This is a genomic window from Pseudoduganella lutea, from assembly GCF_004209755.1.
In the GTDB taxonomy this organism is placed as follows: domain Bacteria; phylum Pseudomonadota; class Gammaproteobacteria; order Burkholderiales; family Burkholderiaceae_D; genus Rugamonas; species Rugamonas lutea.
In genome coordinates, this window is record NZ_CP035913.1 from 5,049,209 (window position 1) to 5,164,551 (window position 115,343).

General features: G+C 66.3%; 96 protein-coding genes and 9 tRNA genes (2 of these 105 running past the window's edge). 64 read left to right on the top strand and 41 right to left on the bottom strand.

Going from position 1 to position 115,343, the window contains the following annotated elements; all coding sequences use genetic code 11:
• The 5 genes from EWM63_RS21545 to EWM63_RS21565 form a co-directional block, all read right to left on the bottom strand.
• On the bottom strand, positions 1-1,063 hold the 5' portion of the coding sequence (locus EWM63_RS21545; RefSeq protein WP_130190527.1) for a PilT/PilU family type 4a pilus ATPase. Its footprint begins 80 nt before the window's first position; 1,063 of the gene's 1,143 nt are visible here — the first part of the coding sequence; its start codon is at positions 1,061-1,063; its stop codon lies off the left edge, out of view.
• Positions 1,064-1,233: 170 nt separating this feature from the next.
• Positions 1,234-2,061 (bottom strand): 2,3,4,5-tetrahydropyridine-2,6-dicarboxylate N-succinyltransferase, encoded by an 828-nt coding sequence (gene dapD, locus EWM63_RS21550; RefSeq protein WP_130188372.1) that lies wholly within the window; start codon positions 2,059-2,061, stop codon positions 1,234-1,236.
• On the bottom strand, positions 2,058-3,299 hold the full coding sequence (gene dapC, locus EWM63_RS21555; protein WP_130188373.1) for a succinyldiaminopimelate transaminase: 1,242 nt from the start codon (positions 3,297-3,299) through the stop codon (positions 2,058-2,060). The genes dapD and dapC overlap by 4 nt, the downstream gene beginning before the upstream one ends.
• A gap of 112 nt (positions 3,300-3,411) precedes the next feature.
• Positions 3,412-4,116 carry a Mut7-C RNAse domain-containing protein gene (locus EWM63_RS21560; protein ID WP_130188374.1) on the bottom strand — a complete coding sequence of 235 codons (705 nt, stop codon included), beginning with the start codon at positions 4,114-4,116 and terminating at the stop codon, positions 3,412-3,414.
• 6 nt (positions 4,117-4,122) lie between these two features.
• Positions 4,123-4,485 (bottom strand): MerR family transcriptional regulator, encoded by a 363-nt coding sequence (locus EWM63_RS21565; protein WP_130188375.1) that lies wholly within the window; start codon positions 4,483-4,485, stop codon positions 4,123-4,125.
• Between the two features lie 79 nt (positions 4,486-4,564).
• Here EWM63_RS21565 and EWM63_RS21570 point away from each other — a divergent pair, with 79 nt between their 5' ends.
• The 9 genes from EWM63_RS21570 (at position 4,565) to EWM63_RS21610 (ending at position 13,308) form a co-directional block, all read left to right on the top strand.
• Positions 4,565-4,984, top strand: coding sequence for a hypothetical protein (locus EWM63_RS21570; RefSeq protein ID WP_130188376.1), 420 nt, complete (start codon positions 4,565-4,567; stop codon positions 4,982-4,984).
• Between the two features lie 46 nt (positions 4,985-5,030).
• The gene (locus EWM63_RS21575) at positions 5,031-5,420 is read left to right on the top strand and encodes a VOC family protein (RefSeq protein WP_130188377.1); all 390 of its coding nucleotides are present in this window, start codon (positions 5,031-5,033) and stop codon (positions 5,418-5,420) included.
• Positions 5,421-5,498: 78 nt separating this feature from the next.
• A complete protein-coding gene (locus EWM63_RS21580; protein WP_130188378.1) occupies positions 5,499-6,752 on the top strand; it encodes a DEAD/DEAH box helicase in 1,254 nt (417 codons plus the stop codon).
• Positions 6,753-7,185: 433 nt separating this feature from the next.
• Positions 7,186-8,190, top strand: a complete 1,005-nt coding sequence (locus EWM63_RS21585) for an ABC transporter substrate-binding protein (RefSeq protein ID WP_207221129.1) — start codon at positions 7,186-7,188, stop codon at positions 8,188-8,190.
• 75 nt (positions 8,191-8,265) lie between these two features.
• The gene (locus tag EWM63_RS21590) at positions 8,266-9,294 is read left to right on the top strand and encodes an aromatic ring-hydroxylating dioxygenase subunit alpha (RefSeq protein ID WP_130188379.1); all 1,029 of its coding nucleotides are present in this window, start codon (positions 8,266-8,268) and stop codon (positions 9,292-9,294) included.
• The gene (locus tag EWM63_RS21595; protein WP_130188380.1) at positions 9,291-10,130 is read left to right on the top strand and encodes an ABC transporter ATP-binding protein; all 840 of its coding nucleotides are present in this window, start codon (positions 9,291-9,293) and stop codon (positions 10,128-10,130) included. Before EWM63_RS21590 ends, EWM63_RS21595 begins: the two co-directional genes overlap by 4 nt.
• A gap of 11 nt (positions 10,131-10,141) precedes the next feature.
• Positions 10,142-10,942 carry an ABC transporter permease gene (locus EWM63_RS21600; RefSeq protein WP_130188381.1) on the top strand — a complete coding sequence of 267 codons (801 nt, stop codon included), beginning with the start codon at positions 10,142-10,144 and terminating at the stop codon, positions 10,940-10,942.
• Entirely contained in the window at positions 10,939-11,889 is a 951-nt protein-coding gene (locus tag EWM63_RS21605) for a PDR/VanB family oxidoreductase (protein WP_130188382.1), read from the top strand. Before EWM63_RS21600 ends, EWM63_RS21605 begins: the two co-directional genes overlap by 4 nt.
• 9 nt (positions 11,890-11,898) lie before the next feature.
• A complete protein-coding gene (locus tag EWM63_RS21610) occupies positions 11,899-13,308 on the top strand; it encodes an amidohydrolase family protein (protein ID WP_130188383.1) in 1,410 nt (469 codons plus the stop codon).
• A gap of 83 nt (positions 13,309-13,391) precedes the next feature.
• Here EWM63_RS21610 and EWM63_RS21615 read toward each other — a convergent pair whose 3' ends face one another.
• The 4 genes from EWM63_RS21615 to EWM63_RS21630 are packed head-to-tail and all read right to left on the bottom strand — an operon-like array spanning position 13,392 to position 16,761.
• The gene (locus EWM63_RS21615; protein ID WP_130188384.1) at positions 13,392-14,045 is read right to left on the bottom strand and encodes a hypothetical protein; all 654 of its coding nucleotides are present in this window, start codon (positions 14,043-14,045) and stop codon (positions 13,392-13,394) included.
• A complete protein-coding gene (locus EWM63_RS21620; protein WP_130188385.1) occupies positions 14,042-15,010 on the bottom strand; it encodes an MlaD family protein in 969 nt (322 codons plus the stop codon). Before EWM63_RS21620 ends, EWM63_RS21615 begins: the two co-directional genes overlap by 4 nt.
• Positions 15,011-15,025: 15 nt before the next feature.
• Complete coding sequence (locus EWM63_RS21625) at positions 15,026-15,859, bottom strand: MlaE family ABC transporter permease (protein ID WP_130188386.1); 834 nt, start codon at positions 15,857-15,859, stop codon at positions 15,026-15,028.
• A gap of 29 nt (positions 15,860-15,888) precedes the next feature.
• On the bottom strand, positions 15,889-16,761 hold the full coding sequence (locus EWM63_RS21630; protein ID WP_130188387.1) for a LysR family transcriptional regulator: 873 nt from the start codon (positions 16,759-16,761) through the stop codon (positions 15,889-15,891).
• A gap of 115 nt (positions 16,762-16,876) precedes the next feature.
• Here EWM63_RS21630 and EWM63_RS21635 point away from each other — a divergent pair, with 115 nt between their 5' ends.
• From EWM63_RS21635 to EWM63_RS21655, 5 genes are all read left to right on the top strand, one after another.
• Complete coding sequence (locus EWM63_RS21635) at positions 16,877-18,232, top strand: MFS transporter (RefSeq protein ID WP_130188388.1); 1,356 nt, start codon at positions 16,877-16,879, stop codon at positions 18,230-18,232.
• Positions 18,233-18,422: 190 nt separating this feature from the next.
• Positions 18,423-21,242 carry a M16 family metallopeptidase gene (locus tag EWM63_RS21640; protein ID WP_130188389.1) on the top strand — a complete coding sequence of 940 codons (2,820 nt, stop codon included), beginning with the start codon at positions 18,423-18,425 and terminating at the stop codon, positions 21,240-21,242.
• A 398-nt stretch (positions 21,243-21,640) separates the two neighbouring features.
• On the top strand, positions 21,641-21,925 hold the full coding sequence (locus EWM63_RS21645; RefSeq protein ID WP_130188390.1) for a hypothetical protein: 285 nt from the start codon (positions 21,641-21,643) through the stop codon (positions 21,923-21,925).
• Positions 21,926-22,006: 81 nt separating this feature from the next.
• The gene (locus EWM63_RS21650; RefSeq protein WP_130188391.1) at positions 22,007-22,540 is read left to right on the top strand and encodes an SRPBCC family protein; all 534 of its coding nucleotides are present in this window, start codon (positions 22,007-22,009) and stop codon (positions 22,538-22,540) included.
• 22 nt (positions 22,541-22,562) lie between these two features.
• Complete coding sequence (locus EWM63_RS21655; protein ID WP_371861113.1) at positions 22,563-24,161, top strand: FGGY-family carbohydrate kinase; 1,599 nt, start codon at positions 22,563-22,565, stop codon at positions 24,159-24,161.
• Here EWM63_RS21655 and EWM63_RS21660 read toward each other — a convergent pair.
• The 4 genes from EWM63_RS21660 to EWM63_RS21675 form a co-directional block, all read right to left on the bottom strand.
• Positions 24,136-25,596 carry a diguanylate cyclase domain-containing protein gene (locus tag EWM63_RS21660; protein ID WP_130188392.1) on the bottom strand — a complete coding sequence of 487 codons (1,461 nt, stop codon included), beginning with the start codon at positions 25,594-25,596 and terminating at the stop codon, positions 24,136-24,138. The two genes, EWM63_RS21655 and EWM63_RS21660, sit on opposite strands and share 26 nt — an antisense overlap.
• Positions 25,597-25,754: 158 nt before the next feature.
• A complete protein-coding gene (locus tag EWM63_RS21665; protein WP_130188393.1) occupies positions 25,755-26,948 on the bottom strand; it encodes an aminotransferase-like domain-containing protein in 1,194 nt (397 codons plus the stop codon).
• Between the two features lie 112 nt (positions 26,949-27,060).
• Positions 27,061-27,519 (bottom strand): RidA family protein, encoded by a 459-nt coding sequence (locus EWM63_RS21670; RefSeq protein ID WP_130188394.1) that lies wholly within the window; start codon positions 27,517-27,519, stop codon positions 27,061-27,063.
• Between the two features lie 103 nt (positions 27,520-27,622).
• The gene (locus EWM63_RS21675) at positions 27,623-28,528 is read right to left on the bottom strand and encodes a DMT family transporter (RefSeq protein WP_229487418.1); all 906 of its coding nucleotides are present in this window, start codon (positions 28,526-28,528) and stop codon (positions 27,623-27,625) included.
• A gap of 266 nt (positions 28,529-28,794) precedes the next feature.
• Here EWM63_RS21675 and EWM63_RS21680 point away from each other — a divergent pair, with 266 nt between their 5' ends.
• Positions 28,795-30,246: an aminotransferase-like domain-containing protein gene (locus tag EWM63_RS21680; RefSeq protein ID WP_130190531.1), complete on the top strand. Its 1,452-nt coding sequence runs from the start codon at positions 28,795-28,797 to the stop codon at positions 30,244-30,246.
• A gap of 114 nt (positions 30,247-30,360) precedes the next feature.
• Positions 30,361-32,268, top strand: a complete 1,908-nt coding sequence (gene htpG, locus EWM63_RS21685) for a molecular chaperone HtpG (RefSeq protein WP_130188395.1) — start codon at positions 30,361-30,363, stop codon at positions 32,266-32,268.
• A 202-nt stretch (positions 32,269-32,470) separates the two neighbouring features.
• Here the strand turns inward: htpG and EWM63_RS21690 are convergent, their stop codons facing one another.
• The gene (locus EWM63_RS21690) at positions 32,471-33,094 is read right to left on the bottom strand and encodes a CHRD domain-containing protein (RefSeq protein WP_229487419.1); all 624 of its coding nucleotides are present in this window, start codon (positions 33,092-33,094) and stop codon (positions 32,471-32,473) included.
• 253 nt (positions 33,095-33,347) lie between these two features.
• Here EWM63_RS21690 and EWM63_RS21695 point away from each other — a divergent pair, with 253 nt between their 5' ends.
• Positions 33,348-34,946, top strand: coding sequence for a response regulator (locus EWM63_RS21695; protein ID WP_130188396.1), 1,599 nt, complete (start codon positions 33,348-33,350; stop codon positions 34,944-34,946).
• 36 nt (positions 34,947-34,982) lie between these two features.
• On the opposite strand, the gene EWM63_RS21700 is transcribed toward EWM63_RS21695, so the two are convergent.
• The 5 genes from EWM63_RS21700 to kynU all read right to left on the bottom strand — a co-directional run bounded on the left by EWM63_RS21700 (position 34,983) and on the right by kynU (position 40,516).
• On the bottom strand, positions 34,983-35,441 hold the full coding sequence (locus EWM63_RS21700) for a response regulator (RefSeq protein ID WP_130188397.1): 459 nt from the start codon (positions 35,439-35,441) through the stop codon (positions 34,983-34,985).
• Positions 35,442-35,446: 5 nt separating this feature from the next.
• A complete protein-coding gene (locus EWM63_RS21705; RefSeq protein WP_130188398.1) occupies positions 35,447-37,669 on the bottom strand; it encodes an ATP-binding protein in 2,223 nt (740 codons plus the stop codon).
• A 61-nt stretch (positions 37,670-37,730) separates the two neighbouring features.
• Entirely contained in the window at positions 37,731-38,402 is a 672-nt protein-coding gene (locus tag EWM63_RS21710; RefSeq protein ID WP_130188399.1) for a ribonuclease T2 family protein, read from the bottom strand.
• A 22-nt stretch (positions 38,403-38,424) separates the two neighbouring features.
• Entirely contained in the window at positions 38,425-39,261 is an 837-nt protein-coding gene (kynA, locus tag EWM63_RS21715) for a tryptophan 2,3-dioxygenase (RefSeq protein WP_130188400.1), read from the bottom strand.
• 10 nt (positions 39,262-39,271) lie between these two features.
• Positions 39,272-40,516, bottom strand: a complete 1,245-nt coding sequence (gene kynU / locus EWM63_RS21720; RefSeq protein ID WP_130188401.1) for a kynureninase — start codon at positions 40,514-40,516, stop codon at positions 39,272-39,274.
• A gap of 625 nt (positions 40,517-41,141) precedes the next feature.
• Between kynU and flhD the strand changes: the two genes are divergently transcribed.
• The 16 genes from flhD (at position 41,142) to EWM63_RS21800 (ending at position 55,744) form a co-directional block, all read left to right on the top strand.
• Positions 41,142-41,459 carry a flagellar transcriptional regulator FlhD gene (flhD, locus tag EWM63_RS21725; RefSeq protein WP_130188402.1) on the top strand — a complete coding sequence of 106 codons (318 nt, stop codon included), beginning with the start codon at positions 41,142-41,144 and terminating at the stop codon, positions 41,457-41,459.
• A gap of 39 nt (positions 41,460-41,498) precedes the next feature.
• The gene (gene flhC, locus EWM63_RS21730; protein ID WP_130188403.1) at positions 41,499-42,050 is read left to right on the top strand and encodes a flagellar transcriptional regulator FlhC; all 552 of its coding nucleotides are present in this window, start codon (positions 41,499-41,501) and stop codon (positions 42,048-42,050) included.
• Positions 42,051-42,090: 40 nt separating this feature from the next.
• On the top strand, positions 42,091-42,855 hold the full coding sequence (locus EWM63_RS21735) for an SAM-dependent methyltransferase (protein ID WP_130188404.1): 765 nt from the start codon (positions 42,091-42,093) through the stop codon (positions 42,853-42,855).
• Positions 42,856-42,945: 90 nt separating this feature from the next.
• Positions 42,946-43,806 carry a flagellar motor stator protein MotA gene (motA, locus tag EWM63_RS21740; RefSeq protein ID WP_130188405.1) on the top strand — a complete coding sequence of 287 codons (861 nt, stop codon included), beginning with the start codon at positions 42,946-42,948 and terminating at the stop codon, positions 43,804-43,806.
• A gap of 21 nt (positions 43,807-43,827) precedes the next feature.
• On the top strand, positions 43,828-44,772 hold the full coding sequence (motB, locus tag EWM63_RS21745) for a flagellar motor protein MotB (protein ID WP_130188406.1): 945 nt from the start codon (positions 43,828-43,830) through the stop codon (positions 44,770-44,772).
• A 43-nt stretch (positions 44,773-44,815) separates the two neighbouring features.
• Complete coding sequence (locus EWM63_RS21750) at positions 44,816-45,364, top strand: chemotaxis protein (RefSeq protein ID WP_130188407.1); 549 nt, start codon at positions 44,816-44,818, stop codon at positions 45,362-45,364.
• Between the two features lie 82 nt (positions 45,365-45,446).
• Positions 45,447-45,812 carry a response regulator gene (locus EWM63_RS21755; protein WP_130188408.1) on the top strand — a complete coding sequence of 122 codons (366 nt, stop codon included), beginning with the start codon at positions 45,447-45,449 and terminating at the stop codon, positions 45,810-45,812.
• 46 nt (positions 45,813-45,858) lie between these two features.
• Entirely contained in the window at positions 45,859-48,084 is a 2,226-nt protein-coding gene (cheA, locus tag EWM63_RS21760) for a chemotaxis protein CheA (RefSeq protein ID WP_130188409.1), read from the top strand.
• Between the two features lie 86 nt (positions 48,085-48,170).
• The gene (locus EWM63_RS21765; RefSeq protein WP_130188410.1) at positions 48,171-48,653 is read left to right on the top strand and encodes a chemotaxis protein CheW; all 483 of its coding nucleotides are present in this window, start codon (positions 48,171-48,173) and stop codon (positions 48,651-48,653) included.
• Positions 48,654-48,805: 152 nt separating this feature from the next.
• Positions 48,806-50,515: a methyl-accepting chemotaxis protein gene (locus EWM63_RS21770; protein ID WP_130188411.1), complete on the top strand. Its 1,710-nt coding sequence runs from the start codon at positions 48,806-48,808 to the stop codon at positions 50,513-50,515.
• A 13-nt stretch (positions 50,516-50,528) separates the two neighbouring features.
• Complete coding sequence (locus EWM63_RS21775; protein WP_130188412.1) at positions 50,529-51,389, top strand: CheR family methyltransferase; 861 nt, start codon at positions 50,529-50,531, stop codon at positions 51,387-51,389.
• 28 nt (positions 51,390-51,417) lie between these two features.
• Complete coding sequence (gene cheD, locus EWM63_RS21780) at positions 51,418-52,017, top strand: chemoreceptor glutamine deamidase CheD (protein ID WP_130188413.1); 600 nt, start codon at positions 51,418-51,420, stop codon at positions 52,015-52,017.
• 26 nt (positions 52,018-52,043) lie between these two features.
• A complete protein-coding gene (locus EWM63_RS21785; protein WP_130188414.1) occupies positions 52,044-53,114 on the top strand; it encodes a protein-glutamate methylesterase/protein-glutamine glutaminase in 1,071 nt (356 codons plus the stop codon).
• Between the two features lie 257 nt (positions 53,115-53,371).
• Positions 53,372-53,761 (top strand): chemotaxis response regulator CheY, encoded by a 390-nt coding sequence (gene cheY / locus EWM63_RS21790; RefSeq protein ID WP_130188415.1) that lies wholly within the window; start codon positions 53,372-53,374, stop codon positions 53,759-53,761.
• A gap of 3 nt (positions 53,762-53,764) precedes the next feature.
• On the top strand, positions 53,765-54,412 hold the full coding sequence (gene cheZ, locus EWM63_RS21795; RefSeq protein WP_130188416.1) for a protein phosphatase CheZ: 648 nt from the start codon (positions 53,765-53,767) through the stop codon (positions 54,410-54,412).
• A 123-nt stretch (positions 54,413-54,535) separates the two neighbouring features.
• Complete coding sequence (locus EWM63_RS21800; protein WP_130188417.1) at positions 54,536-55,744, top strand: EAL and HDOD domain-containing protein; 1,209 nt, start codon at positions 54,536-54,538, stop codon at positions 55,742-55,744.
• A gap of 86 nt (positions 55,745-55,830) precedes the next feature.
• On the opposite strand, the gene panC is transcribed toward EWM63_RS21800, so the two are convergent.
• The 3 genes from panC to EWM63_RS21815 all read right to left on the bottom strand — a co-directional run bounded on the left by panC (position 55,831) and on the right by EWM63_RS21815 (position 57,894).
• A complete protein-coding gene (gene panC, locus EWM63_RS21805; protein ID WP_130188418.1) occupies positions 55,831-56,670 on the bottom strand; it encodes a pantoate--beta-alanine ligase in 840 nt (279 codons plus the stop codon).
• 102 nt (positions 56,671-56,772) lie between these two features.
• Positions 56,773-57,663 carry a segregation and condensation protein A gene (locus EWM63_RS21810; RefSeq protein ID WP_130188419.1) on the bottom strand — a complete coding sequence of 297 codons (891 nt, stop codon included), beginning with the start codon at positions 57,661-57,663 and terminating at the stop codon, positions 56,773-56,775.
• Positions 57,664-57,681: 18 nt separating this feature from the next.
• Positions 57,682-57,894, bottom strand: coding sequence for a DUF3460 family protein (locus EWM63_RS21815; protein ID WP_130188420.1), 213 nt, complete (start codon positions 57,892-57,894; stop codon positions 57,682-57,684).
• Positions 57,895-58,035: 141 nt separating this feature from the next.
• Between EWM63_RS21815 and EWM63_RS21820 the strand changes: the two genes are divergently transcribed.
• Positions 58,036-58,941 carry a DMT family transporter gene (locus EWM63_RS21820; RefSeq protein WP_130190533.1) on the top strand — a complete coding sequence of 302 codons (906 nt, stop codon included), beginning with the start codon at positions 58,036-58,038 and terminating at the stop codon, positions 58,939-58,941.
• A gap of 418 nt (positions 58,942-59,359) precedes the next feature.
• On the opposite strand, the gene EWM63_RS21825 is transcribed toward EWM63_RS21820, so the two are convergent.
• Together EWM63_RS21825 and metG are read right to left on the bottom strand one after the other, a co-directional pair.
• Positions 59,360-59,836, bottom strand: coding sequence for a GNAT family N-acetyltransferase (locus EWM63_RS21825; RefSeq protein WP_130188421.1), 477 nt, complete (start codon positions 59,834-59,836; stop codon positions 59,360-59,362).
• A 17-nt stretch (positions 59,837-59,853) separates the two neighbouring features.
• A complete protein-coding gene (gene metG / locus EWM63_RS21830; RefSeq protein WP_130188422.1) occupies positions 59,854-62,022 on the bottom strand; it encodes a methionine--tRNA ligase in 2,169 nt (722 codons plus the stop codon).
• 134 nt (positions 62,023-62,156) lie between these two features.
• On the opposite strand from metG, the gene apbC reads away from it, so the two are divergent.
• Together apbC and EWM63_RS21840 are read left to right on the top strand one after the other, a co-directional pair.
• A complete protein-coding gene (apbC, locus tag EWM63_RS21835; protein ID WP_130188423.1) occupies positions 62,157-63,239 on the top strand; it encodes an iron-sulfur cluster carrier protein ApbC in 1,083 nt (360 codons plus the stop codon).
• Entirely contained in the window at positions 63,239-64,270 is a 1,032-nt protein-coding gene (locus tag EWM63_RS21840; RefSeq protein ID WP_130188424.1) for a WD40/YVTN/BNR-like repeat-containing protein, read from the top strand. Before apbC ends, EWM63_RS21840 begins: the two co-directional genes overlap by 1 nt.
• A 95-nt stretch (positions 64,271-64,365) precedes the next feature.
• Here EWM63_RS21840 and EWM63_RS21845 read toward each other — a convergent pair whose 3' ends face one another.
• Positions 64,366-65,841, bottom strand: coding sequence for a serine hydrolase domain-containing protein (locus tag EWM63_RS21845; RefSeq protein ID WP_130188425.1), 1,476 nt, complete (start codon positions 65,839-65,841; stop codon positions 64,366-64,368).
• 87 nt (positions 65,842-65,928) lie between these two features.
• On the opposite strand from EWM63_RS21845, the gene gltX reads away from it, so the two are divergent.
• From gltX to EWM63_RS21930, 17 genes are all read left to right on the top strand, one after another.
• Positions 65,929-67,350 carry a glutamate--tRNA ligase gene (gene gltX / locus EWM63_RS21850; protein ID WP_130188426.1) on the top strand — a complete coding sequence of 474 codons (1,422 nt, stop codon included), beginning with the start codon at positions 65,929-65,931 and terminating at the stop codon, positions 67,348-67,350.
• Positions 67,351-67,414: 64 nt separating this feature from the next.
• Positions 67,415-67,490, top strand: a tRNA-Ala gene (locus EWM63_RS21855).
• Positions 67,491-67,534: 44 nt separating this feature from the next.
• A tRNA-Glu gene (locus tag EWM63_RS21860) sits at positions 67,535-67,610 on the top strand.
• Positions 67,611-67,727: 117 nt separating this feature from the next.
• Positions 67,728-67,803: transfer RNA gene (locus EWM63_RS21865), tRNA-Ala, on the top strand.
• Between the two features lie 42 nt (positions 67,804-67,845).
• A tRNA-Glu gene (locus tag EWM63_RS21870) sits at positions 67,846-67,921 on the top strand.
• Positions 67,922-67,963: 42 nt separating this feature from the next.
• Positions 67,964-68,039: transfer RNA gene (locus EWM63_RS21875), tRNA-Ala, on the top strand.
• 40 nt (positions 68,040-68,079) lie between these two features.
• Positions 68,080-68,155, top strand: a tRNA-Glu gene (locus EWM63_RS21880).
• 191 nt (positions 68,156-68,346) lie between these two features.
• Positions 68,347-68,916 (top strand): hypothetical protein, encoded by a 570-nt coding sequence (locus EWM63_RS21885; protein ID WP_229487421.1) that lies wholly within the window; start codon positions 68,347-68,349, stop codon positions 68,914-68,916.
• A gap of 7 nt (positions 68,917-68,923) precedes the next feature.
• On the top strand, positions 68,924-70,039 hold the full coding sequence (locus EWM63_RS21890) for a cytochrome c oxidase subunit II (protein WP_207221130.1): 1,116 nt from the start codon (positions 68,924-68,926) through the stop codon (positions 70,037-70,039).
• A gap of 39 nt (positions 70,040-70,078) precedes the next feature.
• On the top strand, positions 70,079-71,941 hold the full coding sequence (ctaD, locus tag EWM63_RS21895) for a cytochrome c oxidase subunit I (RefSeq protein ID WP_130188427.1): 1,863 nt from the start codon (positions 70,079-70,081) through the stop codon (positions 71,939-71,941).
• Positions 71,938-72,603 carry a cytochrome c oxidase subunit 3 gene (locus EWM63_RS21900; protein ID WP_229487422.1) on the top strand — a complete coding sequence of 222 codons (666 nt, stop codon included), beginning with the start codon at positions 71,938-71,940 and terminating at the stop codon, positions 72,601-72,603. The genes ctaD and EWM63_RS21900 overlap by 4 nt, the downstream gene beginning before the upstream one ends.
• A 10-nt stretch (positions 72,604-72,613) precedes the next feature.
• Positions 72,614-73,312, top strand: coding sequence for a heme-copper oxidase subunit III family protein (locus EWM63_RS21905; RefSeq protein ID WP_130190537.1), 699 nt, complete (start codon positions 72,614-72,616; stop codon positions 73,310-73,312).
• Between the two features lie 10 nt (positions 73,313-73,322).
• Positions 73,323-73,628 carry a cytochrome C oxidase subunit IV family protein gene (locus EWM63_RS21910; RefSeq protein WP_130188428.1) on the top strand — a complete coding sequence of 102 codons (306 nt, stop codon included), beginning with the start codon at positions 73,323-73,325 and terminating at the stop codon, positions 73,626-73,628.
• A 107-nt stretch (positions 73,629-73,735) separates the two neighbouring features.
• Positions 73,736-73,811: transfer RNA gene (locus EWM63_RS21915), tRNA-Glu, on the top strand.
• 101 nt (positions 73,812-73,912) lie between these two features.
• Positions 73,913-73,988, top strand: a tRNA-Glu gene (locus EWM63_RS21920).
• Between the two features lie 108 nt (positions 73,989-74,096).
• On the top strand, positions 74,097-75,302 hold the full coding sequence (gene earP / locus EWM63_RS21925; RefSeq protein WP_130188429.1) for an elongation factor P maturation arginine rhamnosyltransferase EarP: 1,206 nt from the start codon (positions 74,097-74,099) through the stop codon (positions 75,300-75,302).
• Positions 75,303-75,369: 67 nt separating this feature from the next.
• The gene (locus EWM63_RS21930) at positions 75,370-75,945 is read left to right on the top strand and encodes an elongation factor P (protein WP_130188430.1); all 576 of its coding nucleotides are present in this window, start codon (positions 75,370-75,372) and stop codon (positions 75,943-75,945) included.
• 320 nt (positions 75,946-76,265) lie between these two features.
• Here the strand turns inward: EWM63_RS21930 and EWM63_RS21935 are convergent, their stop codons facing one another.
• Positions 76,266-77,075 carry an AraC family transcriptional regulator gene (locus EWM63_RS21935; RefSeq protein ID WP_130188431.1) on the bottom strand — a complete coding sequence of 270 codons (810 nt, stop codon included), beginning with the start codon at positions 77,073-77,075 and terminating at the stop codon, positions 76,266-76,268.
• Positions 77,076-77,135: 60 nt separating this feature from the next.
• On the opposite strand from EWM63_RS21935, the gene EWM63_RS21940 reads away from it, so the two are divergent.
• Positions 77,136-78,365 carry an MFS transporter gene (locus EWM63_RS21940; protein WP_130188432.1) on the top strand — a complete coding sequence of 410 codons (1,230 nt, stop codon included), beginning with the start codon at positions 77,136-77,138 and terminating at the stop codon, positions 78,363-78,365.
• A 48-nt stretch (positions 78,366-78,413) separates the two neighbouring features.
• On the opposite strand, the gene dbpA is transcribed toward EWM63_RS21940, so the two are convergent.
• Together dbpA and EWM63_RS21950 are read right to left on the bottom strand one after the other, a co-directional pair.
• Entirely contained in the window at positions 78,414-79,820 is a 1,407-nt protein-coding gene (gene dbpA, locus EWM63_RS21945; protein ID WP_130188433.1) for an ATP-dependent RNA helicase DbpA, read from the bottom strand.
• Positions 79,821-79,907: 87 nt separating this feature from the next.
• Positions 79,908-80,132 carry a hypothetical protein gene (locus EWM63_RS21950; protein ID WP_130188434.1) on the bottom strand — a complete coding sequence of 75 codons (225 nt, stop codon included), beginning with the start codon at positions 80,130-80,132 and terminating at the stop codon, positions 79,908-79,910.
• A gap of 280 nt (positions 80,133-80,412) precedes the next feature.
• On the opposite strand from EWM63_RS21950, the gene EWM63_RS21955 reads away from it, so the two are divergent.
• Positions 80,413-81,201 (top strand): hypothetical protein, encoded by a 789-nt coding sequence (locus EWM63_RS21955; RefSeq protein WP_130188435.1) that lies wholly within the window; start codon positions 80,413-80,415, stop codon positions 81,199-81,201.
• A 121-nt stretch (positions 81,202-81,322) separates the two neighbouring features.
• Here the strand turns inward: EWM63_RS21955 and EWM63_RS21960 are convergent.
• From EWM63_RS21960 to EWM63_RS21990, 7 genes are all read right to left on the bottom strand, one after another.
• Positions 81,323-81,399: transfer RNA gene (locus EWM63_RS21960), tRNA-Met, on the bottom strand.
• A gap of 294 nt (positions 81,400-81,693) precedes the next feature.
• Positions 81,694-82,836 (bottom strand): methyltransferase, encoded by a 1,143-nt coding sequence (locus EWM63_RS21965; protein ID WP_130188436.1) that lies wholly within the window; start codon positions 82,834-82,836, stop codon positions 81,694-81,696.
• 76 nt (positions 82,837-82,912) lie between these two features.
• On the bottom strand, positions 82,913-84,040 hold the full coding sequence (locus EWM63_RS21970) for a hypothetical protein (RefSeq protein ID WP_130188437.1): 1,128 nt from the start codon (positions 84,038-84,040) through the stop codon (positions 82,913-82,915).
• 64 nt (positions 84,041-84,104) lie between these two features.
• Positions 84,105-84,314, bottom strand: a complete 210-nt coding sequence (locus EWM63_RS21975) for a hypothetical protein (protein WP_130188438.1) — start codon at positions 84,312-84,314, stop codon at positions 84,105-84,107.
• A gap of 33 nt (positions 84,315-84,347) precedes the next feature.
• The gene (locus EWM63_RS21980) at positions 84,348-88,142 is read right to left on the bottom strand and encodes an AAA family ATPase (protein ID WP_130188439.1); all 3,795 of its coding nucleotides are present in this window, start codon (positions 88,140-88,142) and stop codon (positions 84,348-84,350) included.
• Complete coding sequence (locus EWM63_RS21985; protein WP_130188440.1) at positions 88,139-89,371, bottom strand: exonuclease SbcCD subunit D C-terminal domain-containing protein; 1,233 nt, start codon at positions 89,369-89,371, stop codon at positions 88,139-88,141. Before EWM63_RS21985 ends, EWM63_RS21980 begins: the two co-directional genes overlap by 4 nt.
• A 102-nt stretch (positions 89,372-89,473) precedes the next feature.
• Positions 89,474-90,196 (bottom strand): PEP-CTERM sorting domain-containing protein, encoded by a 723-nt coding sequence (locus tag EWM63_RS21990; protein ID WP_229487423.1) that lies wholly within the window; start codon positions 90,194-90,196, stop codon positions 89,474-89,476.
• Between the two features lie 221 nt (positions 90,197-90,417).
• On the opposite strand from EWM63_RS21990, the gene EWM63_RS21995 reads away from it, so the two are divergent.
• The 6 genes from EWM63_RS21995 to clpB all read left to right on the top strand — a co-directional run bounded on the left by EWM63_RS21995 (position 90,418) and on the right by clpB (position 100,636).
• On the top strand, positions 90,418-91,416 hold the full coding sequence (locus EWM63_RS21995) for a DUF2804 domain-containing protein (RefSeq protein WP_130188441.1): 999 nt from the start codon (positions 90,418-90,420) through the stop codon (positions 91,414-91,416).
• 4 nt (positions 91,417-91,420) lie between these two features.
• Positions 91,421-93,826, top strand: a complete 2,406-nt coding sequence (locus EWM63_RS22000) for a bifunctional acetate--CoA ligase family protein/GNAT family N-acetyltransferase (protein ID WP_130188442.1) — start codon at positions 91,421-91,423, stop codon at positions 93,824-93,826.
• Between the two features lie 119 nt (positions 93,827-93,945).
• Complete coding sequence (locus EWM63_RS22005) at positions 93,946-94,626, top strand: hemerythrin domain-containing protein (RefSeq protein WP_130188443.1); 681 nt, start codon at positions 93,946-93,948, stop codon at positions 94,624-94,626.
• A 137-nt stretch (positions 94,627-94,763) separates the two neighbouring features.
• Complete coding sequence (locus EWM63_RS22010; RefSeq protein WP_130188444.1) at positions 94,764-97,403, top strand: DUF349 domain-containing protein; 2,640 nt, start codon at positions 94,764-94,766, stop codon at positions 97,401-97,403.
• Positions 97,400-97,897 carry a molybdopterin synthase catalytic subunit MoaE gene (gene moaE / locus EWM63_RS22015; protein ID WP_229487424.1) on the top strand — a complete coding sequence of 166 codons (498 nt, stop codon included), beginning with the start codon at positions 97,400-97,402 and terminating at the stop codon, positions 97,895-97,897. Before EWM63_RS22010 ends, moaE begins: the two co-directional genes overlap by 4 nt.
• 123 nt (positions 97,898-98,020) lie before the next feature.
• Positions 98,021-100,636, top strand: coding sequence for an ATP-dependent chaperone ClpB (gene clpB, locus EWM63_RS22020; RefSeq protein WP_130188445.1), 2,616 nt, complete (start codon positions 98,021-98,023; stop codon positions 100,634-100,636).
• Positions 100,637-100,656: 20 nt separating this feature from the next.
• On the opposite strand, the gene EWM63_RS22025 is transcribed toward clpB, so the two are convergent.
• The 3 genes from EWM63_RS22025 to EWM63_RS22035 form a co-directional block, all read right to left on the bottom strand.
• Entirely contained in the window at positions 100,657-103,401 is a 2,745-nt protein-coding gene (locus EWM63_RS22025; RefSeq protein WP_165390887.1) for an ATP-binding protein, read from the bottom strand.
• A gap of 276 nt (positions 103,402-103,677) precedes the next feature.
• Entirely contained in the window at positions 103,678-104,052 is a 375-nt protein-coding gene (locus tag EWM63_RS22030) for a hypothetical protein (RefSeq protein WP_130188447.1), read from the bottom strand.
• The gene (locus tag EWM63_RS22035; protein ID WP_130188448.1) at positions 104,042-105,238 is read right to left on the bottom strand and encodes an aldehyde dehydrogenase family protein; all 1,197 of its coding nucleotides are present in this window, start codon (positions 105,236-105,238) and stop codon (positions 104,042-104,044) included. The genes EWM63_RS22030 and EWM63_RS22035 overlap by 11 nt, the downstream gene beginning before the upstream one ends.
• A gap of 116 nt (positions 105,239-105,354) precedes the next feature.
• On the opposite strand from EWM63_RS22035, the gene EWM63_RS22040 reads away from it, so the two are divergent.
• On the top strand, positions 105,355-108,279 hold the full coding sequence (locus EWM63_RS22040) for a winged helix-turn-helix domain-containing protein (RefSeq protein ID WP_130188449.1): 2,925 nt from the start codon (positions 105,355-105,357) through the stop codon (positions 108,277-108,279).
• Here the strand turns inward: EWM63_RS22040 and EWM63_RS22045 are convergent.
• Together EWM63_RS22045 and EWM63_RS22050 are read right to left on the bottom strand one after the other, a co-directional pair.
• A complete protein-coding gene (locus EWM63_RS22045) occupies positions 108,242-109,822 on the bottom strand; it encodes a GH39 family glycosyl hydrolase (RefSeq protein ID WP_130188450.1) in 1,581 nt (526 codons plus the stop codon). The genes EWM63_RS22040 and EWM63_RS22045 overlap by 38 nt on opposite strands.
• 150 nt (positions 109,823-109,972) lie before the next feature.
• Positions 109,973-111,130, bottom strand: a complete 1,158-nt coding sequence (locus EWM63_RS22050; RefSeq protein ID WP_130188451.1) for a helix-turn-helix domain-containing protein — start codon at positions 111,128-111,130, stop codon at positions 109,973-109,975.
• 263 nt (positions 111,131-111,393) lie between these two features.
• On the opposite strand from EWM63_RS22050, the gene EWM63_RS22055 reads away from it, so the two are divergent.
• Entirely contained in the window at positions 111,394-113,295 is a 1,902-nt protein-coding gene (locus EWM63_RS22055) for a methyl-accepting chemotaxis protein (protein WP_229487426.1), read from the top strand.
• On the opposite strand, the gene EWM63_RS22060 is transcribed toward EWM63_RS22055, so the two are convergent.
• The gene (locus EWM63_RS22060) at positions 113,282-114,085 is read right to left on the bottom strand and encodes a helix-turn-helix transcriptional regulator (protein WP_130188453.1); all 804 of its coding nucleotides are present in this window, start codon (positions 114,083-114,085) and stop codon (positions 113,282-113,284) included. The genes EWM63_RS22055 and EWM63_RS22060 overlap by 14 nt on opposite strands.
• Before the next feature lie 85 nt (positions 114,086-114,170).
• On the opposite strand from EWM63_RS22060, the gene EWM63_RS22065 reads away from it, so the two are divergent.
• Positions 114,171-115,343 carry the 5' portion of an MFS transporter gene (locus EWM63_RS22065; protein WP_130188454.1) on the top strand. The gene runs 39 nt beyond the window's last position, so the window shows 1,173 of its 1,212 coding nt (coding positions 1-1,173); it begins with the start codon at positions 114,171-114,173; the stop codon falls past the right edge of the window.

A 115,343-nucleotide genomic window follows, 5' to 3' on the forward strand; every position in this document is an offset into this window, starting at 1 on the left:
GGCGGCCTTCGGGCCCGTTGTTCAGCAGCCAGAGCAGGTTGGTGGCCGAGTCGGCGTTGGCCAGTGCCTCGTCCTGCGTGATGCGGCCTTCCTGCACCAGCTTGTACAGCGCCTGCTCGAACGATTGGGAGCCAGGCGACAGGCTCCGGTCCAGTGCCTCCCTGATCTGCCCGATCTCGCCTTTCTCGATCAGGTCGGACACGTAGCGCGTGTTGACCATCACCTCGACGGCGGGCGTGCGGCTGCCGCCACCGCTCGAGCGGAGCAGCCGCTGCGACACGATGGCGCGCACCGTCGACGACAGGTCCTGCAGCAGGGCGGGGCGGTTCTCCACCGGATAGAAGCTGATGATGCGGTTCAGTGCGTTGTAGCTGTTGTTCGCGTGCAGCGTGGCCACGACCAGGTGGCCCGACTGCGCATAGGCCAGCGCGGCGGCCATCGTTTCGCGGTCGCGGATCTCGCCGATCAGGATGCAGTCCGGCGCCTGGCGCATCGAGTTGCGCAGCGCGGTATCGAAATCCTTTGCATCGCTGCCGATCTCGCGCTGGTTGACGATGCATTTCCTGTTCTTGAACAGGTATTCGATCGGGTCTTCGAGCGTGAGGATGTGGCCGGAACGCAGCGCGTTGCGGTGATCGAGCATCGCCGCGATCGTCGTCGACTTGCCGGACCCGGTGGCGCCCACCACGAGCATGAGGCCACGCTTTTCCATGACCAGCTCGGCCAGCACGGGCGGCAGGCCCAGTTCGGCGAGCGCGGGAATACTGGCGGGAACGTAGCGGAACACGGCGGAAATCGTGCCGCGCTGCCGGAAGGCGGAGAGCCGGAACCTTCCCAGGCTGGGCACGGAGATACCCATGTTCAGTTCATTGGTCTGCGCCAGTTCCTGCAATTGCGCCGGCGTGCAGATCTCCGCCAGCAGCGCATCGATGTTTTCCGGCTCCAGCTTCTGCTGGTTGACCGGAATGAGGTTGCCGTTGATTTTCAGGTGCACCGGCGAGTTCACGGCGAAGAACATGTCCGACGCGTTCTTCTCTTTCATCAGCTGGAACAGGCGGTCCATCATCGTAAATGCCCTCGGTCTTCTCTGGACCCCACAAGCAGATTCCGGGGTCAGGATAGTCGCTGGCTTGCAAGCCAGCGCCGTTTCGCAGGCGGCGAGCCTTGCTCGCCGAAACCCCTGCTTCACCCCGCTGGGTCTGACCCCAGTCTCTGCCTCTGGGTCAAACCGCCTTAAACGCCGCGCAGCAGTTCGTTGATGCCGGTCTTCGCGCGGGTCTGCGCATCGACGCGCTTGACGATCACGGCGCAGTACAGGCTGTACTTGCCGTCGGCCGACGGCAGCGAACCGGACACCACGACGGAGCCGGACGGGATGCGGCCGTAGCTCACTTCGCCGGTGGCGCGGTCGTAGATCTTGGTCGACTGGCCAATGTACACGCCCATCGAGATCACCGAGTTCTCTTCGACGATCACGCCTTCGACGATTTCGGAACGGGCGCCGATGAAGCAGTTGTCCTCGATGATCGTCGGATTGGCCTGCATCGGTTCCAGCACGCCGCCGATGCCCACGCCGCCGGACAGGTGCACGTTCTTGCCGATCTGCGCGCACGAACCCACCGTGGCCCACGTGTCGACCATGGCGCCTTCATCGACATACGCGCCGATGTTCACGTAGGAGGGCATCAGCACCACGTTCTTGCCGATGAACGAACCGCGGCGTGCCACGGCTGGCGGCACCACGCGGAAACCGCCCTTGGCGAAATCTTCCGGCGTGTAGTTGGCGAACTTGGTCGGCACCTTGTCGTAGAACTGCATGGTGCCGTCGGACGGCAGCACCACGTTGTTCTCGAGGCGGAACGACAGCAGCACGGCTTTCTTGATCCACTGGTTCACCACCCAGGTGCCGGTATCCTTCTGCGCCACGCGCAGGCTGCCGTCGTCCAGGCCGGCCAGCACGTGGTTGACGGCATCGCGCACTTCGGCGGTGGCGTTCGACGGATTGATTTCGGCGCGGTTGTCCCATGCCTGTTCGATGATTTGCTGGAGTTGTTGAGTCATGATTCGTGTGATGAAGTGAGGGATTTGCAGAAGCGGACGATGCGCTGCGCGGCTTCCAGCCCTTCGGCCGTTTCCGCCACGAGCGCCATCCGGATGCGGTTGCGGCCGGGGTTGCTGCCGTGGGCTTCGCGCGCCAGGTAGCTGCCCGGCAGGACCGTGACATTATATTCGGCGTACAGGCGACGCGCGAACTCGGTGTCCGACAGACCGGTACGGCTGACGTCGGCCCACAGGTAGAAGCCGGCGTCCGGCAGTGCCACGTCGAGCACTTCGGCCAGCAGCGGCGTGATGGCATCGAACTTCGCGCGGTATTGGGCGCGGTTCTCCGCGACGTGGGACTCGTCGTTCCACGCCGCGATCGATGCGGCCTGCACCGGCGGGCTCATGGCGCCGCCGTGGTAGGTACGGTACAGCAGGAATTTCTTCAGGACTTCCGCGTCGCCGGCCACGAAGCCCGAGCGCAGGCCCGGCACGTTCGAGCGCTTCGACAGGCTGGAGAATACCACCAGCCGCGCATATGGCCTGTCGACCGAGGACAGGCCCAGCATGTGGGCGGCCTGCAGCGCGCCCAGCGGCGGCTCGTCGCCATGGTAGATCTCGGAGTAGCACTCGTCGGCCGCGATGATGAAGTCGTGGCGTTCGGACAGCGCGAACAGGTTTTCCCAGTCCGTCAGCGACAGCACGGCGCCGGTCGGATTGCCAGGCGAGCACAGATACAGCAACTGCACGCGCTGCCACACGTCGGCCGGCACGCTGTCGTAGTCGCAGCCGAAATTGCGCGCCGGGTCGGAATTGACGAAGTAAGGTTCGGCCCCTGCCAGGAACGCGGCGCCCTCGTAGATCTGGTAGAACGGGTTCGGGCACACCACGAGCGCTTGCTGATCGCCATCCTTCGCGGCCGGGTCGATCACGGCCTGCGCGAAGGCGAACAGCGCCTCGCGCGATCCATTCACGGGCAGCACCTGCGTGGCCGGATTCAGCGCCGGCAGGCCATAGCGGCGCTCGAGCCATGCCGCGATCGTGCCGCGCAGCGCTTCGGAGCCGGCGGTGGCCGGATACATGGCCAGGCCGGACAGGCTGTCGGCCAGCGCCGCGCAAATAAAGGGCGGCGTGGGGTGTTTCGGCTCGCCGATGCCCAGGCTGATGGCGCGGTACTGCGCGTCGGGTGTCACGCCCTCGAACAGCCGGCGCAGTTTTTCAAACGGGTAGGGGTGCAGTTTGTCGAGTAATGGATTCACGTCGGATCTCGGGAAAAGGCGCACGCCGGAGCGTGATTTCTGGTGATGCATGAATGTCAGCCGGCCATTATAGCCCGCGTGCCGCCGGCGCGCCCGGCACCGTCCCGTCACTTCAGCCCATACCGTCGAGCAGCGCGCGCATGCGCCGCCAGTGCGAGCCTTGCCAGAACACGCCGCCGCACCGCGGGCAGCCCAGGAATGCGTCCTGCGTGGCACGCACGGAGGACGGCAGCCGGTCGAGCACATCCTCCTTCGCGCGCGGCTGCAGGGGCACGTTGCACGCAAGGCACAGTGTGAATGGCCGCATCGCCGCCTGCAGGCCGTAACGGGAAAACACTTCGCGCAACTGCGGTTCGGGCTTCAGCGCGCGCACGTAGCAGCCGCGCAGCACGCCGCGCCGCTTGAGCAGCTCGCGGTCGCGGGTCAGGGCGATGCGCCCGCCGAGTTCGGAGAAGGCTTCCACTTCGCCATCGTCGATGGCATTGTCGTACAGCGTATCGAAACCGGCCATGCGCAGCAGCCTGGCCAGGCCGCCCAGGTGGGCGTCGGCCACGAAGCGTGCTTCCGACGGCGTCAGCAACACCGGGCGCGCGGCTGGCACATGCACGTCGTCGCCATCTTCGAGCAGATGGTCGAGCGGCACCGGCGCGCCGTTGACGAGCACTTCGCCCGCTTCGGTATGCGGCACGCCCAGCGCCTCGACCATGTGCTTGACGGTGGCGGCGCGCGCGCACGGTGCGGCGAACGCGCGGCCGCGGTGCTCGCGCGCGAGGAACATGTCCAGCGCGCTGTCGAACCGGAACGTGGCGGTGACCATCGATGCTTACGGCGCGGGGCGCAGCGGGCATTCGTCCATGTCGTCGAGCCGCGCCGCGAGGTCGGTGCGCAGCGCCACCAGGCCACCGATGCGCCGGTCGATCTCGGCGAGCTTGGCCCGCAGGGCGGCACGCAGCGCTTGCGCCGAGGCGCCGGGATCGGCAAGCAGCGGCAGGTCGGCCTCGATCTCGGCCAGCGTGAAGCCGAGCGATTGCGCAGTGCGGATGTAGGTCAGCCACTGCACCGCCTCGGGCGCATAGTCGCGATAGCCGTTGCCGCTGCGCCGCGCGGTGAGCAGGCCGCGCTTTTCATAGAAGCGCAGCGTATCCCGGCTGATGCCGGTCGCCTGCGCGATGTCGCCGATCCGCATGACACCTCCGCAAAGAATGCTTGACCCTGGAGTGTACTCCAGCGTTCATCATCGGGCCACGACAATTCACGGAGCTCCCATGCTTGCCACCACGTATTCGCGCATCGTCCGCGCCAGCGGGCTGTACGACCTGATCGTGACCGCGCCATTCGCCACCCCATGGACGTTCGCGCTGCTGCACGCGCAGTTATCCGCCACCAACGTGGCGCTGGGCGGCACGCCGTTGCCCGCCTTCGCGCCCATGCACGTGCTGTTCGCCTGCCTGATGGGCACGGTCGTGCTGTTGTGGTCCGTGCTGCGCATCACCGACCCGCAGCCCCGTTTCGGCCGCTACGACGGCATTGGGCGGTTCGCGTTCAGCCTGTGGATGGCGTGGACGCTGGCACTCACCGGCATGCCGCTGCTCTGGCTGTTCATCGTGCCCGAACTGGCATGGGGCATCGTGCAATGGCTGCCGCTGCGGCGCCCGCCGGTCCCGCGAAACGGCGCGCGCGGCTGAGCTGCCCGGTGCTATGCTGTGCGCTCCTCGTTCAACGGAGGTGTCCATGCAAGCGCAACCCCTGATCGCCGTGTCCGACGTCGACGCCGCGAGCCGCTGGTACCAGGCCGTATTGGGCTGCAAGAGCGCCCACGGCGGCAGCGAATATGAACAATTGACGTTCGACGGCCGCATGATCCTGCAACTGCACCGCTGGGATGCGCACCATCATGCGCACATCGGCGATCCCGCCTGCCGGCCCTACGGCAATGGCGTGCTGCTGTGGTTCTGGACCGACGACTTCGACGATGCCGTCGACCGCGCCGCCGTGGCGGGCGTCACGGTGCTCGAAGGCCCGAAGGAAAACCGCAACGCCCAGCACAGGGAAATATGGCTGCGCGATCCCGATGGCTACGTGGTCGTGCTTGCCGGACCTTACGGCGACGTGGGCATGTAAGGGGGCGCGAATCCGGCTGCGGCGGCTGAGCTGGCCGCGTGCTTTATACTGCGCGCTCATTCACCTGCCAGTACCCTCATGTCCTTTGCTTCCCTGGGCCTCGCGCCCGCCCTGCTCGATGCCGTGGCCGCCATCGGTTATGCCACTCCCACCGCCATCCAGGCGGCCGCCGTTCCCGCCGCGCTGCAGGGGAGGGATGTCCTGGGCGCCGCGCAGACAGGTTCCGGCAAGACGGCGGCGTTCGCGCTGCCGATGCTGCACGCGCTGCTGGCGCGCCAGGGCACGCGTCGCGGCCTGCATGGCCTGGTGCTGGTGCCCACGCGCGAACTGGCGGCCCAGGTGGGCGACGCGATCCGCGCGCTGGTGCAGCACCTGCCCTCCACGATCAAGGTGTCGATCGCCTTCGGCGGCGTGTCGATCAACCCGCAGATGATGGCGCTGCGCGGCGGTACCGACATCATCGTCGCCACGCCAGGCCGCCTGCTCGACCTGGCGCGCCACAATGCCATCAAGCTCGACGGCGTCGCCACGCTGGTGCTCGACGAAGCGGACAAGCTGCTCGACATGGGCTTTGCCGACGAGATCGCGGAAATCCTCGCGCTGCTGCCGGCCCGCCGCCAGAACCTGTTCTTTTCCGCCACGTTCCCGACCGCCGTGCAGTCGCTTGCCGCCTCGCTGCTGCAGGAGCCCGTGCGCGCGCAGGTGGACAACGACGCCGCGCACGAGCCGGACATCGCCCAGCGCGCGATCGAAGTGGATGCGCCGCGCCGCCTGCAACTGCTCAAGCACCTGATCAGGGAGCATGGCTGGAAGCAGGTGCTCGTGTTCACCGCCACCAAGTACGCGTCCGAGCACGTAGCCGACAAGCTGCGCCGCAACGACGTGGCCGCCGAAGCGTTCCACGGCGATTTCAGCCAGGGCGCACGCACCGGCGTGCTGGCCGACTTCCGCGCCGGCCGCCTGCACGTGCTGGTCGCAACCGACGTGGCCGCGCGGGGTATCGACATCGCGCAGTTGCCGGTCGTCGTCAATTTCGACCTGCCGCGCGCCGCTGCCGACTACACGCACCGCATCGGCCGCACCGGCCGCGCCGGCGCCAGCGGCAGCGCCATCAGCTTCGTCACGCCGGATGCGGAAGCGCACTTCCGGCTGATCGAGAAGCGCCAGGGCCTGCGCGTGCCGCGCGAGCGCATCGCCGGCTTCGAGCCGGTCGAGGCAGACACCGAATCCCTGACCGGCGCGCCGGCCGCCGATCCGAATGGCGGCATCAAGGGCAAGCGCAAGAGCAAGAAGGACAAGCTGCGCGAAGCGGCGGCCAAGCAGCCGGCGTAGCCTGCACAACAACGAAGCGTGTCATCCGCGCTGGTGCTCCCGCGCGCCACGCTGGTGCAAAAATATTCTCTTCCTCCCCGCGGCCGGCGCCCTGCCGGTCATAAAACGCTGGCACGGCGTTTGCATTAACTCTCGTATGAGTAGAAGCGGCTAGTGTTCCGCGGCGACGGCCAACGTCGCCACTAGAACATGGGGCATTGCTCTTGTGGATGCGTCCCCGGGACGTGCATCTGGTTGTCTACAGACCTCAAGAGAGAACGCCATGCCGCACCTTTTCGCTTCCCGCATTTTTCGCTTCCTGCATTGCCGCTGCCCGGCGGCCCTCCCGGTTTCATTTCCCCGCGATGCAAGCCCCTCCATGCCGTTCGCACGGCGTGTGGCTGGCCGCATCCCGCATCGCGTCGTTCCCGCTTTCCAACCCCAGAGAGTGCCCATGAAATCCATCCCCGCCATGAACCCCGCGCGCCGCGCCGCGCTGGCCTTCTGTTTCGTCACCGCTTTCGGCGTGGCCGCCGGCAATGCGGCCGCCGCCGACAAGGTCACCTTCCTTACCTCCTGGTATGCCCAGGCCGAACACGGCGGCTTCTACCAGGCTGTGGCCGAAGGCATCTACCGCAAGCATGGCCTCGACGTCACCATCAGGATGGGCGGCCCACAGGTCAACGGCATGCAGCTGCTGGCCACCGGCCAGGCCGACTTCTTCATGGGCTACGACCTGCAGGTGCTGAAAAGCGTGGAGCAGGGCATTCCCGCCACCACCGTGGCGGCCAGCTTCCAGACCGACGCGCAGGGCATGATGACGCATACCGATGTGAAGGGCCTGGCCGGCCTGAAGGACGGCAAGACCGTGCTGGTGTCGACCTCGGGGCGCACCACATGGTGGCCGTGGCTGAAGGCGAAGTATGGCCTGACCGAGGCGCAGGGCCGGCCCTACACGTTCAACCTGCAGCCGTTCCTGGCCGACCCCGATTTCGCCCAGCAGGCCTACCCGTCGTCCGAACTGTTCCAGGCCGCGAAGGCCGGCGCGAAAACCAATTTCTACCTGTTCGCCAACGACGGCTACCCGCCCTACGGCACAACCGTGGTCGCCATGCAGAAGCTGGTCAAGGACAAGCCGGACCTGGTGGCCCGCTTCGTGCGCGCGTCGATGGAAGGCTGGAAAAGCTACCTGGCCAACCCGGCGCCGGCCAATGCGCTGATCAAGAAGGAAAACCCGAACATGAAGGACGACCAGCTGGCCTACGCCGTCGGCAAGCTGAAGGAATACAGCTTCGTCACGGGCGGCGACGCGGCGCAGCAGGGCATCGGCACGATGACGGATGCGCGCTGGCGGCGCACCTATGACTTCATGGTGTCGGCTGGCCTGCTGAAGAAGGAAACCGACTGGAAGCAGGCCTACACCACGCAGTTCGTCAAGGGCCTGAACGTCATGCCCTGAGCACCACCGCATTGCAGCACCCCGGGCGAAGGCGACCATTCTGGCACGCCGGCCCACCTGTAACAGGAGTCAACCATGCTCGTCACCCAACAGAAAGTCCTCCGCAAATTCTGGTATGCGCTGATGCCGATGTCCGCGCTGGACAAGGGCCCGCAACCATTCACGCTGCTGGGCGAAAACATCGTCGTGTGGAAGGGCGCCGACGGCAAGCCGGCCGCGCTGCGCGACCGTTGCTGCCACCGCACCGCGAAGCTGTCGAAAGGCTTCGTCGAGAACGGCAACATCGTGTGCGGTTACCACGGCTGGACGTACGATTGTTCGGGCACCTGCGTGCGCATTCCGCAAAACCCCGATGCTAGCATCCCGGCCGGTGCGCGCGTGCCGGCCTACCACTGCGATGAGCGCTATGGCTATGTGTGGGTGGCGCTGGAAGAGCCGCTGCAACCGATCCCGTACTTTCCCGAGGAAGAGGCGCCCGGCTACCGACGCATCCTGCAGTTCTACGAACAATGGAAGACGTCGCCGCTGCGCGTGATGGAAAACTCGTTCGACAATTCGCACTTCAGCTTCGTGCACAAGGCGAACTTCGGCATGATCGACAACCCGGTACCGGCAAAGTACGAGTTCCGTCCGAACGACTGGGGCTTCGAGGCGGAGACCCACGTGCCGGTCAGGAACCCGGAAGCGAGCTTCCGCATCACCGGAACCTCCGAGCCGGTCACCGAACGGCACCTGACGAACCGCTGGTACATGCCGTTCTCGCGACGCTTCGGCTGCGTGTACCCGGCATCGGGCATCCATCACATCATCTACAACTGCGCCACGCCGATCGACGACGGCACGCTGATGCTGGTGCAGTGGCTGTACCGCAACGACAGCGAGGAAGCCTGCTCGACGCAGGAGCTGATCGACTGGGACCGGCCGATCACGACGGAAGACCGCGACATCCTGGAAGCCACCGATCCCGATGCCTGCGTCGACACGCGGCGCCGCGTCGAATTCCACATGGAGTCCGACAAGCCGGGCCTGATGATGCGCCGCATGCTGATGGACCTGCTTACGCGGCATGGCGAATCCGAAGTGCACAACCCGCCGGAGGCATGATGAAACGCGACGACGAGCTGCTGCTGGCCGGGGCCGGGGCTGGGGCCGTGGCCGCGGCTTCCCCGGCGCCCGCGGTACTGTACGCCAACGGGGTGGAGAAAACCTATCCCAACGGCACCCGCGCACTGGACCGCGTGAAGCTGCGCATCGGGCGCGGCGAATTCGTGTCGCTGCTGGGGCCTTCCGGCTGCGGCAAGAGCACGCTGCTGAAGATGTTCGCCGGGCTGGAAACCCCGTCGGCCGGCCACGTGCGCTGGTGGGGCGAGGGTATGGCCACCGTCGACACGCCGGGGCGCACGCTGGCGATGGTATTCCAGGAGGCGACCCTGATGCCGTGGGCCCGGGTGCATGACAACGTGCGCCTGCCGCTGGACCTGAAAGGCGTACCGCGCGCGCAGGCGGCGCCGCGCGTGGACCAGGCGCTCGAGCTGGTCGGCCTGGCGAAGTTCGGCCACGTCTACCCGCGCGAGCTGTCCGGCGGCATGCAGATGCGTGCATCGATCGCCCGGGCGCTGGCCACCGAACCGAACCTGCTGCTGATGGACGAGCCGTTCGGCGCGCTGGACGAATTCACCCGCAACCGGCTCGATGCCGACCTGCGCGACCTGTGGGCCCGGCGTGACCTGACCGTGGTGTTCGTCACGCACAGCATCTACGAGGCGGTGTACCTGTCGTCGCGCGTGGTGGTGATGGCGGCGCGGCCCGGCCGCGTGATCGCCGACGTGGCCATCGAAGGGCCGCGCGTGCGCGACGACGATTTCCGCATCTCGCCGGCCTTCATGGCCTATTGCAAGCAGCTGTCCGACCTGCTGGTCGAGGCCAACGGCCAACACTGAGGAGAAGCGCCATGCTAAAACAACCCCTGATCGCCGACGCGCGCGTGCGCCGCGCACTGGCGCCGCTGGCACTCGGCCTGCTCTTGCTGGCGGTGTGGCAGGCCGTCTGCGTGACGCTGCAGGTGCCGGTCTACCTGGTGCCGTCGCCTGCCGCCATTGCCGCCACGCTGGCCGAGGACTGGCAACTGCTGCTCGATGCGCTGCTCGTGACCTTGCGCATTACCTTCTTTGCGTTCGCGCTGGCCACGGTGGTGGGCGTGGCCGTGGCGTTCCTGTTCGTGCAGAGCAAGCTGCTCGAAGCCTGCCTGTTCCCGTACGCGATCCTGCTGCAGGTCACGCCGGTGGTGGCGATCGCGCCGCTGATCATCATCTGGGTCAAGACGCCGGCCGCCGCGCTGACGATCTGCGCCACGATGATGGCCGTGTTCCCGATCATCTCGAACACCGTGCTGGGACTGCGCAGCGTGAATCCAGGCCTGCTGAACCTGTTCCGGCTGAACCGCGCCACGCGCTGGCAGGTGCTGGTGCGGCTGCGCGTGCCGAGCGCGTTGCCCAGCTTCTTCGGCGGCCTGCGCATCGCCAGCGGGCTGGCGCTGATCGGCGCCGTCGTCGCCGAGTTCGTGGCCGGCACGGGCGGCAGCAGCACCGGGCTGGCCTACCAGATCCTGCAGGCCGGTTTCGAACTGAACATCCCACGGCTGTTCGCTGCACTGTTCATGATCACCGTCACCGGCGTGCTGCTGTTCGCGCTGATGTCGACGCTGGCCCGCGTGTGCCTGGCCCACTGGCATGACAGCGAGGCCGAAGCATGATGGCCACGTTCACGGTGCGGGTGGCCCGCAAGTGGCGCGAGGCGGACCGCGTGCACGCCTTTGAACTGCGCGATCCGGATGGCGCGGCGCTGCCGGCTTTTTCCGCCGGTGCCCACGTGGACGTGCATCTGCCGGGTGGACTGGTGCGCCAGTACTCGCTGTGCAACGATCCGCACGAGACCGCGCGCTACGTCATCGCCGTGCTGCTGCAGGAGGGTGCCGGATCGCGGGCGATGCACGCGCTGGAAGAGGGCGCGCTCGTCACGATCGGTGGTCCGCGCAATCACTTCGGGCTCGATGCCGGCGCGCGGCGCTCGCTGCTGGTGGCCGGCGGCATCGGCATCACGCCGCTGCTGGCGATGGCGGAACGGCTGAACAGGCTCGATCGTCATTTTGCCCTGCATTACTGCGTGCGTTCGGCAGGCGCCGCTGCGTTTGCCCGCAGCCTGCGCGAGGCGCCTTATGCCCACTGCGTGCAGGTGCATGCGGACGACGGCCCCGTGTCGCAGCGGCTCGACCTGGCGGCGCTGCTGGCCGGTGCCTGTGCGAATACACACCTTTACGTCTGCGGCCCGGCCGGCTTCATCGCGATGGTGCGGGAGGCGGCGCTGGCGCATGGCATCGCGGCAGGGCGCATCCATAGCGAACATTTCGCCAATGCGGGCCCCATCGCCGACGTGTCGTCGTTCGACGTGCGCCTCGCCAACAGCGGCAGGACCATCGCCGTGCCGGCCGGGCAGAGCGTCGTCGACTGCCTGGCCGCGCATGGCGTGGCGATTCCGGTCTCGTGCCGGCAAGGCGTGTGCGGCAGTTGCCTCACCACCGTGCTGGAAGGCGAGCCGGATCACCAGGATTGCTATCTCACCGAGACCGAGCGGGCGCTGGGCGACCGTTTTTTACCTTGCTGCTCGCGTTCCCGGACGCCGCTGCTGGTGCTGGACCTTTGAAAGACAACGATGAATAATTTTTTGATCAAGAACGCCGCCGCGATCGTGACCGGCTTGCAGGGCGAGGCCGCGCGCCATGCCGGCCCGGACATCCGCGTGGTGAACGGGCGCATCGCCGCGCTGGGACGGCTGGAAGCGCTGCCGGGCGAGCGCGTGGCCGATGCCGCGGGCTGCGTCGTCTACCCGGCGTGGGTGAACACGCACCACCATCTGTTCCAGTCGCTGCTCAAGGGCGACGCGGCCGGCATCGACCTGCCGCTGACGCCGTGGCTGGCCGCGACGCCATACCGCTTCCGCGCCGCGTTCGACGAGCACCTGTTCCGGCTCGCCGCGCGCATCGGGCTGGTCGAACTGCTGCGCTCCGGCTGCACGACGGTGGCCGACCACAACTACCTGTACTGGCCCGGTATGCCGTTCGACGGTTCGGCGATCCTGTTCGAGGAAGCGGAGCGGCTGGGCATGCGCTTCGTGCTGTGCCGCGGCGGCGCCACGCAGACGCGCCAGCTGGAAGCCGACTTGCCCGCCTGCCTGCGGCCGGAAACGCTCGATGGCTACCTGGCCGACATGGAGCGCATCACGCAGCGCTGGCACGATCCGGCGCCGGACGCGATGCGCCGGGTCGTGATGGCGCCGACGACACCGCTGTACTCGATGGCACCGGCCGAGCTGCGCACCGTGGCGGCGGAAGCGCGGCGGCTGGGCATCCGGCTGCACAGCCACCTGTCCGAAACGGTCGAGTACCAGAACGCCGCGCACGGCAAGCATGGCACGACGCCAGTACGCTTCGCCGCCGAGCAGGACTGGCTGGGCAGCGACGTGTGGTTCGCCCACCTCGTCAAGCTGGACGACGAGGAAATCGCGCTGCTGGGCGCCACCGGCACCGGCGTCGCCCACTGCCCGCAGAGCAACGGGCGCCTGGGTAGCGGCATCGCGCCGATCCGCCAGCTGGAGGCGGCCGGCGCCGCGATCTCGATCGGCGTCGACGGTGCCGCCTCGAACGAAGCGGCGGACATGATTTCCGAAACCCACGCCGCCTGGCTGATGCAGCGCGCGCGGGGTGGACAGGATGCGCGGCCCGTCCACCGCGGCGGCACGTTCGAAGGCGGCGCCGACGCCGCCACCATCGACGACGTGGTGCGCTGGGGCACGCGCGGCGGCGCGCAAGTGCTCGGCCTCGATGGCCTGGGCACGCTGGAAGTGGGCATGGCGGCCGACATCGCCGTCTACAGTCTCGACGACCCGCGCTACTTCGGGCTGCACGACGTCGCCATCGCCCCCGTCGCCTCCGGCGGCCGCCCCGCGCTGCGCCTGCTCACCGTGGCCGGCAAGCCCGTCGTCGAACACGACACCATCCCCAACCTCGACCTGCGCGAACTGGCCGCCGACGCCCGCAGCGCAGTCGCCCGGTTGCTGCGGTGAAATATTACTCAAAACCGGGGTCTGACCCCGATTCTGAGTAATATTTCCCAAAACCGGGGTCAGACCCCGGTTTTGGGAAACAATCAGCGGGGCGGGGTGTCGACGAGCGCGATGCGGCGGCGGATCCGGGCGGCTTCGTCGGTGTCGCCGGCCTTGTCGGCGCGCAGGGCCTGCACGTTCAGCCAGGCGAGCAGGGGGCGGCGCCAGCCTTGGTCGGAAGACGTGGCGATCGCCTGGGCAATGAGCTCGGGCGTGGCGCGGTTGGCCTTGAACAGCGCGCCGGCGGCAACCAGTTGCGACAGCGGATCGGCGATGGCTTTCACGGCCGCGGCGGCCGCGGTATCGGAGCCCGCCGCCAGTACGGCGCGCTGGGTTTCGGGCAGCAGCGCGGCGTCCGACGGCTGGCCGGCGAGATACGCGGCGTAGGCGATATCGGCCGCCGAGGCATCGGCGCGCAGCGCGGCGAAACCGGCGCATTCGTCGAACACCAGCGCGGCGGTGCGCGCGGCGCAGCGGATCAGTTCCGCGCGGATCAGCAGGTCGACCTTGCCGGTGGCGGCGATGTCGCTGCGCGCATGGGCGAACTCGTTCTGCTCGACGAGGTCGCGGCCAGCCATCCAGGCGCCGGTGGCGCGCTCCAGCGCGCTCTGCGCATTCATCTTCCAGTCGGGAACGGGCGGCCCGCTGCTGCAGGCGGCGAGCAGCACGGACAGGGCAAGCACTGGGGCGAGTTTCATGGCAGCTTGATCTCCGCTTCACGCTTGAACGGCCACTTGCGGTTGATCTCGTTGACGAGCTGTTCGATCTTGCGCAGGTTGGCATCGACGTCGGCGCGCAGCGCGCCCAGGTCCTCGGTGGCCACGCGGGCATTGCTGCCGACTGCCTGCGCTTCCACCAGCACCGCGTCGAGCTTCTTCATGCTGGCGCGCGCATCGGCCAGCAGGCCGTTCAGCTGCACGATCGCTGCCTGCGCATCGGTGGCCACGCCCTTGTCGCCGAAGACCTTGCTGTCCGCGTTGCCCACCAGCCGGTCGGCCCGCACGATCAGCGAGTTGGCATTGGCCAGCAGTTCGCGGGCACTGCGGTCTTCGCCCGCGATGTAGCCCATCGCGCCGCCCGGCCCGTTCAGTTTCTCGGTCACGCCCTGCACGTTGGCCAGGCTCTGGCCCAGCGCCGAATCGGCGGCCGTCAGCGCCGTCACATTGGCGAGGATGTCGCGCGCGGCGGTCAGCAGCCGCGGGATCTCGGCCGCCACGTCGCCCACCAGCAGCGGCCGCTCGGCCTTGTCAGGCAACGGTGGATCGGTCGGGATGCCGGTGAACGCGCGCAGCTTCGCGCCACCGACGATGCCTTTTTCCAGCGTGAAGATGCTGCTCGACCGCAGCCAGTGCGCATCTTTCTCGGGTACGTCGACCAGCACGCGCGCCTTGCCTTCGCGCGACAGCTCGATGCTGCGCACGCGGCCGATCGGGAAGCCGGCGAACGTCACGTCCATGCCAACGGCGACGCCTTCGGAATCGTCGGCCGTGAGCACCAGGCGCTGCGTGGCTTCGAACGCGCCGCGCGCGTACAGCAGGTACAGCCCGGCGCCGGCGATCAGCGCCACCATCAGGATCAGCAGCAGCGCCGCCTTGACTTCGGCATTGCGCACCGGCGCGGGTTCGGAGGGCGCCGCGGGCGCGGGAGGAGAGGTGTCGGTCATGTCAATCAACAGGAATCAGTAGTAATTGCCCATCAGGGAAGCGGCTTCGATCAGCAGGACCACGGAAAACATCCGCACCATGTCGGCAAGCCCGTGCGTCGAACGCAAGCGCGCCGCGAACGGGTTGGCGGCCGCGTCGTAGTAGGACGAGGCGAGCGGGATGATGCCCACCGCCAGCGAGAAAAAGAAGATCTTCAGCATCAGGATCAGCGCCACGGCCGGGTTGAAGATCTGCCCGACCACGCGCGTGTAGCCGCGCAGCGCGTACGGCGTGAAGCCGTAGATGATCAGGTAGGCCAGCACCAGGGTCAGGATGCAGCTGACGGCGGCCAGCAGCCAGACGGCGAAGATGCCGGCCGACGCGCGCGGATAGAATTCGCGGCGCAGCGCCTCGGCGGGATCGGCTGCCGGGCCGGCCGATCCCGCCGGCGCGGCGGCCGCCGCCGCAAGGCGCCGCTGGGTGAATTCGACGCCCGCCGGCAGCGTGCTGCGCAGCGCCACGAACAGCGCGGCCGTCAGCGGGATCAGTTCCAGAACCAGGACGCGCACCACCATTTCCAGCGCATAGCCGGACAGGCCGTACGACGTGGCCGTGACGACGACGATGCGGATGATGACGAGGCTGATCAGCGCCGACAGCACGCAGAACCACAGCAGGTTCGGCGCCGTGCCGAGCACCAGGTGGCTGGCCAGAGCACGGTGGTTGTCGCGGTGATAGGTCGAGGGCGCGACGCCGCGTGCCAGGATCAGCGCGGCGAACTGCAGCAGGCGCCACCAGCTGGTGAGCCAGATCATCGTGGCGCGGTGCAGGCGCGCCAGCGACGGGAACAGTGATGCATGGGTGAACATATTGCGATCTTATCATCCAATAACGCCGGCTACGGTACAGGATGGCCGAACCGGGCAACGATTGCATCGGCCACGGCGCGCACCCGCGCGCTGCGATGCAGGTCGCCATGCATCACGAGATACATGTCGTACTGGTGCACCCGGTCGGAGAAGATGCGCACCAGCCGCGCATCCCGCTCCGCCATGTGCACCGGCAGTTCGGCGATACCGATGCCGGCGCGCGCCGCTTCCATCAGCATCAGCCCCGTGTTGGCTTCGAGCGCGATGCGGGCGCCGGCCACGGGCACGCCGGCCACGTGGGTGGCCTGGCGCGGCACCACCGATGCGTGATAGATGACGAGGTCGTGGCCGGCCAGGCCGTCCTCGATGCGCGGCGTGCCCCGTGCGCGCAGGTAGGCCTTGCTGGCATACAGGCCGGCCGTGCGCCGCGCCAGGTGGCGCGACACCAGGTCGGGGTCGGTGGGTTTCACCGTGCGCACGGCGAGGTCGGCCTCGCGCCGTGTCAGGTTCGACACGGCCGTGGTCACGTGCAGCACCACGCGAATGTCCGGATGTTCGGCGTGCAGCGCGCGGATCGCATCCATCACGAAGTGCTGCGCCATCGTGTCGGTGGTGGCCACCCGCACCGTGCCGGAGAGCCGGTTGTCGATGCCCTGCATTTCCCGCTCCAGCTGGTGGGCCGCCTGTTCCATCCGCTCGGCCGGGCGCGCCGCCATGTCGCCGGCCGGCGTGGGAACGTAGCCCGATGGCGTGCGCAGGAACAGCTTGGCGTTCAGTGCCGCCTCCATCGCGGCGAGGCGCCGCCCGGCCGTGGCCTGGTCGATGCCCAGTTGCGCCGCGGCGCCACGCAGCGTGCCGGCGCGGTAGATGCCCAGGAATATGCGGGCGTCGTCCCAGTCCATGTCTTCTCCGGTAATGCATTTTTGCATCAAGTCGCCGATGGTATGCGTGTTTACTGCATCGGGCAAGCGGCTTAACCTTTCGCCATCCAATGAGGAGCAAGATCGAGGAGTCACCATGCTGCTGTTCACCCTCGCCATCGGTTTCGTGATGGCGATGATCGACGTGACGGCCGTGAACACGGCCCTGTCCGCCATTTCCGCCGACCTCGGCGTACCGCTGGAAGGCCTGGTCTGGGTCGTGGACGGCTACACGCTGACGTTTGCCGCGTTGCTGCTGGCAGGCGGCGCGCTGGCCGACCGCCACGGGCCCCGGCGCATCTACCAGGCAGGCCTGGGCACCTTCGTGATCGGTTCCGTACTGTGCGCGCTGGCACCATCCGGCGCGGCCCTGATCGCGGCGCGCCTGCTGCAGGGTAGCGGCGCGGCACTGTTCATGCCCAGTTCCCTCGCGCTGCTGACGCATGCCGAGGAAGACGAGAAACGCCGTGCCAGGATGTTCGGCACGTGGGCGGCGATCGTCAGCGCCGCCGCCACCGTCGGGCCGCTGGCCGGCGGCCTGCTGGTGGAAGCGTTCGGTTGGCGCAGCATTTTCTGGCTGAACCTGCCGCTTGGGCTGCTCGGCATCGCGCTGGCGCAGGTGAAGGCGCCCGCGCCGCCACCCCGGAAGCGCGAGCTGCGCCTGGCCAGCCATGGGCTGGGTGCCGGCGCGCTGGCGGCGCTGGCGTTCGTGCTGATCGAAGGCCCGGTGCTGGGCTGGCTTTCCGTGCCGGTCATCAGCGCATCCATTGCCTCGGTCGCGATGGCATTGCTGCTGGCCTGGGATGAACGCGCCACGGCGCAACCCATCCTGCCGCGCGCGCTGTACGGCATCGCGCCGTTTCGCGCCGCGGTCATGACGGGCATGCTGATCAACTTCGGCACGTTCGCCCACATGTTCGTGGTCAGCCTGTGGATGCAGGATGTGCACGGCAGCGGCGCACTCGGCACCGGGCTGGCGATCCTGCCGATGACGGCGGGGGCGGGTATCGGCAACGTGTTGTCGGGTCGCGCGGTGGCCAGGCACGGCACGCGGATGCCACTGCTGTTGGGGATGGGCAGCGGCGCCGTGGCCGCGCTGCTGCTGGCGCAGGCATCGGCCGGCACGCCGCCCTGGTTATTGATCGTTGGCGGAACGCTGATGTTCGCGGCGGTGGGTTATGCGATCCCGGCCATGACGGCCACCGTGATGGGCACCGGTGGCAAGGGCAATGCCAGTGCCGCCGGCGCCGCGCTGAATGCCAGCCGCCAGGTCGGCGCACTGCTCGGCGTGGCCGTGGCCGGCTCCATCCTGCACGCGGTGCCGGCCTGGGGAGCGCGGCTGGCCATCGTCTACGGCACCATCGCGGCGGCCTATGCGCTGGCATGGTTCGCCATCCATCGCCACGTGCAGCCGGCCGCCACGGGCGTGGCCGCCGCTGTCATGGCGGATTGACGGATCAGCCGTGCAGGGTGCACCAGGCGATCATCCCGGCGATCGTCAGGATCGGCATGCCGTGCTGCGCGGCGCACGTTCGATGTCGTCGCCGGTCGGTCGGCGCGGCGTGCGGCGGGGGCGGCGTTTGTAGCAGAGCCTTCCGTTTCTGGTGTATCGTGGCGCTTCGCCCACCTGATCGCCCCATTCCATGAAGTTGAGTCCATTCAAGCTTGCCACCGCCGCCACGCTGCTCGGCGCCTCCCTGCTGGCCCACGCCGCGCCGCTGCCGGCGCCCGGCGATACCTTGCCGGTGGCACCGTATGTGAAGGTGGGCAGGCTGGCCAACGGCCTCACCTATTACATCCAGAAGAATGCGCGGCCCGAGAAGCGCCTGGAATTGCGCCTCGTCGTCAAGGCCGGCTCGATCCTCGAGGATGAAGACCAGCTGGGCCTGGCGCACTTCACCGAGCACATGGCATTCAACGGCTCCACCCATTTCAAGCGCCATGAACTGGTGTCGTACCTGCAGTCGATCGGCGTCAAGTTCGGACGCGACCTGAATGCCTACACGAGCTTCGACCAGACCGTGTACATGCTGCCGATTCCCACCGATTCCAGGGAAGCCGTGGAGAAGGGCTTCCTCGTGCTGGAAGACTGGGCGCACGGCATCACGTTCAACGAGGCCGACATCGAAAGCGAGCGTGGCATCGTGCTCGAGGAACTGCGGCTCGGCAAGGGCGCCAACGACCGCATGAACCAGGTGCTGTATCCCAAGCTGTTCAACGGTTCGCGCTATGCGGAGCGCCTGCCGATCGGCAAGGCCGACGTGCTGCGCACCTTCAAGCCCGACGCCATCAAGCGCTTCTACCGCGACTGGTACCGGCCCGACCTGATGGCCGTGATGGCGGTGGGCGACATCGATCCTGCCGAGGCGGAAAAACTGATCAAGGCGCATTTCGGCAAGCTGAAGAACCCGGAAAATCCCCGTCCGCGCGACTATGCGGTGATCCCCGAGCGCAAGACCGATGAAGGGCTCGTGGTCACCGACCGCGAAGCGCCGGCCGACGTGCTGTATATCCGCTACCCGATCGTGCCGCACCCGGAAGACCCCACCTATGGCGGCTACCGGCGCGACCTCGTGGATAAACTGGTCGGCGCGATGCTGAGCCAGCGCATCATGGAACTGACGCAGCAGGCCGACCCGCCGTTCATCCAGGGCGGCAGCGGCACGGGCAAGGTGGTGCGCGGCTATCGTTCGTTTTCCGTGACGGCGATGCTCGGCAAGGGCGGCCACGTGCCGGCGATCAACGCGCTTGTGCAGGAAGACGAGCGCGCGCGGCAGTTCGGCTTCACCGCGTCCGAACTGGACCGCGCAAAGAAAACCATGCTGCGCGGTTACGAGCGCATGTACGCCGAGCGCGACAAGTCCGACTCGGCCGCGTTCGTGAACGAATACATCCGCAATTTCCTCGAGGGCGAACCGATTCCGGGCATCCAGAACGAGTATGCGTATGCGCAGGTGCTCGTGCCGGGCATCACGCTCGACGAAATCAACGCGGCGGTGCGCGACGCCATCCCTTCCGACGACAAGAAGCTCGTCATCCTGATGAGCGGCCTGAAGGACCGGCTGCCGCCGACCGGCAACGAGCTGCTGGCCGCCGTCGACAATGCGCACAAGCTCACCGTGACGGCCCGCGAGGACAAGGCCTATGGCAGCAGCCTGCTGGAGAAACCGCCGGCACCCGGCCGGATCGTGGCCGAGAAGGAAAACAAGGCGCTCGGCACCACGGAGCTGACGCTGTCGAACGGCGTGAAGGTGGTGCTCAAGCCCACCGATTTCCGCAACGACCAGGTGCTGATGAGCGGCGTGCGCTTCGGCGGCCAGTCGCTGTTCGGCAACGACGATATCTTCAATGCCCGCTATGCCAGCGTGGTGATGGCGCAGATGGGCGCGATGAACCACTCGCCGGCCGACCTGCAGAAGATCCTGGCGGGCAAGAGCGTGAGCGCGGCCGTGACGATGTCCGACCTGACCGAGAACGTGGCCGGCAATGCCGGCAGCGCCGACATCGAGACGCTGCTGCAACTGACGCATGTGAAGCTCACGCAGCCGCGCCGCGACGAGGCACTGTTCCAATCCTTCCTCGCGCGCCAGCGCGACGCCGCGCTCAACGCGATGGCCCGGCCCGAGGCGGAGTTCGCCGACACGGTGCGTGCCGCGCTGTACGGCGACCATCCGCGTGTGCCGCGCACGCCGCGGCCGGAAGATTTCGACAAGGTGCAGCTCGACCGCGTGCAGCAGATCTACCGCGAGCGCTTCTCCAGCATGAAGGGCATGACGTTCTACTTCATCGGCAGCTTCGATGCCGCGAAGCTGAAACCGCTGCTGGCCACTTACCTGGGATCGCTGCCGGCACCCGATATCGCGGTCGCCTGGCGCGATACCGGCGTGCGGCCGGTACGCGGCGTGGTGAAAAGGGAAGTCCGGCGCGGCAAGGAAGCCAAGAGCAATATATCGATCTCGTTTACCGGCGAGGCCGACTTCTCGCAGGCAGCGCAGATGCGCATGCAGGCCATGGTGGAAGTGCTGAACCTGAAACTGACCGACGTGCTGCGCGAACAGCTGGGCCTGATCTATGGCGGCGGTGCCAGCGGCGGTATCGCGAAACTGCCGTATGCGAATTACTCGTTGTCGCTGGCACTGCCCTGCGGGCCCGAGAACGTGGACAAGGTCATTGCCGCCGCGTTCGCGGAAATCCGCAAGCTGCAGGAAAACGGCCCGGACGCGGCCGACCTGGCGAAGGTGCGGCAGAACTGGCTGACCAGCCACCGGCGCGCATTGCGCGAAAACGGATACTGGATGGCCCAGTTGCAGACGGCGCACCTGAACGGCTTCCCGCCGGAATCCCTCCTCGGCTTCGAGGAGCGGGCCATGGCGGTCACGCCGGCGGATGTACAGGCGGCTGCGCAACGCTACTTCGACTTCAACAATTACGTGCAGGTCGTGCTGTATCCGGAAGCGAAATAATCCCCGCCGCCGCGGCAATCCTGCCGCGGCACTCCCATCGATGCATTCCGCCGATTGCCGTACCCCATCGATTGCCGCATCCCATCGATTGCCACGTCCCATCGATTGTTATCCATTGATTGCTCATGCATTTTATTGCTGCACTGCCGCGATAATGTGTGAGTTTTCGGCGCTGTTTTTGCTGCTATGCTTTCCTGGGCCGGGAGTTTAATCGTGCTTCCGTTGATAGCGTTTCATAAGTTGCTGATTCGAATGCGTTTTCAACTATCGAAATAAGATATCCGGTGAATACGCCTGTCCCGAACAAACTGCGTTGAAATAATATGCGAATGTTCCGACTTTATTTGCATCGGTTTCATGAACAGCTGCCCGGACCTGATCCAGGCACCGGAGCGAACATGACCGGCATTCCTTATGTGACCCTGGCCCTGGCAATGATCGCCGGCGTGCTGGCCGTGCTGCTCTCCGTGATGAGCTCGCCCAAGTACCTGGCCGTGTTCGTGCTCACGATCATGTCGGGGCTGCTGGCGGCCGCCAGTGCCGTGCACTTTTGCCGCACGAAGTCGCCCCTGATGTTCGTGTCCCTGCTGCCGGGCGTGTTCGGTGTGTATGCGATCGCCGACGTGTTCACGCGCCTGGTGGGCGGCGTGCGGCTGCTGGACCTGTTCGGTCTCCTGGACTGACGGAGAGAACGCGGCGCGGACCGCCGCGTTCTCTGTGCTAGCCTTGTGCCATCGCGCCAAGCGCCATGCCTTGAGTCCGCCATGTGGAAAAGGTTCCTGCTCGCAGTCGTCATCCTTGCCGCCGTTCTCACCGGCCTTGCACTCATGCAGCCCGACACCTTCCGGATCGAGCGCAGTGTGTTGATCAAGGCGCCGCCGGAACGGGTGTTCGCGTACCTGGACGATTTTCGCCAGTGGCCCGCCTGGTCGCCATGGGAGCGGCTGGATCCGGCCATGCAGCGCGACTACAGCGGTGCCCCGCGCGGGCAGGGCGCGATCTACACATGGAATGGCAACGACGACGTGGGGCAGGGCCGGATGGAGATCGTCGATCGCACGCCGCCGCGCATGCTCGCCATCCGGCTCGACTTCACCAAGCCGTTCGAATCGCACAACCAGGTGCGCTTCGTGCTGACGCCACGGCCGGACGGCACGGCGGTCAGTTGGGCGATGAGCGGCGAAAGCCCGTTCGCAATGAAACTGGTCGAAGTGTTCACCAGCCTGGAAGACATGGCCGGACCCGATTTCGAACGCGGTCTGGCACAGCTGAAGGAAGTGGCGGAAAAACCGCGCTGACCCGGACGGGCGCTGCCATGGCATGATGCGTGTTCTCCACCGCCATGCCGCCATGCCTGAACCCTGCATCCTCGCCATCGACAACGGCACGCAAAGCGTGCGCGCACTGCTGTTCGACACGCGCGGCGAACTGGTGGCGAAGGCGCAGGTGCCGTTGCAGGCGTATTACGCGGATCATCCCGGGTGGGCCGAACACAAGGCCGAAGACTACTGGGAAGCCGTATGCGAGGCTTGCCGCCGCCTGTGGCTCATCGCGCCGGCCGCGCGCGGCCGCGTCGCCGGCGTGGCCGTGACGACGCAGCGCGGCACCGTCGTCAATGTCGATGCGCAGGGCCGCCCGCTGCGCCCGGCGATCACGTGGCTGGACCAGCGCCGCACGAACCTGGCGCAGGTGCCGCGCGTCGGTCCGCTGTGGCGCGCGGGCTTCCGCCTGGCCCGCGTCGACGGCACGCTGCGCTACTTCCAGCGCGAGGCCGAAATCAACTGGATCGCCGCGCACGAGCCGGAGATCTGGCAACGCACCCACAAATTCCTGCTGTTGTCCGGCTACCTGAATTTCCAGCTGTGCGGCCGTTTCGTCGATTCGACCGGGTCGCAGGTGGGCTACGTGCCGTTCGACTACCGCCGCCACCGCTGGGCCGGCGCGCGCGACTGGAAATGGCAGGCGCTGGCGATCCGCCCCGGCATGCTGCCGGCGCTGGCGCCGCCCGGCACGGTGATCGGCGCCATCACGCCGGCCGCGGCGGCGGCCAGCGGCATCCCGGCCGGCCTGCCGCTCGTTGCCGCCGCCGCCGACAAGGCCTGCGAAGTCATCGGGTCCGGCGCGCTGGCGCCGCACATCGGCTGCCTGTCGTATGGCACCACGGCCACGATCAACACGACGAGCACGAAATACGTCGAGGTCACGCGCTTCATCCCTCCCTATCCGGCTGCGCTGCCCGGCGCGTGGAGCACCGAGGTGCAGATCCTGCGCGGCTACTGGATGGTGAACTGGTTCAAGGAGCAGTTCGGCGACCGTGAACTGGCCGCCGCCACGGAGCACGGCCTTGCGCCGGAAGCGCTGTTCGACCGGCTCGTGGAAACAGTGCCGCCGGGGTCGATGGGCCTGATGCTGCAGCCTTACTGGAGCCCGGGCATCCGCGTGCCGGGGCCGGAAGCCAAGGGCGCGATGATCGGCTTCGGCGACGTGCACACGCGCGCCCACATGTACCGGGCGATCCTGGAAGGCCTGGCATATGCATTGCGCGAGGGCAGGGAGCGCATCGAGCGGCGCAGCGGCACGCGCATCACCGAGCTGCGCGTGGCCGGCGGCGGTTCGCAAAGCAACGCGGCGATGCAGCTGACGGCGGACATCTTCGGCCTGACCGCCGTGCGCGCGCACGTGCATGAAGCATCCGGTCTCGGGGCCGCGATCGCCGGGGCCGTCGGCCTTGGCCTGCACCGCGATTTCGCCACGGCCGTGGCGGCGATGACGCGCCCCGGCCGCGCCTTCGCGCCCGATGCCGCCAACCGCCGCCTGTACGACCAGCTGTACCGGCGGGTCTACCTGAAAATGTATGGCCGGCTGCGGCCACTGTACGAGGACATCGCGGCCATCACGGGCTATCCGCCGCGTCCTTGATCAGTTGCGCCGCCAGCCTGGCAGCCGCCTCGCTGGCGCCCTGGCCTCCGCTTTCCTGCCCGCTGCGTTCATGACCGCCGCGTTCATGACATATGCCGCGTACCTGGTTGCGCCCGCCTTCCTTGGCCGCGTACATCGCGCGGTCGGCGGCCACGAACAGCGCCTGCACGCCCGGCGCCACGCCTGCCTGCTCGCCAGGCTGGGGGCCAGGTGTCATCGTCGCCACGCCGATGCTGACGGTAATCCAGGCCGACGTGGGAGACCTCGGGTGCGGCAGTTGCAGCGCCTCGACATGGGCGCGGATCGCCTCGCCCAGCGCCAGCGCCGCGTCGCCATCCGTTTCGGCGAACAGCAGCACGAATTCCTCGCCGCCGTAGCGCGCCGCCAGGTCGGTGCCGCGCAACGCATGCGCACCCAGCGCCTGCGCCACCTGCTGCAGGCACACGTCGCCGGCGGCATGACCCAGCGTATCGTTGTACAGCTTGAAGTGGTCGACGTCGAGCACCACCAGCGACAGCGGCGCACTGGTGCGCATGGCGCGCTGCCACTCCTTTTCCAGGAAGCTGTCGAAGTGGCGGCGGTTGGCGATCTTCGTGAGCGGGTCCAGCATCGCGGCGCGCTGCAGCGCGTCTTCCGACCGCTTGTGGTGCGTGATGTCGTGCAGCAGGCCGATGAACAGCGGCTGGCGCACGAACATCGGCGTCAGCGTCAGGTCCATGCATACCGAGCCGCCATTCTTGTGGCGGATGACGACTTCGCGCGTGCCGTGGCCGTGCGCAGCCCCGGGCTGAGCCGCGTGGCGGGCGAAATAGTCGAGGTATTCCTGCGCCACCTCGGGAGGGAGCAGGTCGCCGATGTGGCGGCCTGCCAGCTCGCCCGGTCCGTAGCCCAGGTAGCCGTCGCAGGCGGGGTTGGTGGACTGGATGCGGCCGCACGGCTCGATGATCAGCAGCCCCTCGGCCATGTGGTCGACGATCGTGCGCAGCCGCTCGGCCTGTTCCTGCTGGGTGGCGCTGCTGGCGCGCAGTTGCAGCTGGGTGCGCACCCGCGCACGCACCTCCGCCATGCGCAGCGGCTTGCCGATGTAGTCGACGGCGCCCAGGTCGAAGCCGGCCACCACGTCTTCCGTTTCCGTGCGCGCGCTCATGAAGATCACGGGAATGGCCTGCGTGACCGGGTGCGCCTTCAGCAGGCGGCACGTCTCGAAGCCATCCATGCCGGCCATCACGATGTCGAGCAGGATCAGGTCCGGCAGCACGCGGCGCGCCAGTTGCAGCGCCCGCTCGCCGCTGTTGGCGACAAACGTCTGGTACCCCTGTTCGACCATCAGCACGCGCAGCGCCGCGAGGTTGTCGGGCGCGTCGTCGACGATCAGGATCGCGGCGCCACGCTGTCCGGTGGGACTGCCGGCGCCGGTGCTTCCAACTGGATCCATGGCGTTATTGTTGAGGTGACGATCGTTAGATCATACCGGCAGGAAACTTGGAATGCTTGGGAAAATGCGGGGATTGGCTAAAAAGATACGAAATCAGGCAAGATCCTTGGGAACCTTGCCTGCGAAACAAGCTCTGGTACGGATGCTGCGGACGCCTTTTACATCCGTGCCGCGATCAGCTTGCCCAGCACCGCGATCCCCTGGCGAATCCGCTCGGGCGGCACCGTGACGAACGACAGCCGCAGCGTATTGGTTTCCGGCTCATTGGCGTAGAACGGCGCGCCCGGCACGAACGCGACCTTTTCCTTGATCGCTTCGTCGAGCAGTTCCATCGCGTTGATGTGCTTTGGCAGCGTCACCCAGATGAACATGCCGCCTTCCGGCTTCGTCCACGTGGCGCCGGCGGGGAAGTGCTCGGCCATCGCATCGAGCATGGCCTGGCACTGGTTGCCGTACAGTTCACGGATCGTGGGGATGTGGCGGTCCAGGAAACCGTCCTTGATCACTTCGTGCACGACCATCTGCGTCAGCTGCGCCGTGTGCAGGTCGGCGGCCTGCTTGGCCAGTTCCAGGCGGCGCACCAGCGGTAGCGGCGCTACCACGTAGCCGAGGCGGATGCCTGGCGTCAGCACCTTCGAGAACGACCCCATGTAGATCACGCCGTCCGGGTTCATCGCCACCATCTTCGGCATCGGCGCGCCACGGTACGACAGGGCACCGTACGGATCGTCCTCGATCAGCGGCAGGCCGAGGCGGGCGCAGGTTTCCACCAGTTCGTGGCGGCGTGCGATCGACAGCGTGCGGCCGGTGGGGTTCTGGAAGTTCGGCAGCGAGTACAGCAGGCGGGCACCGTCGGCGACCGGCGCGATCGATGCGGGCACGAGGCCATCGTCATCGGTGCGCACGGAGGCGAATTCGGGGCGATACACGGAAAACGCCTGCAGCGCGCCCAGGTAGCTCGGCGTTTCCACGAGCACGCGGCTGCCTTCGTCGATCAGCACCTTGCCCAGCAGGTCGAGCGCCTGCTGCGAGCCCGATACCATCAGCACCTGCTCCGGCACGATTTTCGCGCCATCCTTCGAGAGCGAATCGGCGATCCACTGGCGCAGCGGCATGTAGCCGTCCGTCGGGCCATATTGCAGCGCCGTCTTGCCCGTCGTCGTCAGCACCTTGTCGAACGCGGCCTTCATTTCCTCGACCGGGAACGTGGCCGGCGAGGGCAGGCCGCCCGCGAAGGAAATGATTTCCGGCTGCTGCGTGATCTTCAGGATCTCGCGGATGAAGGAGCTTTGCAGCTGCTGGGCGCGTTCGGAAAAACGCCATTGGATCGGGTTGGGATTTTCGATTTTCATACGACTCTCTCGGAGAAAGGGCTGTGGGCAATGCCCGGCCAGCGAAAAGCGCGCTTGTGGCGGCTCGGGGGAGCGCGGCCGGGTAGGCCGCGCCCTTGATACGGGTCGGAAATTATGCGATCTCGGCGATCATTTCGATTTCCACGCAGGCGCCCATCGGCAGCTGCGCCACGCCGAACGCGGAACGGGCATGGCTGCCGGCCGCGCCGAAGACTTCGCCGAGCAGCTCGGAAGCGCCGTTGGTGACGAGGTGGTGTTCGGTAAAGTCCGGCGTGGAGTTCACCAGGCTCATCACCTTGACGATGCGCTTCACGCGGTTCAGGTCGCCGCCGCAGGCTTCCTGCAGCGTGCCGAGCAGGTCGATCGCCACGGCGCGCGCGGCTTCCTTGCCCTCGGCCGTATCGATATCCTTGCCCAGCTGGCCCACCCACACGGCGCCTGCCTTCTTGGCGATGTGGCCGGACAGGAACACGGTATTCCCGGTTTGCACGTGCATGACGTAGGCGGCGGCGGGCTTGGCCGGTGCGGCCAGGGTGATATCGAGCGACTTCAGTTTTTCATAGACAGACATCGGGTCTCCTGATGGGTTTGTAAAGCTGTAATAAGTATGTGTAATAAATTTGCTGCAATTTCCCGGTATTGTACGACCAGCGTGCCGGTTTGCCACCAGCGCATCAGCGCCGCACGGCCATCCGGCGGCCCAGTGCCACGGTGCCGATCACGGCCAGCGCGAACAGCAGGTGCGTGGCCTGCAGCGGTTCGCCCAGCACGGCCGCCGCGCCCAGCAGCGTGAGGAAGGGCTGGAGCAACTGCACCTGCCCGACCCGGGCCACGCCACCGCGCGCCATGCCGCGGTACCAGAACACGAAGCCGACGAACATCGAGAAAACGCAGGTGTAGGCGAAACCGGCCCACGCCGCCGGCCCGGCCGCGCCGAGGCTGGCGCCGTGACGCCAGACGTCCCACGCGGCCAGCGGCAGGGCGACGGGCAGCGACAGCAGCAGCGCCCAACTGATCACCTGCTGGCCGCCCAGTGCCTGCGCCAGCCGTCCGCCTTCCGCATAGCCCATGCCGGCCGCCGCCACGGCGCCGAGCATCAACGCGTCCGCCACGTGCAGCGTGCCGCCACTCTGGCCCAGTGCGAAGCCGATGACGAGGCTGGAGCCGGCCAGGGCAACGCACCAGAAGCCGATCGACGGCCGCTCGTGGCCGCGCAGGGCGGAAAACAGCGCCGTGGCCAGCGGCAGGATGCCGACCAGCACGGCACCGTGCGATGCCGGCAGCGTGCGCATCGCGATCGACGTCAGCAGCGGAAAGCCGATCACGCAGCCGGCCGATACGATGGCCAGCCCCGGCAACGCGGCGCGGCCTGGCAGCGGCGCACGCCGCCACCACAGCCACAGCCCCGCCAGCATGGCGGCCACGACAGCGCGGCCCATCGTGGCGAACAATGGATCGAGCCCTGTCACGGCAAGCCGGGTAAACGGGAGCGTGAGGCTGAAGATCGCCACGCCGGCCAGGCCCAGCAACATGCCGGCCGTTTCGTCGGTGCGCGACGAGACCGTGGAAATGCGTGGCATGACCACGTGGCCGTTCATGCCGTGCCGCCCGCCGGATCGCCTGCGGGTTCGATGGTGGACAAGGTGGACGGCTTGGTCATGGCGGTGGTGGCGTTGAGCAGGGGATGGGTGTATCGTAGAATAATTGGCCAGTACAGTGCCAATACACTTGTCCGCATGATTTGAAATACTGTAGCGGCCGATCGACCAGTACAGCACGACCGGCAAGCATGATCGATACAGCGTGATTGACCAGCGTGACCAACCAAAGCCTCGATAACGACAGCATGACCACGACGCCACCCTCGACCCCGCCTGTCGGCACGCTCAGCCGCGATGCCGGTGAATCGCTGACCGACCAGATCGTGCGCACGGTGGCGGCGCGCATCGATGAACGCGTGCTGCGCAATGGCAGCCGCATGCCGTCGATCCGGCGCTTCGCCGAAAGCCACGGCGTGTCGCCATTCACCGTGGTGGCTGCGTACGACAAGCTCGTTGCCCGCGGCTACCTGGAATCGCGGCGCGGCGCCGGCTTCTTCATCCGCGAACGCACGCCGCTGCACATGGCGGCACCGGCGCCGAGCATGCCGGCACCGGATGGCGAGGTGGCAGGGCATTCGCTGGACGTCGTCTGGCTGGTGCGCAATATGTTTCGCCAGATGCCGCACCAGCAGATGCCAGGAACGGGCGTGCTGCCCAGCGAGTGGCTCGATGGCGACAGCGTGGCCAACGCGCTGCGCGCGATCGGGCGCCAGAATGCCAGCCTGTTGCTGAACTATGGCGTGCCGCAGGGCTTCGTGCCGCTGCGCCAGCAGTTGCAGCGCAAACTGGCCGAGCTGGAGATCGGCGCGGCGCCGGAACAGATCGTGACCACGGCCGGCGTCACGCAGGCGCTGGACATGGTGGCGCGCGAATTCACGCGGCCGGGGGACACGATCCTCGTCGACGACCCGGCCTGGTTCCTGATGTTCGGTTCGTTCGCGGCGCTGGGCGCGCGCGTGATCGGCGTGCCGCGCCTGGCCGATGGCCCCGATATCGCCCGGCTGGCCGAGCTGGCGGCGCTGCACAAGCCCAAGCTGTACGTGATCAACTCGGTACTGCACAATCCCAGTTCCACGTCGCTGTCCGCGGCCAAGGCCTACCAGGTGCTGCGCATCGCGGCCGAACACGACATCACGATCGTCGAGGACGATATCTATTGCGACCTGCACCCCGGCAGCGCCGTGCAGCCGGCCACGCGGCTGGCCGCGCTGGACCAGTTGCAGCGGGTGATCTACCTGTCCGGGTTTTCCAAGACGATGGCGGCCAACCTGCGGGTGGGCTTCATCGCCACGTCGCACGAGCTGGCGCGGCGGCTTGCCGACCGCAAGATGCTGCAGACGCTGACGACGAGCGATATCGGCGAGCGCGCCGTCTACAAGATCCTGTCCGAAGGCGCGTACCGCAAGCATGCCGAACGCATGCGCGCCCGGCTCGACGGCCTGCGCGCCCGCACGGTGCGCCAGCTCGAGCGGGTGGGCCTGCAGATCAACATGGCGCCGCCGGCCGGCATGTTCGTGTGGGCCGATGCCGGCCGCGACACCAATGTGCTGGCGGAGCGGGCGATGGCGCAAGGCATCCTCCTGGCGCCCGGCAGCCTTTTTTCGCCCAGCCAGCTGCCCTCCACGTTCATGCGGCTGAACGTGGCGGCCATGCAGGATCCGGCGATCTGGCGCTTCCTCGAGAAAGAGCTGCGGTAGAGGAACGGGGGCCGGGAGGCCGGGCTTTGTCAAAAAGCTCTTGAAAGATAGAATCAGCGGTCCCATATCGCTGAAACTGAAAAATTTCCGGCCAACAAGACTAAAGAGGTAACGATGTCTGATAATAAAGAAACCCTGGGCTTCCAGGCGGAAGTGAAACAGCTGCTGCAGCTGATGATCCACTCGCTGTATTCGAACAAGGAAATCTTCCTGCGCGAGCTGATTTCCAACGCGTCCGACGCGGCCGACAAGCTGCGCTTCGAAGCGATCAACAACGACGCCCTTTACGGCAACGACCATGAACTGAAGATCAAGGTGTCGTTCGACAAGGCGGCCCGCACGATCACGATCTCCGACAACGGCATCGGCATGAGCCGCGACGAAGTCATCAGCCACCTGGGCACGATCGCCAAGTCGGGCACCAAGGAATTCTTCGGCAAGCTCTCCGGCGACCAGCAAAAGGATGCCGCACTGATCGGCCAGTTCGGCGTGGGCTTTTACTCCGGCTTCATCGTGGCCGACCGCATCACGGTCGAAACCCGCCGGGCCGGCCTGCAGCCGGCGGACGCCGTGCGCTGGGAATCGGCCGGCGAGGGCGACTACAGCGTGGAAGCCATCGAAAAGACCAACCGCGGCACCGACATCATCCTGCACCTGCGCGAAGGCGAGGACGAGCTGCTGTCGGCGTGGAAGCTGAAATCCATCATCACCAAGTATTCCGACCACATCTCGCTGCCGATCCAGATGGCCAAGGAAGAGTGGGACGAAGAGAAGAAGGAGATGGTCACCAAGGATGAACCGGAGACCATCAACCAGGCCAGCGCGCTGTGGGCCCGCTCCAAGAGCGACATCACGCCGGAGCAGTACGAGGAGTTCTACAAGCACGTGTCGCACGACTTCGGCGCGCCGCTGACCTACACGCACAACCGCGTGGAAGGCCGCAGCGAATACACGCAACTGCTGTACATTCCCGCCAAGGCGCCGTTCGACCTGTGGGACCGCAACAAGCGCGGCGGCATCAAGCTGTACGTCAAGCGCGTGTTCATCATGGACGACGCCGAACAGCTGATGCCGACGTACCTGCGCTTCGTGAAGGGCGTGATCGATTCGGCCGACCTGCCGCTGAACGTTTCCCGCGAAATCCTGCAGGAGTCGCGCGACGTGAAGGCGATCCGCGAAGGCTCGACCAAGCGCGTGATCAGCATGCTGGAAGAACTGGCGAATGCCGACGAGCAGGAAAAAAAGGACAAGTACACCACCTTCTGGAACGAATTCGGCCAGGTGCTGAAGGAAGGCATCGGCGAAGACCATGCCAACAAGGACCGTCTCGCCAAGCTGCTGCGCTTTGCTTCCACGCACAACGATTCCGCCGAGCAGACCGTGGCGCTGGCCGACTACGTGGCCCGCATGAAGGAAGGCCAGGAAAAGATCTACTACGTGACCGGCGAGAGCTTCACGGCCGCGAAGAACAGCCCGCACCTGGAAATCTTCCGCAAGAAGGGCGTGGAAGTGCTGCTGCTGACCGACCGCGTCGATGAGTGGATGCTGTCCTTCCTCAGCGAGTTCGAGGGCAAGGAACTGGTGTCCGTCGCCAAGGGCGGCCTGGACCTGGGCAAGCTGGAAGACGAAGCCGAGAAGAAGGAGCACGAGGAAACCGAGGCGCAGTACAAGGAACTCGTCGACAAGATGAAGACCGCGCTGGGCGACAAGGCCAAGGACGTGCGCGTGACGTTCCGCCTGACCGACTCACCGGCCTGCCTCGTGGCGGACGAGCACGAACTGTCCGGCAACCTGCTGCGCATGCTGAAGGCCGCGGGCCAGAACGCGCCGGAAAGCAAGCCCATCCTCGAGATCAACCCGAACCACCCGCTGGTCACGCGCCTGAAGTACGAAAGCGACGACAGCGGCAAGTTCGGCGACTGGTCGCACATCCTGTTCGACCAGGCCCTGCTGGCGGAAGGCGGCACCCTGGAAGACCCGGCGGCGTTCGTGAAACGCATGAACGAGATGCTGCTGAAATAATGCTGACCTGAGCGGGCGGCATTGCCGAGCCCGTGTCCACCCTGGGGTCAACCCCGGAATCGGACACGAACTGGGCAGTCCGGATCGCACATGGTGTGCATTACTGTCGAGGCCGTGTCCACTTTTGGGGTTGACCCCAGGGTGGACACGGCCTCGGCAGTATCTGCCTTGCCGGCTTCTTTACTTTTCTACTCTTTACTTCTTACTTGCCGCGCCGGCGCCGCGCCGCCAGCAGCACGACGGGTGCGCCCAGCGCCAGCAGTGCGAACGTGGCCGGTTCCGGCACCGGTTGCAGGAAGCCGCGGATTTCGCCACCCCCGGCGAACGACGTGTGCAGGTTCAGGTAGGCGCTGCCGGATTCGAGGCCGGCCATGAAGGCGGTTTCGGCGCCGGCGATGGTGCCGCCACCGAAGGTGTTGACGAAATTCGGATTCCATGTCGCGGCCAGCGATGTGTCGAAGACATGCGAGTAGGTGCCGAAGGTTACGCCGATGGGGAAGCCGGTGAAGGTCGGCAGTTCCGTGGCCACGCCGGCGGTTCCCGTTCCCGGCACGGCCGTGCAGCAATGGATGTGCGCGGCGGTCGTATTGCCCAGCAGGCCGGAGAAGGTGACGTCGATCGTCATCGTGTGCGTGGCGATGTCGAAATCCACCGTGACCGTGCCCGTGCCGGGCGACTCGTTCGGCGGCGCTTCCACCGCGCCGGACAGTGTGGCCGTGTAGATGTTGGCGTTCGCGGACATGGCCGCCAGCCCCAGTACCATGGCGGCACAGCCTTTCAGCATGCCTGCGTTGAAAGTTCCCCGTTGCGGCTTGACAGCGTTCATGAAGGTCTCCTGTTTGAGTGGAAAAGGATGACAAGCAAGTTGCACGCCTGCATGCGCAGTCATTGTCGAATCAGATACTTATCGCCGTGCCGCGTCCGCGATTGTGGATGAGCTGTCAAATCGCTCGACAGCATCGACCCGTACCAGACTGGCCGGCGGTGCGCACGGTTGACACCGCATGCAATGGCCTCCAACGGGTGTAGTAGAATGCAATCTTGCTCTTTGTTCACTTATCCGGGCCGCCACAAGCGTTATGCAATCGAGTTCCTGTTCCGTCCTCTTGATCGACGATGAACCCCTGGCACAGGACTACCTGCTGCACTGCCTGGAAGGCCATGCCGATGTCGCCCTGTGCTACGAGCATTGCGCCGACCGCGCCGTGGACCTGGCGCTGGAAATCGATGCGACCGTGGTGCTCGTCGACTTGCGCATGCCCGGTACCGATGGCTTCGCCGTCGTGCGCAACCTGCGCGCCGATGCCCGCACCGAGCACATTCCCATCATCATGCTGTCATCCGAGCACGACGCGCAGGTCAAGGTGCAGGCGTTCGCGGCCGGCGCCAGCGATTACCTCGTGAAGTGGCCGGATGCGCGCGAACTGGTGGCGCGGCTGCGTTACCACAGCGCGGCCTGCCTGGCGCGCCGCCAGCGCGACGTGGCCTTTGCATCGCTGGCACGCAGCCAGGAAGAATTGCGCGCCAGCCAGGCAGCGCTGCACCAGGCGCAAAAGATGGAAGCGATCGGCCAGCTGACCGGCGGCGTGGCGCACGACTTCAACAATGTCCTGCAGATCATCGGCGGCAACCTGCAACTGGTGAAGCTGATGGGAGGCCTGAACGACAATGCCCGCGGCCGCGTCGATGCGGCACTGGCCGGCGTGGAACGGGGCGGACGGCTTGCTTCGCATCTGCTGGCGTTCGCGCGGCGGCAGCCCTTGCAGGCGATCGTCATCGATCCGTCCGTGGTGCTGGGCGACATGGAAGAGATGCTGCGCCGCGTGCTCGGCCCGCAGGCCCGCATCGAGACCGATATCGCGCCCGGCGTGTGGAGCACGGCTGTCGACCCGAGCCAGTTGCACAACGTGATCCTGAACCTGGCGATCAACGCGCGCGACGCGATGCCGCACGGTGGCACGCTGACACTGCGCGCGTGCAATATCCCGGCCGGTTCGCCCGATCTGGCCGAGGTGGGCCAGGATGAATACGTGATGATCGAAGTGGCCGACACCGGCAACGGCATGCCGCCCGAGGTGCTGCAGCGCGCCTTCGAGCCCTTCTTCACCACCAAGCCGACCGGGCAGGGTACCGGCCTGGGATTGTCGATGGCCTATGGCTTCGTCAAGCAGTCCGGTGGCGAAATCGTTCTCAAGAGCACGCCGGGCAGCGGCACCAGCGTGCGCATCTTCCTGCGCCGCAGCGCCACCCAGGCCATGCCCGCCGAAGACGATGGCGCGGCAACGCCGCTGTTCGGCGGTATCGAGACGGTGCTGGTGGTGGAAGACGAGGACGACGTGCGCGACGCCACCGCGCAACTGCTGCTGGCGCTGGGCTACCACGTGCTGCAGGCGCCGGACGCGGACCATGCCGCCCGCATCGTCGAGAACGGCGTGCGCGTCGACCTGCTGTTTACCGACGTGATGATGCCTGGGAAGATGAGCAGCCTGGAACTGGCGGACCTGGTGCGCCGGCATTGCCCCGACGCGCAGATCCTGTTTACATCCGGCTACGCGGAAGGCGTGCTGACGCATGAGGGCCGGATGGACCCGAGCATCAGCCTGCTGCCAAAGCCCTATAACCCGGACGTGCTGAGCGCACGGATCCGGCATCTGCTGCGGCGGCGCAAGGCCGCCTGACCGGAACCCGGCAACCCCGGGAAAGAACGGTAGCGGTCAGCCGATCGGGCGCATGTAGCGCTGCGAGCCGGGTGGTGGTTCGTTCAGCACTGCCCAGAAGATGCCGAGGTCGGAGATCGCACGCACGAACTCCTTGAATTCGACCGGCTTCACGACATAGGCATTCACATTCAACTCGTAGCTGCGGATCAGGTCCTGCTCCTCGCGCGACGAGGTCAGCATCACCACCGGCAGCGCCCGCAGGTCGGGCGTAGTGCGGATCTCATTGAGCACTTCGAGCCCGTCCACCTTCGGCAGTTTCAGGTCGAGCAGCACGACGGCGGGGTTGCCTTTCTGCCGCTGCGCATATTCGCCCCGGCAGAACAGGTAATCCAGGGCTTCGGCACCGTCGCGAACGACGATCACCTCGTTGGCAAGCTGGCTCTTTTCCAGCGCGATCAGGGCCAGTTCGAGGTCATGCGGATTGTCTTCCACGAGCAGGATGGGCTTTAGCATACGATCTATAACGTGTTGGGAATGGAAAATGTAAAGGTGGCGCCCTGGCCGGGCACCGCGGCGGCGGTGACGGCGCCGCCATGGCGTTCCACGATGCGGCGCACGTTGGCCAGGCCAATGCCGGTACCCTGGAAGTCTTCCATCCGGTGCAGGCGCTGGAAGACGCCGAACAGCTTGTGCACGTAGTCCATGTTGAAGCCGATGCCATTGTCGGCCACCGTGAACACCGTCACGGCGGCTTCGCGCCGGCCGTCGACGCGGATCACGGCGGGATCTTTCTTGCCCGTGAACTTGACCGCGTTGGACAACAGGTTGTAGAGCGCCAGCTGGAGGAACGTGGGATCGGCGACAACCGGCGGCAGGTCGGCCACGTGCCACTCGACGCGGCGGTCGCCGGTATCGAGGGCCAGCTTGTCGATGCATGATTTCACCAGCTCGTTCATGTCGATGCGCACGGGGCGCAGCGAGGCGCGGCCCATCTGGGAAAAGCTCAGCAGGTCGTCGACGAGCTTGCCGGCCAGCCGTGCCGATTCCTTGATGTTGACGAGGAAGCGCTGCTGCTTTTCCGGCGAGCCGGTGCCGGCCGTTTCCAGCAGCAGGTCGGAAAAGCCGACGATGTGGCGCAGCGGCGCGCGCAGGTCGTGCGACACGGAATAGGAAAACGCCTCTAGCTCCTTGTTGGCGCGGCCCAGTTCCTCGGCCAGTTCGGCCATCTGCTCGGCGCGCTCCAGCGCGATGCCCAGCAGCGCCGTGCGAAATTCCAGCGCCATCTCGATTTCGCCCGGGTGCCACGGCGCGGCGGTGCCATGCACCGTTTCGCGCCATGACGCAAAGCTGGTGCGGGGACTGAGCTGCGTCGGCGCGCCGGGTGCCGCTTCCTTGGCGTGGGGGTTCCCGGCCCAGTCGATCGTGTACACGAACTCCGGGCGGAACCACAGCAGGTAATGCTTGTGGATGCGCGAGATCGGCATCGCCAGCAAGCCGCTGGCACTTTGCCGATAGGCCCCGGCGGGCGGGAATTCGGCGGCCAGCCGGTCGGTGTGATACAGGTCTTCATGCGTGTTCACCTGCAGCCAGCCGATCAGTTCGCGCAGCTGCGCCTCGTCCGGCGTGTCGCCATAGCTGACGATGCGGTCGTCGACGATGATCGCGGCGCCGCCGGCGCGCGCGAAATGCAGCAGCTGCGGGAAGACGCTGCCCATGTTCTCGATGAAGTTGGCGCCCTGCGTGAGCCCCGCCAGCACCGACACCATGATGCGCCGCACTTCCAGCCGGAACTGCAGTTCGTCGCGCACTTCCCGGCTCTCCACGCGCAACGCCAGGATCTGCCCCAGCTGTTCGCAGGCGGTGCGCTTGTCGAAGGCCACGTGGCAGGGCGCCGCATTGTGGCAGGAGATCAGCCCCCACAGCTCGCCCTTGACCATCAGGGACACGGACATCGACGCGAGCGTGCCCATGTTGCGCATGTATTGCAGGTGCACCGGCGACACGCTGCGCAGTGCCGCGAACGACAGGTCGTTCGGTGTGCCGGTCAGCGGATTGTCGGGCGGGACCAGCCGGGCAGGGGCATAGTTCGCATCGTGGATCAGCCGGATGCGGTTGGCCGCATACAGCTCCCTGGCCTGGCGGGGAATGTCGGACGCGGGAAAGCGCTGGCCGAGGCACGCGGGCAGCACGCCGTCATTACTCTCGGCGAACACGTGTCCGTGGCCTTCGGCATCGAACTTGTAGACGAGCACCCGGTTGAAGCCGGTCACGGCGCGGATCTCGTCCGCCGCACGGGCACCCATCGACGCCACCGAGTCGGTATCGTCCAGCTGCTGCAGGAAATTGCCGACCAGCGGATACAGGTGGCGGAAGTCGGCCGCGCCGGCGCGTTGCACGGCTTCGAATTCCAGCAAGAGCAGCGCATCGTGGCGATGCACCAGCACGTCGAAGGCCCTGTCCGCCAGCCGCACGGTGGCCGCGAACGATGGCCGCTCGCCGGCGCCCGGCAGTTCCGGCGCCAGCATGCCTGCCGCTTCGGCGCCGAGAATGTCCGCCAGCGTGCGCCCCAGCGCGGCCGCCGGGGCCAGGCCCAGATGGCGCTCGATGTTCTCGCTCACTTGCACGATGAAACCTTCCGGCGACAGCGCCAGCAGGCAGCCGTGCGGCTGGATGCTGCCCGGCATGCGGATCGCTTCCCGGTCGCAACTGCCGAGGTCTATCGGAGGACTCGCTTGTGTCATGGACAGAATTTTACCGGCAAACGGGCCGGACTGCGCAATACCAACACGGTACGGAGGCGGTTCAACGCACGCTCTGCAACAGGAACGAGGGCTGGCCGCAACTCTTTTGCGAACCCTTGATCTCGGCGTCGCCACAGCTGCGCGACGTGCCATCCTTGCGGTAGCAGACGCGGATCTCGCGCAGGAACCGCCCCGCGCCGCCGCAGAACGGTACGATCGCATTCCCGGCCAGCCGCGGATTGGCGGCGCGGAACGCATCCTGGAACTGCGCCATCGTCACGCGCACGGGCTGCTCCGGCGCCCGGTAAGCGGCGGGCACCACCACGCTCTCCTTGAGCTTCGCCGACAGCGCCAGGTACTGTTCCGCCGACAGCCCGGAGCAGGTGCCGTGCTTCTTCCATTCGTGCCCGATCAGCTTGGGCGACGGGTAGATGGCCTCGTACTTGCGGCGCAGGTGATCCGGCATCGGCTCGCGCGAGCAGTTCTGGGGATAGCCTTTTTCATATTGCGGCCACAGGCCGTGCAGCACGAAGCCGAGCCGGCGGCCACTGCCGCACTGGTTCGGGTCGCGCCCGCCATTGGTGGCGCAATAGGACGGCGACCACGACAGGGCCAGCGCGTAGTAGTCGAATTCGCCCGGTTCGCCCACGCTCTTGTTCCTGGCGGCGTGCGCGCCGCCGCACAGCAGGGCGGCCAGCAGCAGGGTGGTGCGGGTGATGGTCTTGGTCAGCATGGTTGTGGAAATCCTGGATCGTTTACAGTTCGGTGCGCAGCGCGAACAGCTCGGGGAACAGCACCACGTCGAGCATCTTGCGCAGGTAGCTCACGCCCGCCGTGCCGCCGGTGCCCGTCTTGAAGCCGATGATGCGTTCGACGGTCGTCACGTGCCGGAAGCGCCAGAAGCGGAATGCCGTTTCCAGGTCCACCAGCTTTTCGGCCAGCTCGTACAGGGCCCAGTGCTTCGACGGGTCGCGGTACACCGCCAGCCACGCCGCCTTCACGGAATCGTCGGCCACCGTCGGCAGCGTGGGGTCGACGCCCAGCCGGGCGCTTGAGACGGGCAGGCCGTTGCGGGCCAGCAGCCGGATCGCCTCGTCGTACAGGGAAGGCGCGTGCAGCGCGCGGTGCAGGATCTCGTGGGTGGCCGGCGTGGCCTCGTGCACGGTCAGCAACTGCGCATTCTTGTTACCGAGGATAAACTCGATCTCGCGGTACTGGTACGACTGGAAGCCGGAGGACGCCCCCAGGTAGGGCCGGATCGCCGTGTACTCGGGCGGCGTCATTGTTGCCAGCACGTCCCAGGCATGTACCAGCTGGTCCATGATGCGCGCGACGCGGGCCAGCATCTTGAACGCGGGCGGCAGGTCGTCGCCGCGCAGGTGCTCGCGCACCGCGTGCATCTCGTGCAGCATCAGCTTCATCCACAGTTCGCTCGTCTGGTGCTGCACGATGAACAGCAGTTCGTTGTGGTTCGGCGACAGCGGGTGCTGCGCGGTCAGGATCTGTTCCAGGCCGAGATAATCGCCGTAGCTCATCGACTTTGAAAAATCCATCTGCGCGCCGTGCCACTGCGCGTTCTTTTCTTCGCTCATCGCGGGTCCCTCAGGTTACCGTGCCGCGCGCGGCGTTCACGTCGTAGGCGTTGTCGTCGAGGATGTGCTTGAGGATCTCCACCGCATCCCAGACCTCGGCAAAGCTGGTGTACACGGGCGTGAAGCCGAAGCGCATGATGTGCGGCTCGCGGTAGTCGCCGACCACGCCGCGCGCGATCAGCGCCTGCATCACCGCGTAGCCATGCGGATGGGTGAAGCTGACGTGGCTGCCGCGCCGGGCATGGTCGCGCGGCGTCACGAGGCCGAGCGGGTGGCCGGCGCAGCGCTCCTCGACCAGCGCGATGAACAGGTCCGTCAGCGCCAGCGACTTGGCGCGCAGCGCCGCCATGTCCGTCTGCGCGAACACGTCGAGGCCGCACTCGACGAGTGCCAGCGACACCACGGGCTGGGTGCCGCACAGCGCGCGGCCGATGCCGGCGCACGGCGCGAACGACGGCGCCATCGCGAATGGCGTGGCATGGCCCCACCAACCGGACAGCGGTTGCATGAACGCTCCCTGGTGCCGCTCGGGCACCCAGATGAAGGCGGGCGCGCCGGGGCCGCCGTTCAGGTATTTATAGGTGCAGCCAACGGCGAAGTCGGCGTTCGCGCCGTGCAGGTCGACCGGCACCGCGCCGGCCGAATGGGCCAGGTCCCACACTGTCAGTGCGCCATGTTCGTGGGCGAGCGCCGTCAGCGCGGCCATGTCATGCATGTGGCCGGTGCGGTAATTCACGTGCGTCAGCAGCAGCACGGCCGTGTCGGGGCCGAGCGCGGCCGGAATGTCTTCCGGGCTGTCCACCAGGCGCACGGTGTGCCCGCGCCGCAGCCAGCCGGCCAGGCCTTCGGCCATATAGATATCGGTGGGGAAATTGCTGCGCTCCGTCACGATCGTCGTGCGGCATGGGTCGGCGGCCTGCATGGCCACCGCGCCGGCCAGTGCCTTGAACAGGTTGACCGACGTGGTATCCGTGACGGCCACTTCGCCCGGCAGTGCGCCGATCAGTGGCGCCAGCTTGCCGCCCAGCCGTTTCGGCATGTCGAACCAGCCGGCCGTGTTCCAGCTGGTGATCAGGTCGGTGCCCCATTCGCGGGCAATCACATCGGCCGCGCGGGCCAGCGCCGCTTTCGGGCGCGCGCCCAGCGAATTGCCATCCAAATAGATGATGCCGGCAGGCAGGTCGAAGCTGTCGCGCAGCGGTGCCAGCGGATCGGCGGCATCGCGTGCCACGCAATCGGTGCGGGAGATATCCATGCTTGCTCTCGTATCAGGTCGTCCGTCGGACGAAGGCGGGAGTGTAGCACGGCAGGGATGTCATATCGGCATCGCGTTATGTTCGCCATTTCAGAGATTATTGGCGAACCGACATTGATAAAGTTATATGTGAATGAATGACAATTGAATAAATGACAGTTGAGTGAATGTCAATTGCTAAAAGAGCCAGCAAAAGTGCGTAAAGAAATCTACAAATTTTTTAAAAGAATTCCTAAAGTTCCCGGCCGACCTGCCGTTACCCCATCCAGATATCCGGAAAAGCGCCTTTGTTCGTTGCATTGGATGACAGGAAAAAATTCTAAAATTTTTTGCTGATCACCCTAAAGTTTCCAGAACGGCTGCCGTTACCGGTTCAGATGTCGCTAAAAAGCGTCAGCCCGGCATCTTTTTACTGGTGGGATGCAAGGTGTTTTTCGCCCGCCACAACAATCCGCAAAGCCGCGCCAGCACTGGCGCGCCGCCATGACCGCCCTGCGTTTGTCAGACAAACGCTGACAGGGCGCGCTCGCTATTTCCCTACCTCAAATACAGACGGCTGCCTCTTCTCGTGCTCGGGGCCCTACAGCAGAATGTGTCTCAACGGAAACGCTTTGAGGAGCACACAATGACTGCGAACGACATGATGGCCGAGATCCGCGACGCGAATCTCTCCTACCTGATGCTGGCCCAGCAGATGATCCGCGCGGACAAGGTCACTGCGATCTTCCGCCTGGGCATCTCCACCGACATCGCCGACCTGATCGAAGGCATGAGCAACGCTCAGATCCTGAAACTGGCAGGCGGCAACATGATGCTGGCCCGCTTCCGCTTCGACGACAGCGCCATCCTGGGCATGCTGACCAATTACAACAAGGACCGCTCGCTGGCCCAGTCGCACGCGGCGATCCTGATGGCTGGACAGGGCGTCGAAGAAATCGCCTGAGCGCTACACTGCGGACACGAGACGGACGGGAGCGGGAACATGAGTAATGCCGGGAAAAAAAGCGTGGTCACGGAAGCACAGGAAATCGGGCTTGCCATCGAGCTGATCAACCTGGGCGCGCGGCTGCAGTTGCTGGAATCGGAAGTATCGCTGTCGCGCGAGCGCCTGCTGAAGCTGTACAAGGAATTGAAGGGCGTGTCGCCGCCGAAAGGCATGCTGCCGTTTTCCACCGACTGGTTCCTGACCTGGCAACCGAACATCCATGCTTCGCTGTTCATCAACATCCACGACTTCCTCGTGCAGCACGCCGGCGCCACCGGCATCCGCGCCGTGATGAAGGCTTACCAGCTGTACCTGGAGCAGATGCCGCCGGCGCCGGGCGAAGAGCCGCTGCTGTCGCTGACGCGGGCGTGGACCCTCGTGCGCTTTTTCGGCAGCCGCATGCTCGAACTGAAGGCTTGCAGGAAATGCCAGGGCAAGTTCGTCGTCAACGGCATGGACCTGAACGGCGATTACCACTGCGGCCTGTGCCACATGCCTTCGCGGGCCGGCAAGACCCGCAAAGCCAAAGAAGAGTCCCTCACCGCGTGACCTTCCTCTACCGTTCCGTGACGGAAAGCCGGGGTGGCGCATGACGCCAGCCCGGCTTTTTCGTTTGCCGGCCGTGCGCGCGCTGCTGGCGCAGCTCGTGGCTCTGGTGCCCACCGCCGCACTGGCGGTCGCGCTCGACACCTTCGGCCGCGGCCCCACCTTGCTGGAGGCCGCCGCGCTGCAGGGCGCCATGGCCATGCTGATTACGTGGAGAATCGGCCTGGCACCGTGGTGGCGCATCATCCAGCTGCTGTTTCCCGTCGCACTGCTGGCGGCGCTGGGGCTGCAACTGCCGCCGGTGCTGTTCCTCGTGGTATTCGTCGTGTTGCTGGGCTGGTACTGGTCCACGTTTCGCACCCAGGTGCCGTACTTTCCATCCAATCCGGCCGTCTGGCGTGCCGTCGAGTCCCTGCTGCCGGCCCGGCCCGGGGTGCGGGTGATCGATGTCGGCAGCGGGCTGGGCGGCTTCACGCTGCACCTGGCGCGGGCCCGGCCGGATGCCGACTGCACCGGCATCGAGCTGGCGCCCGTGCCCTGGCTGTATTCGAACTGGCGCGCCCGATTTACCAAAAGCCGCGCACGATTCATCCGCGGCGATTATGAAAAGATTCATTTCGGCGATTATGACGTGGTCTTTGCTTATTTATCACCGGCGGTCATGTCGGGCTTATTCGACAAGGCGCGGCGCGAAATGAAAGTTGGCAGTCTGTTAGTGAGTTATGAATTCACTATCCCTGGTTTCAAACCGGACAAGACCATCCATACCACAGAGGGAGCACCACTACTATTTGTTTGGGTGTTTTGATTGGCTTTCTCTTGCGAGCCCGTCTTTCTCACGCTATTGTAGTTCCTTGTGGAATTATTTCGCTGTGCTTCTTTATAGGAGATTGCAGGCTTGCTATTAATCATTGGTTATATCGTTGTCTGCGCCAGCGTGTTCGGCGGCTACGCAATGTCTGGTGGACATCTTGCGATCTTGTTCCAGCCATTGGAATTGGTGATGATCGGCGGTGCTGCCGTGGGCGCCCTTTTCGTCGGCAACAACAACAAGTCCCTGAAGGCCACGATGGCCGCGCTGCCAACGCTGCTCAAAGGCTCGCGTTATACCAAGGAACTCTACATGGACCTGATGTCGCTGCTGTTCGACATCCTGTCCAAGGTGCGCAAGGAAGGCCTGATGTCGATCGAAGGCGACATCGAGACGCCGGAGCAGAGCCCGCTGTTCTCCAAGTACCCGTCGGTGCTGGAGGATCACCATATCGTGGAATTCATGACCGACTACCTGCGCCTGATGGTGTCCGGCAACATGGATGCGTTCCAGATCGAAAACCTGATGGACAATGAACTGGAGACCCACCACCACGAGGGCGCCGTGCCGGCGCACGTGATCGCCAAGCTGGGCGATGGCCTGCCGGCCTTCGGTATCGTGGCCGCGGTGATGGGCGTGGTGCACACGATGGAATCGGTGGGCATGCCACCCGCCGAGCTGGGCCTGCTGATCGCCAAGGCGCTGGTCGGCACGTTCCTCGGGATCCTGCTGGCCTACGGTTTCGTCGGCCCGCTGGCCAGCCTGCTGGAGCAGAAGCTGGAAGAATCGTCGAAGATGTTCCAGTGCGTAAAGGTCACGCTGCTGGCCAGCCTGAACGGTTATGCACCGGCGCTGGCGGTCGAATTCGGTCGCAAGGTCCTGTACTCGACCGAACGCCCCACGTTCGCCGAGCTCGAAGACCACATCAAGAAATCCAAGTCGAAGTAATGGCCAGCGGAGGTAGGCACCATGGCTGATGAAGGCCTGCGGCCCATTATCGTCAAGCGCATCAAGAAAGGCGGCGGCGGTCACCACGGCGGCGCCTGGAAGATCGCGTATGCCGACTTCGTGACGGCGATGATGGCCTTTTTCCTGTTGATGTGGCTGCTCGGTTCGACGACGAAGGGCGACCTGAACGGCATCTCGGAGTACTTCAAGACACCGCTGAAAGTGGCGATGCAGGGCGGCTCGGGCAGCGGCGACAGCTCGTCCGTGATTCCCGGCGGCGGCAAGGACCTGACCCGCAAGGATGGGCAGGTCAAGGGCGGCGACGACCCCGCCACCAGGAAGAAGACGTTCAACCTGACGGCCGCCAAGCAGGCCATGGAGCGGGAAGAAACACAGCGCCTGCAGGGCCTGAAGGAAAAGCTGCAGCAGAAGATCGAGAGTTCCGCGGCCCTGAAGAAATTCAAGGACCAGCTGTTGCTCGACTTTACCAGCGAGGGCTTGCGGATCCAGATCGTGGATGAGCAGAACCGTCCGATGTTCCCGTCCGCCAGGGCCGAACTGGCGGGCTACACGCGCGAAATCCTCACGGAGATCGGCCCGATCCTGAACGATGTGCCGAACAAGATCGGCCTGTCGGGCCACACGGATGCCACGCCCTACTTCTCGGAGAACGGCTACAGCAACTGGGAACTGTCGGCCGATCGCGCCAATGCGTCGCGGCGCGCGCTCGTTCAAGGCGGGATGCAGGACAATAAGGTCATGCGCGTCGTGGGCCTGGGCTCGGCCGTGAACCTGGACCGCAAGGATCCGTTCAATCCGATCAACCGCCGCATCAGCATCATCGTGATGAACAAGAAAACGGAAGAGGGCCTGATGCGCGACGCCGGCAAGCTGGAAATCGGCACCGGCGCCGCGCAGGAGGGGGCAGCGGAACTGGAACCGGGGCCGCCGCAGGCCCGGCGCTAGCGGGTAGCCGGGCAACCAAGCAAAAGAGTCAACGCGAGATCACATGAACAGAAAAAAAATCCTCGGTTCCCACGTGAAGCGCCTGCTGTCCGGTGTGTCGGACCACGGCAAGCGGCACCTGACGGAGGTGGAAACGGACCTGCTGCAGACCAACCTGCTGCTGGAAGAGGCGATCGAGAAGCTGTCGCGCAACTTCATGGCCATCCATGCCGCCGTCAACGACCAGCAGGGCACGATCCGGCTGCTGCTCGACGGCGGCACGCCGTCGGTCGAGGACAAGGAAAAGCTCGAGGCGATGAACGAGCAGGTCGGCGCGCATGTCAACGCGGCGATCACCAGCATGCAGTTCCAGGACATGACGAGCCAGCTGATCGACCGCACGCTGAAACGGGTGACGGGACTGCGCGAGTTCCTGGCCACGCTGGGGGCGCATGGCGCCGAGATGAGCCCGGACAGCGACAACGATGAAATGGTGGAGCTGCTGGGCAAGGTCAGCATGGCGCTGGCGATCCAGAGCCTCGAGTTGCGCAATGTGCTGCGCAAGGCGGTCAGCCAGAAGCACCTCGAGAGCGGCGACATCGAACTGTTCTGAGCTGTTTTCGGTACGGATTGAAAACACAGCGGGCCGTCAAGTGCCCGATATTTAGTAATAAGTAGATAAGTGAGAGAAAAACATGGCTAAAACAATTCTTGCGGTTGACGATTCCAGCTCCCTGCGCCAGATGGTGGCGTTCAGCCTGAAGGCCGCCGGCTATCAGGTCGTGGAAGCGGTCGACGGCCAGGATGGCCTGGACAAGGCAAAGCAGGGCGCCGTGGACCTGGTGCTGACCGACCAGAACATGCCGAAGATGGATGGCCTGCAGCTGATCAAGAGCCTGCGCGAATTGCCGGCCTATGCCAAGACGCCGATCCTGATGCTGACCACCGAATCGTCCGACGAGATGAAGGCCAAGGGCCGCGCCGCCGGCGCCAACGGCTGGCTGGTCAAGCCGTTCGACCCGCAGCGCCTGATCGAGGTGGTCAAGAAGGTCATCGGCTGACCATGCGCGCTGCAAGCCTGGCATACAGCATCAGCGGAGTCGCGTCATGACGATCGATATTAGCCAGTTCTTCCAGGTCTTCTTCGACGAGGCAGAGGAACTGCTGGCTGAAATGGAGCGCCTGCTGCTGGCGGTCGACGTGGACGCGCCGACCGAGGAAGACCTGAACGCGATCTTCCGCACCGCCCATTCCGTGAAGGGTGGCGCCGGCACGTTCGGCCTGACCGACATGACCGAGGTCACGCACGTGCTCGAGACCTTGCTGGACCGTATCCGCAAGGGCGAGATGGCGCTGACGCTCGACCACGTGGACGCCTTCCTGGCGGCCAAGGATGCGCTCAAGATGCAGCTCGACGGCCACCGCCTCGGCAGCACCGTCGACCAGGATGCCGTGGGCGACGTGCGGATGATGCTGCAGCACCTCGCGCAGGACGTGCAGGTGGAGGCGATCGCCCACGTGGCGCCGGCATTCCAGGGCGCCGCCGTGGATACCGCGGCGGTCGACCACAGCGGCGGGCGCCGCTGGCGGCTCGAGCTGCCGAAGATGGCGCACCGCGAAGTGACGGCGCTGGCGGCCGAGCTGGGCCTGCTGGCCCACGTGGTCGTGACGCCGATCGACAACGACCGCAACGCGATGGTCGTCACCACGCATGAAAGCCTGGACGACATCGTGGCGATCTGCTCCTTCGTGCTGAACACGGAGGACATGGTCATTACCGAGCTGCCGCCGCTGACGGACGAGCAGGCCGCGCGCGAGCAGACGGCGCGCAGGGAGGTCGAGGACGACCTCGGCTATGGCTTCTTCGAGCCGCTCACGCCGGCCGAAACAGCTGCCGGCGCGGCAGCGGCGTCCGGCGACGGCTACGGTTTCTTCCAGCCGCTGGAAGAGATCCGCGCCAATGCCGAAGGCGCCGGCGACGCGGCGCGCGGCTATGGCTTCTTCCAGCCGGTCGAGCAGATCCGCGCCGCCGCCGGCATCGCGGAATCCTCCCCGGCCGAGCGGGTGGTCGAGGAAAAGAAGGTATTGAGGAAGGAAGTGGAAAAGGCGACCGCCGTGGCCCATGGCCAGGGCGCCGAAGCGTCGTCGATCCGCGTCTCGATCGAGAAGGTGGACCAGCTGATCAACCTGGTGGGCGAACTGGTGATCACGCAGGCGATGATCGAGCAGCGCGTCGATGCGCTCGATGCGATGGTGCACGAGAAGCTGCTCGCTTCGGTGGGCCAGCTGACCCGCAACACGCGCGACCTGCAGGAAGCGGTGATGTCGATCCGGATGATGCCGATGGACTTCGTGTTCTCGCGCTTCCCGCGCATGGTGCGCGACCTTGCCACCAAGCTGGGCAAGAAGGTCGACTTCATCACGAACGGCGCGGCGACGGAACTGGACAAGGGCCTGATCGAGCGCATCGTCGATCCGCTGACGCACCTGGTGCGCAACAGCATCGACCATGGCATCGAAATGCCCGACGTGCGGCGCGCCGCCGGCAAGGCCGACGCGGGCCGGCTGTTCCTGTCGGCCTCGCACCAGGGCGGCAACATCATCATCGAGGTGTCGGACGATGGCGGCGGCCTGAACCGCGAGCGCATCCTGGCCAAGGCACGCCAGAACGGCTTGCCGGTATCGGACACGATGGCCGACACCGACGTGTGGCAGCTGATCTTCGCGCCGGGCTTTTCGACGGCAGAGCAGGTGACCGACGTTTCCGGCCGCGGCGTGGGCATGGACGTCGTCAAGCGCAACATCACGGCAATGGGCGGCACCGTGGACATCCGCTCGGCCAAGGGCTTCGGCACCACGATCTCGATCTCGCTGCCGCTGACGCTGGCGATCCTGGACGGCATGTCGATCCGGGTCGGCGAGGAAGTCTACATCCTGCCGCTGGGCTTCGTGGTCGAATCGCTGCAGCCGGTGGAATCGGATGTGCGCGAGATTTCCGGCAAGGGCCGTGTGGTCAAGGTGCGCGGCGAATACCTGCCGCTGATTCCCCTGTACCAGATGTTCGGCATCGCCCCGCGCTTTGCCGAGCCGTGGGAAGGCATCCTGGTGATCCTGGAAACGGATGGCAAGAAAGCCTGCCTCTTCGTCGACGAACTGGTCGGCCAGCAGCAGGTGGTGGTGAAAAACCTGGAATCGAATTACCGCAAGGTGGCCGGCATCTCGGGCGCAACGATTCTCGGCGACGGCGGCGTGGCCCTGATCCTGGACGTGGCGGCGCTGATCCGCTCGTCGCGCCAGCTCGTGGACGAGACGACGCTGAACACGCTGGGCTGAGCCGGGCCGGGTTGGGCCGGGTTGGGCCGAGTTCGGCGACGCCGCCCGGGGCACGATTGAATATTTAGGAAAGCAAAGGACACAACATGGCAGACGCAAACCAGCAGGCCGACATCGCGGGCCACGAATTCCTCGCCTTCACGCTGGGCAAGGAAGAATACGGCATCGATATCCTCAAGGTGCAGGAGATCCGTGGCTACGAAGCGGTGACCCGCATCGCCAACGCGCCGGAGTTCATCAAGGGCGTGATCAACCTGCGCGGCATCATCATTCCCGTGGTGGACATGCGCATCAAGTTTCGCCTGGGCGAACCGGTGTACGACCAGTTTACCGTGGTGATCATCCTGAACATCAACGGCCGCGTGGTGGGCATGGTGGTCGACAGCGTGTCCGACGTGATCACGCTGGAGCCGGAGCAGATCAAGCCGGCGCCGGAAATGGGCACGGTGTTCTCTTCCGAGTACATGACCGGCCTGGGCACGGTGGCCGAGCGGATGCTGATCCTGATGGACATCGACAAGCTGATGTCGAGCCCGGAAATGGGCCTGATGGACAACATCGCGGCATAAGCAGGACAACGCAGGAATTCGCAATAAGCGACAGCAACAGGCAGCAGTAACAAGCATCAGTAATAAGCAGCAGTAAAACAGCAGTAAAACAATACGGGCCGCCAGCACCCCGGCAGAGGGCGTGGCGCCACATCGAGAGAACGGGATTGAAAATGAGTGTACGTAACTACAAGATCGGTACACGCCTCGGCATCGGGTTCGGCATCATCCTGCTGATCCTGGTGGCGCTGGTGCTGACCGCCAACGGACTGAATCACCGCAACAAGTCGCAGCTGAACGAGGGCCTGGAACTGACCAGCGCCAAGACCCGCGCGGCCACGGCGATGAAGAGCGCGATGCTGGAATCGGGCATCGCCATGCGCAACATCGGCCTGCAGTCGGACGTCGAGCTGATGCAGAAGGAAGAAGCCAAGGTGAAGGCGCAGCAGGCGCGCTACGTCGAAGCGCTTGGCAGGCTGGAAAAGCTGGGCCTGGACGCTGCCGAGAAGCAGACGCTGGCAGAACTGGCAGTGCTGGACAAGGACGTGGATGTCGCGTTCAAGGAAGCGATGGCGCAGGTGATGGCCTTCAATGCCGAGGGCGCGACCAAGATCATCTCGGGCCGCATCGACCCGCTGAACACGCGCACGCTGGCGGACCTGAATCGCCTGCTGGACATGCAGCAGGCGGCGCAGAAGACATTCCAGCAACGCTCGGTGGAAGCGGACAGGCGCGTGCTGATGCTGACCCTGCTGCTGGGCGCGCTGGGCGTGGCCGCCGGTATCGTCTGCGCGATCTTTACCACGCGTTCGATCACCGTGCCGCTGGCTGGTGCCGTGCAGGTGGCGAAGCGGGTCGCCGCGGGCGAACTGACTTCGCGTGTCGTCGTCGAGGGCAGGGATGAAACCAGCGAACTGCTGCAGGCGCTGAAGGACATGAACGACAGCCTCGTGAAGACGGTGGGCCAGGTGCGCAGCGGCACCGAGACCATCGCCCTGGCGTCGCAGGAAATCGCCTCGGGCAATGCCGACCTGTCGTCGCGCACCGAAACGCAGGCCAACTCGCTGGGCGAGACGGCCAGCGCGATGGGCACGCTGACGTCCACGGTGAAGCAGAACGCGGACAACGCGCGCCAGGCGAACCAGCTGGCCGTGTCGGCGTCGTCGGTGGCGGAAAAGGGTGGCCAGGTCGTTTCGCAGGTGGTCGATACGATGGGTTCGATCAAGGCCAGTTCTTCGAAGATCGTCGACATCATCGGCGTCATCGACGGCATCGCCTTCCAGACCAACATCCTGGCGCTGAACGCGGCCGTGGAAGCGGCACGCGCCGGCGAGCAGGGCCGCGGCTTCGCCGTGGTGGCTTCCGAAGTGCGCAACCTGGCGCAGCGTTCGGCCAGCGCGGCCAAGGAAATCAAGGCGCTGATCGACGATTCCGTGACGAAGGTCGACGCCGGCGGCAAGCTGGTCGACGAAGCCGGCCAGACGATGGAACTGATCGTCACGTCGATCCGCCAGGTGACCGACATCATGGGCGAGATCACCGCCGCCACCCAGGAACAGAGCAGCGGCATCGAGGAAGTGAACATGTCGATCGCGCAGATGGACGACATGACGCAGCAGAACGCCGCGCTCGTGGAACAGGCCGCCGCGGCTGCCGAAAGCATGCAGGACCAGGCCCAGCGCCTGGCCGAGGCGGTGGCGATCTTCAAGCTGGGCGGCGAGGCGGTGGCCCTGCCCGTGGCCGCAGCGAAGCCTGTCACCAGGCCCGCCGCGAAGCCGCTCGCCAGACCCGCCGTGCCCACTGCACGCGCGGTGACGGTGGCCAAGGCACCGGCGAAGAAGTCCGCGCCGGCACCGGCCGGCGACGACTGGGAAGAGTTCTGATTCCCCGGGAGCGATGATGTCCAGAGATACCGTCAAGGAATTCGACTTCAATGGCCGCGACTTCGAACGCGTGCGTGGACTGATCTACAAGCGGGCCGGCATTTCGCTGGCCGACAGCAAGCAGGAGATGGTCTATTCGCGCCTGGCCCGGCGCCTGCGGGCAACCGGCATCGTGTCGTTCGCCAGGTACCTGGACGACCTGGAGGCGGGCCGCATGCCCGATGAGTGGGAATCGTTCACCAACGCGCTGACGACGAACCTGACGTCGTTCTTTCGCGAGGCGCACCATTTCCCGCTGCTGGCCGAGCACGTGAAGAAGCACAAGGGTGAAACGCTCAACATCTGGTGCTCGGCCAGTTCCACCGGCGAGGAGCCGTATTCGATCGCGATCACCGTGTGCGAGGCGCTGGGCACCCTGACGCCGCCCGTGCACATCATCGCCACCGACATCGATACCAACGTGCTGGCGACCGCCGCCAATGGCATCTATCCGCTCGAACGGATCGAGAAGCTGACGGCGGAGCAGCAGCGCCGCTTCTTCCTGAAAGGGAAGGGCGACAAGGCCGGCATGGTGCGCGCGCGCCCGGAACTGCGCCAGCTGATCACGTATCGTCCATTGAACCTGCTGGAAGAACGGTGGGACATCCGCGGGCCGTTCGACGTGATCTTTTGCCGCAACGTGATGATCTACTTCGACAAGGCCACGCAGCGCAAGATCCTGTCGCGCTTCGTGCCGCTGATGAAGCCCGATGGATTGCTGTTTGCCGGGCACTCCGAGAATTTCCTGTACGTGTCGGAATCGCTGAAACTGCGCGGCAAGACCGTGTACGAGCTGGATAACGCCGCGCGGGCAGCCGTGCAGCAGCGGGCCTGAAACGCGCCCGCAACGAGAAAGACTCACGATGGACAATGAACATATCGCCACCAACGTCTACTACGACCGCACGTTCGACTGCCAGGCGGCGAAGATCCTGCCGGGCGAGTACTACTTCACGCAGAAGGACATGCTGATCGTGACGGTGCTGGGCTCGTGCGTATCGGCCTGCATCCGCGACCGCGTGACGGGCCTGGGCGGCATGAACCACTTCATGCTGCCGGACGGCGGCGCGGACGCGAACAGCCCCGTCTCGGCATCGGCCCGCTATGGCACGTATGCGATGGAAATCCTGATCAACAGCCTGCTGAAGTCGGGCGCGCGGCGCGACAACCTGGAAGCGAAGGTCTTCGGGGGCGGCGCGGTGCTGAAGGGTTTCACGGCGATGAACGTGGGCGAACGCAATGCGGCATTCGTGCAGACTTTCCTGCGCAATGAACGGATCCGCGTGGTGGCCGAGGACCTGAACGACGTATATCCGCGCAAGGTGTATTTCTTCCCCCGTACCGGCAAGGTGCTGGTGAAAAAGCTGATGCAGTCGCATAACGACACGCTGGCGAAACGCGAAATCGAATACGCCAGCCGCCTGAAGGTGCAGCCGGTGGCCGGCGAAATCGAGCTGTTTTGACTTGAAGCATTTCTGACGAGGTTTGCATGAAGACCAAGGTGTTGGTCGTCGACGATTCCGCACTGATCCGGAGCGTGATGACCGAAATTATCAATAGCCAGCCGGACATGGAAGTGGTGGGCACGGCCCCCGATCCATTGGTGGCGCGCGAGCTGATCAAGCAGACCAATCCGCACGTGCTGACGCTGGACGTGGAAATGCCGAAGATGGATGGCCTCGATTTCCTGGAAAAGCTGATGCGCCTGCGGCCGATGCCGGTGGTCATGGTGTCGTCGCTGACCGAACGCGGTTCGGAAATTACGATGCGGGCGCTCGAACTGGGCGCCGTGGATTTCGTGCAGAAACCGAAGATGTCGATCCAGACCGGCATGCGCGACTATGCCGACCTGATCGCCGACAAGATCCGCGCCGCGGCCAAGGCGCGCATCCGTGCCCGCACGCTGCCCCAAGCGGGCGCCGAAGGGCAGGCACCCCTGCCACAATTACGCAATCCACTGATGTCGTCCGAAAAACTGATCATCATCGGTGCGTCGACCGGTGGAACGGAAGCGATCCGGGAGTTCCTGTTGCAGATGCCGTCCGACTGCCCGGGAATCCTGATCACGCAGCACATGCCGGAAGGCTTCACGCGATCGTTCGCGAAGCGCCTGGATTCGCTGTGCAGGATTTCCGTGCAGGAGGCGCAAGGCAACGAGCGCGTGCTGCCGGGCCATGCCTACATCGCGCCCGGCCACTCGCACCTGATGCTGGCGCGGTCCGGCGCGAACTACATGACGAAGCTCGACCAGGGGGAGCCCGTCAACCGTCACCGCCCCTCGGTCGACGTGCTGTTCCGCTCGGCGGCGCAGCATGCGGGCAAGAACGCGGTGGGCGTGATCCTGACCGGCATGGGCAAGGATGGCGCGGCAGGGATGCTGGAGATGAAGACGGCCGGGGCGTATAATTTTGCCCAGGATGAGGCCAGTTGCGTGGTGTTCGGCATGCCGCGCGAAGCGATTGCCGTCGGTGCCGCCCACGAGGTGGGCGCATTGCTGGCGCTGCCGGGCATGGTGCTGGGACACCTTGCGCAACACGGCATGCGGGCCTTGCGCGTGTAAAGAACAGGGCTCATCGGCCCTGCCGGTGGATACTGGCAGCGTACGATTGGCGTCGAGCTTTGGTCGAATTGGCGTCGGATTGGCGTCGAATGTGCGCCGGGTTTGCATGATAGATACGGATGTGGCTTTTTAGGGAGCATTTGGGCTTGTTTCATTCCCTTGAGGCAACTTAAATGCTATCCTTTCCGGATGCTGGTGGCGCGACCCAAAACGACACTCACTATTTATAACCGCGTAGAGAAACAACGGAGCAATTCATGGCTGATCCAAAGATGAAATTTCTGGTAGTAGACGACTTCTCGACGATGCGCCGCATCGTCCGGAATCTGTTGAAAGAACTGGGTTATGCCAATGTGGACGAAGCCGAGGATGGCGTGATGGCGCTGGCCAAGCTGCGCTCGGAACAGTTCGACTTCGTCGTGTCCGACTGGAACATGCCGAACATGGATGGCCTGACGATGCTGCAAAACATCCGTGCCGACCCCGCGCTGGCGAAATTGCCGGTGCTGATGGTGACCGCCGAGGCGAAGAAGGAAAACATCATCGCCGCAGCCCAGGCCGGCGCCAACGGCTATGTCGTCAAGCCTTTCACGGCGGCCACGCTGGATGAAAAGCTGAACAAGATTTTCGAGAAAATCGGAGTCTGATCGATGGTTGAGCAAGCCCCCGGCGCCGTCGCGGACGGCGCGGACTCGCATGAAGAGTTCCTGGCGCGCATCGGCCACATGACCCGTGCGCTGCACGAGAACCTGCGTGGTCTCGGGCTGGACAAGTTGATCGAGAAGGCGGCCGAGGATATCCCGGATGCCCGCGACCGTCTCGACTACGTGGCGCGTCTCTCCGAAACCGCGGCGCAGAAGGTGCTCAATGCCACCGACGAGGCCGGCCCCCTGCAAGACCGCATCTGCAGCGATGCCAAGGAACTGTCCGGTGCCTGGCAGGCGTTGCTGGACGGTGAGGGCGGCAACGGGGCCGACTGGCGCGCGCTGGCCCAGCGCACGATCGCCACGCTGGCCGCCACCACCGATGCCACGGGCGCCACGAAGGGCCACCTGATGGACATCATGATGGCGCAGGATTTCCAGGACCTCACGGGCCAGGTCATCAAGCGCGTGACCGGTATCGCGCAAAACCTCGAGAAGCAGCTCGTGCAGACGCTGATCGATTTCGCGCCCGAGGAACTGAAGAAGGAACTCGACAACGGGCTGCTGAACGGGCCGCAGATCGACAAGACGAAAGACGGCGTGGTGGCCGACCAGAGCCAGGTCGACGACCTGCTCGACAGTCTCGGCTTCTGATCCGGCGGGCAAGCTGCCCGCTGCTTCTTAACCCGCCGGGCAAGCTGCCCGCTGCTTCTTAACCCGCCGCTTCTTGACAGCTGCCTCTTCACAGCCGCTTCTTCGCCGGCCATTTTTCCTTCTATGCACCAAACGCATTTTCTCGTCCGCGAGCCGTTGCTGGACCCGCAACAGCGCGTGGTCGGCTACGAGCTCGCCTGGCAGCACGATCCCGCTGCCACGCCCGCGCTGGCCGAACTGGAAGACCTGGTCGCCTTCGTGGCCGCCCACGTCAACGATGCCGACCGCGGCTGGCTGCTCCGCGACAAGACGCTGTTCCTGCAGGCCGTGCCGGGCATGCTGTCGACGGATGCGCTGCATGAGCTGCCGCCGCAGCATACGGTGCTGTCGATCCGTGCGGCCGAACTGGCCAATCCCGACACGCTGGCCGCCGTGCGCGCGCTGCGCGCCGGCGACGTGGGCATCCTGTTGCGCAACTGCGACCTGGCGCGTGCCGGCAACAGGCTGCCAATGATCGCCTCCTATGTCGAAGTGCGCTTCACCGGCGCCGACGTGGCGGACCAGGCACGCGCCTATGCGGCGTTGAAGCAGTCGTCCGTACGCATGGTCGGCCGGCCCGTGTCGACGTGGGAGGATTTCGACGCGTGCGCCGCGCTGGGCATCGACGCCTTTGTCGGCAAGCTGCACCTGACACCGCGCCCCGGGCCCGAAGCAAAAGGCTTGAACCCGGCGCAGACCACGATCCTGCAGCTGATGCAGATGGTGCAGGCGAATGCCGACGTACAGAAGATCGAGAGCGTGCTCAAGCGCGATGCCGCGCTGTCCTACAAGCTGCTCCGCTACATCAACTCCGCCGGGTTCGGCGCCGGCCGCGAAATCCAGTCGCTGAAGCAGGCCATCACGCTGCTGGGCTACCAGCCGCTGTACCGCTGGCTGACGCTGCTGTTGGCAACGGCAAGCACGAGCGGCTACTCGCCGGTACTGCTGGAAACGGCCGTGGTGCGCGGCCGCCTGGCCGAACTGCTCGGCCAGGCCACGCTGGGCCGGGCCGACGCGGAAAATGTCTTCGTCGCCGGCATGTTTTCGCTGCTCGACCGGCTGCTGGGCATTCCAATGACGGATGTGCTGGACACCATTCCGCTGTCGGCGGAAATCGTCGCGGCACTGCTGGAGCGGAGCGGGCGCTTCGGCCCCTACCTCGCGCTGGCCGAGGCGTGCGAGCTCAATTCCAGCCTGGTGTCGTCGCTGGCCGCGTCGCTGCAACTGACGCCCGAAGACGTCAACAAGGCCCACCTGTCGGCGCTGGCCTGGACGCAGAACGTGACCAGCTGACCAGCCGGACATCTGTCGAAGATCGACAAGACGAACACCGGCCGTGGTTCCGCAGGGAAGTTCCCCGGGTTGACGCGAACAGCGCCTCAGATTTCCAGGTTGTCGATCAGCCGCGTGGTGCCCAGCTTCGCGGCGGCCAGCACCACCAGCGGTTCCCCCTGGGCCAGGTCGCCGGCATTGGGCGGCTGCAGGTCGATGCGCTTGCGGATGCTGATGTAGTCGGGCTTCCAGCCGCGCGCGGCCAGGTCGTCCATGGCCTTGTGCTCGAGCTGGAACACGTCCAGGTGGCCGGCACGTACCTCGCCGGCAACGGCATTGAGCGCGTTGTACAGTGCCGGTGCTTCCGCGCGCTCGGCGGCGGACAGGTACATGTTCCGCGACGACAGCGCCAGTCCATCTTCCGCGCGGAACGTTTCCGCGCCGATGATCTGCGTGGGCAGCGCGAACTGGCGCGCCATGTTTCGCACGATCATCAGCTGCTGGTAATCCTTCTTGCCGAACACGGCCACCTTTGGCTGTACGCACGAGAACAGCTTCGTCACCACCGTGCACACGCCATTGAAGAATCCGGGGCGGAACTCGCCTTCCAGGATGTTGCCCAGGTCGTCCGGCGGCTGTACGCGGTATTCCTGCGGCTCCGGGTACAGGTCTTTCTCGGTGGGCGCGAACAGCACGTACACGCCTTCCTTTTCCAGCTTCTCCACGTCCGCCTGGAAGGTGCGTGGATACTTGTCGAAGTCCTCGTTCGGACCGAATTGCAGGCGGTTGACGAAGATCGAGGCCACGACGGGGTCGCCGTGCCTGCGCGCCAGGCGCATCAGCGACAGGTGGCCTTCATGCAGGTTGCCCATCGTGGGCACGAACGCGGTGCGCAGCTGGCCCGAAAGCTGGTCGCGCAGTTCTTCGATCGAGGAAATGATTTTCATAATATTGTTCTTGGGTTCAAACGAAATTTCGAGCCGGGCTGATGGCCATGCTTCGGCCGATCGCATTGGCCGATCGCATTTGCCGATCTTGCCCGCATAGCTTCATGCCGGAGAATACGCGAGACGCACGTAGATGGGCGCAAATGGTTCGGCCTGGGTAATTTCAATCAGGGTTTCTTTCGCCAGTTCCAGCATCGCCACGAAATTGACGACGATGACCGGCACGCCGCCAGCTACGTCGAACAGATCGGCAAACTCGACGAACCGCTGGGATTGCAGCCGGCGCAGGATATTCGTCATGTGCTCGCGCACCGACAATTCCTCGCGCGTGATCCGGTGGTGCTGCTTGAGCGTTGCCCGCTTCAGCAGATCGCGCCAGGCTGCCTGCAGGTCGCCTGCGCTGACGTCGGGCCACACGGGCGCGAGGCTCTGCTCGATGTAGATCTGCGTGCGCACGAAATCCCGGTCGACCTGCGGCAATGCATTCAGGTCGTAGGCGGCCAGCTTGATCTGCTCGTAGTCGAGCAGCCTGCGCACCAGTTCGGCGCGAGGATCCTCGGCTTCGATCTCGACGTCGTGCGGGCGCTGCGGCAGCAGCATGCGCGACTTGATCTCGATGAGCATGGCCGCCATCAGCAGGTACTCGGCCGCCAGTTCAAGATTGGACAGCCGGATCTGCTCCACGTACTTCAGGTATTGCAGCGTGACCTGGGCCATCGGAATGTCCAGGATGTTGAAGTTCTGGCGGCGGATCAGGTAAAGCAGCAGGTCCAGCGGGCCTTCGAACGTGTCGAGGAAGATCTCCAGTGCATCTGGCGGAATATACAGGTCGTTCGGCAGCTTCAGCAGGGGCTCGCCATACAGGCGTGCGAAAGCAGCGCCCTCGGCAGGTACCGTGGCGCTGCTTTCAGCCGGTTGCGCCCCGGTTGGGACATCCGGCGCCGCGGTGGCCACGCTGTCTTGCGCGTCGCCCCCCGCATCCTGTGGCAGCATGTGTGCCGTCCCGAAGGATCAGAGCTTGTTCTGGTAAACGTAAGCCTGTTGTGCAATGCGGGAATCGCGCTGGCGGGCTTGCTCGTCCAGCGACGTGGGTTCCTTGTCCCACAGCAGGGAGCGGCCTTGCTGCTGGCCTGCTTCGATGGTCGGATTCTTTTCCTTGAGCGCCTTGATGAACTGGGTGTGATCGGACTCGTAACCGCGGTGTTGTTTGAACAGGAGTTTCATATCGTGAAGGGTAGGTGACAACCAGCGGGTATTCTACCGCGCTGCGGCATGCTCAAGGGAATTTCCGGAATATCGGGGCATTCCGGCCAGCATTTCTGGCGCATCTGCAACGGCTTGCCGGATCGGTTATTCTTTCCTGCAATGAATTCACGCCTGACACCCCACACAGCTTTCCTGCTGACCCTTGCACCGCTGCTGTGGGCGGGCAATGCCATCGTCGGCCGTCTCGTGCATGACCTCGTGCCGCCGATGACGTTGAATTTCCTGCGCTGGCTGATCGCACTGCTGATCCTGCTGCCGCTGGCCGGCCCGGTATTTCGCCGTGACAGCGGCTTGTGGCGGCACTGGCGTCGCTACGCGGTCCTGGGCCTGCTTGGCGTGGGCATGTATAACGCGCTCCAGTATCTGGCACTGCAGAGCAGCACGCCGATCAATGTGACGCTGGTGGCGGCAGGCATGCCCGTCTGGATGATGGCAACCGGCTGGCTGTTCTTCGGCGCGGCCATTTCGCGCCGGCAAATCATCGGTGCGGTGCTGTCCATCGGCGGCGTATTGGTGGTATTGGCGCGCGGCGAATGGCATCATTTACTTGAATTAAGGCTCGTTGCCGGAGACTTATTCATGATTCTCGCAACGATCGCGTGGTCCCTGTATAGCTGGCTGTTGATCCGGACCACCGAGCCGGCACCGCTGCGCGCGAACTGGGCTTCTTTCCTCGTTGCCCAGGTGGGATTCGGCGTGGCGTGGTCCGGTTTGTCCGCCGCCGGAGAATGGGCTTTCCTCGCCCCGGCAATCCACTGGAATGGCACGCTGGTCGCGGCGCTGTTATATGTGGCCATCGGCCCGGCCATCATTGCATTCCGCTGCTGGGGTGCCGGCGTACAACAAGCCGGCCCGGCCATTGCCGCATTCTTCAGTAACCTGACACCGCTGTTTGCCGCGCTGATGTCTTCCGCATTTCTGGGCGAGGCGCCGCATCTTTACCACGGCATTGCTTTCCTGCTGATCGTTGGCGGTATTGTCGTGTCATCGCGCCGATCGGCTTGATCATCGTTGCGGTGCGCCGGCCTGGTAATAGAGCTGGTATCGTGGCGCTGGTCCCTGTTCCCATGGAGGCATCATGCGCAAAATGCTTGCCGCCATCGTCGCGGTGCAGTTCTTTTTGACGGCCTGCGACCAGTCCGCCCCGCCCAAACCCCCGAAACCGATTGCCGGGCAGTCCCAGTTCTCGTAAGAAAAGCCGGCTTTGAATGCCGGCTTTTTTCGTCTCAACAATACGAGGCTATTTTGCTTGGAGAAATGTTTCCAAATTTTGGGGACTGTCCCCGAATTCAGGAAACATTGCCTTACTTGCATTGGAAAGGATGCTTTACGGCCTTCTTCGTGCCATAAAGTTGTCTGATCGTGCTGGTTTCTGGCATAAGCAGTGCAAACAGGCCGTCTTGGTGTGACGGACTTGCAACGCTCAGCGCAGCGTGCGGCGCATGACGAGTGGGGCGGGCTCGAGCGGATTGGCGTGCGAATATTCAAGCTCTTCGGCAAGCTCGAATGCAAAGGCCGCATAAAAATCAACCAGTTTTGATTGGTCGCTGCGCACGGCAAGGCGCAATTCGCCGATGCCGCTGTCCATGCCGTGGTGAATAACGGCTTCCAGCAGATGCTGGGACAGGTTATTGCCGCGGTATGCAGGCAATATGCCCATCCTTAATATTTCCCAGCAATCCGGTTCGGTATCGTGCGGCAACCAGCGCACCGAGCCGATGGGGGCATTTGCATGCAACAAAATAAAACCGCCGCCTTGCCGCAGATGTTCTGCGACGAGGACGGCGGTTTCTCGGTGGCCACTCGATGTCACACTGACTTTACCGGCCCAAGCGTTGCGCGTGAGGCCGGCGATTATCGGTGCATCGTCATCGGCAGCAGTCCGGACGACAAATCTCATCGGGAATGAAAACCCTTTTAACGAATACGCATGCCCGGCTCGGCGCCCGGCCATGGGTTCAGGATATAAATGCCGGGACTGGCTTTTTCATCCGCGGCGGACGCGGCCAATACCATGCCTTCGGAAACGCCGAATTTCCCCATCTTGCGCGGCGCCAGGTTTGCCACCAATACCGTCAATTTACCGACGAGATCGGCCGGCTGGTACATCGACTTAATGCCGGACAAAACATTGCGGTGGCGGCCTTCGCCCACGTCCAATGTGAGGCGCAGCAGTTTCTCCGAACCTTCGACGTGTTCGCAATTGACGATCCTTGCGATACGCAAATCGATTTTCACGAAATCGTCGATCTTGATTTCAGGCGCCAATTCTTCGATGCCGGTGGCCGACACCGCATCGGCAACGGGCGCAGCGGCAGCCGCGGCAACGGGCGCGGCTGCCGGGGCCACGGCAGCGGCGGCCGGCTTCGGCGCATCGAACAGCTCGTCGATCATCTTGGCATCCACGCGCGTCATCAGGTGGTTGTAGGCGCCGATCGTGCGGCCCAGCATGGCCGACGATGCCGCTTCCACGCCCGTATCGGCCCACGTCAGGCTGGCGTCGTTCAGGAATGCCTGCACCTTCGTGGCCACACCCGGCAGTACCGGCGACAGCAGGATCGTCAGCTGGCGGAACAGGATCAAAGCCGTCGTGCACACGTCGTGCAGCTCGGCCAGCTTTGTTTCATCCTTGGCCAGCACCCATGGCTTGTTTTCATCGACGTACAGGTTCGTCACGTCGGCGATTTCCATGATCTCGCGCAGTGCCTTGCCGAACTCGCGGTTTTCGTAGCTCAGCGCGATCGAATCGGCGCGGACATGGCCTTCCGCATTCGTCAGCGCACGCCTGATCCAGCTCAGCGACGTGTCGGACAAGTGCGCGGACAGCTGGCCATTGAATTTCTTGGCGATGAAGCCGGCGCAGCGGCTGGCGATATTGACATACTTGCCGATCAGGTCGGAATTGACGCGGGCAACGAAGTCCTCGCCCGTGAAATCCAGGTCCTCGACCTTGGAATTGAGCTTGAACGCGATGTAGTAACGCAGCCATTCCGGGTTCATGCCCAGGTTCAGGTAGCGCAGCGGCGAGATGCCGGTGCCGCGCGACTTGGACATTTTTTCATTGTTCACGGTGAGGTGGCCGTGCACGTTCACCTTCAGGTTGTCGATCACCGGGTGGCCGGCGAATTTCAGCATCGCCGGCCAGAACAGCAGGTGGAACGACACGATATCCTTGCCGATGAAATGGATCTGCTCGGTGGCCGGATCGCGCAGGAACGCGTCGTAGTCGATGCCGTTCTTGCTGAAATAGTTTTTCAGCGATGCCAGGTAGCCGACCGGCGCATCCAGCCATACATAGAAGAACTTGCCCGGCGCATCGGGAATCGGAATGCCGAAATACGGCGCGTCGCGGGAAATATCCCAGTCCGCGAGCTTTTCGCCCGCTTCGCCCAGCCATTCCGAGACCTTGTTGACCATTTCAGGCTGCAGGCGGCCCGGCGTATTGAGCCAGTCGCGCAGGAATTCAAAGCAGCGCGGGTCGGACAGCTTGAAGAAATATTGTTCGGAAGGCTTCAATACCGGCGTGGCATTGGTGAAGACCGAATACGGATTCACCAGGTCGGTGGGCTGGTAGGCGGCGCCGCAGACTTCGCAATTGTCGCCATACTGGTCCTTGGCGCCGCATTTCGGGCATTCGCCCTTGATGTTGCGGTCGGCCAGGAACATGCCCTTCACCGGGTCGAAGAAGCGGTCGACGGTCTTGGTCTGGATCAGGCCACTGTCGCGCAGCTTGCGGTAGATGCCCTGGGACAGCTCGACGTTTTCCGGCGAATCGGTGGAATACCAGTTATCGAAGGCGATATGGAAACCGTCCAGGTACTGGGCGCGGCCGGCGGCGATCTTCGCCACGAATTCCTGCGGCGTGATGCCTTCCTTTTCGGCGGCGATCATGATCGGCGTGCCGTGCGTATCGTCGGCACCGACGAAATGCACTTCGCGGGGCCGAAGCTCACCTGCCACCGCATCGCGCTGCATTCGCTGGAAACGGACCCAGATGTCGGCCTGGATGTATTCCATCATGTGACCGATATGGAAGGCGGCGTTTGCGTAGGGCAGGGCGGTGGTGACGAACAGCTTGCGAGTCATGGTCAGCGCTAGGTTGGTTGTATAAAAGGACCATTTTACCAGCCCATGCGGCGGTGTGCGGCGCTGCGCGGGCTCCTCGCCCCATGCCCGCGGCCGATTTGCGCTAGACTTCCGCTTCAATCACGGAGATTTACATGAGCATCACAGTCGAAGACGTCAAGACAGCCCTGTCCAGGGTGATCGACCCGAATACCACGAAGGATTTCATCGCCACCAAGTCGGTCCGCAACCTGAAGATCGACAATGGCACGATTTCGCTGGACATCGAGCTGGGTTATCCGGCGAAGAGCCAGCTCGAACCGATCCGCGCCAGCGTGCTGGAAGCACTGCAGGGCCTTGGCCTGCCGGTCAGCCTGAACGTCTACAGCAAGATCATCGCGCACACGGTGCAGCGCGGCCTGAAGCCGCTGCCCAATGTGAAGAACATCATCGCCGTCGCTTCCGGCAAGGGTGGCGTTGGCAAATCGACCACCGCCGTCAACCTGGCGCTGGCGCTGGCCGCCGAGGGCGCGACCGTCGGCGTGCTGGACGCGGATATCTACGGCCCGTCGCAGCCGATGATGCTGGGCGTGTCCGGCCGGCCCATCACGAAGGATGGCAAGTCGATGGAACCGATGGAAAACCACGGCGTGCAGGTGTCGTCGATCGGCTTCCTGATCGATCCGGACGAGCCGATGGTGTGGCGCGGCCCGATGGTCACGCAGGCGCTGCAGCAATTGCTGGACCAGACCAACTGGCGCGACCTCGACTACCTCGTCATCGACATGCCGCCGGGCACCGGCGATATCCAGCTGACCCTGTCGCAGAAAGTGCCCGTGACCGGCGCGGTGATCGTGACCACGCCGCAGGACATCGCGCTGCTGGACGCGCGCAAGGGCCTGAAGATGTTCGAGAAGGTCGGCATCCCGATCCTGGGCGTGGTGGAAAACATGAGCACGCACATCTGCTCGAATTGCGGCCATGTCGAGGAAATCTTCGGCGCCGGCGGCGGCGAAAAGATGACGCAGGACTTCAAGGTCGATTTCCTGGGCAAGCTGCCGCTGAAAATGTCGATCCGCGAGCAGACCGATTCGGGCAAGCCCACGGTGGTGGCCGACCCGGACGGCCCGGTGGCGCAGATCTACAAGGAAATCGCCCGCAAGGTCGCCATCCGCGTGGCCGAGAAAGCCAAGGACATGACCAGCAAGTTCCCCACCATCGTCGTCAAGAACGACTGATGAAGGCTCTTGCGCTTGCCGGACTGGTTGCCGCCGCGCCGGCGTTCGCGCAGCAGGCCTGGCAACCGCAGGCCAGCGGCACGCAGGTGGAGCTGCGCGGCCTGTCCGTCGTGGGCCCCGCGGTGGCGTGGGCCAGCGGCGCGAAAGGCACCGTACTGCGCACCGTCGACGGCGGCACGTGGCAGGTGCTGGCCGTGCCGGGCGCGGAAAAGCTCGACTTTCGCGACATCCACGCGGCCGATGCTGACACGGCGATCGCCATGGGGGCCGGCCCCGGCGACGCGTCCCGCATCTACCGGACCACGGACGGCGGCGCAACGTGGCACCTGGCCATCACCAATCCCGATCCGCGCGGTTTCTGGGACGCGATCGCGTTCTGGGATGCGCGCCGCGGCATCCTGTTCGGCGATCCGGTCGATGGCCGTTTCCAGGTGCGCGTGACCAGCGACGGCGGTGCGACGTGGCAGGCCGTGGACGATGAAGGCCTGCGCGCGCTGCCCGGCGAGGGCGCGTTCGCGGCCAGCGGCACCTGTCTGGTGGTGGCCGGCAGCGGCGATGCGTGGTTCGCCACCGGCGGCGCGCTAACGCCGCGCGTGTTCCGTTCGAAGGACGGCGGCCGCACGTGGCAGGCCGCCGCCGTGCCGGTCGCCGCCGGGGCGCCCGCGCGCGGCCTGTTCTCCGTGGGCTTCCGCGATGCGCAGGTGGGTATCGCGGCGGGCGGCGACTACAAGGACGTGAACCTGGCGGGCGTGAACGGCGCCCGCACCGAGGATGGCGGCGCCAGCTGGACGCCCGTGCAGGTGCTGCCGGCCGGCTACATGTCAGTGGTGGTGCCCGTGCTTGGCGCGGCCGATGCGTTCGTGGCCGCCGGGCTGGCGGGATCGGGATACTCCGTCGACGCCGGCAGGAGCTGGAAGGTGCTCGACCGCACGCCCGTCAATACCGTCGGCTTCGCATCGCCGGCCGTGGGCTGGGCGGTGGGGCCGAAGGGCCTCGTCATGAAGTATGCCGGGGCGCCGCTGGTGAAGTGACACGGTAGAAGTGACACGGTAGGGCGGCAACCGGCGAGCGGCAATCGTTCGGCCCGGCGCCTTGCCGGACCGTGCTCGTGGAACACGCACTGCGCCTACTTTGCCTTGTCGAACGCCGTATCGAGACCCGGCGCCGTGATGCGCCCGCGGTCGTTGGTGGGGGCGAAACGCAGTTGCGCTTCCATCGACGTGACGAACCAGCTGCCGTCCGGCGCCGCATGCAGCGCTTCCGTTGCGCCGTCGCGCAGCGCGACGGTGAGCCCGTCGCCACTGCGGGCGATGGTGAAGTCACCCATCCCGTCGATCACGTATTTTCCAGGCAGTGCCGCCAGCGCGGCGGCCGGCGTGGCGATGGCGGTGCGCACTTTGGCGCGCTGCGTCGGCCACTCGTAGGCGGTGGCGACGGCGCGCACCAGGTCGCCGGCCAGTTCGCCGCCGCGGTCGCCGTTGGTCATCACCACCACGCCGTCGCCCCGTTCCGTGTAGGCAACCAGCACGTTCTGGTAGCCCGCGTTGGCGCCGCCGTGGCTGAACGACTGTGCCTGGCCCGTGCCGTCGATGCGCCAGCCGAGGCCGAAGTTCTCCAGCACCGGCGTCAGCATCAGCTGCGTCATCGATTGCGACAGGACCTTGTTCGACTGGCCCGCCGCCGACAGTTTCACTTCGATCGCCAGCTTCGCCAGGTCGGACGGCGTGGACCACAGGCCCGCGGCCGCCAGTTCCGGATACGTGTGCGGTCCGCCAGCGATCGGCTTGCCGGCCGCGTCGTGGGGCAGGGCGGCACGCGCCAGCAGTGCCGGCGGCAGCGGCTGGGCAAACGTGCTGTCGTTCATCGCCAGGGGGGCCAGCACGGCATCGTGCAGCAGCCTTGCGAAATCGCCCTTCGTGCCGCCTTTCGTATCGCCTTTCATACCGCCCTTCGTACGTTCTTCGATCACGTACTGGATGACTTCATAGCCGCCGCCCGAATAGCGCCACTTCGTGCCGGGCTTCGTCGACACATGCACGCCACGCGAATTCGATGGCGCCGCGCCATTCAGCAGCTGCACCAGCGTGGGCACCTTCGCGCCCGCCGCGTAGCCGGGAAAGCCGTGCACGGTGGTGCCGGCCGTATGCGACAGCAACTGGCGCAGCGTGACCGGGGAAGCGTCGACATTGTTCGGCAGCTTCCACCACCGCGTGTAGCCGTTGATGTCCGCGTCCAGCGCCAGGGTGCCGTGTTCCACCAGCTTCAGCGCGGCCAGCGCGGTGACCGGCTTGCTGATCGACCCGGCCTGGAACAGCGTGGCCGGCGTGACGGTCGGGCCGCCCGGCGTGACCACGCCATAGCCCTTTGCCCATTCGATCTCGCCGGCATGGATCACGGCGATGCTGGCGCCCGGCACGCCGAGCCGGGCCATTTCATCGGCCAGCCGCCGCTTCACGGGCGGGGCACCGGCGATCGCCACGGCCGGCTGCAGGCCGGTTTCGACGGCGGCGATGCGGGCGGCGAGGCCGGGACTGTCGGCGGCCAGCGCGGGCAGTGCACAGCACAGGAGGGGGAAGAGCAGCAAACGCGATGGATGGTTCAAGGGCGGGCTCCGCAAGTCTGGGGACGTCCGAGTATAAGTCAGATGCGAGTTAAAATAGCCCCTTTATACCTATCGCCCCAGACTGAAATGACCTCTGCTCCAGCCAACACGCCAGCCACCCCGGTCCGTACCCGTTTTGCCCCGAGCCCGACCGGCTTCCTCCACCTGGGCGGCGCCCGCACGGCGCTGTATTCGTGGGCCTACGCGCGCCACTTCGGCGGCACCTTCGTGCTGCGCATCGAGGATACCGACCTGGAACGCTCCACGCCGGAAGCCGTGCAGGCGATCATCGACGGCATGCAGTGGCTGGGCCTGGACCATGACGAAGGCCCGTTCTACCAGATGCAGCGGATGGACCGCTACCGCGAGGTGATCGGCCAGATGCTGGAAGCGGGCACCGCCTATCACTGCTACTGCACGCCGGAAGAAGTGGAAGCGATGCGCGAGCGCCTGCGCGCGGCCGGCGAAAAACCGCGCTATGACGGTACCTGGCGCCCGGAAGAGGGCAAGGCCCTGCCGGCCATTCCGGAAGGCCGCAAGCCGGTCGTGCGTTTCAAGAACCCGCTGGACGGCGACGTCACGTGGAACGACGTGGTGAAAGGCCCGATCACGATCTCCAACCGGGAACTGGACGACCTCGTCATCGCCCGCACCGATGGCACGCCCACCTACAATTTCTGCGTGGCCGTGGATGACTGGGACATGCGCATCACCCACGTGCTGCGCGGCGACGACCACGTGAACAACACGCCCCGCCAGATCAACATCCTGCGCGCGATCGGCGCCGAGTTGCCCGCCTATGGCCACCTGCCGATGATCCTCGGTTCGGATGGCCAGAAGCTGTCGAAGCGCCACGGCGCCGTCAGCGTGATGGAATACCCGGCGCAGGGCTTCCTGCCGGAAGCGATGCTGAACTACCTGGCGCGCCTGGGCTGGAGCCATGGCGACGATGAGGTGTTCTCGATGGCACAGTTCTGCGAATGGTTCAACCTCGAACACCTGACGGCGTCGCCGGCGCAGTTCAACAATGAAAAGCTGGCCTGGCTGAACAACCACTGGATCAAGCAGGCCGACAATGCGCGCCTGGCTGAACTGGCACGACCGCGCATGGTCGAAGCGGGTGCGGCGTTCGATGGTGCACCTGAGGTGGCCACCGTGCTGGCGCTGTTCAAGGAGCGCGCCAATACCGTCAACGAACTGGCCGATGCGGCCATGCTGTTCTACCGCGACCCGCAGCCGGACGCCGCGCTGATGACGCAGCACTTCACCGATGCCGTGAAGCCGGCGCTGGCCCTGTTCGCCGAGCGCATCGCCACGGTCGAGTGGACCAAGGAAGCGATCGCCGCGATGATCAAGGAGGTACTGGCCGCCAATGGTTTGAAGATGCCACAGCTGGCCATGCCGCTGCGCCTCATCATCACGGGCCAGTTGCAGACGCCGGCAATCGACGCCGTGCTGCAGTTGTTTGGCCGCGATGTGGTGCTGGCCCGCGTGGGGAAATACCTCTGAAAATCTTTCATTCGGGTATTTGCGTTTTCTCAAACCGCTGCTATACTTCTGTCTCTTCGCAAACGGGGGTATAGCTCAGCTGGGAGAGCGCTTGCATGGCATGCAAGAGGTCAGCGGTTCGATCCCGCTTACCTCCACCAGTTTGGCGAAGATGTAGAGTGGTAAAGCAGTACGGTAGTTCCGGGTCCCCATCGTCTAGAGGCCTAGGACATCACCCTTTCACGGTGAGTACCGGGGTTCGAATCCCCGTGGGGACGCCAAGATTTGGCAGTTGTAGTGGTAGTCGAAGTTTGTTGTAACTGTCGCGGCACGTTGTAATGCCAGTCGCGGCGGTGGTAACAAAGGTCGCGAAAGCGGCTTTTATTTTGTCTGTGCCAGGGGGTATAGCTCAGCTGGGAGAGCGCTTGCATGGCATGCAAGAGGTCAGCGGTTCGATCCCGCTTACCTCCACCAACGGCGCAGATGAAGATGTAGTGGTTGTAGCGGCAGTCCAGGGTCCCCATCGTCTAGAGGCCTAGGACATCACCCTTTCACGGTGAGTACCGGGGTTCGAATCCCCGTGGGGACGCCAGCAGCATGGCAGCAGAAGTGGCATTAGATTGTCTGGTCCAGAGGGGGTATAGCTCAGCTGGGAGAGCGCTTGCATGGCATGCAAGAGGTCAGCGGTTCGATCCCGCTTACCTCCACCACGGAGCAGACAAGCAGTAGCAGCAGTATCGGAAGTCCGCGGTCCCCATCGTCTAGAGGCCTAGGACATCACCCTTTCACGGTGAGTACCGGGGTTCGAATCCCCGTGGGGACGCCAGAGCAGTACCAGTGATGAAGCCGCCATGCGCGGCTTTTTTGTTGTCCGCAGCATTCTTCCGTGGCACCGCCGAGGTTCCCGCGAAGTTCCCCCGTAGTTCCCCTTCCAATAAAAAATTCTCTCCTTGCTCCGGCACGGTTCCGGCCTACACTCAAAGTATCCCTCGTTGTGCATGCATTGAGGAGGCGCATATGGAACATCACAGGCATGGAGCCAACCTCGGGTCGCATCTGGGCTCGAACTTGCGCTCGGTTCTCGGTTCATATTTCCACGGCGTGCGTCTGCAGTCGCACCGCTGGGCGGCGCGCGAGCCCGACTGGGTGATCGGCGCCCTGGCCGGCTTTGGTGCCGGCGGCATCGTGATGGTGATCGAGCTGGCCTTCGCGGCCGCCTTCGGCACCGATCCTTGGCGCACGCCGCGGCTGGTTGCCGCCATGGTGCTCGGTTCGCCTGTGCTGCAAGTGGGCGGCTACAGCCTCGAAGTGGTCGTTGCCGCGCTCTCCGTCCATTACCTGCTCGGTACCTTCTTCGGCCTTGTGCTCGCCGCGCTCATGGCACCGTTCCGTCTCGATTCCAGTGTCGTCATGGCCGTCGTGTCCGGTGCAGTGTTCGGCCTGCTGCTGTATCTGTTCAATTTCTATGTGATCACGAGCGTGCTGCCCTGGTTCGCCGAAATGCGGGGATGGGTGACCGTGCTGGGCCACGTCGAATTCGGGGTAATGGCGGGGCTCATCTACCGCGTGCTGGAACGGCGGCGCTGAGGCGGCCATGGCCATTGCGATGGCGTGGGTCCTCGTGCTGATTGCTGTCGGGGCGGTGGTGTTCCACTTCGCCAGCCCCTGGCAGGTCACGCAGATCGCGTCGAACTGGCATGCGATGGACGATGCGCTGTGGCTGACCTTCGTCCTCACGGGTGTGGCGTTCGTCGCGCTGCACCTGTTTGTCGCCTATGCGCTGGTGCGCTTTCGGCACCGCGCCGGGCACCGGGCCTCGGCCGAGCATGGCAATCGCAAGCTCGAATGGTGGCTGATCGGCATCACCACGGCCGCCATCATCGGCCTGCTGGCGCCGGGCCTCACGGTGTATGCGCGCCTGATCGATCCGCCGCCCGATGCGCAGGTATTCGAAGTGATGGGCCGGCAATGGCAGTGGCACTACCGCTTACCGGGGCGGGATGGCAGGCTGGGCGCCGCGGAGACACGCTTCATCACGGCCACGAATCCTTTCGGCATCGATCCGCAGGATGCCCGCGGCCAGGATGACGTGCTGGTGCAGGGCGAGGAGCTGCACCTGCCACTGAACCGCCCGGTGCGCGCGCAGCTGCGCGCGCAGGATGTGCTGCACGATTTCTACGTGCCGCAATTCCGCACCCGCATGAACATGGTGCCCGGCATGACCACGCAGTTCTGGTTCACACCCGAGCGCACCGGGCGCTACGAGGTGCTGTGCGCGCAGCTGTGCGGCGTGGGGCATTCGAACATGCGCAGCTGGGTCGTCATCGACGAACCCGCTGCATATGCGGACTGGGTGGCGAAGCAGCCGACCTTCGGCGGCGGCGCCGGGCCCGGCGGTGTGGCGGGCGCCCCGGGCGGCCCGGCGGAACCCGGCAAGGTGGGGCGGCTTCTTGCGCAGCAAAAGGGCTGCATCGCGTGCCACAGCGTGGATGGCAGCCGCGGCGTGGGGCCGTCGTGGAAAGGCCTGTATGGCAGCGCGGAGGCACTGGAAGGCGGCGGCACCGTGAAGGTGGACGATGCTTACCTGAAGCAGGCGATCAATGCGCCGCAGGCCAGCATCGTGCGCGGCTATCCGCCCGTGATGCCGCCGGCCGGGCTCAGCGATGCGGAGCTGGCGGCCGTCGTCGAATACATCAAGTCCGTACATTGAGTTCCGCACCAGGCTTTGCGCCGCCACCGTGGAGGGCACATGTCCGACGACATCAAGGATCGACCCGGCGAATTGCACGACGAGGGTGAGGGCCCGGCCGGCCAGGCCGGCGGCGATGCGCACGCGGCGCACGGCCCGTCGGGGTTCTGGACGCGCTACGTGTGGAGCCAGGACCATAAAGTGATCGCCATCCAGTACACGCTGACGGCGCTGGTGGTAGGGGTGATCGGCATCGTGCTGTCCGACCTGATGCGCCTGCAGCTGGGCTTTCCCGGGAAGTTCGAGTTCATCGACCCGGCCAGCTATTACCAGTACATCACGATGCACGGCATGATCATGGTGATCTACCTGCTGACGGCGATCTTCCTGGGCGGCTTCGGCAACTACCTGATCCCGCTGATGGTGGGCGCGCGCGACATGGTGTTTCCCTACCTGAACATGCTCAGCTTCTGGTTCTACCTGGCAGCCGTGCTGATCCTCATTGCCAGCTTCTTCGTGCCGGGCGGGCCCACGGGCGCGGGCTGGACGCTGTATCCGCCGCAGGCCATCCTGCCCGGCACGCCGGGCGTGGAGAGGGGCATCGTCGTCATGCTCGTGTCGCTGCTCGTGTTCATCGCCGCCGCCACCATGGGCGGGCTCAACTACGTGACGACGATCCTGCAGGCGCGCACCCGCGGCATGACGCTGATGCGCATGCCGCTGACCGTGTGGGGGATCTTCATCGCCACGATCCTCGCGCTGCTGGCCTTTCCCGCGCTGTTCGTGTCCGGCGTGATGATGCTGCTCGACCGCGTGGTGGGCACGAGCTTCTTCATGCCGGCGATCGTGTCGATGGGCCAGCCGCTGGGCTACAGCGGCGGCAGCCCGTTGCTGTTCCAGCACCTGTTCTGGTTTTTCGGCCACCCCGAGGTGTATATCGTGGCGCTGCCCGCGTTCGGCATCATTTCCGACCTGATCAGCGTGCACGCGCGCAAGTGCATCTTCGGCTACCGCATGATGGTGTGGGCGATCGTGATCATCGGCGCGCTGTCGTTCGTCGTGTGGGCGCACCACATGTACGTGTCCGGCATGCACCCGTGGTTCGGTTTCTTCTTCGCGGTCAGCACGCTCGTGATCGCCGTGCCCACGGCACTGAAGGTCTACAACTGGACACTGACCCTGTGGCGCGGCGACATCCACCTGACCGTGCCGATGCTGTTCGCGCTGGGCTTCATCAGCACCTTCCTGATCGGCGGGCTGACGGGCCTGTTCCTGGGCAATGTCAGCGTGGACATCCCGCTGTCCAACACGTATTTCGTCGTGGCCCATTTCCACATGGTGATGGGCGTGTCGCCGGTGCTGGCCGTGTTCGGCGGCCTCTACCACTGGTACCCGAAGGTCACGGGGCGGATGTACCACGAACTGCTGGCGCAACTGCATTTCTGGATCACGTTCCTGGGCGCGTACGCAATCTTCTTTCCGATGCACTATCTGGGCCTGCTCGGCATGCCGCGCCGCTACTACGCCTACGACAACTACAACTTCATCCCGCCATCGGCGCAATCGTTGAACGCGTTCATCACCGTGGCCGCGCTCGTCGTCGGCCTCGCGCAACTCCTGTTCCTCGCAAACCTCGCGTGGAGCGCGCGGCGCGGCAAGCCCGCGGGTGCCAACCCCTGGCGTGCCGGCAGCCTGGAATGGCAGACGCCGCAAACGCCGCCCGCGCACGGCAATTGGGGGCCGCAATTGCCCGTGGTGTACCGCGGGCCGTATGGCTACGGTCGTGGCGGGCCGGAAGAGCCCCTGTCCGAGGATTACCTGCCGCAGAACGTGGGGCCGGAAGAGCTCGACGATGAGACAGGGCGCGCCAGCAAGCCGACCCCGGGCCCGGCCGGCACGAACGAAGGAGGGCAACGAACATGAAGATGCGCCTGCTGTGGTATTGCGATCCACGATGCCCGTTCCAGCCGGACGGCTACTGGCCCGGTTCCGGCCCGGCGCCGTACGGCACCCGCGAAGTGGGGTTGTGGACATTCATCGGTGTCGTCTGCATGCTGTTCGCGCTGTTCGGCGCGGCATACCTGATGCGTATCGGCTACGAGGACTGGCGCCTGCTGCCGCCCGTGCCGTGGCAGTTGTGGCTGTCGACGGCATTGTTGGGCGCCGCCGACGCGGCATTGCTGTTCGGGGCGCGGGCGGCGCAGCGGCGGTGCCCGCGGCGCGCCAGGCGGCTCGGCGTGCTGGGGTGGGGATTGTCCGCCACATTCGTCGCGAGCCAATCGTGGGCCTGGGCCGCCATGGCGGCGCAGCGGGTCGACATCACGGCCGGGCCGGCCGCCGGGTTCTTCTACATGCTGACCGGTTTGCATGCGGTGCACGTGATGGGTGGCATGGTGGCGGCCGCCTGGGTGCTGGCGCGTGCGCGGCAAGGCGACGATGTCCGGCTTGGCCAGGCTCTGTCGTTGTGTGCCCGCTATTGGCACGCCTTGCTCGTGCTGTGGTGTGCGGTGTTCGGCCTGCTGTTCGGCATGACGCCGGAACTGGTGCGCGACGTGTGCGCGGCGGTCGGCATCACGGTGCGCTGAGGGAGGCATGATGTCCACACAGCCAGAAGCCGCCGCCGCGCCTGTGCCCGCGCCCGTGCCATCAGGCCGTGGCTGGCCCGCGCTTGCCGCCGACCTGTCCAGCGACCGGCAGATGTTCCACGTCCCCTGGGGCAAGGCGATGATGTGGTTCTTCCTGCTCAGCGATACCTTCATCTTTGGCACGTTCCTCACCGGCTACATGGCGGTGCGGATGGCCAGCACGACACCGTGGCCGAACCCGAGCGAGGTCTTCGCGCTGACGATCGGCGGCGCGCACCTGCCGCTGATCCTGATCGCGATCATGACGTTCGTGCTGATCTCGAGCAGCGGCTCGATGGCGATGGCCGTCAATTACGCCTACCGGGGCAACCGGCGGCGCTGCGCCGCACTGATGGCGCTGACCGCCGCGTTCGGGGCATTGTTCGTGGGCATGCAGGTCTTCGAGTGGAGCAAGCTGATCGCGGAAGGCGTACGGCCGTGGGGCAACCCGATGGGCGCGGCGCAGTTCGGCGCCAGCTTCTTCATGATCACGGGTTTTCACGGCTTGCACGTGACGGCCGGGGTGATCTACCTCTCGATCGTGGCGCGGCGCGTGGCCCGCGGCGCCTATGAGCGCAAGGGCTATGGCATCGTCGAGATCGCGGGGCTGTACTGGCACTTCGTCGACCTGGTCTGGGTCTTCATCTTTGCCTTGTTCTACCTGTGGTAAGGAGGTCGCAATGGAAGGGCAGCAGCATCCGGTAGCGTTGTACCTGAAGGTGTGGGGCCTGCTGTTCGTGCTCAGCGCCCTGTCTTATCTTGTCGACCTGCTGCACGTGCAAGGCATGCTGCGATGGACATTGATCCTGGCGCTCATGATGGCGAAGGCCGCGCTGATCGTCGCCGTCTTCATGCACCTGCGCTGGGAGCGGCTGGCGCTGGTCTGCGTGGTGGTGATTCCGCCCGCGGCGCTGCTTGTACTGGCGGGCATGATGGCGGCGGAATCCGATTATGTCTTCGCGCTGCGTAGCGCCACTGTCCGGTAAGCGTGCCTCAGCAATCACAGCCGGCAACCCGCCTTGCCGGACAGTACGAGTTTCACCCTTGTAACGGCGCCGAGCGCGGTGCTATAATGCGCGCACGCTTTTACGACGTCCCCATCGTCTAGAGGCCTAGGACATCACCCTTTCACGGTGAGTACCGGGGTTCGAATCCCCGTGGGGACGCCAAGGTTTGCAAGAATCGGTTTATACGGTTTCATGCGGCCGGATCGAAGTCAGATAAGTAAAGCCAGATCAAGTAAAGCCAGATCAAGTAAAGCCAGTCCAGGGTCCCCATCGTCTAGAGGCCTAGGACATCACCCTTTCACGGTGAGTACCGGGGTTCGAATCCCCGTGGGGACGCCAAGAATATCCAGTGATGCCGATATCGCGTCGCACTGATATCGAGTCACACTGCAAAAGCCGCAAAAGAGTTTTCTTTGCGGCTTTTTGCTTTTTCATCTTTCCCCGCTCATGAGTCAACCCGTCACGCTGGCGCTGTTCTGCAAGGTCGTCGATAACTATGGCGACATCGGCATTTGCTGGCGCCTCGCGCGGCAACTGGTGCACGAGCATGGTATCGCCGTAACGCTGTGGGTCGACGACATGCACAGCTTTGCCCGCATCTGCCCGCGGGTCGATCCGCACGTGGCCGCCCAGCAGGTGGAAGGCGTCGCCGTCTATCACTGGCGCGACCAGGAAGGCACGTACTTCGCGGAAGATGTCGCCGACATCGTCATCGAGTTCTTCGCGGTGGACATCCCGCCCGGGTACGTCACGGCGATGGCGCAGCGGCCCGTCAAGCCGGTGTGGCTGAACCTGGAAGGCTTGACGGCCGAGGAATGGGTCGAAGGCTGCCACACGCTCCCATCCATGCACCCGCGCCTGCCGCTGACAAAGCATTTCTTTTTCCCTGGTTTCAAGGGCAAGACCGGCGGCCTGCCGCGCGAAGCCGGGCTCTTCGGCGAGCGCGACCGGTTCCAGCAGGACCCTGCGGCGGTGGCGGCCTTCCTGGGCGCCCTCGGCCTCGACGCTGCCGAGCAGGCGGCCTGCAAGGTATCGCTGTTCTGCTATCCGCATGCACCCGTGGCGAGCCTGTTCGACGCATGGCAACGGGGCGGGGCGCCGGTGGCATGCCTGGTGCCGGAGGGTGTGGCGAAGGACGAGGTGCGCGCTTTCCTTGGCGCCGAACCGGTGGCCGGCGCCGTTCGCACGCAGGGCATGCTCACGGTGCGCGTGCTGCCGTTCGTGCCGCAGCCCGATTACGACCGGTTGCTGTGGGCGTGCGATGTCAATATCGTGCGCGGCGAGGATTCCTTCGTGCGGGCGCAATGGGCAGGCCGCCCATTTGCCTGGCATATTTATCCGCAGGATGAAAACCTGCACCATAAAAAACTGCGTGCCTTTATTGCACGGTATTGCGCGCCACAATATGGCGCCGCGCTGGATGGTGCCTCGCCGGATAATGCTGCTGCGGGCCGGCCGGATGCGAACGCGCTTGAACGACTCATGCTGGCCTTGAATGGCGTGGTCGAGGAAACGGATTGGCTGCCGTTGTGGCAAGCCTTGTCCGGCAGTCTCGAACCATTGGCATGCCGCTCTGCCAATTGGCAAAAAGCGCTGTTGGAAAATGGCGACCTGGCGTCGAATCTGCTGACATTCGCACGTTCCGTGCGATAGGCGCCGTATCAAGAACATGGTATGATGAGCGGTTACTGAAACCCATATTTAGTAGGTACTCCCTCTTATGAAACCCGCAAAAGAAATTCGTGTTGGCAACATCATCATGGTTGACGCCAAGCCCTTCATCGTGCTGCGCTCCGACGTCAATGGTTCGAGCCGCACGGGCTTCACCTACAAGTGGAAGATGAAGAATCTTCTGACGAACGCTCCGCTGGAAAACGTCTTCCGCGGCGACGACAAATTCGACGTGGTCGTGCTGGACAAGAAGCCGGTGACCTATTCGTACTTCGCCGATCCGCTGTACGTGTTCATGGATGAAGAGTACAACCAGTACGAAATCGAAGAAGAAAACCTGGGCGACGCGCTGAACTACCTGAAAGACGGTATGGCATGCGAAGCCGTTTTCTATGACGGCAAGGCCATCTCCGTTGAACTGCCGACCACCATCGTGCGCCAGATCGTTTACTCGGAACCGGCCGTCAAGGGCAATACGTCGGGTAACGTGCTGAAGGAAGCCAAGATCGAAAACGCGATCGAATCGAAGCAGCACACCGTGCAGGTTCCCCTGTTCGTGAGCCAGGACGATTCCATCGAAATCGATACCCGCACCAACGAATACAAGCGCGTGATCCGCAACTAAGCCATTCGCGCCGCTTCCAAAGAACGCTGCCTCGCGCAGCGTTTTTTTTTCGCCCACCATAACGCGTCAGATCCGCCAATCCCCCAGTCCAGCAATGTTTCCTGAAACCGGGGTCAGACCCCGATTCCGGGAAACATTGCCAGCAACCGGGGTCTGACCCCGAAGTAGAGCAATATTGCCTGAAATCGGGGTCTGACCCCGGGGTGAACGAGCACGGCGCGCACAGCGTCACGTGTTGCAAAAACTTCGGGGACAGTCCCCTCTGGAGGGACTGTCCCTGGTGTTGCTTTACAACCAGCTCAGCAGTGGAGGGCTGGACGTCAGGCGGGGCCGCGCCATTCGGTCAGGTAGTGCTGCGGGGTCTTGCCGAGCAGGCGCCGGAACATGCTCGTGAAGGCGCTGGGGCTCGCATAGCCGAGGGTGGCGGCAATGCTGCCCACGCTTTCGCCGCGCGCGAGCAACGGGAACGCGTGGGCGAGGTGTACCTGCTGCACCCATTGCCGGTAGTGCAGCCCGGTTTCTTTTGGAAACAGCCGGATCAGCGTGCGGGCGCTGGCGCCGGCATCGCGCGCGCGGTCTTCGAGAGGCCGGCGGCTACCAGGGTGGTCCATGATGTCGGTGCATAGCGCGCGCAGGCGCCGGTCGCGTGGCCAGGGGACGGCGATCGGCACGGTTTCCATTGATGCCAGTTCCGACAGGATCAATTGCGCCAGCTGCTCACCGCGGCCCGGGGCCGCATAGTCCACCGGCTCGGCCGACAATGCCAGGATCAGCTCACGCAGCAGGGCACTGACTTCCAGCACGCGGCACCCGTCGACAAGCCCGGCGGCGGCCTGGGCATCGATATACAGCGTGCGCATGTTGACGCGCGAAAGCATCGTCAGCTCGTGCACGATGCCCGGTGCGATCAGCAGCGCCCGCCGCGGCGGGATGATCCACACCCCCAGGCCCGTGCGTACCCGTACCACGCCCTCGCTGGCATACAGCAGTTGTACCCAGGGATGGCTGTGCGGCACCACGTGCTCGCCATGCTGCGCTTCGGAAGGCACGGCGGTGACCGCGCGGGGCAGGGCTGTAAACCTGGGGCAATAGAGGGGCGAGGGCAGGAGTGTCACTTTGGCGACGATCATTGGAAGAAGCGTTCGGTCCCTACATATTACACTGGCATACCTTTCATCGATATCGCCGCCATGCTCCCCGCTTCCATCGCCCCGACTGCTGTTTCGCCCCCGTCCAGCGCCACCGCCGTGTCGCCCGCACAGCAGGGTGCCGTGCTGCAGATCCTGTTCTCCGTTGCTTTCGTCCACCTGCTCAACGATTGCGTGCAGGCCGTGCTGCCGTCCATCTACCCATTGCTGAAGGACCAGTTCGCGCTGAGTTTTACGCAAGTGGGCCTGATCACCTTGACGTTCCAGTGCACCGCCTCGCTGCTGCAGCCGTGGATCGGCCTGTACACGGACAAGCGCCCGCTGCCGTTCCTGCTGCCGATCGGCATGTGCGTGACGCTGGCCGGCGTGGGCCTGCTGGCGACCGCGAACACGTTCGGCATGCTGCTGCTGGCCGCCGGGATGATCGGCGTCGGTTCGTCGACGTTCCATCCGGAGGCGTCGCGCGTGGCGCGGCTGGCGTCCGGCGGCCGCTTCGGCTTCGCGCAATCGCTGTTCCAGGTGGGCGGCAACATCGGCTCGGCGCTGGGCCCGCTGCTGGCCGCCGCCATCATCGTCGGCCACGGGCAGGGCAAGATCGCGTGGTTCATGCTGCTGGTACTGGTCGCGGTGGTGGTGCTGGTGAGCGTCAGTCGCTGGTACGGCAGCCACCTGAAAAGCGCGGTGCGCAAGGCGGCCGTGCAGCACGCGGCGCCGCTGCCGCGCGGCCGCGTGATTGCCGCGATGGCGGTGCTGGCAATGCTGGTATTCTCGAAATACATCTACATGGCCAGCCTGTCGAGCTATTACACGTTCTACCTGATCGAGAAATTCCACGTATCGGTCGACGCGGCGCAGATGTACCTGTTCCTGTTCCTTGCCGCGGTGGCCGCAGGCACGTTTGCCGGCGGCCCGATCGGCGACCGCATCGGCCGCAAGCGCGTGATCTGGGTATCGATCCTGGGTGCCGCGCCGTTCACGCTGGCGCTGCCGTATGTCGACCTGGCATGGACGGCCGTGCTGTCGGTGGTGATCGGGCTGGTGATGTCGTCGGCATTTTCCGCGATCGTCGTGTTCGCGCAGGAGCTGGTGCCGGGCAAGCCCGGCATGATTGCCGGGATCTTCTTCGGGCTGATGTTCGGCGTGAGCGGCATTGGCGCCGCGGCGATGGGCCACATCGCCGACGTGTCCGGCATCGAGTACGTCTACCGGATCGCGTCGTTCCTGCCGCTGCTGGGGTTCCTCGCGGCGCTGCTGCCGAAGATGGAGCGCTGAAGACGGCGGATCGCAGGCAGGGAGCAAACTCCCTGCATTCCTGCAAAGTCAGATGTCGATGAAGCGCATCTTGAAGTTGCGGCCCTTGAAGCTGCCGAAGTCGCCAGCCAGGTTGCTGGCGGCGCTCAGGCGGTCGAACGCTTCATAGGCCACGCGGCGGTCGATCGCCACATAGGTCTGGAATTCCGTCACGTTGATCTTGCCCACGTGTTCCTTGGCCAGCTTCGCATCGCCGGTCAGCGCGCCCAGCACGTCGCCGGCGCGCAGCTTGTCCTTCTTGCCGCCGCTGATGCACAGCGTGAGCATCGGTGCAGGATCGCCGTGACCAGGATCGTCTGCGTCCAGTTCCGCCAGTTCGTGCCATTCGGCCGGCGTGTTCTGGTATTCCTCGATCAGCTTGACCCACTTCTTTTCGTTCGGCGCGCACAGCGTCAGCGACAGGCCGCTGCCACCGGCGCGACCCGTGCGGCCGATGCGGTGTACGTGCACCTCGGCGTCCTTCGACACGTCGGCGTTGATCACCGCTTCCAGGTCGGTGATGTCCAGTCCCCGCGCGGCCACGTCGGTGGCCACGAGGATCTGGCAGCTGCGGTTGGAGAACAGCACGAGGATCTCGTCGCGTTCGCGCTGTTCCAGTTCCCCGTACAGCGCCAGCGCCGAGAAGCCCTGCGCGCGCAGCGTTTCCACCAGTTCGCGGCAATGCGCCTTCGTATTGCAGAAGATGATCGCGGACGCGGGCTTGAAGTGCCGCAGCAGCCGCGCCACCGTCTCGTCGCGCGAGTCGAAACCGATCTCGTAGAAGCGCTGCTCGATCGTCAGCGACGTGTGCTGTGCTTCGATCACCACCTCCACCGGGTCGGCCAGGAAGGCTTCGGTGGCGTGGCGGATATCGTCCGGGTAGGTCGCCGAGAACAGCAGTGTCTGGCGGCGCTTCGGGCATTCCTTCACGATCGCCGCGATGTCGTCGTAGAAGCCCATGTCGGTCATGCGGTCCGCTTCGTCGAGCACGAGGGTGCGGATAGACGACAGGTCGAGCGTCTGCCGCGACAGGTGGTCGCGGATCCTGCCCGGCGTGCCGACGACGACATGGGCACCATGTTCCAGCGAGGCGATCTGCGGCCGCATGGGCGAGCCGCCCGTCAGCACCAGCACCTTCAGGTTGGCGATGCTGCGGCCGAGCCGGCGCAGTTCGTTCGCCACCTGGTCCGCCAGTTCGCGGGTGGGGCACATCACCAGCGCCTGTGTGGCGAACCAGGCGGGGTTGATGGTGTACAGCAGGCCGATGCCGAAGGCGGCGGTCTTGCCGCTGCCGGTCTGCGCCTGGGCGATCAGGTCGCGGCCTTCGAGCACGGGCGGCAGGCTCTGCGCCTGGATCGGCGTCATCGTGGTGTAGCCCAGCGTGTCGAGGTTGGCGAGAAACGCGTCGTGCAGGGGCAGGGAGGCAAAGGAAGTCATGGCGGGCCCGTGGGCAAAAGGGTAAATCAGTCTAACAGAGCGGCAGGATTCTACCGCTACAACCATCGGTGGCTTATCGGGCCACACTCAGTTTTTGCGCCAGACGGGCAGGCCGGTAACGTCCAGTTGTTCGTCGCGCTCCCAGACCGGCAGGCCGCTGGCGTCGGTCGGCTCGAGCAATTCGAGCTGTTCCTGCCGGACCGGGACGCGGCGCACGCGGGGCGCGGGCGGCACCCTGGGTTCCGGCTCCATCGGTTCGGCCGGGCCGAAACCGGGCAGGTCGAGCGTCGCGTTGTCTTTCTTGTCTCTCATCGTGTGGCGTGCAAAAACAAAAGCCCGGCTTTGGCAGTCGGGCTTTTCATCTGAAGCGGCGCGCAGTGTAACACAGCGCCAACCTTTTGTGCGGCAGGCCTTCAGCGCGGGGAGCGCCGCGCCGGACCTGTCCCGCGCCCGCGAAAAATGCGCTCGCGCCGCCAATCCTTGCCATGATCGGGCGCCTGCCGAAGCCGGCTGCCGGTATCGCATCCTGCCTGTCCTATAATGTGGCTTTTTTATTAATACCAGAAGGCTGGCCACAGGCACCGTAGACAAGATGACGAAACCGATCCCGCGGGACGATACCCGCGACACCTTCGTCATCGAAGGCGTCATCACCGGGCTCCAGGTGGCCCTCGACAGGGAAGCGCTGTTCGCGCAAATTCCCCCGCACGGCCCGGCCGGCGGTGCCGCGGCCAGGCCCGATGCGGTGCCGGGCGATCTGCGCGGCCAGCTCGCGGCGGCCGCGTCAATCCTGTATTACAACGAGGACACCGAATACTTCGTCTGCCTGATCGGCCAGCAGGTTGTGTATGGCGAATTTGGTGGCGCGAGCAAGTTGCCGGTCGGTCGACAAGTCAGGGCCGTGGTCGAGAAGTGCGAGGGCGTGCTGGTCGCGCATGGCATCCTCAGCGGCGATACAGGCCTGGTGTGGGTGCGTTGCCCGCGCGGCAGCGCGGCCGAGAACAGGGCCGGCTTCCAGCTCGCCTGGTGGCTCTTCTGCTTTGCCATGGCCGGCCTGGCCGCCTGCGTGTTCCTCATCGGCGTCCCGCTCGGGATGGGCAAGCTTGAAACCCTGGCATGGGGCGCGGTCGTCGCGGCCGCGCTGTGCTTCGGCATGGCGGCGTGGGACAGTACCTCCGGGCCGGAGATCCCCGGCTCGGCTACCGACATCTTCCGCAAGCTGGGCTTTGCCGATCCCGGTCATGTGGACCTGAACAGCTACCAGTACAGCATCGTGCATGGTCATGCACTGGTGCGCGGCACGGAGACGCGCGCCCACTATGCGGATATCCACTGCTACCAGCGGGCCGTCGAGGATGGGAAGGTGAAACTGGCGCATTAGCCGGGCGCCGCGCCACGCGCAGGAAGTTTGCAAATGCGCTTTGCAAAAGCGGTTTGCCAATGCAGCCAGCCCATGAAAAAACCGCCGGCTCCATCACTGGGAACCGGCGGTTCTTTGAATCTGGTTGCGGGGACAGGATTTGAACCTGTGACCTTCGGGTTATGAGCCCGACGAGCTGCCAGACTGCTCCACCCCGCGTCTGAGGCAAGAATTATATATCCCACCGTCTTTTTTTGCAAGCCTGCATCGCGAATGCCGGAACGACAGTCTTCACGGCAGGACATTTTGCTGGCTCGGCAGAAAAATTGCCAAAATTCGGGGACAGGAAGGGGTACTGCCATGCATGGCAGTACCGCTACGCCGGCGAGGAGCGATGCTCCTCGAAACTCCGGCTACGCCCCCGAATTTTGGCAACATAAATAAAATCAACGGGTTGACTACATTTTCCCTCTGCCGGGCTGGTTGTAAAACAACCAAATTTTCAGACGGTGGTCAGGCCGCGCCGAGGCGCCACAGCGATGTCACCTCGGCCGCCCGCGCCGCATGCAGCGGATCTTCGGCATCGCCGGCCTTCGGGTGCACGGGCTTGGCGTCCTGCCGGCCCAGCACCACCAGGCCGGCCTGGGCGATCCACTCGAGCAGCTGTTCGCGTGGCCGCAGGCCCAGGTGTTCCGCCAGGTCGGACAGGATCAGCCAGCCTTCGCCGCCTTCCGCGAGGTGGTCCTTCAGGCCGGCCAGGAAGCCCTTGAGCATCCGGCTGTCCGGGTCAAACACGGCATGCTCGATCGACGAACTGGGCCGCGCAGGTACCCACGGCGGATTGCAGACGACGAGCGGCGCGCGGCCGGGCGGGAACAGGTCGGCCTCCAGCAGCTCGACCTGCTCATCCAGGTCCAGGCGGGCGATGTTGTCGCGCGCGCAGGACAGGGCGCGGCGGTCCATGTCGGTGGCGACCACGCGGGGCACGCCACGGCGCGCCAGCACGGCACTCAGCACGCCCGTACCGGCACCGATATCGAAGGCCACGGTGGTTTTCTTTGGCAGCGGCGTTTCCGCCACCAGCTGCACGTATTCCCCGCGCACGGGCGAGAACACGCCGTAGTGCGGGTGGATGCGGGCGCCGAGCGCGGGGATCTCGACGCCGGTCTTGCGCCACTCATGGGCGCCCACGAGGCCCAGCAGCTCGCGCAGCGAGATCACGAACGCATCCTCGCCACGGCCATAGGCTTCGTTGCAGGCCAGTTTCACCTCCGGCGCACGGCGCAGCGGAATCGTGTAGCCGGGCTCGAACGGGATCAGCAGCATCGCCAGCGTGCGGGCGCGCTGCGATTGGGCCTGCCGGTGCAGGTGGAACGCTTCGACCGGCGTGGCCGGCGCTTTCGGCGCCTTCCGCTTCGGCTTGCCATGCTTGCCGTCGGCGCGGCGCGCCAGCGCCTGCAGCAGCTGGCGTGCGTTCTGGAAATCACCGCGCCACAGCAGCGCCGTGCCTTCGCAGGCGAGGCGGTACGCCGTGTCGGCATTCAGCGTGTCGTCGGCCACCACCACGCGCTTCGGCGGCGGCATGCCCGCCTCCGAGTGCCAGCGGGCGGAACGGTCGGTTCCTTGTTCGGTCCAGTGGAGGAGGGTGGTTTCCATGTTCGTCTTTTCAGTGGTGGTAAACGGCGAAACCGCCTGCACGGCGGTTTCGAACGGTGGCGCGTATTATAGCCGGTCAGGCTTCGTCGGCCGGCGGCGGCGTGGTCGAGATCGTCAGCGGGATGTCGCTGGCGGACGATGGCGCCGGCGCATCCGTCGGCACCTTGATCGGCATCTGCGTCTTGCCCGTCGCCTCGGCCGGTTCGGACGCGCCCGGCGGGCTCGTTGAGATCGTCAGCGGGATGTCGCTGGCGGACGACGGCGCCGGCGCATCCGTCGGCACCTTGATCGGCATCTGCGTCTTGCCCGTTGCCTCGGCCGCGCCGGCGGGGGGCGGCGGCGTGGTGGAGATCGTTGGTGGAATGCCGCTCGCGGATGACGGCGCTGGCGCGTCCGTCGGCACCTTGATTGGCATCTGCGTCTTGTCCGTTGCCCCGGCCGCCGATTCCGCCGCATAGGCCTTCACGGGCGACATCGGCTCATAGATGTCGAGCGACTGCGTGTTCTTGATGAGCTGCATCAGGCGCACCGACAGGTTGCCCAGCACATCGCCATTCGCGCCATCCTTCACGTCGCCGGAAACCTGCTTGTCCATCAGCTTGAACAGGTCGCCCAGGCTGCCCGGCCACTCGATCTCGGGCATGTCGAACGTCGGCAAGGCGGTCGGCTTGTCGCCGCCGGTGCGCGCTTCCCGCCCGACGTCGCGACCAGCTTCTTCCTTGGCGGCGAAAGCGGATGACATCGATGCCTCGTACCGCACTTCGACCTCGAACTCGTATTTCGAGCCGTCAGCCAGCGTGATGGTGCCCGTGCCGAGGAAGTGCGAGTTTTCGTTGAGGCTGAACGCGCCCGCCTTGCCCACGCCATTGGCACCTTCGGCACGCGCCATGCCGGCCGACATCGACGACGACGCTTCCAGCGAGACGGAATCAAAGGCGATCGTGGCGCCCTTGGCATCATCGCCCAGCAACTGCTGGGCGAACTTGCCGAGGAAGTTCTGCGCCAGGTCGATCGTGTTGTTGCCGAGGGAGTCGATGCGCTGCTGCAAGTCAACGGCGCCGGACGACAGCGCGACATTGCTGCGGGTTTTCTCGGCCGCCTGCGTTTGCACGGCATTGTTGTTGCCGCGAGCCGGCTGCTGCGTCGAACCGGCAAGGCCGGTGTTCTGGTACTGGCGGGTGCCGAGTGGAGTAAGCGAAGACATGGGCTGGCCTCTTGTTTCGTCGATATCCCCCTGCAACGGCATTCCAGCCGATTACTTGAGGAAATCAGTGATGGTGGGTCCACAGGCCGTTCGAGGCCAGGTACGCCTGCACGGCGTCCGGCTGCCCGACCGCATGCAGTTTTACTTCGCCGCATGCGCACACGCCCGAATACGGGGTGATGTGCGAGCAGGCGGATACTTTCTGGACGGTCACTTTAACCGCCTTGGCGCATTTCGCGCATTTGAACGTCAGGGTGCGTGGTGCTTTGAACATGATTTCAACAACGGATAACGATAAGCCTTCATTCTAGCAGGCGACGCTTACATGGCTGCGGCCGCCTGCACCGGGCTGCACGAGGATCCGCGTGGCGATCCGTTCCGTCATTTCCTGCACGTGCGAGATCACGCCCACCTTGCGGCCCATCGCCTGCAAATTGTCGAGCGCATCCATCGCCACCCGCAGCGTTTCCGCATCGAGGCTGCCGAAGCCTTCGTCGATGAACAGCGACTCCACGCGCACGCGGTTCGACGACAGCGAGGCCAGTCCGAGCGCCAGCGCCAGCGAGACGAGGAACGATTCGCCGCCGGACAGCGAATGCACCGAGCGCAGGTCGTCGCCCATGTGCAGGTCGCGCACCAGCAGGCCCAGCGACGGTTGCGACGGGTTGTCGATGCGCAGCAACTGGTAGCGGGGCGCCAGCTGGCGCAGGTGGGCGTTGGCATAGCCGAGCAGCACGTCGAGCGTGAATTGCTGGGCGTAATTGCGGAATTTCTTGCCATCGGCGGAACCGATCAGATCCGCCAGCCGTGCCCAGCGCCGCTCGCTGTCTTCCTGCCGCTCCAGGTCGGCCAGCATGGCGCTGGCGCGGCGACGCCGTTCGTCATCGTGCGCCAGCGCCCCTTTCAGCGCCGAGGCCTGCTCTTGCGCAACGCGGCGCTCGGCCGCCAGTGCATCGAGCGCCTCGCGCAATGCCTGGGCGCCGCCTTCCACGCTGGCGGGCGCGCTGGCCCGATGCTGCGCCAGCTGCGCTTCGCGCTCGCGCAGCACGGCCAGCGCTTCCGCCACCGCATTGTCCAGCGCCTGCAAGGCGAGCCGTTCGGCGCGGATCGCTTCCTGCGGATGGGCGAGCAGGGCCAGCAGCTCGTCCACAGTCGCGACGCCGGCAACGGGCGCCGCGAACAGGTCCGGCTCGGCATGGGCCGCGCTGAAGGCCTCGAGCCATTCGGTCAGCCTGTGATGGGCGACACCAGCCGCCTCTTCCAGCTCGGTGGCGCGGCGCCGCGCATGCGCCAGTGCCTCTTCGCTGCGGGCGCGCTGCTGGGCCGCCTGCTGGCCGGCCTCCTGCTGCGCGCGCAAGGTTGCGTGCGCCGAGTCGCAGGCGGCGCGCAGCCGCGCTTCCACTTCGCCCACCGGCGCACCATTCCACAACGCCATGCGCTGCGCACGCGCCGCCTGCAATGCCTCGTCCGCCGCCAGGAACGCGGCGCGGGCGGCCTGCTCGTCGACGGCCACCCTGGCGTGCGCTTCCTGCAGCGCCGCCAGTTCGATATCGAGCGCGGCGATCTTCGCCGCCCGCTCGTCGATCTCGGCATGCTGTTTTTGCCACTGGCGGCTCTCGGCCTGGCGCAGCGCATGGAAATGTTCCGGGTCCTGGCGCCAGTGATCTTTCCAGCCCTCGGCGCCGTCCGGCGCGTCGGCAAAGGCGGCATCGAGATCGTCCAGCAGCGCGTCGAGATGGTGGGCGGCATCGATGTGCTGCGATTGCAGTGCCTCGGCCTGGGCTTGCGCCTGCGCCAGCGCCGTCGTGGCGGTGGCCAGGCTGGCCTGGCCGCGCGCCTGCTCCGCGCCCGCACGTTCGCAAGCCAGCTGGGCGCGGTCGCGCACGGTGCCGGCCTGGCGCAATGCCTGTTCTTCGCGCGTTACGTCCTGCAGCGCGGTGGCGACATCGGCGATGCGGGCGGACAGCCAGGCAGCGCGGTCGGCCGTGGCCACCGCCTCGACCGGATTCTTGTCGTCCCCGAGCGCCGCCACGGCGATATGCCAGCGGCCTGTCAGCGCGGCGATGGCTGGTGCCAGCGCGGCCAGCTCGTCGCGCACCTGGGCCAGCCGGGCCGCGCTCGACGTGGCCAGCGCGCGTTGCGCGGCTTCGTGGCCGATCAGGCGATCCTGTTCCGCGCGCCACTGCGCCACGTCGGCACGCAGGGCATCGAGCATGCCGCGCAGCCGGTCGTTGCCGTGATACGGGTGCTCGACCGATCCGCACACCGGGCAGGGCGCGCCGTCCTCCAGCGTGGCGCGCAACTGCTCGACGCTTTCGCCGCACGCCGCCTCTGCCAGCGCCAGCGCGCGCTCGGCCTGCGCCAGCGCCGCCTTGCCGGCCGCAAGGTCGCTGGCGGCTTTGCCGGCCAGCGCCTGCGCATCGGCGCGGGCATGGTCCAGCTGCGCCGCCTGGGCCGACAGTGCCGCATGGCGTTCGTTCCGGGCCGCCAGGTCCAGCCACGTGCGCTCGCCTTCGGCCAGGGCGGTGCGGCGCGCTTCCAGCACCGCGCGCCGCATGCCCAGCGCCTCGGCATCGAACGCGGCCAGGGCCGCCAGCGCGGCGGCCCGTTCCGCCTCGGCCACGTGCAGTTTTTCGGCCGCGCCCGCCAGTCCCGCCTGCGCGGCGATTTCCTCGTCGCGGTGCCGGCTGGCGCGGCGCTGCGCGTCGGCCAGTTTCGCGGCGATCGCCGCGCCGTGGCTGGCGGCGCGGCCCGCTTGCGTAAACAGTTCTTCCCAGCGCGGCCACTGCTGGCCCAGCACGGCCCAGTGCCGGTGGGCTTCCAGCCACGTGTGACCATAGTCCTGGGCGGCGACGAGGTTGCGCCGCTCGTTGCGCTTGTCGGACAGCGCTGCCGCCGCTCCCGTCACGGCCGCCACGGCCGCATCGCGCGCGGCGCGCGCTTGCGCGTGCTGCGGCTGCATCGCTTCGATGCGCGCATCCAGCGCCTTTGCCCGGTCCAGCTGCGGCCCGCCGTCCCGCCGTGCCGCCTCGGCCGCTTCCACGCCCGCGGCGGCCTGTTGCTGCGCGGCGGCCGCGGCCTGCTGCGCGTGTTGCGCCGCTTCGGCTTCCGCCTGGCAGCGGGCGATGGCGGCGCGCGCCCCGGCCGTCTCGAGCGCCACGCGTTGCACGGCGTCGTGCAGCGGCCGTGCTTCCTGTACCGCATCGAGCTTGTCGAGCGCCGCGCGGCGTGGCGCCGCCGCCGCCACGTCGGCGATGCGCGCCTGCCGTGCCGCTTCCGCTGCGGCGATGCCGTCCGCCAGCCGCGCCGCCCCGTCGTGCCAGCGCAGGTCGGTTTCCAGCGCGACCTTGCGACCATCGAGCACGGCCAACGCCGCATCGGCCTCGCGGGCCTGTGCTTCCACCTGCGCGCGCTCGTCGCCGGACAGCGGCTTCTGGTCCGCCAGCCGCGCGTGCATCCGCTGCAGCGCTTGCGCTTCGAGCTTGTGGCGCTCGTGCGCACGGCGCGACAGGTCGCTGTAGATCGTGCTGCCGGTCAGCGTTTCCAGCAGCAGGCCGCGCTCGTCGTCCTGCGCCTTCAGGAACGTGGCGAACTCGTTCTGTGCCAGCAGCACGGCGCGCGTGAACTGGTCGAAGTTCAAGCCGATGCGCGCCTCGATTTCCGCCTTCACCTCGGTCTTGGTGCCGCCGATCGGGTGCAGTTCGGGCAGGCGGTGCAGCGTCATCGCCGTCGGTTGCAGCGCGCCCGTGGCCTTCGTGCGGGAGCGGCGCACGCTCCAGCGCGCGCGGTACGGTATGCCGTCGCTGCCCACGAAATCGACTTCCGCGTAGCCTTCCGGCGTGCCGCGGCGCAGCAGCGTGCGCGGGTCATCCGAGCCGATCGGATCGCCCACCTCCGGCGTCTTGCCGCGCGCGTGCACGAGGCGTGGCGTGCGGTCGTACAGGGCCAGGCACAGCGCATCGAGCAGCGTGCTCTTGCCTGCGCCGGTGGGGCCGCTGATCGCGAACAGGCCGGCATCGGCCAACGGTGCGCTGCCGAAATCGACGGAGAATTCGTCCGCCAGCGAGGCCAGGTTGCGCCCGCCAATCCGCAGGATCCTCATCGGGCAGGCTCCGCCAGCAGCAGTTCGGCAAACGCGCTCATCTGGTCATCCGGCGCGGCACTGCCGAATTTTTGCTGGTACAGGCGGGCGAACACGTCTTCGGGCCGCAGTTGCGCAAGCTGGTCCAGCGACACGGCCGCGTCGTCCAGCGAGCCGCCCCGCTGGCTGCTGCTCGTCTCGATCTTCGCCAGGCGTACGTGCTTGCCTTCCAGGGCCGCCTCGATGCGGGCCCGCAGGCCGGGCTCCGGCGCATCGAGGCGCACCCGCACTTCCAGGTAGGGCTGGGCATAGGCGGGCGCCAGCGGAAAGTCGAGCGCTTCCAGTGCGTCCAGCACCTGTTCCAGCGGCGCGGGCCGGGTCGGCACGCGCAGCAGGTGCACCGCGCGCGGCACCGGGATCGGCACCGTTTCGCGCAACGCCTGGCCATCGAGGTCGATGCGCAGGACCTGGTGCTGGTAATGCACTTCGGAGAACGACAGCGGCAGCGGGCTGCCGCAATAGCGGATGTGGGCGTGGCGGCCGATCTGCTGCGCCAGGTGCAGGTGGCCCAGCGCGGCATACGCGATGGATGGGCCGAAGATGCCGGCCGGCAGCATCTCGGTGCCACCGATGACGATGCGGCGTTCGGAGTCGGCCGAGATCTGGCCATCCACCATGTGGCAATGGCCCATGGCCACGATCGCCTGGCTGCCCTGGCGCAGCGATTCCGCATGCGCCAGCGCCTGGCGATACAGCTCGGCGATGCCGGCCAGGTAGGGATCGCCGCCGTCCGCCACGCGCGGCACGTCGGCAGGGCGCAGGAACGGCACCGCCAGGCACCACGCGGCCACGGCCCCGTCGCGGTTCGTCAGCGGGTGCACGAGGCGCGTGACGTCGATCGCGCCGCCGGCGTCGCGCTCGACATTGCCGACGACGCGCGTGCCCAGTTCCTCGAGCAGGGGGCCGGGCGCGTCGATGCGGCCAGGCGAATCGTGGTTGCCCGCCACCAGCATGATGTCGAGCCCTGGCGCCGCCTGCTTTGCCTGCCGCAGGAACCGGTACAGCTGGCGCTGCGACGCCGCGGACGGGTTGGCATTGTCGAACACGTCGCCGGCGATCAGCAGCGCGTCGACCTGTTCGGCCACGATGGTATCCAGCAGCCAGTCGAGGAAGCACTGGTGCTCGTAATGCCGGTCGAAATTGTGGAGCGACTGGCCCAGGTGCCAGTCGGAGGTGTGCAGCAGGCGCATGAAGTTACCGGACGATGCGGGGGCGGGGAAGCGCGACAGTGTAGCGCATCGCGGCCGCGGCGGGTAGCGCGCTCCCCGCCGTTGTCCGTCGGAGCAAGCCGCTCAGGCTGCGTTGGCGCGGCGGCGCCAGGCCACGCCGGCCAGCAGCGCCAGCCCGCCGCCCAGCATCGCGTAGGTGGCCGGCTCCGGCACGGCCAGCGCCAGGTGGTAGTCGAAGCGCTGGGCGCGGCCCGTCGCATCGCCCAGCTGCACCAGGCTGCCGTCCGGTCCCAGCGACCAGTCGGTGATCGAAAAGCCCTTCGTCAGCGGGTCCGCGTAATACGCGGTGGCCGGCTGCAGCACCGATCCGATCGCGAACTGGTCGGCCCCGAGGAAGACATATTGCTGGATGGTGGCGAGGTCGCCCGCCGTCGACGGGTCGAAACTGATGCTCTGGTAGAAGCGTTTCGTCGTGCGGCCCGCCCCGTCGGTGTCGGACAGGATCTGCGAGCTGACCTGGCCGGTCCCGTCCAGGCTGTACAACTGCCCGTCCAGGCGCAGCGAAATCTGCAGCGCCGCGCCGGTGGCGCTCATCCAGTTGTTGTCCGCGCTGGACAGGACATTGCCGCTGTCGAACATGCTGGTCACCGTCAGTTCGAATACGCGGCTGCCCAGCACGTCGCCTTGCGGGAAGAAACCGGGCAGGTTGAATGTCCCCGCCGGGCCCGAGGTGCGGGTCGTGATCGTGTAGGTATCGGCGGCCGCACCGGCACAGGCCAGCGCGGCCAGCAGGGCCGCGCTGCCACGCAGCATCGGCAAACGAAAAGTGTGAAGTGCATGCATCATTATGTTCCTGACGGTCGGGCCGCGGGCGGCAATGCCGTGGAAGTGTACGGTGCCCGGCTGTGAGGTGGCGCACTGTAGCGGCCTGTACGGCCGGCCACGCTGCCCGGATGCGCCCGGCGGGAAAGTTCTTTAGAATGGCTCGCCGCGGCCATGACGAATGCGAGCGAAGGATGCACCTTGACAGAATTGACACCGACGTTGCCATGTGGGACGCTGCAACCATGACAGCGGGCCGCGTCTTGCTCCCGCTGCCACCGGCGCCCGACCGCATCGTCGGCGCCGACGGGCTGCCGGTGCTGGGCCGCCACGCCGGCATCCTGCGCGGCTGCGACTGGGAACGGCTGGCGCCGCCGTATGTCCGCGGCCGGCTGTGGCGCCGGCTGCATCACAAGCGCTGGCATTATGCGGCCCTGTCGGCCGAGGGCATGTTCTGCGCCGTCGCCATCGTCGACCTGGGCTGGATGAGCACCTGCTTCGCCTATGCGTTCGAACGTGGCGACGGCGACATGCTGGCCAATTTCTCGCAGGACGGCTTGCCGGGCCGTCTTTCCGCCGCGGTGGCCGCGGATGGCACCGGCAACAGCACGTTCTCGCGCCGTGGCGTGTCCATCGACCTGGGGCCGGCCGGGCTGTCGCTGCGCAGCCCCTGGCTGGAAATCGACGCAAGCTTCGGCGCCGCGGCGGCGCCGGCGCTGGTGGCATCGGGCATCGTCAAGGGCGGCGGCGTGCATGCCACGCAAAAGACCGGCGGGCTGGCGCTCGAAGGCGAGGTGCGCACCTGGCGCGGCGAGTACCCGCTGCATGGCGGTACCGCCAGCATCGATTATTCGAATGGTTTGCTGGCCCGGCGCACCGCGTGGCGATGGGCCTCCGGCCATGCCGCCGATATCGGTTTCAACCTGCAGGCCGGCTATTTCGGCGCCAGCGAGAACGCACTGTGGCTCGATGGCGGGCTGTTCCCGCTGGGGCCGGCGCACTTCGTCCACGCCGCCGACGATCCGATGGAGCCCTGGCGCATGTTCACCGAAGATGACTGCCTCGACCTGATCTTCACGCCTGTCGCCGCCCGGCGCGAGGAGCGCAATCTGCGCATCGCCGAGAGCCGCTACGTACAGCCGTTCGGCACGTTTTCCGGCTGGGTGCGCAGCACGCCGGATGCGCCGAAGCGGATGGTGGGCCACCTGGCCGGCGTCGCGGAACAACACCTGGTGCGCTGGTGACGCCATGAGCATCCGCCACCTGGACCGCCTCTTCGAACCGCGCTCGGTGGCGGTGATCGGCGCCTCGCGCCGGCCCGGGCGGATCGGCACCACCGTTCTGGACAACATGGCCGCCAGCGGCTTCGCCGGCGCGCTGTGGCCCGTCAACCCGAAGTACGACACGCTGCTCGGCATTCCCTGCCACGCCAGGGTGGCCGCGCTGCCGGCGGCGCCCGATCTCGCGGTCATCTGCACGCCGGCGGACACGGTGGCGGCCCTGGTGGCCGAACTGGGCGCCCTCGGCACGCGGGCGGTGATCGTCCTGGTGGCGCTGTCGCCGGCCCAGCGCGCGGCCATGCTGAAAGCGGCGCGGCCGCACCTGTTGCGCATCCTCGGCCCCGGCGGCATCGGCCTGATCGGCCCCGCCGCCGGCATCAACGCCAGCGTCGCGCATACCGGCGCGCGGCCGGGCCGCACGGCGTTCGTGTCGCAGTCCGGCATGCTCATGACGGCCGTGCTGGACTGGGCGCGCCAGCACCAGATCGGATTTTCGCGCGTGGTATCGGTGGGCGAGGGCGGCGACGTCGACGTGGCCGACCTGCTCGACTGGCTGGCCGGCGATGCCGATACACAGGCGATCGTGCTGCACATCGAAAGCGTGACGGATGCGCGCAAGTTCATGTCGGCGGCGCGCATCGCCGCGCGCGGCAAGCCCGTGGTGGTGCTGAAGTCGGGCCGCGGCGCAGGAAGCGACGGTGCCGAGGACCGCGTGGTGGATGCGGCGATCCGGCGCGCCGGCATGCTGCGCGTGTATTCGTCGGCCGACCTGTTCGACGCAGTGCAGACGGTGGCGCGCGCGCGCCCGCTGCCGGGCGAACGGCTGGCCGTCGTCAGCAACGCCGCCAGCCTGGGCCTGCTGGCCACCGATGCGCTGGCGTGGACGGGCGGCACGCTGGCGCCGCTGTCGCCCGCGACGCTGCGCGCGCTGAAACCCGCGATGGCCGATGGCGTGGCCCCCGCCAACCCCCTCGACATCGGCACCCGGGCCGATGCCGCGCGCCACCTGGCGGCGGTGCGGGCGCTGCTCGACGAACCGCAGGCCGACGCGCTGCTGCTGGTGCACGTGCCCACGCCGGCGGCCGGCAGCAGCGACGTGGCGCGGGCGCTGGTGCCCTTGGTGCGCGCCGCGCGCCAGACCGTGCTGTCATGCTGGCTGGGCGGCGACGAGGCGACCGAAGCGAGGAGCGTGTTCGCCGATGCCGGCCTGGCCACCTACGACACGCCGGAAAAGGCGGTGCGGGCATTCCGGCAGATCGTGCAATACCGGCGCAATCAGGCATTGCTGATCGAGGTGCCCGCCGGGGTGCCGGCCGCGGGCGAGCCGGAACGGGCGGCGGCGCGCGCCATCGTCGCCGCGGCGCGCCACGCCGGGCGGTCGTCGCTGGACGACGGCGAATGCACCACCGTGCTGGCCGCCTATGGCGTGCAATGTGAGACAAACGGCGGGGCAAACGGCGGGGCGGCGCAGGAGTGGGAGGCCGGCACCGCCCCGCAGCTGCGCATCGCCGTGCATATGGACCCCGTGTTCGGCCCGGCCCTCGAGTTCGGGCTGGGCGGCGCGGCGGGCCAGGTGGCGCGCGACCGGGCCGCCGGCCTGCCGCCGTTGAACATGGTGCTGGCGCGGGACATCGTCGCGCGTACCCGCGCCGGTGCCGCGCTGACGGCGCCCGATGCGGTCTGCCGCGCGCTGGTGCAGGTGGCCGACCTGGTGACCGACCTGGGCGAGGTGATGGCGCTGGAACTCGACCCGGTGCGGGTTGGGGAAGGGGGCGCGGTCGCGCTGCGTGCCCGCATCGTGCTTGGTCCGCCGCGGCCGGAATCGGCGATGGCGATCCGCCCCTATCCGCAAGCGCTGGCCGAAACGGTCGACTGGCAGGGCGGCCCGCTGGTGCTGCGGCCGATCCGGCCCGAGGATGCCCCGGCGCACGTGCGGTTCTTCGCGGCGCTGGACCCGGACGACGTGCGCCTGCGCTTCTTTTCCGCGCTGCGCGAATTGCCGCCGGCCCAGCTGGCGAGGCTGACGCAGATCGACTACGACCGCGCGATGGCGTTCATCGCCACCCGGCCCGGTCCCGGCGGGCAGCCGGAAACCCTGGGCGTGGTGCGGGCCGTGGCTGATCCGGACAACCGGCGCGCCGACTTCGCGATCGTCGTGCGTTCCGACTTGAAAGGCAAGGGCCTGGGCGTGATCCTGTTCGGCAAGCTGGTCGACTATTTCCGCGCGCGCGGCACCGGCAGCCTGACCGGGGATGCGCTGGCGGAAAACGTGGGGGTGCAGAAACTGGTGCACCGCTTCGGCGGCACGGTGCAGCCGGGGAGCGAGCCGGGCATCGTGTTGCTGACCATCCCATTGCATGGGAAAACATCCTAGCCTGGTCGGAAACTCCGCAGCCAACCTTGCGCTTTGTCAAAGCGGCCATGTCGGTCTTATTTACACTTTGAACTTCCGCGTTTTGCGACGCTATGAAAATACCAATACCGGGAGACAGAATGTTAACGGCCACTTATACGTTGGTTGCGCTGTCCGTCGAACAGGCCCATATTCGACTCAGCCTGCTTTCATTCCAGAAATATGTGCAATCGACGCTGACCCGCCAGCAGACACTGACGCTGGCCCAGCTTGAATACGCATGCGAAACGCTGGAACGCCTGTACCAGGCGTGCAGCTGGCGCAAGGTGGAGCTGTACCTGATCCCGGCCTTGCGCCAGGCAACCCAGCGCGCCGACCAGTTGCTCGACGAATTGTCGCGCCTGAATGGCATGGCGCTCGACGTGGTGCGCCGCCTGAAGGAAGGTGCGCAGCAGGGGGAGGCGCGCGGCGAAGGACAGGGCGCCGGGCACGTTTCGGCCTTTTGCGATGCGCTCGACAGCTTTTGCACGACGTTGCTGCAACGGCTGGAAAAAGAAGAGCAGGAATTGTTCGCCATCGCCCGCAGCGCGATCTGTGGCGATGCCTGGTTTGCCATCGCCAACAAGTTGCTGGCGCATGATGCGCAGGTTGCCGAGGCCCGCCGCAGCGTGCCCGATGCCGACGTGATCTCGCTCGTGCCGCGGCTGGCGCCACCGGCCGAACCGGTGGCCACGATCGACATCCAGATGCCCGCCGTGCGCGACCGCGCGCGCGACCGTGCACGCAATCCCGTGATCCTGCGCGCCGCGGGAGGAGACTGACCCCGGCCGTGGCACCCGCAACCCGGCCGCCGCGCACGCCGGCGCACGGCCAGTCGCGCCGCCGGCACAGCAGGTCGCAACGCCGCTCGACGCGGTGCTGCGCTATGATGGCGTTTTTGATCCATCCATAGCACATCATGTTCGAATTCCTCTTCAAGCGGCCCGGCGACAAGGGCAACGATCCGCAGGCCGCGCAGGGGCAGAATGCGGAGGCCGGCCGCGGCGACAAAGGCAATGGCAAGAGCGATGGCGGCGGCCAGGGAGGCGACGACAAGGAAGCGCGCCGCGCCGAGCAGGCCGCGCGGGCCCGGTCGCTGGACGGCGACGAGGCCGCGGCCGTGGCGCTGATCCTGCAGAGCGAGTTTGCCGACGTGCGGCTCGCCGCGGCCGAGCATGTCGTCTCGCAGGCCGCGCTCGAGCAGGTGCACGGTGCCGTCCGCAACACGGACCGCCGCGTGGCGAAGCTGATGCAGGGCCGGCTCGATGCGATCCGCCACCGCCAGATGGAGCAGCGCCAGGCCGAAGCGACCATCACGCAGGCGCAGCGCCTGCTGCAGGATGAGAAGCTGACGCCGAACCAGGTCGCCGACCTGGACCGCCTGTGGAAAGTGATCGATGCCCCGCCGCAACTGGCCGCCGAGTTCGACCGCCTGCGTGCGGCGCTGAGCGCGCGCCTGGAAGCGCAGGTCGCCCTGCAGCGCGCGGCGATCGACGCGCTGGCCGCATTGCGCAAGCTTGCCGCCGCCCCCGGCACCGGCGAGGAGGCGCTGCAGGAACTGGAGCGCCTGGCCGCCGAGCACGCCGCGCGGCTGACCTCTCCCGAGCATGCGTCGCTGCCGCGCCACTTGCTGCCGGACACGGAAGCGGCGCTGGAAGCGGCGCGCGCCGCGCTGGTGCGCCCGGCGGTTGCGGCGGTCGAGCCGGCGCCGGTCTCGGCTGCCTCGACCGCATCCGCTGCGCCGGAACCCTCGTCATCTCCGCTGGCTGAATCTTCCTCCGCCGTGGCAGGGACTGAACAGGATGCCGCGGCAGGCAGTGCCGGGGCGCCTGAGGCAACAACCGAACAGGGCACTGGCGGCGATGCCGTGGAGGCCCAGCCGGCACCGGCATCGGCACCGGCCCGGCCGCCGAAGGAAAAGAAAGTCACGCCGGCCGACCGCGAGGCCAATGAACGCTTCATGGCGCTGGTGGATGCGATGGAAGCGGCGCTGGCCCAGGGCCAGTTGCATACCGCGGCCGAACACGACAAGACGCTGAAGGACAGCAAGACCGGCCGGCTGACGGCCCAGCAATCGGAGCGCCTGGCACATGTGCGCGCCGAGTTCAAGCGCTTGGCGGCCTGGGCCCGCTGGGGCGGTAACGTGTCCCGCGAGGAACTGGTGCATGCCGTCGAGGAATTGCCGGCGCAAAACCTGTCGATGAGCGAGCTGGCCAAGAAAGTCAGCGCGATGCGCGAACGGTGGAAGTCGCTGGACAGCGTGTCCGGTGCGGCGCCGAAGAGCCTGTGGGAAAAATTCGACGCCGCCTGCACGGCGGCCTACGCGCCGGCCGCGGCGCATTTCCGCCACCTGGCCGATGAGCGCCATGCCAACGCCGCCAAGGCGCAGGCCATGGTCGACGAAGTCCATGCGCTGATCGCCGACTCGCCGGCCGCGCGCGAAGACTGGCGCAGCCTGGCATCGAGCTCGCAGCGCCTGCGCCAGGCGTGGAGCCGGCTGGGCACGATCGACCGCAAGGACAAGAAGCGCCTCGACACGGCATTCGGCAAGGCGATGGAAACGCTGATGGCGCCGCTCGAGGAGCAGCGCAGGATCGAGGTGGCGCGCCGCGAACAGCTGATCGAGGAAGTCTACAAGCTCGACCCGGCCGAACGCCACACGGTGGACACGCTGCGCGGCTTGCAGGAAGCCTGGCAGGGGCATGCGAAGGCGCTGCCGCTGGAGCGCCGCCAGGAACAGGCGCTGTGGCAGAAATTCCGTGCCGCCTGCGACACGATCTTTGCCAAGCGAAAGGAATCGGCCCACGCGGCCGACCACGAGCGCAAGGCCCACCTGCACGCGCGCGAAGCGATCTGCGCGCAACTGGAAAGCTTTGTACCGGAAGGCGACGACAAGGCGCGCCAGGGGGCGATCGGCAAGGCGCTGCGCGAGGCGGCCACGGCCTGGCATGCCAGCGGGCCCGTGCCGCGCGCCGCCGAGGCGCGCATCGAGGGGCGTTACCGCGCCGCGGTGGCCAAACTGCAGGGCGAGGCGGATGCGGTGCGCAAGCGCGCCGGTGCCGCCCAGGCCAACGCGCTGCGCGACAAGCTGCGCCTCGTGCAGGCGCTGGAACACGCCGTGGCCGCGCCCGGCCCGGTCGACGTGGACGAGTGGAAAGGCCGCTGGGCCGCGCTGCCGCCGCTGCCGGCCGAACAGGAGCGCACGCTGCACGGCCGCTTCGACGCCGCGCTGGCCGCTGCCGGCGCCGAGGCGGGCGCACGCGGCGCCTATGCCGGCACGCTGGAAGCGAACCGTTCGCGGCTGCTGGCCGAGGTGCTGCGCCAGGAAATCGTCGCCGGCATCGACAGCGGCGCCGAATTCGCGCGCGACCGCCTCAAGACGCAGGTCGAGGTGTTGCAGGATTCGTTGAAGTCCGGGCACAAGGCCGGCGGTGGCGGCGGCGGCGCCGCGCAGGCAGCCCAGCTCGTGCAGCTGTGCGCGTTGCCCGCGCTGCTCGACGACCGCACGGCCAGCCGCATCGAGGCGCTGTTCCGCCGCATTGGCGCGGAGGGCCGATGAGTTCGCAGGAAAGCAGTATGCCGGCAGGCAGCCCGCGGCCGGGCAGGGTCCGCGTGCAGCACGAGGATTTCGACCTCACCGCCGAGGTGGCGCGGCTGCGCGCCGGCAATCCGAAAGTGGGTGCCGTCGTCACGTTCGTCGGTACCGTGCGCGACCTGAACGACGGCGCGCAGGTGGCCGCGATGGAGCTCGAGCATTACCCGGGCATGACGGAACAGTCGATCGACCGCATCATCGATGCCGCCTGCGCCCGCTGGCCCGTGGCCGATGCGGTGGTGATCCACCGCGTGGGGCCGCTGCTGCCGCGCGACCAGATCGTGCTGGTGGCGGTCACATCGGCCCACCGCGGCGAGGCCTTTGCCGCGTGCGAATTCATCATCGATTACCTGAAGACCGAGGCGCCGTTCTGGAAAAAGGAAGAGACGCCGGAGGGCGCGCGCTGGGTCGATGCGCGCGTCTCCGACGACGCGGCGCTGGACAAGTGGTCGCGTTGATGGCCGGCAGGGCAGGGCAACGCCCTGTCCAATGCCCTGGCGACCGCTCTTTCAACGGTATTGCTTGAAATAGTGCTTTCGCATCCGCACTTTATCGTTAGATAAAATTTGGAGCGAAACACCATGCGTCAAGACAAACTCACAACAAAACTTCAGGAAGCACTCGCCGACGCCCAGAGCCTGGCCGTCGGCAACGACAACCCCTACATCGAACCTGTGCACCTGCTGACGGCCCTGCTGAACCAGGACGACAGCAGCACGCGCTCGCTGCTGCAGCGTTCCGGCGTCAACGTCGGCGGCCTGTCGGCCGCCCTGAAAGGGGCGATCGAGCGCTTGCCGAAAGTCTCGGGCACCGGCGGCAACGTGCAGGTCAGCCGGGAATTCGTCGGCATGCTCAACCTCGCCGACCGCGAGGCGCAGAAGCGCGGCGACCAGTTCGTGTCCAGCGAGATGGTGCTGCTGGCGCTGGCGGACGACAAATCCGACGCGGGGCGGCTGGCGAAGGAGAACGGCCTGTCGCGCAAGTCGCTGGAAAGCGCGATCGATGCGGTGCGCGGCGGCGGCAAGGTCGATTCGCAGGAAGCGGAAGGCCAGCGCGAAGCGCTGAAGAAATACACGATGGACCTTACCGAGCGGGCACGCCAGGGCAAGCTCGACCCGGTGATCGGCCGCGACGACGAGATCCGCCGCGCCATCCAGGTGCTGCAGCGCCGCACCAAGAACAACCCCGTGCTGATCGGCGAACCGGGCGTGGGCAAGACGGCGATCGTCGAGGGCCTGGCCCAGCGCATCGTCAACAACGAGGTGCCCGATTCCCTGCGCGGCAAGCGCGTGCTGTCGCTGGACATGGCGGCGCTGCTGGCCGGCGCCAAGTACCGCGGTGAGTTCGAGGAACGGCTGAAATCCGTGCTGAACGAACTGGCCAAGGATGAAGGCCAGACCATCGTATTCATCGACGAGCTGCACACCATGGTGGGGGCCGGCAAGGCCGAGGGCGCGATGGATGCCGGCAACATGCTGAAACCCGCGCTGGCGCGCGGCGAACTGCATTGCGTGGGCGCCACCACGCTCGACGAGTACCGCAAGTACATCGAGAAGGATGCCGCGCTGGAGCGCCGCTTCCAGAAGATCCTCGTCGACGAGCCGACCGTGGAAGCGACGATCGCGATCCTGCGCGGCCTGCAGGACAAGTACGAGCTGCACCACAAGGTGGAGATCACGGACCCGGCGATCATCGCGGCGGCGGAACTGTCGCACCGCTACATCACCGACCGCTTCCTGCCGGACAAGGCGATCGACCTGATCGACGAGGCGGCGTCGAAGATCAAGATCGAGATCGATTCGAAACCCGAGGTGATGGACAAGCTGGAACGCCGCCTGATCCAGCTGAAGATCGAGAAGGAAGCCGTCAAGCGCGAGAAGGACGAAGGCTCGCGCAAGCGGCTCGACCTGATCGACGAGGAAATCGCCAAGCTGCAGCGCGAGTACAACGACTTCGAGGAAGTGCTGAAGGCCGAGAAGGCCAGTGTGCAGGGCACCACGCACATCAAGGAAGAAATCGAGCGCATCCGCCAGGAGATGGAGGAAGCCACGCGCGCGTCGAACTGGCAGCGGGTGTCCGAGCTCCAGTATGGCCGGCTGCCCGAGCTGGAAGCGCAGCTGAAGCAGGCAGAGTCGGGCAACAGCGGCGGCGAGGAAGGCAAGGACAAGCCGAAGCTGCTGCGCACGCAGGTGGGTGCCGAGGAAATCGCCGAAGTCGTGTCGCGCGCGACCGGCATTCCCGTGTCGCGCATGATGCAGGGCGAGCGCGACAAGCTGCTGCACATCGAGGAAAAGCTGCACGAGCGCGTGGTGGGGCAGGACGAGGCGATCAACGCGGTGGCCGATGCGATCCGGCGCTCGCGCGCCGGGCTGGCGGATCCGAACCGGCCCTACGGCTCGTTCATGTTCCTGGGCCCGACGGGCGTCGGCAAGACGGAGCTGTCGAAGGCGCTGGCCGCCTTCCTGTTCGATACCGAGGATTCGCTGATCCGCATCGACATGAGCGAATTCATGGAGAAGCATTCGGTGGCCCGCCTGATCGGCGCGCCGCCGGGCTACGTGGGCTACGACGAGGGCGGCTACCTGACCGAAGCCGTGCGCCGCAAGCCCTACAGCGTGATCCTGCTCGATGAAGTGGAAAAGGCCCACCACGACGTGTTCAATGTGCTGCTGCAGGTGCTCGACGACGGCCGCATGACGGATGGCCAGGGCCGCACCGTGGACTTCAAGAACACGGTGATCATCATGACGTCGAACCTGGGTTCGCAAAAGATCCAGTCGATGGACGACTCGGACCCGGGCGTGGTGAAGCTGGCCGTGATGGCCGAGGTGCGCGGCCATTTCCGCCCCGAATTCATCAACCGGATCGACGAGATCGTGGTATTCCACGGCCTGGACGACAAGAATATCGGCGCGATCGCGAAGATCCAGCTGCAGATCCTGGAGCAGCGCCTGAAACGGATGGAAATGGACCTGCAGGTCAGCGACGCGGCCCTGCAGAAGATCGCCGAAGCGGGCTACGACCCGGTGTATGGCGCGCGGCCGCTGAAGCGGGCAATCCAGCAGCAGATCGAGAATCCGCTGTCGAAGCTGATCCTGGAAGGGCGCATCAAGCCGAAGGACACCATCCGCGTCGATGCGCGCGATGGTGGCCTCGTGTTCAATGCGGACGGCAAGGTCGACATCGTCAAGCAGTAGTTCCGGCGACCAGCAGGCAATCAGCAGGCAATGAGCATCACCGGCGCGGCGTCCACGTACGCGGTGCCGGTTTTTTTTCGCCTGTGCCATTGCGCCAGCAGCCGCGTGGCGGCCAGCAGGTCGGCGGTGCGGCCGCCTTCGTCGAAGCGGGAGACGGCGCGTTCCAGTAGCGCCCGCGCGCTGTCCGGTGCGCCACGGCCATACCACAGCTGCGCAAGGCTCGTGGCGGCGCGCAGTTCCCAGCCCAGCGCGCCCTGGTTGCGGGCCAGCAGCAACGCGGCCCGGAACAGCCGTTCGGCCGTATCGCGCGCGGCGGGCCCGCCACTGGCCAGCAGGCGCTCTCCCTGTACGCGGCGCAGCTCGGCGGCGCACCAGCGCGCGTCGCCATGGTCGGCGCGCAGCAGCAGGCCTGCATCCAGGTAGCAGGGGTTCAGGGTCGCCAGGGTTTCGCGATGCGGCCCGGCAGCCGGGGCTTTCGCCAGCCAGCCGCCCGGCGCATCCTCGACGACGCCGTGCCGGTACTGGCGCGCCAGCGATTCCCAGTGGGGGAAGCGGCGCGCGGCATCTTCGAGCTCGGCCAGCGCGGCCAGCGCGGCCGGCCGGTCGCCGCACCACCACGCGACCGGGAACATGGCGAACGCGAGCACCTGGCACAGCGGCGCGTCGGCACCGACCGCGCGGGCACGCAGCACGCCGTTGCGGGCCAGGCGCAGCGCGTCGTCCGGGTGGCCGAGCAGCCAGCGGGTACGGGCCAGCACGGCGCTCGCGGCAACGTTTTCATCGGTATGCAGCGCAGTGCGGCGTTGCGTGCACACGGCCGGCACCGTGGCGTTCTGCACGTTGCGCGCCAGCGGTGCGGCCAGCGCCTGCTCGCCGGACAGGTGCAGCGCCAACGCCGCGAAACGGTCGTGCACCAGTTGCGCGGGCCGCGACCCGGCGGCGCGGATGCCTTCCTGGAAGCGCTGCGCAAGCGCCACCGCCGCGGGGTAGTCGCCGGCCAGCACGTGTTCCAGCGCAAGGCCGGAAAACGCGTCGGCCATCCGCTCGGTGTCGCGCGCGGCCTCGGCGAGCGCGAAGCCGCGGGCATAGGCGGCGCGGCCGGCGCCGGCCCCTTCCAGGTACACGCGGACGGTGCCCAACGCAATATGCAAGGACTGCGACGGTATCCCCTGCAGCGCCGCGCCGGTGTCGCGGCGGATGGCGATTTCGAGCCAGTGGCGCAAAGCCGGCAGCTCGGCCGCCGCCCACCACATCGGGACCGAGGCGGCCAGCAGCGCCTTCGCAACCGTGGCGTCGCCATCGGGACCGAAGCCCCAGGCCAGCGCGGCGCGCACGTCGGACAGGTCGCACAGCTTGCCTGTATTGCCGTCCGGGCCGGCCGCCAGCGCCGTGCAGTCGGCGACGAAACGGCGCCATGCCGGATCGCCCGGCGGCAGCTGCGCCAGCGCGAACGTGCGCACGCTGTCGTACAGCAGGCATTGCGGCGGGCCCTCCGCCGGCCGCGTGGCCAGCAGCGATTTCGCGGCCAGCGTGGCAAGTGCCTCTTCGACGTCGCTGGCGGTGATCGCTTCGCCGGCGGCCACGCGCACGGCGCGGCCCAGCGTGAACGGGCCGGCAAACAGGGCCACGCGGCACAGAACTGCGTGTTCCACCGGCGCCAGCGTATCGATGCTCCATTCCAGCGCCGCGCGCAGCGAGCGGTGGCGTGCCGGCGCGGTGCGGCGTCCGCCCTTCAGCAGCTGCAGCCGCTCGTCGATGCGGGCCAGCAAGTCGCGGGGGTGGAACAGGTCGAGGCGGGCGGCGGCCAGTTCGATGGCCAGCGGCACGCCGTCCAGCCGGCGGCACAGTTCCGCCAGCGCCGGCGCATCGGTATCGGCCAGCGTGTAGCCGCCGTGGAGGGCGGCGGCGCGCGCGGCGAACAGTGCCACCGCTGGAAAGGACAGCGCCGCGGCCGCGGTGATCGCGCCCGGTGGCGGGCAGTCGAGCGGTTCCACGCGCTGCACCCGTTCGCCGGCGGCGCGCAGCGCCTCGCGGCAGGTCGCCACGATGCGCAGGCCAGGCACGTCACGCAGCAAGCGCTCCGCCAGCGCGGCTGCCGGTGTGACGACGCGGTCGCAATTGTCCAGCACCAGCAGCACCGGCCGTTCGCGCACGTGGGCCAGCAGCGGCGAACCGGGGTCGGTGCCTGGTGGCAGGGCCATCGCCGCGGCCAGCGCCGCGGCCGGATCGGTCGTATCGGCCAGGTCGACGCGCCAGGTGCGAAAGCCCGCCTCCAGCCGCCGCGCGAGCGCTTGCGCCAGCCTGCTCTTGCCCACACCGCCGGGCCCCGTCAGCGTCAGCAGGCAATGTTCCTGCGCCAGCGCCGCCAGCGCCTGCGCCAGCGGCGCGCCATCGCTCCCGGTGCCGGCTGGCGCAACGTCGGCGGGAACATGCCATTGCACGGCGGCGAGCAGCGCATAGCCGTGGCCGGCCACGTTGCCGATATAGCGGCGCTCCGGCGTTTCGCGCAGCACCTTGCGCAGTGCCGCCACGTGCACGCGCAGGTTGGCCTCCTCCACGACCGTGTCCGGCCAGGCGCGCGCGATCAGTTCGCGCTTCGACACAGGCGCGCCGGCCCGTTCGGCCAGCGTGGCCAGGATGTCGAACGCGCGCGCGCCCAGCTTTAAGGGCCTGCCATCCTCGAGCAGCACGCGCTGCGCCGGATGGAGGCGAAAGGGCCCGAACGACGCATGCGCAACGAACGACCCGGGGGCTGGGAGTGTCATGGCCACCTCGTTGAAAAAACGGCAGGGTGCCGTCAGGCCCGGAGCATAAGTGACAATCTTTACAACGAGCTGACATCCGCCCAGAAACATTTCCCAAATTCGGGGACAGGAAGGAGTACTGCCATGCATGGCAGTACCGCTGCGCCGGCGAGAAGCGATGCGCCTGGAAGGTGGGGACTGTCCCCCGTATGGGGACTGTCCCCCGTATGGGGACAGTCCCGGGGTGGGGGACAGTCCCCGGTGTGGGGTGTTGCGGATTTGCGACGGTTTGCTGGGCTAGGTGTCGGCGAAGTCTTCCACTTCGTACTGGTCGAGGAAGCGATCGGGACCGGTGCCGGCGTCGAAGTGCAGCGTGGCGCAGGCGCGGGCGTCGACCAGCACGCGCCGCACGTGGGCGCCCAGCGACTGGCGGCGTGTGCTCTTTTGCCACATCGGGTAGCGGCCCGAGAGCCGGTAGCCGTCCAGGTAGCGGATCTCGAATTCGCATTCGTTGCAGTCGCGCGCGGCGGCCCAGGCCTTGAGAAGCTTGTCGGCGGCAATGAACGAACCGAGTACCGCGATGCTGTGCTCGGCCTTGCGGATACGGATCTGCGCCACGCCCACCTTTTCGGCGCGCGGCGCATGCAGCGAATGGGCGGCGTCAGGCGGCATACGGTGTGTCGGCATGATGGAAGACCGGACGACGGAAGCGGGCGATCGCATCGAGCGCGGCGGCGTGCGTGGGGCGCAGCGCGCTGCCGAAGCGGTTGACGTGGATGTGCCGCGCGGCCAGTTCCAGCACCGGCAGCACCTGGTCCGACAATGCCGCGTCGCCCGGTGCCATGTGCAGGCTGGCGCATGCCAGCGGGCCGAGCGCCCAGGCCAGCGCCAGCAGTTCGTCGGCACCGGCGCAGCGCACCAGCAGCCCGCCCGGGCGCGCACCGGCCAGCCGGGGCTGCGCGATCAGGGCTGCGGCGGACAGTTCGGTGAAGGGTGCCGCCCGACCATCGCGGGCGTCCCCCAAAGCCTGGACGCTACCATCCTCCAGTGCTCCGGCGCCATCCTCCAGTGCCCGGGCTTCGCCACGGGACGGTGCCGCAAGGGCGGCAGGCCGCGCCGTGCAGGCGGCATCGCCACGGGCCAGCATGTCGATGATGGCTTCGCGCAGGTCGATGAAGCCATCGCCGTCGATCGCCACGACGACCGGGCACGCGCCAGGCTGCGCCAGTAATTGTTCGCCGAGGAACTCGGCGCGGCCGTTCAGCGCGCACGGCAGCACGAAGGCCGCTTCGGTGCCATCCAGTTCGGCCAGCGCGGGCAGCAGCCGGGGCACGGGGCGCGCCCCGGCGCGGCAGATCACGCCGCGCACGGCGCGCTGGGCCAGCAGCGTTTCATCGTCGGCCACCAGTGCGAACAGCGTGTCGGGCAGCCGGGCCGCGGCGGCGGCGCCCGCGATCAGCCCCGCCAGCTCGGTACAGCTGGGTGCCGGCACCGCGCGCGCCAGCACGGGGCAGCCGGCCGCCAGCGCGGCCATCGCATAGATGCCGGCCAGCCCGTAGGCGCTGCCGTGCGCGCCCACGGCGGCAACCGGTCCGAGCGGCACCGTGCGCTGGCCTGCGCCGGCCGCGGTGCTGCGCAGCGCGGCAGCCAGCGAGCGCACCCAGGCGCGCATCGTGTCGTGCTGGCGCAGCGCGACGGCAGCGTCGACGCCCGCATCGGACGCGGCCTGCCGGGGCAGCCGGTGCCGCACGCCGTCCAGGCCTGCGCCGACACCGTCGAGCAGCCGGGCACGCTGCTCGGCACCGGCCAGCGCGAACGGCAATGCCGCGGCGGCGGCCTGCTGGCACGTGTGCATCATCGGTATCCCCCATTCAGGTAGTAAAAGCGTAACGATGGCGATTGATTAACGCCGCAAGACCGTTACGTTAGAATCTGCCGTGCCGGAAATCAATCCGGCTTTCGAGGTATGTGAACATGGACCGACTGCAGTGGCGGCCCCCGATCGACGAGGTGGCATTCGGCGCATTCCGCCTGGTGCCGCACGAGCGTGCCCTGTACCGGCACGGTGTGCCGGTGCGCCTGGCTGGCCGCGCGTTCGACCTGCTCGTCGCCCTCGTGGCGCGGGCGGGCACGGTGGTCGGCAAGGAAGAACTGATCGCCTGCGTCTGGCCCCGCAGCGTCGTCGAGGAAGGCAACCTGCGCGTGCACATCGCCACGCTGCGCAAGGTGCTCGGCAACGACCAGCCCTATGTGGAAAACGTGGTGGGCCGCGGCTACAGCTTCGTCGCGCCGGTGCGCCGCCTGGCCGTCGAGGCGATCGCGCCCCCGCTCGTGCAGCAGGTCGTGCAGCCGCCGCGGCTGGTGGGCCGTGCCCAGGTCGTGGACCAGCTGGTGGCGGAGCTGGCCGCCACCCGGTTGCTGACGATCGCCGGCCCGGGCGGGATGGGCAAGACGTCGGTGGCCCAGGCCCTGGCTGCGCGCGTCGCACCGCTGTTCGGCGGGCGCGTGATCAGCGTCGACCTGGCGCCCCTGGCCGATCCGGCACTGCTGCCGGGCGCCGTCGCGCAGGCGTTCGGCCTGGCCGCGCCGCTGTCGGCCGCGCAGTTGACGAAGCAACTGAGTGAGTACCTAAGCGGGCAACCAAGCGGGCAACCAAGCGGGCAACCAAGCGAGCAACTGAGGGAGCAACCAGGCGCGCAGTTGGGCGACTCCCCGTCGCCCGCCCTGGCCGATGCCTTGCCGCCCGCTTCGCCAGGCCGCCGCGCGCTGCTCGTGCTCGATGGCTGCGAACACCTGATCGATGCCGCCGCCGCGCTGGCTGGCGCACTCTTGCGCCATACCACGCAACTGCGCATTGTCGCCACCAGCCGGGAACCGCTGCGCAGCGGCGGCGAGCGGGTGTTCCGGCTGCCGCCGCTGGCCGTACCCACGCCGCCGCCTTCGCACGCGCCCGTGCCCGATCTCGCGGAACTGCGCGCGTTTCCGTCGGTGCAGCTGTTCGTCGAGCGGGCCAGTGCCGATGGCGGGTTTGTACTCGATGCCGGCAACGCGGCGGCGGTCGCGGAGATCTGCCGCCGGCTGGATGGAATTCCGCTGGCCCTCGAACTGGCGGCCGGGCGGGCCGCGTTCTTTGGCGTGCATGAACTGGCGCGGCGGCTGTCCGACTGCTTTGCCGTGCTCACGCGGGGGCGCCGCACGGCCCTGCCACGCCACCAGACATTGCGCGCCACGCTCGACTGGAGCCATGCGCTGCTGGCGCCCGCCGAGCAGGCCGTGCTGCGACGGCTCGCCGTGTTTCGTGGCGCCTTCACGGCAGACGGCGCGACGGCGGTGGCGGGCGGAAGCGGCATCGACGCGCAAGCCGTGCCCGGCCACCTCGCGCAACTCGTGGCGAAGTCGATGGTCTCGTGCGACGACGCCCGGTACCGCCTGCTCGACACGACCCGCGCCTATGCGCTGGAACAGTTGCGTGGCGCCAGCGAGGAATCGGCGGCGTCGCACGGCCACCTGCGCTACTGGTGCCGGCTGCTGGCCCGCGCCGCGACCGATACGGGCGTGCTGGAGATGATGCTGCACGACCTGCGCCTGGACGACGTGCGCGCCGCGCTCGACTGGGCGTTCGGGCCGGGCGGCGCGCCGCTGCTGGGCGCGGAACTCGCGGCGGCCTCCGCACCGCTGTGGTATCGCCATTCGATGATGGACGATTACCGCGCCAGGCTGGAGCCGGCGCTGGCGTGCGCCGCCGCGGCCGGCGCGGCAGGCATGCCGCTGGCGGCCGCGTTGCACCTGGCGCTCGGCCACACGCTGCTGCATGTGAGCGCGGTGGCGGCACCGCGTGCCGAAGCCTTCGGTCGCGCGCTGGCGCTGGCCGAACGGCTGGGGGACCATGCCACGGCCGTGCGGGCGCTGTGGGGCTGCTATGCCGACGCGCTGCTGCAGGGCGACTACGGCCGTGCGCTCGGCCTGGCATACCGCTTCGGCCCGCTGGCGCGCGCCGCCGGCATCGATGCCGACGGCCACGTGGGACGGCGGCTGCTGGCCAGGGCGCGCCACTACCTCGGCGACCAGCACGCGGCCCGTGCCCATGCGGATGCCGCCGTCCATCCGGCGCGGCGCGCTCGCGGGGCTGCCGGTTTCCAGTTCGACCAGCGGGTATCGTCGCTGGCGATCCACGGCCGCGTGCTGTGGCTGCAGGGCTTGCCCGAGCAGGCGGTGCTGGCGGCGCGCGAGGGCGTCGACGAAGCGCTGCGCCTCGATCATTCGGTGTCGCTGTGCTTCGCGCTGGTACTGGCGGTGCCGGTGGCATTGTGGAGCGGCGACATGGCGATGGCACGGCACTGCAGCGCCATGATGGCCGAACGGGCGGGGCGCGACCGCCTGGTGCACTGGTCGTTCTGGGCGCAGGCGTTCCAGGCGGCGCTGCACCGCCACGCCGGTGCGCAGGCCGGCGGGCCGCCCGGCACGCACGCGTGGCCGGCCGCCGCCTTCGACGCCTTGACCCTGGTGCGGCACCCATCGTGCACCGGCCTGCACCTGGACATGCTGCCCACGCTGCACGCAGGCTTGATGACGCCCGCCTCGCTGGCCCGCGCCGTCGACGGCCGCGCGGGCTGGGCCGCGCCGGAACTGTTGCGCTGCTGGGGGGAACAGCTGGTGCGCGTGGGTGCCGTCGCGCAGGCCGAACGCGTGGTGCGCCAGGCACTGGAACTGGCCCATGGCCAGGGTGCGCTGGCCTGGGAACTGCGTGCCGGCACCACCCTGGCCGGGCTGCTGGCGCGTTGCGGCCGCGGGCGCGATGGCGCGGCCGTGCTGGCGCCGCTGCTGGCGCGCTACCGCGAAGGCCGGTCCACGCGCGACGTGCTCAGCGCGCTTTCCTGCCTGGAGCGCTGCTCAGCCTGAGCAGGTACACGTCGTTCTCGCGCAGCGGCAGCGCCACGGTCACCTTGCCGTCGCCACCCACCTGCACCGTGCGCCGCTCGGACGGCTCGCCGGTGGCCTGCGCCTTCAGTTCGGCGACCTGTTTTTTCGTCAGCTGCGCGGGCGAGCCCATGCCGATGTAGGCCGTGTAGGCATCGTTCTTCCGGTAGCCCGCCTGCGAGATCGCCAGCGTGTACGCGCCCGGCTTCACGCCGCGCAGCGTGACCCGCACGTCGCCCTTGGCCTTGGCCGGCAAGTCCTTGATGAAGTACTGCTGGTTGTTGATGTTGTCGGGCAGCGTGTGCGTGTAATCCCACAGCAGCACGCCCACGTCGCCACTGGTGTCGACGGTGGCGATCGATTGCGCATCGGTATTGCGCAATTCCTTGTTGCCGAGTCCGTTCAAGAACTGGTAGGCGAAATAGGCGGGCTTCTTGATGCCCTGCGTGTTCATCAGCCCGAAGCCGCCGTGGAATGCCTCGAAGCGGGGGCCCGCTTCCTCGAAGATGTCGGTGAATACCCAGTACGACATGGATTGCGCCGTGTCGCCCGTCTGCTTGAGCTTTTGCAGGATGTAGGCGGCCTGGTGGTAGCTGTCATGCGTGGGGTCGGACGGGGTGTACGAGGAACTCCACTCCGTGTAGTGCAGCGGCAGCGCAGGCAGCGTGGAGGCGGCGATTTCACGGCGGTTCTTCAGGACGTCGTTGCTGATCGCGCCCTTGTCCTTGCCGAGCACCGTGCCCTTGGTGCCGAATTCATCGAGGAAGCCCTCGCTCACGCCATAGGTATGGGTGCTGACGAAGTCGAGCGGCACCTGGTTCCTGGTGGCATGCGCGATCATTTCCGGAATCCATGCGGCACCCGCGGTGGCGGGCCCGCCCACGCGATAGGCGGGGCTGACGCTCTTGATCGCCCGCGCCGCGTGGTCATACAGGCGGAAATATTCCTCCTGCGTGCCGGCCCAGAAACCATCGAGGTTCGGTTCATTCCAGACTTCGAAATACCAGGTGGCCACTTCGGCCTGGCCATAACGTTCCGTCCAGTGCGCCGTCAATTTCCTGACGAGCTCTCCCCATTTTGCATAATCACGCGGCGGCGTGACATTGCCGCGCCACCAGAAAATGGTTTTCTCGCCGCTGGCCATTGCCGATGGCATGAAGCCCAGTTCGACGAACGGTTTTACGCCAATACTCAGCAGATAATCGTACAGCGCATCGATATACTGGAAATTATAATGTTCCCTGCCTTGTGCATCGACTTTATAGACGCCCATGTCATCCGACAGCAGGCCGTGCATGCGAATATATCGAAAACCGGCATCGCGCCTGATTTCAGCCAGTTGCCGTTGCCAGTCGGCGCGCAATCCTTCATTGGCGCGGCCGGCGCCGATCACTTCGTTGAATGTCTTATTCAGATTGCCGGCCACCTGGCCGACATGCACGTCGATATTGCGTTGCTGCCCCGACGCTTGCGACATGCACAGCAGGGCGGCCAGCAGGGCGCCGGCAATGGTCTTGATTTGCATCTGTTTGTCTCGCTCCGGAATGGATGGATGGCGCGGGGCCCACGGCCTGCGCACTGCCGCGCAGCATACGTGCGCCGGCGGGGCACTGTTAGCACGGGCGGCGCAAACCGTGGCGGAATGCGGATAGTTGAAGAAAAACTGCCGCCAGTGTCAGTCCGCGCACGCGGTCCGGAAAGCCTTGGGCGTGCAGCCGTACTCTTCCTTGAACAGCTTGTTGAAGTACGACACGTTGGCATAGCCGACGGCGTAGGCGATTTCCGCCACGGCTAGTGCATCGTTTTCCGACAGCAGCCGGGCCGCTTCGGTGAGCCGCAACTTGTTCAGGTAGGCACTGAACGTCAACCCCAGTTCGGCTTTCAGGATTTCATTGAGCTTGTTGCGGTTGACGCCGGTTGCGGCCACCGCCTTGTCGACATCCATCGTGGCATCGGCATAGTGCGTGGCGATATAGCGCAATACCGTCGCCTTTTCCCTGTCGCGATGCGGTTCCAGTGAAAGCTGCTGATAGGCGACAAATGGCAGATCCTTTTGCAGTTTATCGCGCACGTCGGCCATCAACGCGGCCGCGTGCTGCCGGAAAAACCAGATGGCAAAGCCGCACCAGGCAGGAAGCAATATCGCAAAGAGTGCGTAGAGATAACGGAAATCGCGGCCATGGAGGACCAGTTCATCGATATCGACCGTGGAGGCGATATTGACCGGGCTCTGGAAAGTCGTGCCAATGGCGATTTTCGGCACCCGGTCGAGTTTATAGGCCTGGCGGGAGAGGTCGAGCTTGAACATGTCGAACCACCATTGTGGCGTTTCCAGCCGCGACAGGTCGAATTCCACGCGCGCGCGCTGCCCGTTGCAGGCAAAAAACGCCGACGGGGTCCGGTAGCTCAGCAAGTTGCCTGGCGTGGAGACCTTGTCGTCGAACGTGGGAAAGCTCAGCATCAGCGTATTGGCCGGCGCGCAGCGCGCCGCGAACGATACCGCGTTGTAGCGCGACAGGTCGACGTGGGCGGGCTTGCCGTCGCGGTCTTCGAACAGCAGGTTGGCCGAAGCGAACGGATGGGCCGTGGCCGGCACCAGGCGAAAACCGAAGCGCAGCCGCTGGCGCTGTTCATGAATGGCGACCGTGGAAACAGGCAATGCCGCTTTCTCGTTGTCCGTGCTGGTCCCCGCATGCCACGGCAGCGCACTGTCGCGCGCGGGCAACAGCGGTGTGTGCAGGTAGCTCCGCTCGACGCAGAGGTAAGCCAGCAGCAGGCTGGCGGCCAGCAGGCAGGCGAGGACAGCCAGTGTTTTCCGGTAGAAGGCACCCATGATGTGAGCGCAATCATAGAGGCGGGCACGTGGCGGCGCAAGGCGTGGCGACGTGCCCGCCGATCGACCCGCGTTTGAACCGACAGTCGTTTCACAATAGTCAATAGCTTGTTGCGTATATGAATCAGTGGCGAATATAGATGTTTCCGTATGGAATATTTCTGTAGCTTGCAGCCTGCAAATCGCTACACTTGAATGACGCAATTAACGATTGGAAATTAGTGATGCACTTCATTAAAAGATTGTCAATCCAGAAGAAGCTCATGCTGAGCATGGGTTTGTGCCTGCTGGTCTTCATGGTGATTTCTTCCGTGCTGAGCGTGACCATGAACGGCAACCGGGCGCGCGAGCGTGCCGTGGCACAGGAGCTGCCGGCGCAGGTCGGCGAAATCCGCAACGACATCCTGCGCCAGATCGGTCAGGCGCTGGCAGTGGCGCAAACGCTGGCCAACGATACTTATGTGCATGCCTGGGAAGACGCCGGCCTGCCGGAAGCAGGGGCTGCCGCATGGACGACCTATGCGAGCCACCTGAAGGCGAAGAACAAGGCCGCCACGGTATTCTGGGTTTCAAAGGACACAGGCAAGTATTTCACCGATGGCGGCTATGGGCGCACGCTGTCGCCCAATGCGGCAAGCGACGGGTGGTTCTACGGTTTCCTGTCCAGTAACGTGCCGTATCGCCTGGACATCGACAAGGATGCCGGTTCCAGCGACTACATGCTGTTCATTAACAATCGCGTGCAGACGGCGGGCGGCAAGCTGGCCGTGGCCGGTATCGGGCTGGCCGTCAACGACCTGGCCACCACGATCCGTAACTACCGGCTGGGCGAGACGGGTACCGTGTCGCTCGTGCGGCCGAATGGCACGCTGCTGATCGACCGCGATCCGCAACTGGCCGACGGCAAGCACGCGCTGCAGGACCAGCCGGGCTTCGATGCCGGCGTGGTCAAGGCGCTGCTCGGCGAACAGTCGTTCGCGCATGCGGCCATCGACGGCCCGGAAGGCCGCCTGTTCGTGGCCTCGTCGTATATCAAGGAACTGAACCTGTACGTGCTGGCCCGGGTGCCCGAGCGCGAAGTGCTGGGCGACATCGCGCGCTCGGCCACGATCTCGGCGCTGATCGCCGGCCTGGTGGGCGGCATCATCGGCTTGGCCGGCATCTGGTTCATCAGCCGCGCCATCGCTGCCCCCGTGATGCGGGCCGCCAGGATGCTGGGCGAGATCGCCGACGGTAACGGCGACCTGAGCCGCCGCATGCGCGTGGAATCCGAGGACGAGGTCGGCAAGCTGGCCGATGCGTTCAACCGCTTCATCTCGTCGCTGAACGGCACGATCCTGCAGGTGCGCAGCAGCGCCGAGCAGATTTCCTCCGCCACCGGCGAGATCGCCACCGGCAACCTCGACCTGTCGAACCGCACCGAGGCGCAGGCATCGAACCTGGAGGAAACCGCCGCGGCAATGGAAGAACTGACGGCGACCGTGCGCCAGAACGCCGACAACGCCGCCCAGGCCAATACGCTGGTGGCCTCCACCGCCGATGCGGCGCGCAAGGGCGGCACCGTGGTGTCGCAGGTGGTCGACATGATGGGCGCGATCACCGACAGCTCGCGCCGGATTTCCGACATCATCGGCGTCATCGACGGCATCGCGTTCCAGACCAATATCCTGGCGCTCAATGCCGCTGTCGAAGCGGCGCGCGCGGGCGAACAGGGGCGCGGCTTCGCCGTCGTCGCTTCCGAAGTGCGCAACCTGGCGCAGCGTTCGGCCACGGCCGCGAAGGAAATCAAGGACCTGATCCTGGCTTCCGTCGACCAGGTCAGTGCCGGCAGCAGGCTGGCCGACGGCGCCGGGCAGGCGATGGGCGAGATCGTGCATTCGGTGCAGCAGGTGGCCGACCTGGTGGCGCAGATTGCCAATGCCAGCGATGAACAGAGCAAAGGCATCGGCCAGGTCAACGGCGCGATCACCGAGATGGACGATGTGACGCAGCAAAATGCGGCGCTGGTGGAAGAAGCGGCAGCCGCCGCCGAATCGCTGCGCATGCAGGCCGCCGCGCTGGAACAGGTGGTGGGCACGTTCAAGCTCGACGCGTCGGCCGCTGCCGCTGCCGCTGCTGGTACTGGTCTCGCGGTGGCGCCGCGCGCCGCGCTCAGGGTTCGCTGAAGAACGCCGTCGGCGTCGTGCCGAAGGTTTTCCGGAACATCTGCGAAAACGCCGACTGGCTGGCATAGCCCAGCTCTTCGGCGACCCGCGCCAGCGGCATGCCGCCGGCGATCATCGGCGCGGCGTGGGCCAGGCGCACCTGCTGGCGCCACTGGCCGAAGCTCATGCCGAGCTCCTTTTCGAACAGCCGCGCCAGCGTACGTTCCGATGCGCCGACCTGGCCGGCCCACCCGGCCAGCGTGAGCGGCGCGCCGGGCGTGTCGACCAGGCGGGCGCACAGGGTTTGCAGCCGCTTGTCCCGTGGCAGCGGCACGCGGATCGGCCGCGTTTCACAGCGCGCCAGTTCATCGAGCATCAATTCCGACAGCATGGTGGCGCGCGGCGACGGCGCCAGCGGCGGCAGCTGTTCCAGTGCCAGGATCAGTTCGCGCAGCAAGGTGGACACTTCCAGCACCCGGCACGCCTCGGCCGGGAACGGCGCCCGTTCGGCGAGGATGCGCACCGGCCGCAGCCGGGTAGCCTGCAAGACCGTGACCGCATGTTCGACACCCGGCGCGATCCACACCGCGCGCGATGGCGGCACGATCCACGTGCTGTCGGCGGTCGCCACGCGCAACACCCCATCGATCGAATGCGTCAATTGGCCCCACCCGTGCGTGTGCGGCAGCATCGCGTCGCGGCGGTCCAGGTCGCGGGCGATCAGCGTGATGGGCCGTTCGGGCGTGGGCTCGAAACCGTCCGGATAGGGCATCGTATGCCGGACGACTGGAACCGGTGCGGGAATCGACATGGCAGGATCTCGACAAAAGTTGACATCTTAGTTCAAAACAGACGCCATCGTTTTTCTTACACTGCCGTTTTAAGCAGGAGATGCAATGAAGAACGATGACACCTTCCGGCAGGATGCCCGCGTGATCGGCCTGGTCGGCCTGGCCCACGGCACGTCCCATTTCTACCACCTGATCCTTGCCGCGCTGTTCCCCTGGCTGAAGCCGGCATTCGACCTGAGTTATGCGGAGCTGGGCCTGTTGTTGACGGTATTTTTCGTTGTCTCCGGCGTGGGGCAGGCGTGTGCCGGCTTTGTTGTCGACCGGGTAGGGGCACGGCGCGTGCTCTTCTTCGGTGTCGGCATGCTGGGCGTGTCGGCGCTGGTGCTGTCGGTGGCGGGCAGCTACCTGGCCTTGATGGCCGGCGCGCTGCTGGCCGGCATCGGCAACAGCATCTTCCACCCGGCCGACTACACGCTGCTGAACCAGCGCGTGTCGCGCGAGCGGCTGGCACACGGCTTTTCGGTGCACGGTATCAGCGGCAATCTCGGCTGGGCGGCGTCGCCGCTGTTCATGACGACCGTCGCGGCGCTGGCCAGCTGGCGCACCGCGCTGGCGCTGGCCGCGCTGCTGCCGTTCGCCGTGCTGCTCGTGCTGGTGCTGAACCGCGATGCGCTGCGCCCGAACCCGCCACAGCATGCCGGCGCGCAGGAAGGCGGGGAGGGCACGCTGGCCTTCCTGCGGCTGCCTTCCGTGTGGATGTGCTTTGCCTTCTTCTTCCTGACGGCGGTGGCGCTGGGCGGTATCCAGGCGTTCGCGGCGATCGGGCTGGAGCAGCTGTATGGCATCTCGCGCGAACTGGCCACGGGGTCCTACACGGCCTACATGCTGGCGTCTGCCGCGGGCATGGTGGCGGGCGGCTTTGTCGGCGCCGGTTCCGGCAACCATGACCGCACCATCGCGATTGCGTTCGCGATCGCCGCCGGGCTGGCGCTGGTGCTGGGCATGGCCGTGGTGCCGGGCTGGCTGGCGCTGCCGCTGATGGCGCTGATCGGCTTCTGTTCCGGCGTGGCCGGGCCGTCGCGCGACCTGATGATCCGCGCCGCCGCGCCAAAGAACGCCACGGGGCGGGTGTACGGCGTGGTGTATTCCGGGCTCGATACCGGCCTGTCGGTGGGGCCGCTGATGTTCGGCGCCGTGATGGACGCGGGCCATCCGGGCTGGCTGTTCGCCGGCATCGCCTTGTTCCAGGCGCTGGCGATCGGCACGGCGGTCGGGGTG

Coding starts and splice junctions, on each gene's coding strand:
- EWM63_RS22040 (WP_130188449.1), top strand. CDS start 105,355: ATGGACCGACTGCAGTGGCGGCCCCCGATCGACGAGGTGGCATTCGGC.
- EWM63_RS22050 (WP_130188451.1), bottom strand. CDS start 111,130: ATGGGTGCCTTCTACCGGAAAACACTGGCTGTCCTCGCCTGCCTGCTG.
- cheD (WP_130188413.1), top strand. CDS start 51,418: ATGGACAATGAACATATCGCCACCAACGTCTACTACGACCGCACGTTC.
- gltX (WP_130188426.1), top strand. CDS start 65,929: ATGACCTCTGCTCCAGCCAACACGCCAGCCACCCCGGTCCGTACCCGT.
- EWM63_RS21560 (WP_130188374.1), bottom strand. CDS start 4,116: ATGGTCACCGCCACGTTCCGGTTCGACAGCGCGCTGGACATGTTCCTC.
- dapD (WP_130188372.1), bottom strand. CDS start 2,061: ATGACTCAACAACTCCAGCAAATCATCGAACAGGCATGGGACAACCGC.
- EWM63_RS21630 (WP_130188387.1), bottom strand. CDS start 16,761: ATGGACTGGGACGACGCCCGCATATTCCTGGGCATCTACCGCGCCGGC.
- earP (WP_130188429.1), top strand. CDS start 74,097: ATGAGTCAACCCGTCACGCTGGCGCTGTTCTGCAAGGTCGTCGATAAC.
- EWM63_RS21735 (WP_130188404.1), top strand. CDS start 42,091: ATGACGCCAGCCCGGCTTTTTCGTTTGCCGGCCGTGCGCGCGCTGCTG.
- EWM63_RS22045 (WP_130188450.1), bottom strand. CDS start 109,822: ATGCAAATCAAGACCATTGCCGGCGCCCTGCTGGCCGCCCTGCTGTGC.
- EWM63_RS21800 (WP_130188417.1), top strand. CDS start 54,536: ATGCACCAAACGCATTTTCTCGTCCGCGAGCCGTTGCTGGACCCGCAA.
- EWM63_RS21815 (WP_130188420.1), bottom strand. CDS start 57,894: ATGAAACTCCTGTTCAAACAACACCGCGGTTACGAGTCCGATCACACC.
- EWM63_RS21890 (WP_207221130.1), top strand. CDS start 68,924: ATGGCCATTGCGATGGCGTGGGTCCTCGTGCTGATTGCTGTCGGGGCG.
- EWM63_RS21825 (WP_130188421.1), bottom strand. CDS start 59,836: ATGAGATTTGTCGTCCGGACTGCTGCCGATGACGATGCACCGATAATC.
- EWM63_RS22035 (WP_130188448.1), bottom strand. CDS start 105,238: ATGATGCACACGTGCCAGCAGGCCGCCGCCGCGGCATTGCCGTTCGCG.
- EWM63_RS21820 (WP_130190533.1), top strand. CDS start 58,036: ATGAATTCACGCCTGACACCCCACACAGCTTTCCTGCTGACCCTTGCA.
- EWM63_RS21655 (WP_371861113.1), top strand. CDS start 22,563: ATGATGCGTGTTCTCCACCGCCATGCCGCCATGCCTGAACCCTGCATC.
- EWM63_RS21610 (WP_130188383.1), top strand. CDS start 11,899: ATGAATAATTTTTTGATCAAGAACGCCGCCGCGATCGTGACCGGCTTG.
- motB (WP_130188406.1), top strand. CDS start 43,828: ATGGCTGATGAAGGCCTGCGGCCCATTATCGTCAAGCGCATCAAGAAA.
- EWM63_RS21645 (WP_130188390.1), top strand. CDS start 21,641: ATGACCGGCATTCCTTATGTGACCCTGGCCCTGGCAATGATCGCCGGC.
- EWM63_RS21975 (WP_130188438.1), bottom strand. CDS start 84,314: ATGTTCAAAGCACCACGCACCCTGACGTTCAAATGCGCGAAATGCGCC.
- EWM63_RS22000 (WP_130188442.1), top strand. CDS start 91,421: ATGAGCATCCGCCACCTGGACCGCCTCTTCGAACCGCGCTCGGTGGCG.
- kynU (WP_130188401.1), bottom strand. CDS start 40,516: ATGGATATCTCCCGCACCGATTGCGTGGCACGCGATGCCGCCGATCCG.
- EWM63_RS22030 (WP_130188447.1), bottom strand. CDS start 104,052: ATGCCGCCTGACGCCGCCCATTCGCTGCATGCGCCGCGCGCCGAAAAG.
- EWM63_RS21690 (WP_229487419.1), bottom strand. CDS start 33,094: ATGAACGCTGTCAAGCCGCAACGGGGAACTTTCAACGCAGGCATGCTG.
- EWM63_RS21885 (WP_229487421.1), top strand. CDS start 68,347: ATGGAACATCACAGGCATGGAGCCAACCTCGGGTCGCATCTGGGCTCG.
- EWM63_RS21995 (WP_130188441.1), top strand. CDS start 90,418: ATGACAGCGGGCCGCGTCTTGCTCCCGCTGCCACCGGCGCCCGACCGC.
- EWM63_RS21700 (WP_130188397.1), bottom strand. CDS start 35,441: ATGCTAAAGCCCATCCTGCTCGTGGAAGACAATCCGCATGACCTCGAA.
- EWM63_RS21680 (WP_130190531.1), top strand. CDS start 28,795: ATGACCACGACGCCACCCTCGACCCCGCCTGTCGGCACGCTCAGCCGC.
- EWM63_RS22060 (WP_130188453.1), bottom strand. CDS start 114,085: ATGTCGATTCCCGCACCGGTTCCAGTCGTCCGGCATACGATGCCCTAT.
- EWM63_RS22025 (WP_165390887.1), bottom strand. CDS start 103,401: ATGACACTCCCAGCCCCCGGGTCGTTCGTTGCGCATGCGTCGTTCGGG.
- EWM63_RS21905 (WP_130190537.1), top strand. CDS start 72,614: ATGTCCACACAGCCAGAAGCCGCCGCCGCGCCTGTGCCCGCGCCCGTG.
- EWM63_RS21970 (WP_130188437.1), bottom strand. CDS start 84,040: ATGTCTTCGCTTACTCCACTCGGCACCCGCCAGTACCAGAACACCGGC.
- EWM63_RS21810 (WP_130188419.1), bottom strand. CDS start 57,663: ATGCTGCCACAGGATGCGGGGGGCGACGCGCAAGACAGCGTGGCCACC.
- EWM63_RS21580 (WP_130188378.1), top strand. CDS start 5,499: ATGTCCTTTGCTTCCCTGGGCCTCGCGCCCGCCCTGCTCGATGCCGTG.
- flhC (WP_130188403.1), top strand. CDS start 41,499: ATGAGTAATGCCGGGAAAAAAAGCGTGGTCACGGAAGCACAGGAAATC.
- metG (WP_130188422.1), bottom strand. CDS start 62,022: ATGACTCGCAAGCTGTTCGTCACCACCGCCCTGCCCTACGCAAACGCC.
- EWM63_RS21600 (WP_130188381.1), top strand. CDS start 10,142: ATGCTAAAACAACCCCTGATCGCCGACGCGCGCGTGCGCCGCGCACTG.
- EWM63_RS21575 (WP_130188377.1), top strand. CDS start 5,031: ATGCAAGCGCAACCCCTGATCGCCGTGTCCGACGTCGACGCCGCGAGC.
- EWM63_RS21695 (WP_130188396.1), top strand. CDS start 33,348: ATGCAATCGAGTTCCTGTTCCGTCCTCTTGATCGACGATGAACCCCTG.
- EWM63_RS21980 (WP_130188439.1), bottom strand. CDS start 88,142: ATGAGGATCCTGCGGATTGGCGGGCGCAACCTGGCCTCGCTGGCGGAC.
- EWM63_RS21650 (WP_130188391.1), top strand. CDS start 22,007: ATGTGGAAAAGGTTCCTGCTCGCAGTCGTCATCCTTGCCGCCGTTCTC.
- EWM63_RS21665 (WP_130188393.1), bottom strand. CDS start 26,948: ATGAAAATCGAAAATCCCAACCCGATCCAATGGCGTTTTTCCGAACGC.
- EWM63_RS21940 (WP_130188432.1), top strand. CDS start 77,136: ATGCTCCCCGCTTCCATCGCCCCGACTGCTGTTTCGCCCCCGTCCAGC.
- EWM63_RS21935 (WP_130188431.1), bottom strand. CDS start 77,075: ATGATCGTCGCCAAAGTGACACTCCTGCCCTCGCCCCTCTATTGCCCC.
- EWM63_RS21955 (WP_130188435.1), top strand. CDS start 80,413: ATGACGAAACCGATCCCGCGGGACGATACCCGCGACACCTTCGTCATC.
- EWM63_RS21930 (WP_130188430.1), top strand. CDS start 75,370: ATGAAACCCGCAAAAGAAATTCGTGTTGGCAACATCATCATGGTTGAC.
- ctaD (WP_130188427.1), top strand. CDS start 70,079: ATGTCCGACGACATCAAGGATCGACCCGGCGAATTGCACGACGAGGGT.
- EWM63_RS21990 (WP_229487423.1), bottom strand. CDS start 90,196: ATGATGCATGCACTTCACACTTTTCGTTTGCCGATGCTGCGTGGCAGC.
- EWM63_RS21605 (WP_130188382.1), top strand. CDS start 10,939: ATGATGGCCACGTTCACGGTGCGGGTGGCCCGCAAGTGGCGCGAGGCG.
- panC (WP_130188418.1), bottom strand. CDS start 56,670: ATGAAAATCATTTCCTCGATCGAAGAACTGCGCGACCAGCTTTCGGGC.
- EWM63_RS21570 (WP_130188376.1), top strand. CDS start 4,565: ATGCTTGCCACCACGTATTCGCGCATCGTCCGCGCCAGCGGGCTGTAC.
- EWM63_RS21670 (WP_130188394.1), bottom strand. CDS start 27,519: ATGTCTGTCTATGAAAAACTGAAGTCGCTCGATATCACCCTGGCCGCA.
- clpB (WP_130188445.1), top strand. CDS start 98,021: ATGCGTCAAGACAAACTCACAACAAAACTTCAGGAAGCACTCGCCGAC.
- EWM63_RS21785 (WP_130188414.1), top strand. CDS start 52,044: ATGAAGACCAAGGTGTTGGTCGTCGACGATTCCGCACTGATCCGGAGC.
- cheA (WP_130188409.1), top strand. CDS start 45,859: ATGACGATCGATATTAGCCAGTTCTTCCAGGTCTTCTTCGACGAGGCA.
- EWM63_RS21705 (WP_130188398.1), bottom strand. CDS start 37,669: ATGACACAAGCGAGTCCTCCGATAGACCTCGGCAGTTGCGACCGGGAA.
- EWM63_RS21660 (WP_130188392.1), bottom strand. CDS start 25,596: ATGGATCCAGTTGGAAGCACCGGCGCCGGCAGTCCCACCGGACAGCGT.
- EWM63_RS21710 (WP_130188399.1), bottom strand. CDS start 38,402: ATGCTGACCAAGACCATCACCCGCACCACCCTGCTGCTGGCCGCCCTG.
- EWM63_RS21615 (WP_130188384.1), bottom strand. CDS start 14,045: ATGAAACTCGCCCCAGTGCTTGCCCTGTCCGTGCTGCTCGCCGCCTGC.
- EWM63_RS22055 (WP_229487426.1), top strand. CDS start 111,394: ATGCTGAGCATGGGTTTGTGCCTGCTGGTCTTCATGGTGATTTCTTCC.
- EWM63_RS21770 (WP_130188411.1), top strand. CDS start 48,806: ATGAGTGTACGTAACTACAAGATCGGTACACGCCTCGGCATCGGGTTC.
- EWM63_RS21965 (WP_130188436.1), bottom strand. CDS start 82,836: ATGGAAACCACCCTCCTCCACTGGACCGAACAAGGAACCGACCGTTCC.
- EWM63_RS21620 (WP_130188385.1), bottom strand. CDS start 15,010: ATGACCGACACCTCTCCTCCCGCGCCCGCGGCGCCCTCCGAACCCGCG.
- EWM63_RS21985 (WP_130188440.1), bottom strand. CDS start 89,371: ATGCGCCTGCTGCACACCTCCGACTGGCACCTGGGCCAGTCGCTCCAC.
- EWM63_RS21635 (WP_130188388.1), top strand. CDS start 16,877: ATGCTGCTGTTCACCCTCGCCATCGGTTTCGTGATGGCGATGATCGAC.
- cheZ (WP_130188416.1), top strand. CDS start 53,765: ATGGTTGAGCAAGCCCCCGGCGCCGTCGCGGACGGCGCGGACTCGCAT.
- EWM63_RS21775 (WP_130188412.1), top strand. CDS start 50,529: ATGATGTCCAGAGATACCGTCAAGGAATTCGACTTCAATGGCCGCGAC.
- apbC (WP_130188423.1), top strand. CDS start 62,157: ATGAGCATCACAGTCGAAGACGTCAAGACAGCCCTGTCCAGGGTGATC.
- EWM63_RS21640 (WP_130188389.1), top strand. CDS start 18,423: ATGAAGTTGAGTCCATTCAAGCTTGCCACCGCCGCCACGCTGCTCGGC.
- kynA (WP_130188400.1), bottom strand. CDS start 39,261: ATGAGCGAAGAAAAGAACGCGCAGTGGCACGGCGCGCAGATGGATTTT.
- cheY (WP_130188415.1), top strand. CDS start 53,372: ATGGCTGATCCAAAGATGAAATTTCTGGTAGTAGACGACTTCTCGACG.
- EWM63_RS21755 (WP_130188408.1), top strand. CDS start 45,447: ATGGCTAAAACAATTCTTGCGGTTGACGATTCCAGCTCCCTGCGCCAG.
- EWM63_RS22005 (WP_130188443.1), top strand. CDS start 93,946: ATGTTAACGGCCACTTATACGTTGGTTGCGCTGTCCGTCGAACAGGCC.
- EWM63_RS21585 (WP_207221129.1), top strand. CDS start 7,186: ATGAAATCCATCCCCGCCATGAACCCCGCGCGCCGCGCCGCGCTGGCC.
- EWM63_RS21840 (WP_130188424.1), top strand. CDS start 63,239: ATGAAGGCTCTTGCGCTTGCCGGACTGGTTGCCGCCGCGCCGGCGTTC.
- moaE (WP_229487424.1), top strand. CDS start 97,400: ATGAGTTCGCAGGAAAGCAGTATGCCGGCAGGCAGCCCGCGGCCGGGC.
- dbpA (WP_130188433.1), bottom strand. CDS start 79,820: ATGACTTCCTTTGCCTCCCTGCCCCTGCACGACGCGTTTCTCGCCAAC.
- EWM63_RS21750 (WP_130188407.1), top strand. CDS start 44,816: ATGAACAGAAAAAAAATCCTCGGTTCCCACGTGAAGCGCCTGCTGTCC.
- EWM63_RS21590 (WP_130188379.1), top strand. CDS start 8,266: ATGCTCGTCACCCAACAGAAAGTCCTCCGCAAATTCTGGTATGCGCTG.
- EWM63_RS21675 (WP_229487418.1), bottom strand. CDS start 28,528: ATGCCACGCATTTCCACGGTCTCGTCGCGCACCGACGAAACGGCCGGC.
- EWM63_RS21595 (WP_130188380.1), top strand. CDS start 9,291: ATGATGAAACGCGACGACGAGCTGCTGCTGGCCGGGGCCGGGGCTGGG.
- htpG (WP_130188395.1), top strand. CDS start 30,361: ATGTCTGATAATAAAGAAACCCTGGGCTTCCAGGCGGAAGTGAAACAG.
- EWM63_RS21625 (WP_130188386.1), bottom strand. CDS start 15,859: ATGTTCACCCATGCATCACTGTTCCCGTCGCTGGCGCGCCTGCACCGC.
- EWM63_RS21565 (WP_130188375.1), bottom strand. CDS start 4,485: ATGCGGATCGGCGACATCGCGCAGGCGACCGGCATCAGCCGGGATACG.
- EWM63_RS21765 (WP_130188410.1), top strand. CDS start 48,171: ATGGCAGACGCAAACCAGCAGGCCGACATCGCGGGCCACGAATTCCTC.
- EWM63_RS21910 (WP_130188428.1), top strand. CDS start 73,323: ATGGAAGGGCAGCAGCATCCGGTAGCGTTGTACCTGAAGGTGTGGGGC.
- EWM63_RS21950 (WP_130188434.1), bottom strand. CDS start 80,132: ATGAGAGACAAGAAAGACAACGCGACGCTCGACCTGCCCGGTTTCGGC.
- flhD (WP_130188402.1), top strand. CDS start 41,142: ATGACTGCGAACGACATGATGGCCGAGATCCGCGACGCGAATCTCTCC.
- EWM63_RS21900 (WP_229487422.1), top strand. CDS start 71,938: ATGAAGATGCGCCTGCTGTGGTATTGCGATCCACGATGCCCGTTCCAG.
- EWM63_RS22010 (WP_130188444.1), top strand. CDS start 94,764: ATGTTCGAATTCCTCTTCAAGCGGCCCGGCGACAAGGGCAACGATCCG.